Genomic DNA, 94,613 nt, shown 5'->3' with positions numbered 1-94,613 from the left:
TCAGGAAGGTCGCTTCCTTGTCTTCCCAGCACTCGAAGATGTTCGGGCAGCCGGCCTCTTCACAGACGGTGTGCAGGCCTTCCTTCTTCACCAGGTTCTTGAGCTGGACGAACTCCGGGCCCATCTGGACCTTGGCCTTGATCCACTCCGGCTTCCGTTCCACCGGGGTGGCCGCATTCCGCTGCTCGATCCGCAGCATCTTCCGGCCTTCTGGTGCCAGTGTCACAGTAGGGCTCCTTCATGGGTTGCAACTAGGGCTTCTTCATTGTTGCGCAGTTCTTCGATGATCCGCGAAACGAGGTCCGCCGGGGCAACGTCCCGGCCGGTCTCTTGAGCGATCGTGGTGACGCCGGCGTCGGTGATGCCGCAGGCGATGATCTGGCCGTAGGGAGCGAGATCGTTGTTGCAGTTGATGGCGAAGCCGTGCATCGTCACGCCCTCGTGGACCCGGATGCCGATGGCGGCGATCTTGCGGTCCGGACCCTTCGGATCGGCCTCGATCCAGACGCCGGCCCGGCCCTTGATCCGGACGGCGTCGATGCCGTAGTCGGCGAGGACAGCGATCATGACGGCTTCGAGGCGCTCAACGTAGTCGCGGATGCCGGCCTTGTTCTTCAGCTTGATGATCGGGTAGCCCACCAGCTGGCCCGGGCCGTGCCAGGTCAGCTTTCCGCCGCGGTCAACGGCCACCACGGGCGTTCCGTCGAAGGGACGCTCGTGGTCCTCGGTACGCTTCCCTGCGGTGTAGACAGCGGAGTGTTCGAGCAGCAGTACGGTGCTGGGCGCGGTGCCGGCGAGGACTTTCTCGTGCAGTTCGCGCTGGATCTCCCAGCCGCGCGTGTAATCGATGAAGTCCGGGGCGAGACCCAGCTGTTGGAACTCAAGAGTCATGGAATCCAGCTTAGACCTCGGCTGTCACGCCGACCGATTCTGTGGTGAACCTCTCACGCCTGTGGATAACTTCTGCAGGGAAGTCGATGATCCGCTATTCATGAACCATGGAAGATTTCGAACGGTCCGCGCCCCGTGGTCCCGCACCGGCCCCGGAGGTTCCCGGGTACGACGTCGGGCGGCTGCTGGGCCGCGGCGGCACCGCCTCCGTCTGGCTCGCCACCGAGCGTGTGACGCGGCGTGACGTGGCGCTCAAGTGCCTGCATGCTGCCGGGCCGCCGGAGGAGCAACGGCGGGAACGGCGGCGGGCCGTGGACGCGGAAGAGGTCGTCCGGCGCGAGGTGCGCATCCTGTCCGCCCTGGACCATGAGCACCTCGTCAAGGCCCATGCCGTGGTGCGGGTGGGTTACGGAGCCGGCGGCGGGTCCGGGCTGGCGCTTGTGCTGGACTATGCCGCCGGTGGATCGCTGGCCGGACTGGTTGCGGCCCGCGGCTGCCTGACGCCGGGGGAGGCGGTCACGACCCTGACCCCGATCGCCCAGGCAGTGGCCTACCTGCACGCGAACGGCTTCACTCACGGCGACGTAGCACCGGGCAACGTGCTGTTCACCGCCCACGGCAAACCGCTGCTGGCCGACCTCGGCGTGGCGCGGATGGTGGCGGATCCGCGGGATGCCTCCGGCGCCGGCACGGACGGCTTCCGTGACCCGTCTCCGGTGGATGCTGTCCGTGCCGGACTGCAGCCCGAGCGGGACGTCTATTCCGTGGCGGCACTCGGCTGGTTTTGCCTCACCGGCCGGGCGCCGGAACCGGAGGACCAGCGTCCGCCACTGCCGCTGTTGGTCCCGGCGGTACCGCCGGAGCTCGCGGAGGCGCTCGAAGCGGGACTGCGCAGTGACCGGCGCGGGCGGCCGTCCGCTGCTGAGCTTGCCGACGCGGTTTTCCGCAGCGCCCCGGCGGCGCCGGTGGATCTGTCCGTGGCGGTGCATCCGACCGTGCTGCCGCAACTGCTGACCCGACGCTCCCTGCCCGCCGGTGCGCAGGAACGGCGGGCGGCGCGGCTGAGGGGCTGGTGGCGCCGTCTTGCACCGAAGGGACGAAGCGCGCGGCACGCATCGATTTGGATCCGACGCCAGGCGGAGGCCGTGCGGCCGGAGGCCCTGCGCCCGCACACCCGGCGGCCGGACACCCGGTCCCTGAAGGCCGGGGGCGTCAGGCGCCCGCCTGGCCTCCGGCGCTCGGGCTTCCGGGTGGCGAGCATCCGGGGTGCCGTGGCCGTGCTCATGATGACGCTGCTGTTCACTGCCGCAGGCGTCTTCGGGACGTTGCTGCTCGCCGGGAGGCTGGCGGCGGGGGAATGGGCCCCGGAGGTCCGGCCTCTGTCCGGTACGGCAGCCGGACCCGCTGAGGGCAAAGCTGCCGGCACGCACCCCGGCGCAGTGCCGGCAGAACTGCAGGAACTGCAGGAACTGCTCGAGGCGCCGCGGCCCGAAGACGCCGTGCGCGGACTCGCCGGCCTGCGTTCCTACGCCCTCAGCACCGGAAACATCGGTCTGCTGGAGCGGGTGAACGTGCCGGAGTCGCCTGCTGCTGCCGCCGACGCCGGCGTGGCTGCACGGCTGGCGGCGTCCGGCCACGTGCTCGACGGCTTCGAAACCCGCCTCAGCCTGGTCAAGCGCCAGCCTGAGAGCACAGCCGCGCGGGCCGTGCTGTCCCTCGTTGTGGCCTCGCCGCCCTACCGTGAGCGTGACGCTGCGGGAACGGTGGTCGCCAGGGCGGTCGCCGCCCCGCAACAGCGCCTTCGCCTGGTGCTGGCACCGGTCGATGGCCGCTGGCGGATCCAGGAAATCCTGCCTGCCGGGGGCTAGGCCGTCTGCAGCGGTTGGAAGCCGGTCAGTCCCGGCCCGCCACCCAGGCAGCGGCCTGGGCCAGCGAGGGGTGCTGCCACTGGAACCCGGCACCGGCCAGGGCGGCCGGCTCCATCCGCTGGCTGGCGAGTAGCAACTCGTTGGCCAGCTGTCCCATCAGGAGGCGCACCACGGGTGCCGGCACCCGGAGGACCGCCGGCCGGTGCAGTGCTTCGGCGAGGCGGGCGATCAGCGAGTTCACGTCCGCGCTCTCTGGGGCGCAGACGTTGACCGGTCCGGCCAGCGGTGCGGTCAGCAGGAAGTTGAAGGCGCCCGCCACATCGGGCAGCGTGATCCACGGCCAGTACTGCCGGCCATTGCCGAGCGGACCGCCCACGCCCAGACGCAGCAGCGGCAGGAGCCGGCCGAGGGCGCCCCCGCTGCGGCTCAATACGACGCCGGTACGGACCGTGACCACGCGGACCCCCGCCGGTGCCTCGTGGGCCGCGGCCTCCCAGTCGGCGCAGATCCGAGCGAGCACGCCGCTGCCGGCGGGCGCGTTCTCGCGCAGCACCGCCTGACCGGCGTTTCCGTAATAACCGGAGGCGGACTGGCTCAGAAAGACCGGAGGCGGGGTGTCCATCCGACCCATCGCCGCCGTCAGGGTCCGCGTCGGCCCCAGCCGCGAGTTGCTGAGCTCGTTGATCCGTCCCCGCGTCCACGGCCGGTCGCCGATCCCGGCTCCGGAGAGGTTGATAACGGCATCTGCGCCCTTGAGGGCCGTGTCGTCGATGCGTCCCGCCGCGGGGTCCCACTGGAACTCCGCGGGCGAGGCGGGTGGCCGGCGGACCAGGCTCGCGACGTCGTGGCCGCTGTCGCGCAGGGTGCTGGAAAGGGCGGTGCCGATCAGCCCGGAGGCGCCTGCTACAAGGATTCGCATGATCCATCTCACCATGCCCGGCACGGCAGGGAAACCTCCCCGGGGCAGGGAGGGGTTTTGACTATGATCTAACGATGACCTCTTCGAGCTACCTCCGTTTCCCGCATCTGCATGGCGATCTGGTCACCTTCGTGGCCGAGGACGACGTCTGGATCGCGCCCCTCGACGGCGGCCGGGCCTGGCGGGTCTCCTCGCTGCAGCTGCCGGCCCGCAACCCGCGGTTCACCCCGGATGGCAAGCGATTGGTCTGGACGGTGATCCAGGGGACGGCGCCGGAGGTTGTCACCGCGGACGTCGACGGCGGCGGGTACCGGCAACTCAGCTACTTCGGCCACAGCTCGACCCGGGTCAAGGGCTTCACTCCCGGCGGCGACGTCGTCGTCACGAGCGCCTTCCGGCAGGCGGACAGCCGGCTCACGCACGCCTACAGCCTCCCCGTCGCCGGTGGCTGGGCCGAAGAGCTGCCGTTCGGCCCGGTCGAGTCCGTGGCATTCGGCACCGTCGTGGGGGACGAACGGCCTGTCGTGCTTGCCAGCGTGCTCTCCCGCGAACCGGCCTGGTGGAAGCGCTACCGGGGCGGCGCCGCAGGCAAGCTCTGGATCGACGCGGACGGCAACGGAGAGTTCGAACGGCTCGCCTCCGAACTCGACGGCAACCTGACCGACCCGATGTGGGTCCGCGGCCGGATCGCCTTCCTCTCCGATCACGAGGGCTACGGCAACCTCTATTCCGTGCTGCCCAACGGTACGGACCTCCGCCGCCACACCGACCACGAGGATTTCTACGTCCGGCACGCGGCCACCGACGGCGAACGGGTGGTCTTCGAATCCGCCGGCGAGCTGTGGCTGCTGTCCGGCCTGGACGCCGACGCGGTCAAGCTCGACATCAGGCTGGGCTCCGCCTCGCAGACCCGCCGCTCGTCCGCGCTGAAGCCGTCCCGCCATCTGGGCGACGTCATCCCCGACCGCACCGGCGACTCCAGCGCCGTGGAGGCCCACGGCACCCTGCACTGGCTGCGGCACAAGGACGGACCCTCCCGCATCCTCGAGGCGACGCCGGGCGTCCGCGCACGCCTGCCGCGCCCCTTCGGCGCCAGCCAGGTCGCCTACATCGCGGACCACGAGGGAACCGAGTCGCTCTACCTCAAGCCCATCGCCGCACCCGTGCACGGCGGCCAGGCTGCAAGCAAGGAGCACGCTCCAGCGCAGGCGGCCGCCGCCGAGGCCGGGCAGGACGCAGACGGCGGCACGCCGCTGCCGCGGCCAGTCTCCGCCGCTGCCCTCGCACGTCCCCATGCCTCCGCCACCGTCGCTCCGGTGCCGGACGCCGCCGCGGCCCCGGACGCTGTAGTCGCCGCGGATGCCGCCGCCGATAGCTCCACTTCCGCTGCCGGATCCACGCCGGAGCAGGCCGACGCCGCAGAACTGACGCGGATCGATTTCCCGGCGCCCACCCGGGCCAGCTCGATGGAGGCCAGCCCGGACGGCAAGTGGATCGCCGTAGGCACCTCCTTCGGCGAGATCTTCCTCGCTGACACCCGCACCGGCGCCCTGACCTTGCTGAGCAGCATCGGCGAGGGCAGCATCGACGGCTTCAGCTGGTCTCCGGACTCTGACTGGCTGGGCTGGGCCGAGCCGGTCACCTCCTTCGGCTCCAGGACCCGGCTGCGCCTCGCCCAAATCGGGCGGGAAGCAACGGGCACGTCCACCACGACCGGGGCCGACAAGGCGGCGATCATCGACGTCACCGACGGCCGCTTCCGGGACGAGTCGCCGGCATTCACCCCGGACGGCAAGTTCCTGGCCTTCCTGTCCAACCGCAGCTTCGACCCGGTTTACGACGGGCACTCCTTCGACCTGTCCTTCCCGAGCCCGATCAAGCCCTACCTCGTGGCCCTGGCCGCGGACACTCCGTCCCCCTTCGGGCCAAGCGTCGCGCTCCCCGAAGACACCGCCGGCACCACCGACGCCGGAGCCACCGCGGACGCCGAGACCCCCGCGCCGGTCAAGGTCGACGCCGAAGGCCTCGCGCACCGCGTGATCAGCGTTCCGGTCCCGCAGGGCAACTACTCGGATCTTTCCGCGACCGCGGGTGCCCTGCTCTGGCTCGACCACGAGCTGACCGGCGTGACCGGCGACGGCCGGGCCAGCCTGGAGGACAAGGGCACGGCCCCGAGCCTGGTCCGCTTCGACCTTGCCAAGCGCCGGGCCACCACCATCGTGGACGCGCTGGACAGCTACCGGCTCACCGGCGACGGGGAAAAGGTCGTCCTGGTCCAGGACAAGCAGATCCGCGTCTCGCCCGCGGCGTCGAAGGCCGATGAGGAATCCGGCCAGCTGATCAAAGTGGACCTGAACCGCATCCGGGTCAGGCTGGACCCTGTCAGCGTCTGGGGCCAGGCCTTCGACGAGGCTTGGCGGCTGCAGCGCGACTTCTTCTGGACCGCGGACATGGCCGGCCAGGACTGGGATTCCGTGCACGCCCGCTACCGCCCGATCGTGGACCGGCTTGGGTCCCACGATGACCTGGTTGACCTGCTCTGGGAACTCCACGGTGAACTGGGAACCTCCCACGCCTACGTCCGCCCCGCCATGGTGACGGAGAACGGCAGCACCGGCCAGGGCCGCCTCGGCGCCGACCTCGCCTTCGCCGGCGGAGGCTGGGAAATCACCCGCATCCTGGCCGGAGAGTCCTCCGACCCGCTGGCCACCTCGCCGCTGACCCGGCCAGGCGTGGACGCCAAGGCCGGGGACGTGCTGCTGGCCATTGACGGCGTCGAACTCTCGGAGACACTCACCCCGGCCATGCAGCTGACCGGTTCCGCCGGCCGTGCCGTCGAACTGACCCTGCGCAACGGCGCCGGGCACGGCGCGGCGGCAGGGGAGCAGCGCCGCGTCGCCGTCGTGCCGGTCAAGGACGAGGAACGGCTGCGCTACCAGGAATGGGTCGCGTCCAACCGCCGGACCGTGCGGGAAGCGTCGCAGGGCACCTTCGGGTACCTGCACATCCCGGACATGGCCGCGAACGGCTGGGCCCAGCTGCACCGCGACCTGGACACCGAAACCTCCCTTGACGGCCTGATCGTGGACGTCCGCCGCAACCGCGGCGGCCACACCTCGCAACTCGTGGCCGAACTGATCGGCCGCAAGGTGACCGGCTGGAGCATGCCCCGCGGCGAACGTCCGCGCACCTACCCGCACCACGCCCCGCGCGGGCCGGTCATAATCCTCGCCGATGAGTTTGCTGGCTCCGACGGCGACATCATCACCCAGGTCTCCAAGCTGCGCGGGATCGGGCCGGTCATCGGCACCCGGACCTGGGGCGGCGTCGTCGGCATTGACAACCGTTTCGCCCTGGCGGACGGCACCGGGGTGACGCAGCCGCGTTACGCGACCTGGTTTGCCGGCGGGGTGGGCTGGGGCGTCGAAAACTACGGCGTTGCGCCCGACATCGAGGTGTCCTTCCCGCCGCACGCCTATGCGGCCGGGGCTGACCCGCAACTCGAATACGGCATCGGCGCGCTCAAGGAAATGATCCAGGAGCTGCCCACCGACCGACCGCCGCTGCGCGAGGGTTACCGCATGGTGCGGCCCGCGCCGCTGCCGGCCCGCGGCCAGTCAAACTAGCGCAGACACACATCGGCCCCCGCCCCGGAAGAGTCCGGAACGGGGGCCTTCGTGTGTCTGGGCCTGGCTGCTAGGCGGCCAGCGTGGCGTCCAGGGTGATCTCGATGCCGGTCAGGGCCGCGGAGACCGGGCAGCCCGTCTTGGCTTCCCCGGCGAGACGCTGGAACTCCTCTTCGGAGATGCCGGGCACCCGCGCGTTCAGGGTGAGGTGGCTGCCCGTGATGCCGGTGCCCGGTTCAAAGGTGACGTCGGCCTTGGTGTTGACCTCTTCGGGCGTGTGGCCGGCCTGCGCCAGGGCGTGGCTGAAGGCCATCGAGAAACAGGCCGAGTGCGCGGCGGCGATCAGTTCCTCGGGGCTGGTCTTGCCCTCAGCTGCTTCGGCGCGTGCCTTCCACGTGACGTCGAAGTTGCCGAGCCCGGAGCTGTCCAGGCTGGTGTTGCCCGCCCCCGACATCAGGTCGCCGTTCCATACAGTGTGTGCGGTGCGTGTTGTTGCCATGTCCACTCCTCAGCGTTGTTGAATCAGCGATCCGGCCGGCTGGCGGATCCTGCCGACTCCCATCCTAGGGATTGGGCCCCGCCGCCGCACCCGGTGTCCGCTGTCAGAGGATTGCCTCGACATCGCGTGACCGTGCGGATAGGGCTCCGCCGAGGAGGCAGGGGAGCGACTTAACGACGACGGCGACGCACCCTGTGCGGGTGCGTCGCCGTCGTCGTTGTGGTGGCCGGGGCCTACTGCCAGAGGGTGGCGATGGCGACGTTGAGCAGTGCCAGGCCGCCGACGGCGTGGGCGAGGCCCTTGCTGACGGGCTCGTCCTTCTTGTACTTGCGGCTTCCGATGAAGGCGAGCACGGCGACAACGAGGGCGATCACCAGTTTCAGGCCGAGCTTGGCGTAGTTGGCGTCCATGTTCAGGGCGGGGATGAGTCCCATCATCACGATGCCGGTGATGAGCTGCAGGACGGCGCCGTCGAACTGGCGCGGGTGCACGGTGGGCTTCTTCATCTGCGCGATCCAGATGCCCACAATCATGGCGGCGCCGATGATGTGCAGGAAAACCATGATGTTAAAGACGATGTTCATGTGACCTAGCTTAGCGACAAAGTGTCGGTAAAGCGCGAAGGACACCTTCCCTTCCGGAAAAGTGCCCTTCGCCCACCCGATTAGATGGGCCTGCCTAGGTCCTAGAGGCCGAGGTCCGCTTCGAACGCGCCTTCTTCAAGGCGTGCCTTCAGGGTCTGCAGGAAGCGACCTGCATCGGCGCCGTCCACCAGGCGGTGGTCGTAGGTCAGCGAGAGGTACATCATCGAACGGATGGCGATGGAGTCGTCGCCGTTCTCATCGGATACCACCACGGCGCGCTTGACGATGGCGCCGGTGCCGAGGATGGCCACCTGCGGCTGGTTGATGATCGGGGTGTCGAAGAGGGCGCCCACGGAACCGATGTTGGTGATGCTGAAGGTTCCGCCGGAGAGCTCGTCCGGACCGATCTTGCCGTTGCGGGTGCGGTCCGCGACGTCGGCGATCTTGCCGGCGAGGCCGGCCAGGTTCAGGTTGCCGGCGTCGGCGATAACCGGAACCAGCAGGCCCTTGTCCGTGTCCACCGCAATCGCCAGGTGCTCGGCGTTGTGGTAGGTGATCTCCTGCTTGTCCTCGTCGTAGGAGGCATTGACCTTCGGGTGCTGCTTCAGGGCCTCGGCGACGGCCTTGGCGATGAAGGGCAGGAACGTCAGCTTGGAGCCGTTCTGGGCCTGGAAGGAGTTCTTGGCCCGGGCACGCAGCTTCGCGACCTTGGTCATGTCCACCTCGTGCACCTGGGTCAGCTGGGTGGAGATGTCCAGCGACTCGCGCATGCGGCGGGCAATGACCTGGCGGATCCGCGGAGCCTTCTGCACGGTGCCGCGCAGCGAGGAGGCCGCAGGCGACGCGGCCGTCGATGCTGCCGGGGCTGCGGAAGACGCGGCCGGCGCGGAAGCGGCGGCAGCCGGAGCGGCCTTGGCCTCTGCCGCGGCCAGCACGTCCTGCTTGCGGATGCGGCCGCCGACGCCGGTGCCGGTCAGCGAGGAGATGTCCACGCCCTGCTGGTTGGCGAGCTTGCGAACCAGGGGAGTGACGTAGCCGGACTCGGCGCCAGCCGCGGCCGGAGCTTCCTGCTTCGGTGCTTCCTGCTTGGGAGCTTCCTGCTTAGGGGCCGGGGCGGGAGCGGGTGCTTCCTGCTTCGGGGCCTCCTGCTTGGGAGCCTCTTCCTTGGCGGCCGGGGCCGGAGCGGCAGCCGGAGCCGGTGCTTCCTGCTTGGGGGCTTCCTGGGCGGGGGCGGCAGCCGGAGCGGCGCCGGAGCCGATCACGGCGAGGACGGAGCCGACCTCTGCCGTTTCATCCTCGGCGACGCGGATTTCCTGCAGGGTGCCGGCGACCGGGGACGGGATCTCGGTGTCGACCTTGTCGGTGGAAACTTCCAGCAGCGGCTCGTCCACCTCAACCGTGTCGCCGACGCTCTTGAGCCAGCGGGTGACGGTACCTTCGGTGACGCTCTCGCCCAGGGCGGGAAGGGTGACTTCGTGGCCTTCGCCGGCGGGCGCGGCTTCCGCGGCGGGCGCCGGTGCCGCAGCCTCGGCAGCCGGTGCAGGGGTTTCGGCTTCCGGGGCCGGAGCCTCGGCAGCGGACGGCGATTCGGCGGGCGCTTCCTCGGCAGCCGGAGCGGCGGCCTCGGCGGAGCCGGAGCCGTCGCCGATGCGGACAAGCGGTGCTCCGACTTCAGCGGTCTCGTCCTCGGCGACGAGGATTTCCTCGATCACGCCGGCGATAGGAGAGGGGATCTCGGTGTCTACTTTGTCGGTGGAGACTTCGAGCAGGGGCTCGTCCACCTCTACCCGGTCACCGACCTGCTTGAGCCAGCGGGTGACGGTTCCTTCGGTGACGCTCTCACCGAGGGCGGGCAAGTTAACGGATTCAGACATGTCGTCCCCGTTCTCCTTATTGATCTTTAGTGCGGATGGTTGCTGCCTTGTTCGAGCTTAGTGCACCCGGATTTTCGGGCCGGGTGCACTAAGCACGGAGTTCTTGCGGTGCTGCGGCGGAACTTTAGCCGTGCAGCGGCTTGCCGGCGAGGGCGAGGTGGGCTTCGCCCAGGGACTCGTTCTGCGTCGGGTGGGCGTGGACCAGCTGGGCCACGTCCTCCGGGTATGCTTCCCAGTTCACGATCAGCTGGGCCTCGCCGATCTGCTCGCCCATGCGGGCGCCGATCATGTGGACGCCGACGACGGGGCCGTCCTTCTGGCGGACCAGCTTGACCAGGCCGGAGGTGCCCAGGATGGAGCTCTTGCCGTTGCCGGCCAGGTTGTATTCCTGGGTTTCGATCTGGTCGTCGCCGAACTTGGCCTTGGCAGCCTTCTCGGAGTAGCCGACGGTCGCGATTTCCGGCTCGGAGTAGGTGACCTTGGGGATGTTGACGTCTTCGACGACGACCGGCTTGAGGCCGGCGATTTCCTCGGCGACGAAGATGCCCTGCTGGTAGCCGCGGTGCGCGAGCTGGACGCCGGGGACAATGTCGCCCACGGCGTAGATGTTGCCGACGCCGGTGTGCAGGCGCTCGTTGGTGATAACGAAGCCGCGGTCGATGGTCAGGCCGGCCTCTTCGTAGCCGAGGTTGGCCGTGACCGGGCCGCGGCCGACCGCAACCAGCATCAGGTCGGCTTCGAAGGTCTTGCCGTCGACAAGGGTGACCTTGACGCCGTCGTCGTTCTGCTCAACGCCCTGGAAGAAGGTGCCGGTGGAGAACTTGATGCCGCGCTTCTTGAACGCGCGCTCGAAGGCCTTGACGATCGTTGCGTCCTCGTTCGGGACGAGGGAGGGCAGGCCTTCGATGATGGTGACGTCGACGCCGAAGGACTTCCAGACGGAGGCGAACTCGACGCCGATGACGCCGCCGCCGAGGATGATCGCGCTCTTGGGGATGAAATCCATCGTGAGGGCTTCGTCGGAAGTGATGACCTTGCCGCCGATTTCGAGGCCGGGCAGCGTGCGGGAGTAGGAGCCCGTCGCCAGGACAATGTTCTTGCCCTTGTACGCGGTACCGTTCACGACGACAGTATCGGTGCCCTGGAGCTTGCCCTCACCCTCGATGACGGTGATGCCCTTCTTGCCCTTGATGAGTCCCTGGAGGCCCTTAAACTTGCCGGCAATGATGCCGTCCTTGTAGGCGTTGACGGCATTGATGTCGATGCTGTCCAGGGTCACGTTGACGCCGTACTTGGCGGAATCACGGGCGTGGTCGGCCAGTTCCGCGGAGTGCAGCAGGGCCTTGGTGGGGATGCAGCCGTTGTGCAGGCAGGTGCCGCCGAGCTTTCCCTTTTCGATGAGGCCGACGGTAAGGCCAAGCTGGACGGCGCGGAGCGCAGTTGCGTAGCCGCCGCTGCCGCCGCCGAGTACCAGGATGTCGAATTCTTGCGCAGTTGCCTGATCGGCCACTAAAACGCTCCCTCGCGTGAACGATGACACGAGCGTACGCATCATCTGGTCTTGGAACTTCTCTGCCGTGATTATGCCAGCAGGCCGGTTCCCTTTCGTTTGGAATTACTTCTGTGAAGCTATTTGCTTTGAAACTACGGTTCACCTTAGCGAACCACTAATACATGCTCCACCTTGCCGTGGCGTTTGTGGAGCGCTTGTGTCCAGTGTCACGCGGCCTTGTGGCCGGGCTATCAGCCCCGGCCACAGGGCCGCGTGACCGGACGGTACTCCCTGACGCGCGGCTCCGGACGGCCGCCGCCGGTCGGCCTAGACGGCCTTGGCCAGGATGTCCTCGACGTAGGCCACCAGGGTGCGCACGGTGCTGCCGGTGCCCTGCTTGTGGTTGTAGCCGTAGGGGCTGCCGTTGTTGAAGGACGGTCCGGCGATGTCGATGTGGGCCCAGGGGATCTGCTCGCCGTCCTTGCCCTTGCCGACGAACTCGCGGAGGAAGACCGCCGCGGTCATCATGCCGCCGTGGCGTTCGCCGATGTTGGCGATGTCCGCGACCTGTGAGTCCAGGCTGGGGCGCAGTTCTTCGGGCAGCGGCATCGGCCAGACGAGTTCGCCGGCGCGGTCCGCCGCGGCCTTGAGTGCGCCTGTGACGGAGTCGGATCCCATGACGCCGGCGGTGCGGTCGCCGAGGGCGATCAGCTGGGCGCCGGTGAGGGTGGCGACGTCGATGATGGCGTCCGGGTACTCCTGGCTGGCGGCCACAATGCCGTCGGCCATGACCAGGCGGCCCTCGGCGTCGGTGTTCAGGACCTCGACGGTCTTGCCGCCGAAGATGGTCAGCACGTCGGCGGGACGCTGGGCGGCGCCGGAGGGCATGTTTTCCGCGATGCACAGCCACGCGGTGGCCTTGACCGGCAGGCCCAGTTCGGCGAGGGCCAGGACGGTGTTCAGCACGACGGCGGCGCCGGCCATGTCGGACTTCATCTCGCCCATGCCCAGGTGCGGCTTGAGCGAGATTCCACCGGTGTCGAAGGTGATGCCCTTGCCCACGAGCGCGATCTTGGCGCTTGCCTTGGCGGGGGCGTATTCGACCTTGACCAGGCGGGGCTGGCGAGTGGAGCCCTTGCCGACGCCGAGGATTCCGCCGAAGCCGTCCTTCTCCAGTCGCTTCTCGTCCCAGACGGTGACCTTGACCGGCAGGCCCTTGGCGAGTTCCTTGGCCGCGTCCGCAAACGTTTCGGGGTAGAGGTGGCTCGGCGGCTGGTTGACTAGCGAGCGGGTGGCGTTGACGGCCTTGCCGATCAGGGATGCGCGCTCCAGGACGGGGGCGAGGGCCTTGTCCGAGGCAAAGTCGGTAAGGATTCGTACGTTCTTGACCGGGTCCTTGAGGCCGTCCTTGGCGGAGCGGTACTCGTTGAAGGAGTAAGCGCCCATCGCGGCGCCTTCGGCGACGGCGGCAACGGCGCCCAGGTCCGGCGTCGGAAGCGCAAGGGTGACGGTGGCGACGCCGGCGAGCTGGCGGACGGCCGAGCCGGCCGCGCGGCGCAGTGCTTCCTCGGAGAGCGGAGTGCCGGCGGACACCTTGCCGACACCGGCAAGCACGAGGACGGAGGCGCCGGCTTCCGGCAGCCCGGGAAGGCGGTGCGCCTGGTCGGCGGCACCGGTGAGGCCAAGAACGCCTAGTGACTCGGCCAGCGCCTCGGCCGCCTTGGCCGTCAGCGGGTTATCCAGCAGCACGGGGCCGTCAGGGCCCTGTCCCACGCCCACGACAAGGGCGTCGGACGGGGACCTCTTCAAGTCTCCGGCGATCGCACTCAGTTTGACTTCGGTATTCTTGACCACGAGGACAGTCCTCAATTCTCTGTGATTTTTCGGCAGGAACTGCATGTTCGGCGCCCTGCCATGGGTACCTCAGCCACCGTCGCCATTGCACGCAATCCGGTGTCTGCAAGGCCATCTATCAGGCCAGTTCCGATCGTAGTCTCTCCCCGGCGCCGGAACTCAATTTAATGAGAGCTGGCACACAGTTCGCGCAGGAATTACCCCGGCCGAAGGTGCGTTGAAGCTCGTATAGGCACGTCGGAACCGGCTGCGCGGGCCGGCGCCCGCGTATGGTCCCGGCGCCCGCAGCGGCTTCGGCCGCTCACCTGCTACTGCGAAAGGAACACGTCGTGATGGAACGGATTTCCGGCTCCCTGCTGGACCCTGAAACGCTCTACGTCCGTGATGACGCGCTGTTCCGCAGCCCCGAACTGCGCGGGCTGAACCTGCTCATGGGCTTCACCGGCTTCGCCGATGCCGGCCACGTGGTCAGCCAGATCACCACGGAACTGCTGGACACCCTGGATTCCGAACTCGTCGCCGAGTTCGACGCCGACCAGCTGATCGACTACCGCTCCCGCAGGCCGCAGGTGAGCTTCGTCGAGGACCACCTGCAGGACTACCAGGCCCCGAGCCTCGCCCTTTACCGGTTGACCGACGGGCTGGGCAACCCGTTCCTGCTGCTGGCCGGGTTCGAACCGGACCTGCAGTGGGAACGCTTCGCCCGCGCCGTGGTCGGAATCGTGGAAGAGCTGGACGTCAACCTGGCGGCCTGGATCCACTCCATACCGATGCCGGTGCCGCACACCCGCCCGGTCGGCGTCACCGTGCACGGCAACCGGCCGGAGCTGATCGAGGGAATCTCGGTCTGGAAGCCCACCGTCGAGGTGCCTGCCGCCGTCGGCCACATCCTCGAGCTCCGGCTCGTCGAGGCTGGCCGGAACATCGCCGGCTACGTGATCCACGTTCCGCACTATCTGGCAGAGGCCGAATACCCGACGGCCGCCGTCGCCGGCCTGGAGTACCTGGGCGCGGCCACCTCGCTGATGCTCCCGACGGACCGCCTCCGCGAGGCGGGCCGGGAAGTCGGCCGCCAGATCGCCGAGCAGATCAACGCGTCCGAAGAGGTCCAGCAGGTCGTCTCCCGGCTGGAGACACGGTACGACGAGAAGGCCGAGGGGACCGTGCGCCGCTCCCTGCTTGCGGACGAGAATGATCAGCTGCCGAATGCGGATGCTCTGGGCGCCGCCGTGGAGGCCTACCTGGCCCGTAAAGAACCAGGCGAATAAATACTATTTATGACGGGCCGGGGCATAATAGGGGAGTGACCTCCCCCCGCGCCTGGCTGATCTGGATTATCGGGATCTTCGCGTACCTGGTGGCGGTCAGCCAGCGCACCTCCTTCGGCGTCGTGGGCCTGGAAGCCACCGCGAGGTTCCATGCCAGTGCCGCCGAAATCTCCTTCTTCACGGTGCTGCAGCTGCTGGTTTACGCGGCCCTGCAAATCCCGGTCGGGGTCCTGGTGGACCGCTTCGGTTCGCGCGCCATGATCGCCGGCGGCGCCCTGTTGATGGGCCTGGGGCAACTCCAGCTCGCGTTCGCCGTCAACATTCCCGGTGGTGTGCTGGGCCGCGTGCTGGTGGGCGCCGGCGACGCCATGACCTTTGTCTCCGTCATCCGGCTGATCCCGCTCTGGTTCGCTCCCGCCCGGGTGCCGCTGCTCACCCAGCTGACCGGTATGTCGGGCCAGCTCGGCCAGCTTTTTTCCGTGGTGCCGTTCGCGATGATCCTGCACTCGGCCGGCTGGACCCCGGCCTTCCTGACGCTGGCCGGCATGTCCGGGCTTGCCGTCGTGCTGGTGGTGCTTCTGCTCCAGGACCAGCCGCCCGGACATCCCGCGCCCGAACCGTCCCAGGGGCTGCGCGCCACCGGTGTCTCGCTCTCCCGGGCGTGGCGGCAACCGGGCACCCGGCTGGGGCTGTGGAGCCACTTCACCGTGCAGTTCAGCGGCACCGTCTTCGCCATGACCTGGGGCTACCCCTTCCTGATCTCCGCGCAGGGGCTCAGGACCGCAACCGTCTCGGCCCTGATGGCCCTGTATGTCGCGGCCGCGATCGCCGCCGGTCCGCTGATGGGCAGCTTCGTTGCCCGCCACCCGCTGCGCCGCTCCACCATGGTGTTGCTGATTTCCGGGGCCACGGCCGCGGCCTGGGCCGCGGTGCTGCTCCAGCCCGGCCGGTCGCCGTTGTGGCTGCTCGCCGGCCTCGTGGTGGTCCTGGCCATCGGCGGGCCGGGGTCGATGATCGGCTTCGACTTCGCCCGGACCTTCAACCCGGCGCACCGGATCGGGACCGCCACCGGCATTGTGAATGTGGGCGGCTTCATCGCGGCACTGCTGTCCATCTTCCTGATCGGGGTGGCCCTGGACGCGCTGCACCTGGCCGGGTTCTCGCCGGCAGGCCTCTACAGCCTCGGCGCCTTCCGGATCGCCTTGAGCGTGCAGTTCCTGCTGCTGGCGGTGGGCGCCGCGGCCATCCTCATCACGAGGCGCAAGGTGCGCCGTCAGATGGCCGCGCAGGGCGTCATTGTGCCACCGCTGCTGAAGGCCCTGGCCCAGCAGCGCCGGCTGGTCGCGGAACGCCGCCGCACGCCCTGACGGACTTGTCCACATAGGGGAACTCCCGGGCTGACGCGCGCCGCGGGTGCGGGCGAAGCTGGCTCCATGACAGCTCCCGATCATCTGAAAATCACCGGCCCGGAGGACATCCTCGGATTCATTCCGCACTCCCTGGGTTACTGGCCGGCCAACAGCCTCGTTGCCATGACCATGCAGGGAAAGCGCCTCGGGGCCACCCTCCGGGTTGATCTCCCGGACGCGTCCCGCTGCCGCGGTCCGGGGCTGGCCGCTTTCGCCCGGACCATCCGCGACTACTTGGGCGCCGATAACGACGCCGACGGCACCCTCCTCGCCATTTTTACCGGCGGCCCCGGTGAGGACGCCACCAATGATCCAGCCGCCCATGCCACTGAAACCCCGGCGGGGGAGGCAGCTGCGGAATCCATGGTGCACGCCGCTATCGACTCCGCCGTGCTGGCCCGGCTGCTGCGCGAGCTGGAGCGCACCCTCGGCAAGGCCGGCCTGCCGGTGCGCGACGCCTGGCTGGTCGGGGAGCGGTACTGGCGCAACGCCTACTGCACGGACCCCTCCTGCTGCGCCCCTCCCGGCCGGCCGATCGAGGAGATCCGCAACAGCCGCCTCAACGCCGAACTGGTGTTCCGGGGCAGCAGCGTCGGCTCCGCCCCGGGACGACCCGCCCGCGCCGCACCGGATGCGGATGAGCCGGCCGTACTGGAGGCCGAGGAGGGCTGGGCGCGTGAATTCGCGGGCCGGTGGCGGGAGCGCGAGCAGTTTGGCACGGTGCTGGATGTGTGGGAGCGCGTGCTCGAAGCCGGAAGGCGCCGGACAGGGAAAACTGCCGCGGCCGCCGAAACCGCGCTGCCGGCCGGGCTCGCCGGCTACCTGCGCGCTACGCTGTGCGTCGTTGCGTGGCGTGACGCGGTCCTCGTGATGGCGGCCGCCGGCCGGGACGCCGCCGTGGCCGGCGCCGAGGACTTCGGCATCTTCGACGGCGGCCAGGAAAGCCCGGCCGCTCTCCCCGGGCTCGACGGTTTCCCGGCCGTGGAGGGTGCCGGAACTACCGGGGGCGGACCAGCGGCCGGAGCTGCGCCGGCAGGCACCCCGGGCTACGGTGAGGTGCTGCTCGGTCTCGCGCCGCCCATGCCGGACTGGGGCCGGCTGGCGGAACTCGACCGGATCCTCTGCCGGCTCTGCAACTGTGGCGGCGGCGAAGCCCGGGCCGCGGCCCTGACGGGGCGGGGCTGGATCGAATGGTGCCGAGGCCGGGGATCCTACGCCGACGCGCTGTTCATCGAGGCCACAGCGGAGCGGCCCGGCTACCGGCTGGCGGAACTGCTGGCCGAACTGGGCCGCCGCGGCACGCTGTGCGGCTGGGCGCGGCGGCGGGATGCGGCATGGCAGAAGTTCGATCCCGATGCGGCCTGAGCCACGGCGTGCCGGGCCGCAAGATTGCGCGTGCCCATGAGGTCCGAGGGCCCGTTCCGGAAAATCGTGAGACAATGGTTGGCGAGACCCGGTTGGGTCCGTGTATCGAGTGCGTGTAGCGAACCTTGGAAACAGGGAACATTACGGTCGCCCCGGCAGTTCTACTTAGTGGCTCTGCTGGACGTGATTGCGCCTGATGTGAAACACGGACTTGACAGGGTCATAGTGGTGTTGCCCGTATGGTGATTCCACAGACCGCCGCTAGAAAGGTTTTCTGTGACCCCGTCTTCCGCGAAGAAGGAACCCGCCGACCAGGCCGTATTGTCCCCCGAGGAGAAGAAGGCGGCGGCAAACGCAAAGCGTGCCGCCACGCGTGCAGCCAACAAGGCAGCAAAAGACGCAGCCTCCGCAGCGGGTGATGACACCGCCTCGGCAGTCGCCAAGCCTGAGCCCAAGAAGCGCGGGCCCAAGCCCGGCGCTAAAGCAGCGGCAGAAGCCGCCAGCAAGTCCCGCGACGAGGACTCCGACGACGTCGAGGTCGACGAGGACCTCGACGAGGTAACCCCCGACGCCGCCGAACTCGGTGAGGACGGCGAGGAGGTAGCCGGCAAGGCGGCAGCAGCCACCACCGGCTCCGGCTTCGTCTACTCCGATGCCGACGACGACGACGCCCCGGTGCAGCAGGTCATGTCCGCCGGCGCCACCGCCGACCCGGTCAAGGACTACCTGAAGCAGATCGGCAAGGTTGCCTTGCTGAATGCCGAGCAGGAAGTCGACCTGGCCCTGCGGATCGAAGCCGGCCTGTTCGCCGAAGAGAAGATCGCGGCCGACGACGGGTCCATGGACCCCAAGCTCAAGCGCGAACTCGAATTCGTCATCCACGACGGCAAGCGCGCCAAGAACCACCTGCTGGAGGCCAACCTCCGCCTCGTGGTTTCGCTCGCCAAGCGCTACACCGGCCGCGGCATGCTCTTCCTGGACCTGATCCAGGAAGGCAACCTGGGCCTGATCCGTGCGGTCGAGAAGTTCGACTACACCAAGGGCTTCAAGTTCTCGACCTACGCCACCTGGTGGATCCGCCAGGCCATCACCCGCGCCATGGCCGACCAGGCCCGCACCATCCGCATCCCGGTGCACATGGTGGAGGTCATCAACAAGCTGGCCCGCGTCCAGCGCCAGATGCTGCAGGACCTTGGCCGCGAACCCACCCCGGAGGAGCTGGCCCTCGAGCTGGACATGACCCCGGAAAAGGTCGTCGAAGTCCAGAAGTACGGCCGCGAACCGATCTCGCTGCACACCCCGCTCGGTGAAGACGGCGACTCCGAATTCGGTGACCTCATCGAGGACTCCGAGGCCGTTGTTCCGGCCGATGCCGTCAGCTTCACCCTGCTGCAGGAACAGCTGCACTCGGTCCTGGACACGCTCTCCGAGCGTGAGGCGGGCGTCGTCGCCATGCGCTTCGGCCTGACCGACGGACAGCCGAAGACTTTAGACGAAATCGGTAAGGTCTACGGCGTGACCCGCGAACGCATCCGCCAGATCGAATCGAAGACCATGTCCAAGCTGCGCCACCCCTCCCGCTCCCAGGTGCTGCGCGACTACCTGGACTAAGCGACCTGGCCGGAGCGCCGGCTCACGCAGCGCGGGGCCACTTCCCCCACGATCCTCGGATCGACGGGCAGGAGGTGGCCCCGCGCTGTTTTTCCTTAAGCACCCGGGGAAAGTTAAAGCAGCAGGGCCCCTCCGCAATGGAGGGGCCCTGCCGGCCGATCTCATCCGAGATCGCTGTGTGGACGTCTAGTCGACCGGAACCGGTGCCTTCTCGTTGAGGCGGTCCGTCTCGTCATGCCAGTCGGAACTGAGCGGCCGAAGCTTCGGTTCTACGGCGCGTGCGTGGTGAGCGCAGAAGAGCAGTTCACCGCCGGAGGCTCCGAGAACAACCCGGACGTATGCCTGAGCTCCGCAACGGTCGCACCGGTCAACGGTGGTGAGTGTGCGGTCCGCAACTGCTGTTGTCATGTTCGGCCTCCTTAGTAGATCGATACATCTATATAACCAGCATTCGCTGCCGTTCCATGGCAAGGATGGGACACTTTCGCTGTCCGCGTATCACGGCTCAATAACGGCTGCTGCGGCGGCGTCGGCAGTGCTGCCCCCGGTGTGGCCCGCGGTCTTGTCCTTCCCGGGGAGTGGCAACCCGGCGTCGGGCCCTGGGCCGACTAATCTAGGTAGAGCGTCTCTATGTTTCATCCCTGAAGGAGTTTCCGTCCCGTGGCACCAAGTTCTGACTACACCGCCCGGCATCTGTCCGTGCTGGAAGGCCTCGAAGCCGTCCGCAAGCGCCCGGGTATGTATATCGGTTCCACGGACTCGCGCGGGCTCATGCACTGCCTCTGGGAGATCATCGACAACTCGGTCGACGAAGCCCTGGCCGGCTTCGGCCATGACATCAAGATCATCCTGCACGCGGACAACTCGGTTGAGATCCACGACGACGGCCGCGGCATTCCGATCGACGTCGAACCGAAGACCGGGCTTACCGGCGTCGAGGTGGTCTTCACCAAGCTGCACGCGGGGGGCAAGTTCGGCGGCGGTTCCTACACGGCCTCGGGCGGCCTGCACGGCGTCGGCGCCTCGGTGGTGAACGCCCTCTCCTCGCGGCTCGATGTCGAGGTGGACCGCGGCGGTAAGACCTACAAGATGTCCTTCCGCCGCGGCGAGCCGGGCCGCTTCAAGGACCCGGGCGCCAAGCCGGATCCGGCCGCAGTGTTCGAGCCGTTCGTCGACGGGTCCGTGCTCGACGTCGTGGGCAAGGCCAAGCGCGGTGTCACCGGAACCCGGATCCGCTACTGGGCCGACCGCCAGATCTTCACGCCGGACGCGAAGTTCTCCTACGACGAGCTTGCGGCCCGAGCCCGGCAAACCTCCTTCCTGGTCCCCGGCCTGAAGCTCACCGTCCGGGATGAGCGCAAGGTCGCCGGCACCCCGGGCGAGTTCGGTCCGCACGAGGAAGTCTTCCACCACGACGGCGGCATCTCCGAGTTCGTTGAGTTCCTGGCCGCCGATCCGGCCGTGACCGACGTCTGGCGCCTGCACGGCGCCGGCAAGTTCAAGGAAACGGTGCCCGTCCTGGACGAGCGCGGCCACAGCCAGCTGGCCGAAGTGGAGCGCGACTGCGAGGTGGACGTCGCGCTGCGCTGGGGCATCGGGTACGACAGCACCGTGCGCAGCTTCGTGAACATCATCTCCACCCCCAAGGGCGGTACGCACCAGTCCGGCTTCGAACAGGCCCTGCTCAAGACGTTCCGCAAGGCGGTGGAAACCAACGCCCGCAAGCTCAAGGCCGGCAACGACAAGATCGAGAAGGACGACATCTTCGCCGGGCTGACCGCGGTGCTGACGGTCCGCCTCGCCGAGCCGCAGTTCGAGGGCCAGACCAAGGAGATCCTGGGCACCTCGGCCGTCCGCGCCATCGTGGCCAAGGTGGTGGAGCGGGAGATCAACGCCAAGCTCACCTCCTCCAACCGCAATGACAAGGCCCAGTCCGCGCTGCTGCTGGAAAAGGTCGTCAGCGAGATGAAATCGCGCATCTCGGCCCGCGTCCACAAGGAGACGCAGCGCCGGAAGAACGCGCTCGAAACCTCCTCGATGCCCACCAAGCTCGCGGACTGCCGGACGGACGACGTCGGACGCTCCGAACTGTTCATCGTCGAAGGTGACTCCGCGCTCGGCACCGCCAAACTGGCACGGTCCTCGGACTTCCAGGCGCTGCTGCCCATCCGCGGCAAGATCCTGAACGTCCAGAAGGCCTCGGTGGGTGACATGCTGTCCAACGCCGAATGTGCCGCGCTGATCCAGGTGGTCGGTGCCGGCTCCGGCCGCAGCTTCGACCTCAGCGCCGCCCGCTACGGCAAGGTCATCCTGATGACCGACGCCGACGTCGACGGCGCCCACATCCGGACCCTCCTGCTGACGCTGTTCTTCCGTTACATGCGCCCGATGATCGACGAGGGCCGCGTCTTTGCCGCCGTCCCGCCGCTCCACCGGGTGGAGGTCATCAACGCGGGCCAGAAGGTCAACGAGATGATCTATACCTACTCCGAAGCGGAGCTGCACGGGCTGCTCGCCCGGCTCGCCAAGGAAGGAAAGCGCTACAAGGAACCCATCCAGCGCTACAAGGGCCTGGGCGAAATGGACGCTGAGCAGCTCGCCGAGACCACGATGGACCCGCGGCACCGCACCCTGCGCAAGGTCGGGATCGAGAACGCGAAGCAGGCGGAGGAAACTTTTGACCTGCTGATGGGCTCCGACGTGGCGCCGCGCAAGGACTTCATTATTGCCGGCGCGGCGAGCCTGGACCGCGAACGCATCGACGCCTGAGCGGGCCCGTCCCGGCCCTTGAGCCGGGCAACGGGTTCAGCCCAGCAGGCCGGGCACGATCAGCAGCGCTGTGGGCACGGCCAGCAGCAGCACGCAGGCGCCCAGCACGCCGAGGCGCAGCGCCTCCGGCAGCGGGGGCTGGGGCGAGAGCAGCCGGCTGACCCGCGAGGCGGTGGTCACCAGGGCCCCGGCGCCGCCGGTGGCCCCCGGCTGGGAAGCGTCGGCTTCCCCGGCGCCGAACGCCATCCGCGCCGCCGAGGCTCCCGGGGCGGCTGCAGAGCCGTTGGCGACTATCGCAATCGCCTTGATCAGGGTGGCTTTGCTTTCGGTTTTCAGGGCAACGTCGTCGGCGAGCATCTCAATCAGCGAATTGACGGCCTCCTGCGCGAGCCGGGTGGTCGGCAACCACGGAAGCGCTTGGCGCCAGGCCGCGAACGCCCACAACAGCAGGTGGTGGCGCTGGCTCAGATGGGCGTTCTCGTGGATTAGGACGGCACGCAGTTCATCCGGTTCCAGGGCCGCCATCAGCCCGTCGGAGAGCACCGTGACGGAGCGGGCGCCGCCGGGCAGGCAGTAGGCCACGGGGGAGTCGTGGCTGATCACCATGGTCCGCGGGCCGTCGGCCGACGGTGACGCGAGCAGCGCGAGCAGTTCGCGGTGCCGCCGCCGCTGGCGCTGGATCTTGTAATAGGTCAGCAGCAAGGTGAAGACCAGATGGGCGCTCAGCAGCGCCGCCGCGGAGAGGGCGAAGATGTGCCAGAACCCGAGGGCCGTGGTCGGTTCGTTGCGCAGCACCATGCCGGCCAGCGCGCGCAGGCCGGCCAGCAGGTTGTCCCCGACCGGTTCCAGGCCGTAGACCAGCATGGCGCCAATCATGGACAGGCCGCCGGCAAGGGCGATTGCCTGCCAGAGGAGCATGGCCGTGAACGGGGAACGGGCCGGCCATTGGGCACGCGAAAGGAGGATAGGGACCGGCCACGCCAGTACTATCGCCAGGACCGCCAGAAAGTATGAGGTCCAGAACATCCGGTGTTAGCTGTGCTCCAGCAGTTTGCGCAGCGTTTCAGCCTCGGCCGCGGACACGGAACCAATGAAGCGGGCCAGGACCGCCTCCCGGTCGGGGGCGGAGCCGAGCACCTCGTGCATCAGTTCCGCGGTGTGGTCCGCGCGGCTGGACACGGCCTGGTAGCGGTGCGGGCGGGTGCCGCGTTCACGCTCCACCAAGCCCTTGCGCTCCAGCCGGGAGAGAACGGTCAGCACCGTGGTGACAGCTAGATCCTTGCCCTCATGGCCGGCGGAACCGCCCGCCGCCTGCGTGCTCTGCGCGAGCAGGTCCCGCAGGGTGTTCGCGGTCGCAGCCTCCTGGCCTGCCCAGAGCAGGTCCATCACTGCCCGTTCCAGTTCGCCGAGACTTGCCATTCCGTATGTCCTTCTTGAGAGCGCCTTAGGGCGGAGATCCCGCCCCGGGGGTTTGCCGGATACTTCAGCATTAAATTTACCGCGTTTTGCGCCTAGTTTCTACATGAGGTAGAACAGGGCCGCCGCGGCGTGTCGCCGACGGCGTTCCGGCGCGGAGGGCCCGGCAAGCGGGCCGAGGCCGCGCCCGGCGTCCGGGCCGGGTCACGACGCCCCATGGGGAGATGCGATGTTCCATTGCGGGGCGTGGCGCGCCGTGCCACGCTGGGGTGCGTGAGGATCTGAACTTGTTCTACACTCTGTAGAAGTAGTATTTCTACGTAACGTAGAAAACTCTCGGGAACCTAGCCAAAGGGAATGCCTTGGACGCCTTGGAAATCGCACGCTGGCAATTCGGCATCACCACCGTCTACCACTTCATGATGGTGCCGCTCACGATCGGCCTGGGCCTGGTGGTGGCGGTGATCCAGACCCTCTGGTACCGCACCGGCCGGCCGGAATACCTCCGGATGACCAAGTTCTGGGGCAAGCTCTTCCTGATCAACTTCATCATGGGCGTGGCCACCGGCATCGTGCAGGAATTCCAGTTCGGCATGGCCTGGAGCGAGTACAGCCGCTTCGTTGGGGACGTCTTCGGCGCCCCGCTCGCGATGGAGGCGCTGCTGGCCTTCTTCGTGGAATCCACCTTCCTGGGTCTCTGGATCTTCGGCTGGAAGCAGCTCAAACGCGGCGTCCACCTGGCCTGCCTGTGGATCGCTGTCATCGGCTCGGTCTTCTCCGCCTACTTCATCATTGTGGCCAACAGCTGGATGCAGCACCCGGTGGGCGTCGAGATGATTGACGGGCGCCCCGTAATGACCGACGCCTGGGCCGTTTTCACCAACAACACGGCGCTCGTGGCCGTGCCGCACACCCTCTTCGGCGCCCTTGCCGTCGCCGGGGCCTTCCTCCTCGGCATCGCCTGGTACCACCTGTGGCGCCGCCGCCACGACGGCATCGACACCGTGGGAGCCGACGGCAAGGTGATCCCCGGCGAGTCGGAGATCCCCGGCCGGGACCGCGCGGACCACGCCGTCTGGATCCGTTCGCTGCGAATCGGCGCCGTCGTCGCCATGATCTCCTTCGCCGGGACCGCCATCACCGGCGACCTGCAGGGCAAGCTAATGTTTGAGCAGCAGCCCATGAAGATGGCCGCCGCCGAGGCGGCCTGCCACGACGGCACCGGCTTCTCCATCCTGAGCGTCGGCAACGTCGGCTCCAAGAACTGCGACGACGTCGTCGCCGTGATCGAGGTTCCCGGCATCCTGTCCTTCCTGGCCAAGGGCGACTTCAACACCGAGGTCAAGGGCGTGAACAGCCTGCTGGAGACGTACAAGGCGGACTACGGCACCCACCTGCCGGACAGCCCGATCTACGGCGACCGCGCCGGCAAGGAAATCCAGTACGTCCCGGTCATGGAAGTCACCTACTGGGGTTTCCGGATGATGATCGGCTTCGGCGGCGTGGCAGCCCTGGCCGCCCTTCTGGCCCTCTGGGTCACCCGCAAGGGAACCGTTCCCGCCTCCCGCGGCCTGATGCGGCTCGCCGTGTTCGGCATCCTGGCCCCGTTCGGCGCCAACGCCGCCGGCTGGATCTTCACCGAAATGGGCCGGCAGCCCTTCGTGGTCGCTCCCAACCCGGACGCCAGCGGCATCGACCAGGTCTTCATGTTCACCGCCGCCGCCGTTTCCCCTGGCGTCTCCGCAGGAGAACTGCTGACCTCCCTCGTGGTGCTGACCGCCGTGTACGCGGTGCTGCTGGTGGTGGAAGTGAAGCTGCTGGTGAAGTACATCCGCGGCGGTGTGGTCTCTGCGATGCCCGAGCTCGCGCACGCCCCGGCGGACGAAAACGAGGACAAGACCCCTCCCGGCGGAACCCCCGGCAAGCCCGAGTCCGACGACGTCCTGGCCTTCGCCTACTAGCGGCCCCCGAACAAGAAGCAGAGGAAATTCAGCATGGAACTGCTACCCACCATCTGGTTCATAGCCATCGCGGTGCTGTGGACGGGGTACCTCTTCTTGGAGGGCTTCGACCTGGGCGTCGGCATGCTCATGAAAGCCTTCGCCCGGAACAACACCGAACGCCGGGTGCTGCTCAACACCATCGGCCCGGTCTGGGACGGCAACGAGGTCTGGCTGCTCACCGCCGGCGGCGCCACCTTCGCGGCATTCCCGCTCTGGTACGCCTCCCTGTTCTCTGCCCTGTACCTGCCCCTGCTGCTGGTCCTGGTGGCGCTGATCTTCCGCGCCGTGGCGTTCGAATACCGGGGCAAGGTGGACACCCCGCAATGGCGTGCGCGCTGGGACTGGGCGATCGCGCTGGGATCCCTGGTCGCAGCATTCGGAGTCGGCGCGGCCCTAGCGCTGACCACCACGGGGCTGCCGCTGAACGCCAATGGTGACCGCGAGGGCGGCCCGTTCGCCTGGTTCAGCCCCTACGCCGTGCTCGGCGGGCTCGCCGTCGTCGGCTTCTCGCTGCTGCACGCGCTGGCGTTCCTGGCGCTGAAGACCGACGGCGACGTCCGGCACCGCGCACGGGCATGGTTTGTCCGGCTGCTGCCGGTGCTGCTGCTGCCGATCGCCGGCTGGGCGATCGTGCTGCAGCTGCAAAGCGGCAAGGCCTGGACCGTGGCCGCGGTCGTCGGCGCCGTCGTGGCGGCCGCCCTGGCCTGGAACTTCGCCCGGGGCGGCGCCGAGGGCAGGGCCTTCCTGTCGCTGGGCGTGTTCCTGCTGCTCGGCAGCGCCTCGATTTTCGGCGCGGCCTTCCCGGTGGTGCTGCCCTCGACCCTCAACCCGGACTTCAGCCTGACAGTGGCCAACGCCTCCTCTTCGGACTACACGCTCGGCCTGATGACCATCGTGGCCTGCATCGGGCTGCCGCTCGTCCTCGCCTACCAGGCCTGGACGTACTGGGTGTTCCGGCGCCGGGTGAGCGCCGCCCACATTCCCGAAGCGCACAGCTTCCTGCCCGCGATTGCCGCCAAGGCCCTGGCGCCGAAGGACTAGCCGCCGATGAGACCGCAGTTCCCTGCAGGACCCGCCACCCGATCCGCGCTCTACCTGCTGGGGCTGCTGGCCGCCCTCAAGGCGTTGTCCTTGGTACTGATGGGGCAGGCGGTCGCCGCTGTGCTCGCGGGGCTGATGGCCCACAACCCCGCGTGGGCCGAACAGCTGGGCTGGGGGATGGCCGGGGTGGTGCTGCGCTCGGTCACCGTGTGGGCCCAGGYAGTGGCAGCACGCCGCGCCGCTCTGGGCGTCAAGGAGGAGCTGCGCTCAGAGCTGCTGGAACGGGCCCTGCACACCGGGACCCGCACCGCCGGCCCGGCCGACGGCGGGCTCGCGGTGCTGGCGACCCGGGGACTGGACGCCCTGGACAACTACTACACCCAGTTCCTGCCGGCCCTGGTGAACTGCGCCGCGATCCCGTTGCTGCTCGGGGCGCGGATCCTTTTCGCGGACTGGGTCAGCGCCGTCGTGATCGTCCTGACCGTCCCGCTCGTGCCGCTGTTCATGATCCTGATCGGCCGCTACACCCAGGACCGGGTCCGTGAAGCGCAGTCCGCCCTGTCCCGGCTCTCCGGGCACATGGTGGAACTCGCCAAGGGACTGCCCGTGCTGGTGGGCCTGGGCCGTGCCGCCGCGCAACGCAAGGCCCTCGAGGACATCTCGGAGGAATACCGCGCCAAGACCATGGGCACCCTGCGCACCGCCTTCCTCTCCGCCCTGGCGCTGGAGCTCATCGCCACCATCTCCGTCGCCGTCGTGGCCGTCTTCATCGGCGTCCGCCTGGTGCACGGGGAGATGGGGCTCGAAGCGGGACTGCTGGCCCTGATCCTGGCCCCCGACTGCTATCTCCCGCTGCGCGAACTCGGCACCGCCCACCACGCCAGCGACGAGGGCCGTGCGGCGCTCGCCGACACCACGGAGATCCTCGATGCCGCCCAGGCCACGCCGCTCGTCGCAACCACGGCGCGCGAGGACGGCCGGCCCGCGGCTGCTCCGCCCGCCGTCATGGTCCGTGAGTTGACCGTGCGCTACGCCGGCCGGGCGGAGGCGGCCGTCGGGCCGCTGAGTTTCACCGCCGCCCCCGGCGAAATCACCGCCCTGGACGGCCGCAGCGGGGCCGGCAAGAGCACCGTGCTGGGCGTTCTTGCCGGAACCATCGGCGACGGCACCGGCGCGGAGGTCACCGGGCGGGTGGAGGGGTTCACGACGGCGGACATCGCCTGGGTGCCGCAGCACCCCGTGATGGTGGAGACCACCGTGCTGGCGGAGCTCCTGCTCTACCTTGGCGCCGACCCGGAGCGGTCCCCGGATCAGGCCGCCGCCGACGCTCGGCGCTGCCTGGCCGCCAGCGCCGCCGAACACCTCGCCGCCAAGCATCCCGCCGAACTCAGCCCGGGGGAGCTGCGCCGGGTGGCCGTGGCCCGGGGACTGGCCCGGATCGCTGCCGGCGCCACGGTGCTGTTGCTGGACGAACCCACCGCGCACCTGGACCGGGCGTCTGCCGACGCGGTCAGCCGCACCATTTCCGGACTGCGCGGCAAAGCCACCGTGCTGCTGGTGGCCCACGACCGGCAGACCCGCGAACTCGCGGACCGGCTGGTGACCGTCGGCGGACCCGCCGGGGCCGCCGGGGCCGGGGCCGTCTCCGCGGCCGCAATGCCGGCTCCGGCGTCGGGTTACCGCACCCCGGACGGCCAGGCCCTCCCGCCGGAAGCACCCGAGGGCGCCGTACCAACCGACACCGGCGCCGAGGCCGCAACCTCGGCCGCCGGAACTGACCGCTTTGGAACGGCGGCCGCCCAGCTGCGCCGGTTGCTTGCCCCGGTCGCCGGAAAATTCGCTGCTGCCGGCGTGGTCGGAGTCCTCGCCGCGCTGTTCGCGGTCGCATTGTCCGGGCTGTCCGGTTGGCTCATCATCCGGGCCAGCGAGCAGCCGCCCATCCTGTACCTGCTCACCGCGATTGTGGGCGTGCGCTTCTTTGGCGTCGGCCGCGCGGCGCTGCGGTACACCGAACGCCTGCTCCTGCACGACGCGATCTTCACCGCCCTCACCCGGCTTCGCGGCCAGCTCTGGGAGTCGCTGAGCAGGCGGGCCCTGTCGCTGCGAAGGCTCCTGCAGGGCGGCAACGTCCTCGGCGCCGTGGTGGACGACGTCGACACTGTCCGCGAGCTGCTGCCACGGGTGGTACTGCCACCGCTGACCGCAGTGGTCGTCGGCGCGGCGGCCGTCACCGGCGTCGCCCTGCTCCTCCCGGCGGCATTGCCCGCCGTCATTGCCGCCGCGCTCGTCAGCCTCGTGGCTTCGCCGGCCCTGGCACTGCTCGCGGACCGGATGTCCGCCGGCACCGAGCAGCAACTGCGCTCCGGTGTGCTGCGGCGGGTGGCCGCGGCGCTGGATGCCCGCGCCGAATTGCACGCCAACGGCGTGGGGACGCCGGTTCTGACGACTATCCATCGGGACGACCGGGCCGCGACGGCGGCTTCGCAGCGCCAGGCCCTGGCGGAGGGCCTCGGTCAGGGACTCACCGTGCTGGCCTGCGGTGCCGCGGCGCTGGCCAGTGCGGTCCTGGCGGCACCGCTGGCCCTCAGCGGGGCTGCCGAGCCGGCGCTCGTCGCCGTCGTCGTGCTGCTGCAGCTGGCCCTCGTGGAACCGTACTCGGCCATTACGACGGCGGTGCGCCAGTTTCCTGCGCTGCGCTTGGTGCTGCGGCGCGTCGGTGGGTCCGGGGTCCTGGCTGCCGAGCAGCCCGACGACGCCGGCGGCCCTGTTCCGGCGGCCAGCTGGTCGAGTTCCAGGCCCGGCGGACGGCCCGGCCTGGAACTCGACCAGCTGGCGGCCGCGTGGCCAGGCGGCGCGGAGGTGTTCACCGGGTTGACCGCCAGCGCCGAACCCGGCCGCTGGCTGGCCGTGACCGGCGCCTCCGGTTCCGGGAAGTCCACGCTGCTGGCCGTTATGCTCGGCTTCCTGCCGGCGGCCGGCGGTCGGCTCTTGCTGACCGGACGCGCGGCCTGGTGCCCGCAGGAGGCGCACCTCTTCGACTCGACCATCCGCGGCAACCTGATGCTGGGATTGCCGGAGGGGGAGCGGCCCGCCCCCGGGGCGACAGACGGGGCCGCTGCGTCCGTCCGGACTGCCGGGGCGCAGGCGCTGGAACGGCGGCTGGTGGAGGCACTGTCCGCCGTCGGCCTGGAACCGCTGCTGGGCCGGCTCGACCGGGGACTGGATACGCCCATCGGGCCCGGCGGCGCTTTCCTCAGCGGCGGCGAACGCCAGCGCCTGGCGGTGGCACGCACGCTGCTCACCGGCGCCGACGTGATCCTGCTGGACGAGCCCACGACGCACCTGGACGCCGAGGCGGGCCGGGACATGCTGGCCGAGCTCCGGCGTGGGCTGACCGGCCGCACGGTGGTGCTGGTGACGCACAACCCGGACGACATCAGCCCGGATGACGCCCTGCTGAATCTGGACCGGACCGGTTCAGCGCCGGCGGAGCGGGTGCTGGCGCGGAGGTAGGGCCGCCGCCGGACACTTGTTCGTCGAGTTGCTCGAATTTTTCACGGAAGCCGGCGTTATGCCTCGGCAGTGGCCGCAGTAGCGGAGCTGTGCAGTCCCAGTCTGGTCCCGTCATGGGTAAGCGGTCAAGAACGGCTCACTTTGCGATCCGGCCAACGATCTGGCGGGCCACTAGCCGGTCGATGCCGGGCAGATGGCTGGCCCGGATGACCCAGCGACGCAGCAGGCGCTGGGTCCGGTTCGCGGGCAGGAACGAGGCAGCGGCGCGCCTGCCAGCGGCCTGGGCTTCCTCGACCACCGGCCTCCAGCGCCGTTCGAATCCGGCAATGGCAGGGCTGATTCCCTCGGCTGCGGCCACTGGCCCCAGCATGTCCGCCAGCAACGCCGATCCGGCAATGGCGAGCGAACCGCCTTGGCCCGCCAGCAGCGACACCGCCCCGCAGGCGTCACCCACCAAGGCGGTCCGCCCACGCGTCCAGCCCGGCATCACAATCTGTGCCACCACATCGTCGTACGGGTGTTCGGGGCAAAGTTCCAGCAGTCTTTCGACCGCCGTACCCAGCCCGGCGAACTCACGGCGCAGCCGCTCCCTCGGCGCCTCGGACCGCAACTGCCCTGCCGCCTCAACGGCATGCCGGTAAACCAGGAAAGCTGCCACTTGATCCGAGCGAAGACTGTAGAGCCCGACGAGCCGGCCGATGCTGTCGGTGAGGACGAACCGGTTCCGGAACCGGGCATTCAGTCCCGGGTCGGTCACGATGCAGGCCGCGGCGCGCATGCCCAACGGGCGCAGGTACTCGTCCTCCGGCCCGAAAATCAGGGCCCGGACGCTGGAGTGGATACCGTCGGCCCCGATGAGAACGTCCGCGGTGAGGGTCTGCTCCAGTTGGCCGCCGACGACAACGCGCACGCCGCCGTTCTCCTCCCACGCCCGGGAAACCGGCGCCCCGTACCGCACCACCACCCTGTCGGCGGGTACGTCGTCGAGCGCAGCGAGCGCGGCGCGCTCCATGTCGGGGCGCAGCAGGCTGAGGACTTTGCCGCCGGCGAGCCGGGCAAACTGGTCGAAGTCGAGGCTGGCCGTGGGGCGTCCCGCCACATCGACATACTCAGCCGCCTCGACGTGGTAGGCGACGGCGGCGAGCCGCGGGTAGAGGCCGATCCTCTCCGCGGCCTCCACGCCCGGACCAAAGAAATCCATCATGTAGCCGTCGGGACGCGGAGCGGCCGATTTTTCGAGGATCTCGACGTCCCAGCCGGCCATACCCAGCTGGCGCGCCACGACGAGGCCCGCAATGCCAGCCCCCACAACCACAGCCTTCATGGCGCGCCTCCACCGCGAACCGGATCGGCCGGGCCCAGGAAGCGGCGCAGGAAGCGCCGTCGATTTCTGGAACCCGCTGATTCATTCTTTGCTCCAAGGACCTCGCCTGGCAACTATCCTGGTCAGGCCCGGGCCGGGCGGCTCCACCGCCGCGGCTAGACTCGTCGTCATGGCTGATGATTCAGAGAAGCTGTCCCTGGCCGGTTCCGTCTCCCTCGGGACGGGGGTGATGGTTGGAGCAGGGATCTTCGCTTTGGTAGGCCAGGTGGCCGGCCTCGCGGGGGGCCTGGTGCCAGCGGCGTTCCTTGCCGGAGCGGTCGTGGTCGCCTTCAGTTCCTACTCCTATGTGAAATACTCCGGAGCCAACCCCTCCTCCGGCGGCATCGCCATGCTGCTCAAGGCTGCTTACGGACCCGGTGTCATTGCAGGATCGTTCTCGCTCTTTATGTATGTATCCATGGTGGTCGCGGAGAGTCTCCTAGCCCGGACCTTTGGCACCTACCTGCTTCGGCCCTTCGGCCTGCAGGGTTCAACGCTGCTGGTGCCGGCCCTGGGTGTGGCGGCGATTGCCGCCGCCGCTCTGGTCAACGTGTTCGGCAATACCTTGGTGGAGCGGTCGGCGACCGTCACGGCCGCGGCCAAGATCGTCGGAATCGCGGCGCTGGCGATCGCGGGCCTGCTGGCCTCGGGCTGGTCCTCGCTCGGGACTGCGCTCACCGGCGGGTCGGGTGAACCTCCGCAGCAGGGCATTCTCGGCTTCCTGGCCGGCACAACGCTCTGCATCCTGGCGTACAAGGGGTTCACCACCATCACCAACCAGGGCGGCGACATCAAAGAGCCCAAAAAGAACATCGGCAGGTCCATCATCATTTCCCTGGCGCTGTGCACGGTCATCTACCTGCTGCTCACGGTGTCGGTTACCGGCAGCCTGAGCGTCCCGGAAATCATGAAGGCCCGGGATTACGCCCTGGCACGGGCCGCCGAGCCGCTCTTCGGCACCTGGGGGGTTGGCCTGACCATCGCCCTGGCCGTTGTCGCTACGCTCTCCGGCCTGCTCGCCAGCCTCTATTCAGTGTCCAGGCTCTACGCGATGCTCCAGGAGATGAAGCAGGCTCCGGCACTTCCGGGAAAGGTCAAACACCAGCCCCTGCTCATCACCGCCGGCCTGGCGATCCTGGTCACCGTCTTTTTCGACCTGAGCCAGATAGCCTCCCTCGGCGCCCTGCTGTATATCAGCATGGACATCGCCGTGCACTTGGGCGTCATCCGTCACCTGCACCGGGACATCGAGGCCGCGAGGTGGGTTCCCGCCGTCGCGATCATCCTGGACCTCGCCGTCCTGGGGGCCTTCGTTCTCGTCAAGGCCGAGCAGGACCTGCTCACCCTGGGTGTGGGCGCCGCCCTGGCCCTGGCCATCTTCCTGGCCCAGTGGTGGGCCGTCAAACGCCGCGACAACAGTGGCGACGCCGCCGACCGCCAGCAGTCAACAGTATGATTCGGCGAATCCGGGCCGCCTTCCGCGCCCGACTGTGGCCGATCCCGGTCCTCGCCGTGGCCCTGGCCGTGGCGCTGGGCGTCGGGCTGCCCGCGCTCGACAACCTGCTGGACGAGCGCATGCCGGGGGCGCTGGAGAACTACCTCTTCAGCGGCGGACCGGAAGCCGCCCGCGCGGTACTGCAGGCCATCTCCGGATCCCTCATCACCGTCACCTCCCTGACCTTCTCCCTCACCGTCGTGACCCTCCAGCTGGCCAGCAGCCAGTTCTCCCCGCGGCTGCTGCGCACGTTCACCAGCGACAGCTTCGTGCATTGGACCCTGGCGCTGTTCCTGGGGACCTTCTCCTATGCGTTGACGGTCCTTCGGAGTGTTCGAAGTTCCGCTGAGAGCCGGGACGAGTTCGTCCCCGATATTGCGGTCACGGTGGCCTTCCTCCTAGCCCTGGCCAGCGTTGTAGGCCTGGTCCTTTTCCTGGCGCACCTGACCCGGGAGATCCGGGTCGAGACCATGATGAAGAACGTCCATGCCGAAACCGCCGCCACGATCGAGCGCGTGATTCCCAAGGACCCGGCCCCCGGATCAAGCCAGCCCGCGGGGCCCGCCGCGGCACGCCTGGCGGCCGGTTCGTCCGGCTTTCTCAACTCGGTTGACGCAGCAGCAGTGGTCGACGTCGCCCGGGCTGCCGGCGCCATCATCCGGATCGACGCATGGCCCGGGGAATCCCTGATTGCCGGCGTTCCCTTTGCCACCGTCTGGGCGGCAGGGGAGCGCGAAGAGTTCACGGCTGCCGAGCTCGAGGACCTCACCCGGCGACTTGGCGACGCAGTGACCATAGGCTTTGAGCGCACGAACGATCAGGATCCCGCCTTCGGCTTCCGTCAGTTGGCCGACGTCGGTGCCCGTGCCCTGTCGCCCGGGACGAACGACCCGACGACGGCTGTGCACGTCATAGGCCACCTCTCCGGCCTGCTGTGCGTGCTGGCCGGCCGGGAACTGCGCGACGATGCCGCGAACGACGACGACGGCGTAATCCGTGCCATCCTCGCCAGGCCCGGCTTTGACCATTACCTCTCCCTTGCCGTTTCGCAGATCCGGCACTACGGCATGCAGGACGCCGACGTTGGAAACCGGCTGCTGGCGCTCTTCGAAGAAGTCAGCTGGTGCGACCGCCGGGGTGCCCGGCGCGCCGCCCTCGAAACCCGGCTCACGGAACTTCGGGAGAGCATCGAACACCACGAATACAGCAGCGCCGAAAAACGGGCCCTGCTTGAACGCTATGAGCAGGTCCGTATCGCTGTCAGTCCAGGTTCATAACCCTGACGACGGCGCGGAAAATGGCTTCCCCTCCCAATGGCTTGGACCGTGCAGCGTCGCAGGCCGAACCGGTGCTGGCGCGGGGGTAGGACCGCCGTTAGCCTGTAGCCATGACTGGACACAGCGGACCGGAGGCTAGCCTCGACCCCCGCCTGGACTGGCGGCCGGCCGGCAGCGCCGAGCTGGAGGACTGGGCCGCCCTGATCGCCCGGACAGCCGCCGTGGAGCGGCCAGTCTGGTTTGAGCGGCGCGAAGACCTGGCCCAGCTCCTCGAGTCCCGGACCAACCCGGTGGGCGACAACAGCGTCCTCGGCTTCGACCGACACGGAGTCGCACGCGCCTATGCCAGGATCACCAAGAACCCCGACGGGAACAAGGCCGTCGGATTCGGCTGCGTGGACCCCGACTGGCAGCACAGCGGCGTCGGAACCGGGCTCCTGGGCTGGCTGGAGGCCCGGACCCTGCATCGGTTCGCCGACGATGGAGGCTCTGCCGGGCCGCGGCTGCGCGTCTACACGGAAGAGCAGCACACCCACCAGGCCGCACTCTTCGAGGGCCGCGGCTACCGGGTTGTCCGCTACTACAACGAGATGCACCGGCCGCTGGACCAGGCCTTCCCCGAGCCGGAGTTGGACGACGGGCTGGAGCTCGTGGGCTTCGGGCCGGCCCTGCACGAGGCCGTGAGGCTGGCCCACAACGACGCCTTTCGGGACCACTGGGGCAGCGAACCCCGCGATGAGGAGGCCTGGGGATTCGTGGTGAACGATCCGCAGGCACGGCCGGACCTGAGCGGCGTCGTCGTCGAGAAGTCCAGCGGCAAGGTGGCCGGCTACCAGATCGCCAGCCACGACGCAGACAACGCAGCAGACCGCGGCTTCAAGGAAGGGTATACCGACCTGCTGGGGGTGCCCCGGGAGTTCCGTGGCCGGGGCATCGCCAAGGCGCTGCTTGCCGACGCCATGCGCCGGTTCGCCGCCGCAGGAATGGATAAAGCTTCGCTCGACGTCGACTCGGAGAATCCCACCGGAGCCCTGGCGCTTTACACCAAGATGGGATACGTCGCGGTCAACCGCAGTCTGGCCTGGGACAAGGAGCTGTAGCGGGCCAGCTATCCGTCCTGCCTTCGCCGGCTATCCGTCCACACGCTATCCATCCACGTCGTGGAGGTGGTGTACGACGTCGTGCATGAAGTACTGCGCGAAGGTCAGCACGGTGAACTCCGACCCGTTGCTGCGCGTTCCTCTCCGGCCCCAGTCCTGCTCCGGCACCCGGCCAAAGGACGCGGCGATCTGTTCACCCTCGGCTGTCAGGGCGGTGCTTACCTCGGCGGGGTCGGCGCCGGCGTAGTCCTGTTCCAGGGCGGTCTGGTCCTGGTCCCAGTCCTCGTAGCGGGCGTCGTCCTCGGTGAGCATGAGGTCGAGCCGGTGGTCGAACAGCGTGAACACGTCCCGGACGTGGCAGGCGTACTCCAGGGCCGACCAGGTGTCCTCGTCCGGGCGGACGGCGGCATCGGGGCGTCGAAGCACGGAGCGCCAGCGCGGCAGCATGCTGGCCAGTTTCCCGGGCGCCGTCGCCGGGGTGCAGGCGGAGGCGTCGAAACCACACTCGGGGCAGGGCCGTGAGAGCACCCAGGTCCAGTCTTTTTGATCGGGCACGATAGGCATGGGAGCAGTCTAGGCGAAGGAGTAGTATGCGTTCCGGGGGAAGGGCCTGGAAAGGGATGTGCCATGCTCAAAGACCAACCGGTCGGCGCCGTGTTGCCGGCCGCGGACCTCGCCCGCGCGCGCGATTTCTACCGCGACAAGCTCGGACTCGAACCGGATAATCCGGGTGCCGAGGACAACCTGCAATACACGTGCGGCGCCGGCAGCAAGTTCATGCTGTACCAGACGCCCAACGCCGGATCGGCCAAAAATACCCAGATGGGCTGGATGGTTCCCGACGTCCGGGCCGCGGTCGCCGAGCTCCGCGGGGCAGGGGTGGTCTTCGAGGACTACGACTTCCCGGGCCTGAAGACCGAAGACGGCATTGCCACGCTGCCGGACGGAAGTTCCGCAGCGTGGTTCCTGGACAGCGAGGGCAACATCCTGAACCTCAACTCGGGGATGTAGCGGCGGCGGGCTGGTCTGGGTTCGTTCCGGGGTTGCCGCGGGTTCGCCGCGTCGGGGTTCGTCCATGAGCCAAGCCGGCGGTTCGCCACAGGTGGCCGCTAAGTCACGCCTCACTGCGGCCATTTGTGGCGAATGGGCGGCTCGGTGCCCCGCTCTAAGTAACGCCCGTGACTCCACCCCGGCGGTTCGCCACAGATGGCCGCTAATTCGGGCCTCCTAGCGGCCATAAGTGGCGAATGGGCGGCTCGGTGCCCCGAGTCGGCCTCATTGCGGTCATGGGTGGTGAATTGGCGCCGATGGTTTTGCGCGCCGAGTATGCCAGCGACTCCACCCCGGCGGTTCGCCACAGATGGCCGCTAACCCGGGCTCATAGCGGCCCTTTTTGGCGAATCGGCGGACTCAGTTCCCCGCGCCGGGCCTCATAGCGGCCATATGTGGCGAAAGGGCGGACTCGGCTCCCCGCGCCGTGGAATTTTGAGGCTCCACCCCGGCGGATCGCCACAGGTGGCCGCTAACCCGGGCGTCGTAGCGGCCATATTAGGCGAATGGGCGGAATCGGTTCGAGCACCGCCCCCGAGCACCGCCCACCCCGCAGCGCCTACCCTTCCGCCGCAGCGTCCTCCGCGGTCCAGGCCATGCTCGGCCCGATCGCGTCGACGGCCTGGGACAGCGGGATGCCGGAACCGTCGCGGCGGCCGTGTTCGCCCGGGAGCGAGCGCGCCACGCCGGCCAGCGAGGATGCCTTCGCCGGGCCATGGCCGGCCCAGGCGAGCAGCAGGGTGTCCTCGCCCTTGAGGAAACGGTGGGCGCGGACGCCGGCCGTACCGCGGCCCTTGGCCGGATATTCGGCCAGCGCCGTCACCTTGGCCGCGCCCGGCGCCGTCCCGGGCAGTGCGCCCTCAGTGCCGGCGATGGTGACCACCACGGCGGCGTCGTCGTTCGAGCGCGCCGTGCCGAAGTGCAGCACCCGGTCCCCGGCAGCCAGCTTGATCCCGGCCATGCCGCCCGCGGTGCGCCCCTGCGGACGGACGGCGGAGGCGCTGAAGTGCAGCAGCTGGGCCTGGCGCGTGATGAAGACCAGTTCGACGTCGTCCGCAGCGGCAGGCTCGACGCCCACCACGGTGTCCTTGTCCTTGAGGGAGATCACTTCCCAGTCCTCGCGGTTCAGCGGGTAGTCCGGCTGGACGCGTTTGACCACGCCCTGCGCGGTGCCGATCGCCAAGACCTGATCCAGCGGCGCGAAGGCCACGAGGGATTCGCCCTTGAGCAGGGTGATGAAGTCCTTGGCCGGGACCCCGCCGGCCATGTTCGGGGTTCCGGAAGTGGGCGGAAGCACCGGCATGTCCATCACCTGGAGCCGGAGCATGCGGCCCAGGGAGGTCACCGCGGCGATCTCGCCGCGCGCCGAGGTCTTGACCACCGAGCGGAACACGTCGTGCTTGGTCCGCGGACCGGATTCGGCAAGGCTGTCCTGGTTGGCCGTGCGGGCGATCTGGCCGGACGCCGTGAGGATGGCCCAGCAGGGGTCGTCCGCGATCTCCAGGGCCAGCGGGGCGGCCTTGCCCTTGGCGCCGGGCGCGGCCGCGAGGGCGGCGGCGACCGTGGGGGAGACGGCCTCGGATTCGAGCAGCACCGTCCGGCGCGGGGTGCCGTACTTGTCCGCAAGTTCGCCGAGTTCGTCGGACACCAGCCCGCGCAGCAGCTCGGGGGAGTCCAGGATGGCCTGCAGCTCGGCGATCTCCCGGCGCAGTTCGTCCTGTTCCTTTTCCAGTTCGATCCGGGAGTACTTGGTCAGTTGCCGGAGCCGCAGTTCCAGGATGTAGTTGGCCTGGATTTCGGACAGGTCGTAGATGGACATCAACCGGGTACGGGCCGCGGCGGCCTCGTCGGAGGACCGGATGATCTGGATGACCTCGTCGATGTCGACGATCGCGACCAGCAGGCCCTCCACCAGGTGCAGGCGGTCCTTCTTCTTGGCCAGCCGGAACGCGGTGCGCCGGCGCACGACGTTGATCCGGTGGTTCACGTAGACGGTGAGCAGCTCCAGCAGGCCCAGGGTCTGCGGCTGGCCGTCAACCAGGGTGACGTTGTTGATCCCGAAGGAGTCTTCCATGGGCGTAAAGCGGTAGAGCTGCTGCAGGACGGCGTTGGGGTTGAAGCCGTTCTTCAGCTCGATCACGAGCCGCAGGCCGTGCTTGCGGTCGGTGAGGTCGACGATGTCGCTGATCCCGGTCAGCTTCTTGCCGTTGACCGCGTCCTTGATCTTCTCGATCACCTTTTCCGGGCCCACCATGTACGGCAGTTCCGTGACCACCAGGCCGGTGCGGCGTGCCGAGAGCTGCTCGACGTCGACCTTGGCCCGGGTCTTGAAGGAGCCGCGGCCGGTGGCGTAGGCGTCGCGGATGCCGTCCAAGCCCACGATCCGGCCGCCGGTGGGCAGGTCCGGGCCGGGGACGAACTTCATGATGTCTTCGAGCGTGGCGTCCGGGTTCGCAATCAGGTGCCGCGCCGCCGCCACCACTTCGCCCAGGTTGTGCGGGGCCATGTTGGTGGCCATGCCGACGGCGATGCCGGTGGCGCCGTTGACCAGCAGGTTCGGGAACGCAGCCGGAAGCACATCCGGCTGGGTCAGCTGGTTGTCGTAGTTCGGGACGAAGTCCACCACGTCCTCGTCGAGGTGGTCCGTCATGGTCAGCGCCGCCGCCGCCAGCCGGGCCTCGGTGTAGCGCGGGGCGGCCGGGCCGTCGTCGAGCGAGCCGAAGTTGCCGTGACCGTCAATCAGCGGCAGCCGCAGGGAGAAGTCCTGCGCCATCCGGACCATGGCGTCGTAGATCGCCGTGTCGCCGTGCGGGTGCAGCTTGCCCATCACTTCGCCCACCACCCGGGCACTCTTGACGTGGCCGCGGTCCGGGCGCAGGCCCATCTCGCTCATCATGTACAGAATGCGCCGCTGGACGGGTTTGAGACCGTCGCGGGCGTCGGGCAGGGCCCGGGAGTAGATGACCGAATAGGCGTACTCCAGGAACGAGCCTTCCATTTCGGAAGTGACGTCAATATCGACGATGTTCTCGGTGAAGTCCGGGGCTTCCCCTGCCGGGGGCGTGGTTTGGCGGCGTGCCATGAGGCTGGTGGGTCCTTCTACGGGGGTACTAAACGGGTACTGCGCAAGTTTATGGCTAGGCTAAGCCTATGGTGGATCAGCCCGTGGAAGGCGTATATCCGGAACATTGGGAAGCCGATGTCGTGCTGCGCGACGGCGGCACGGCGCACCTGCGCCCCATCCACCCCGCGGACTCCGACGCGGTGCAGGCCTTCCACGTGGGCCAGTCGCAGAAGTCGATCTACATGCGCTTCTTCGCGTTCAAGTCCAAGCTTTCCGCCAAGGAGCTCAAACGCTTCACCGAGGTCGATTACAAGGACCGGGTGGCCCTGGTCATCACTATCGGCGGCGAAATCATGGGCATCGGCCGTTACGACCGGCTCGATGACCCTGAAGAGGCGGAGGTGGCCTTCAACATCGCGGACGCGCACCAGGGCCGCGGCATCGGCTCGATCCTGCTCGAACACCTCGCCGCCGCAGCCAGGGAAAACGGGATCCGCAAGTTCAGCGCCGAGGTGCTGCCGGAGAACCGCAAAATGCTGATGGTCTTCTCCGACGCCGGCTACGACGTCAAACGGCACTTCGACGACGGCGTCGTGAGCCTTGAGTTCAACATCGACCCCACGGACAAGTCCCGGGCCGTGATGGAATCGCGCGAACACCGCGCCGAGGCCCGCAGCATCCAGGAACTGCTCGCCCCTTCCTCCGTGGCCGTCATCGGGGCCAGCCGCAAATGGGGAACCGTCGGCTACCAGCTGCTGGAGCACATCATCGAAGGCGGCTTCACCGGCCCGGTCTACGCGATCAACCCCGAAGCCCTCGAACTGGCCGGGATGCTGTCCTTCGCGAAGCTCTCCGAGGTTCCCGGCCCGGTCAAGCTCGCCATCATCGCCGTTCCGTACGATGAGGTGCCCAAGGTCGTCCAGGAATGCGGCGAAGCCGGCGTCAAGGGAATCGTGGTGGCCACCGCCGGCTACGCGGACGACGGCGAACGCGGCCTCGCCCGCCAGCGCGACCTGGTCCGGCAGGCCCGTGCCAACGGCATGCGCGTGATCGGCCCGGCTTCACTGGGCATCGTCAACACCAACCCCGCCGTGTCCCTCAACGCCTCGATGGCGCCCTCGCTGGCGCGCCGCGGAGGCCTTGGCCTGTTTAGCCAGTCCGCGGCGATCGGCGTCTCGCTCTACGCCGCCTCCAGCCGCCGCCGGGTGGGCATCTCCACGTTCCTCTCTGCCGGGAACCGTGCCGATGTGTCCGGCAACGACATGATGCAGTTCTGGGAGGACGACGCCGACACCACCGCCGTCGGGCTCTATCTCGAATCCATCGGCAACCCGCGCAAGTTCTCCCGGCTGGCCCGGCGGCTGGCCCGGACGAAGCCGGTGATCGTGGCCAAATCCGATGCCATGGGCCTGAACCTGCCGCCCGGCCACGCCGTCCGCACCACGCAAGCGCCCGCCGAGGCGCTGGACGCCATGATGCGCCAGGCCGGGGTGATCCGGGTGGAGACGATTGAAGAGCTGATGGACGTCGCCCAAATTGTCTCCAGCCAGCCGCTGCCAAAGGGGCCCGGCATCGCCGTCTTCAGCAACTCGAGCGCGCTCGGCAAGGTGGTGGCGGACAGGGCCGCGGCCGCCGGCCTCGGCGTCGAGCGCGTCGTCGCCGACGTCGATCTGGACGCCGGCATGTCCCGGGCGCTGCCTGCACTGCGCCGCAGCCTGCAGGAGACGCTGACCATTGACTCGGTGCACGCCGTCGTGGTGGCACTGCTGCCGGCCCGCGGGCTGACGGTCGAAAAGATCGGTGCCGTGCTGGCCGAGTGTTCGGCGGCCGCCGGCAAGCCGGTGGTGGCTGCGTTCACCGGCCTCCTCGACCCGTCCATCTACGTCGAGGGCATGGTCGGCGCCGCCGACGAAGCCGCGGCAGCCGCGAATGCCCGGGAAGGTACCGCCCCCGAACCGGCCGCTGGGGTGCCTTGCTACTCAAACCCGGGGGCCGCCGTCGCCGCCCTCGCCGCGGTGGTGCGCTACGCCCAGTGGGTGGTCCGCGACCAGGGATTGTTCGTGGAGCCCGAGGGCTGCGACCCGGAGGGCGCGCACGAAGACTTGGAGGAACTGCTCCGGCCCGTGGGCGGCGAGCAGCTGGTGCGGCTGGATCCTGCCTCGGCCGCGAAACTGCTGGGCCGCTACGGCATCCGGGTGCTGCCCTCGGAAGGATTCGAGACGGAAGAGGACGCCGTCGCAGCGGCGGAACGGCTCGGCTGGCCGGTCGCGCTGAAGACCACGGACCCGGCGCTGCGGCACCGCCTTGACCTTGGCGGCGTCCGCCTGGACATCCAGGACGCCGACTCGCTGCGCCGGAACATCGCCCAGATGCGCAAGTCGCTGCAGCGCTATGGTTCGCCCTCCCTCGAGGTGCAGTCGATGGCCCCGGTGGGGCAGGCCTGCACCTTCCGCGCCATTGAAGATCCGCTGCTGGGACCGGTGGTGTCCTTCGGGCTGGCGGGCGACGCCGTCAATCTGCTCGATGACTGGGCGCACCGGGTTCCGCCACTCTCCGGCTCCGACGTGCACGACTTCATCCGCGCACCCCGCGCGTCGCGCAAACTCTTCGGCTATCAAGGCCTCCCCGCCGTCGACGCGGCCGCGCTCGAGGACCTCGCAGCCCGGCTGACCCGGCTCAAGGACAACCACCCGGAGATCGCGCTGGTGGAGTTCAACCCGGTCCTGGCCGGACCCGACGGCGCCGTGATCCTGGCCGCCGACGTCCGGATTGCCAACGCCGCCCAGCGCACGGACACCGCCCGGCGCGCCATGCGCAGTTAGGCAGTGCAATTAGGCGGTGCAGTTAGGCAGCGCAGTTAGCCAGTGCAGTTAGCCGGCGCAGTTAGCAAGTCCCCAGCCGATCTGTGAAAATGGAAGCCATGAGCTCCCAGCCTCCAGCATCCCAGCCCCACGCGTCCGTCTCCGGCCGCCACGGCTCCCCGCACCCCGGCCTGCACGACCACAGCGCGCAGGGCCAGAGCTTGGAAGCGGCACTCCAGCAGGCTGGTTTCTACCCCCGCCTGGTGGCCGACGTCGTCGCGGACGCCTTGGACGGCCGGGACTGCGTGGCCCACCTGGTGCACCTCGAAACCCACTTCGATCGGGCCGAAGTGCGCCGGCACATCACCGTCCTCGTGCTGACCGAAGACATGCTGGTGATCACCCATGTGGACGACCAGCAGCTCGACGAAGCCGGCGAGCAGATTGTCGCCCAGGTCTCCACCGAGTCCGTGCCGGTGACCCAGATCCGCTCCGTGGTGCTCAGCTACGTTTATGCCCAGCCGCAGGACTACAAGCCTTCGGATCCGGTCCGGGAGCTGACCCTTTCGATCGCCTGGTCCGGCGGCCAGCGCCTGGACATGGGGCCGGCCAGCTGCGGTGACCCGCAGTGCGAGGCAGACCACGGCTACAGCGGCACGATCGCGCAGGAGGACATCGTCCTGCGGATCAGCGCCGAAGCCGACGGCCTGCAGGCCGTCCAGGACGCCAAGCTCTTCGCCCGCGCGCTCCGTGCCGTGAACACCGGGACCACCGCCCCCGCCCCGCACGGCGTCTCTTCGCTCCCGCAGCGTACCCGCGCCGGTGTCTTCGGAAACCGCCTCAGCCGCGGCCACCAGCGCTGAGATGGTGCCGGTCCGCGCCTCCGGGTCCCCGCTGCCGCCTTCGCAGGCGCCCGTCCAAACTCCCGGGGGCCCATCCGGGATGCCCGCCGCACCGGCGTACGGGGAGCGTTCCATCGCCGAGGTGCTCAGTAGTGCAGCGGCCAGCCTCGGCGTCCCCGGCTTCCAGAACCGGCTGAACCTCCCGGCGGCCAAGCACGTCTGCATCGTCCTCGCAGACGGCCTGGGCCGGCAGCTGCTCAAGCAGAAGACCGCCCACACTCCGTTCCTGCGTTCGGTGCTGCAGGCGGGACAAGGCGCCGTGCCGGTGTGGCTCGACGCGGCTTTTCCGTCCACCACGGCCGCGTCGCTGGCCAGCTTCGGGACCGGGCTGCCTGCCGGGCAGCACGGGATGGTCGGCTACGACGTCCTGGACCCGGACCAGGACCGGGTGGTCAACATGCTGGGCAACTGGGACGACGGCGTCGATCCCCAGCAGTGGCAGCCGCTGCCTACCGTCTTCGAGCGGGCCGCCGGGCATGTGGACGTCAGCACCGTGGCCCTGCCACGGTTCAGCGACTCCGCGATGACCCGGGCCGCGCTCCGGGGCGGACGCTTCGTGGCCGGAACCACGTCACACGCCCGAACCGCGGCCGCCGCGGAAGCCATGGCCGGCGCAGACAGCTCGCTGATGTACTTCTACGTCCATGACCTGGACAAGGCCGGGCACCGCTACGGCTGCCAGTCCCCGCAGTGGGAACACCAGCTCGAAGAGCTCGATGCGACCGTCCGCCGGCTCAATGCCACCCTCCCTGCCGGCACCACCGTGCTCGTCACAGCGGATCACGGCATGCTGGACGTCCCGGAATCCCAGCGGATCGACTACTCCGCAGAGCCGGAGCTCATCGCCGGCGTCCGGCACACGGCGGGGGAGCCGCGCATGGTCCATCTCTACCTGGAGGACGGGGCCGACGACGCCGGCCGGCTGCGGCTGTTGGATGCCTGGCGGTCCCGCTTCGGCGACCGGATCTGGGCCTTCACCCGGGAAGAAGCCGTGGCGGCGGGACTGTTCGGCGAGGTCCGCGGACCGGTCGGAGCACGGATCGGTGATGTCATGATTGCCGCCCGCGACGCGCTGGCGTTCTACGACACCCGCCGGGTTCCGGCCAGGGCGCTTGAAGTGGTTGGCCAGCACGGCTCGCTGACCAAGGCCGAACGCGAGGTCCCGCTGCTCTGCTTCACCGCGGAAGGAAAACGGGGCTCAGCCAAGGGCACGGGAAACGCCGGCAAGAAAACTGCACGCCGCTAATCCGGTTCCCGGCGAGCCCTCGGCGGTGCCGAGGCGTTGGTGGCTAGTCGCTGCGGGTGCCGAAGACGATTTCATCCCAGCTGGGCACACTCGAACGCTTCGGCTTGGAGGGCTGGCGTTCCGGCGTCTCCGGCTCCCGCTCGCTCCGGGACGCTTCGGTGCGGCTGGGATCGGTCCGGGACGTTTCGCCCCGGGATGACTCGGGGCGGGATGCCGCGGAAGAATCGTTCTGCGGGCGACGCGACGGTCCGCCGCCCAGCAATTCGTCCAGCCCGGGGCTGGAGGTCGGTCCGGTCCGGACCGGGCGCAGCTGCGACGCCGCGATGGTGATCTCGCGGGTCTCCGTGCTGACCCCGTCGTGCAGCTTCAGCGCGTCGTCGTCGTCAGTGTCCTGGTGGCGGGGTGCCAGGGTGAGGCGGGAGAGCATTGACGGCCGGGCATCACGGCGTCGGGCAAAGGCATCCGGGACCGTGTCCGGGCCCGGCACTGATCGAGGTTCGGCCGACGCCGCCGGCTCCTCTTCGGCTTCCGTCGCTGCGGACTCCCCGTCCGGTTCGGCCTCGGCGTCTTCCCCGGCCTCATCTAGCGGTGGAACCTCGGACGGCCGCGGGTGGGCGGCGGGCACACCGTTGGTCAGCAGCAGTGCCAGGGCGTCATCGGCGTCTTCGTCCAGGCCGAGGCGCTGCCCGCGGCGGGAACGGAGCATGTCCAGGAGCCCGTCGGCATCCTTCTCCTGCTGGCCGCCGTGGTGCTGGCCGCCATCCTGCGGGACGACGCTGAGCTGCGCCGTGGCACTGCGGGCCGCGGCTTCCGCATCGGTTTCAAAATCGAAGGGCCGGTCAGAAACTGCCGAGAGGCGGCGCGCGGGGACTGGGCCGTCCATCGGCTCGAGCTCGCTGAGCTGCTGGGCCCAGCGGTTGGCGTTCTGCAGCGACTTGCGCGACGGGCTGAAGGTCCACATGGCCGGCGGCTCTTCACCGATGGCAGCGTGGGCGCCGGGCTTGGCCTCGAAGCGGGCCACCACGTTCCAGCTGCCGTCCGGGCGGCGCCAGGAATCCCACTCCACGGATGAAGGCTCGATCCCGTGGGCCCGCAGCCGGTGCACGACCATGTCGTCCAGGGTCGCCGGCTGGTCGCCAAAGAAGGAGCGGTAGCTGTCGTGGCCGGCGGAGGGAGAAGCCACCTCGATTTTGCGGGCCTGCTGGGCAACATACTCGCGCTCAGCCAGCACCGGGCCCTCGTAGCGCTGCACCTTGGCCAGTGGAATGCCGGAAAGAGCGGCAACGTCCGCGGCGGTGGCACCGCTGCGGATTCTGGCCTGGATATCGCGAGGGGACATGGCAATGGGCTCCGAGCCCACGCCGGAAGCAGCCTTCGCCGGCGTCCGGCTCAGAGCCGCCCGAAGAGCCTCATCGATCGGCAGCTGGAACATCTCGCCGCCGGTGCCACTGACCAGGAGATGCTCCCCGTCGTCGTGGACGCCTACAAGCCGTAGATCCTGCATACAAATCCTCCACCCTGGCATTACTAACATTCGAAACTCTGCCACCGTTGGGTCCCAATTCGGGTTAGGAGGGAGGGCGCGCCGTGATTTTCCGCGACTTTCCGCCGGTTTGGACGCCCCCGGAGCCGACGGATCTGCCCCGCGACCACTGGCCTCTGGTGTTCGGCAGGGGTTTGAGCAAAAATGACCCGACATCGGGCACAAAAAGCGATTGCCCGGCGTTGACACCGGTGAACTGAACCCGGACCGGCCGGGGCTACCCGCCCTACCGGCACGGCGGAGGCCTACCAACCCGACGAATGCGGAGTGTGAGCAACAACTAATGGCGACAGACTACGATGCGCCGCGCAAGACTGAGGAGGACCTCAACGAGGACTCCATCGAGGAGCTGAAGTCGCGGCGTACGGACAAGCCTTCCGCGGTGGTTGATGAAGACGAAACCGACCTCGCCGAGGGTTACGAACTCCCGGGCGCCGACCTGTCCGGAGAGGAACTGCTGGTCCGGGTGCTGCCCGCCCAGGCAGACGAATTCACCTGTGCCTCCTGCTTCCTTGTCCGCCACCGTTCGCAGATCGCCCGCGAAAAGGACGGCTTGAAGTACTGCAAGGATTGCGAGGGCTAAAGGCTTCCGGCACGTACCGGCCCGGCACCGGTGTCAGCCCGGCGTCAGCGGGGGAGTAGCGGTGGAGTTAGCGGGATAGGGCTGCGACGAGCTCGTCCGGGTGCCGCGTGGACGCCAGCCAATACGGCGTGCGGTCCGAGGGATCGGTGATCTCGATGCGGACCACCGGGTCGATCCAGCCGCGGATGCACATAAATGCGAGCCCGTTGAGCCGGGTTCCTCGCTCCGCCGTCGCCTCTGCGCCGCGGAAGGCCGTGGTCTCGCCGATGAAGCGGCGTTCAATCGTTGCCCGGCCCACGCGCAGCGTTGCCGCCGTCACCGAGATGGACGGCGTGGACAGCACCAGCAACACGGCCAGGATCGTGAAAAGCACTACGGCCGCGGTGATGCCGGCGGCAATGCTGATGGGCGCGAATACCAGGATGCCGGCCGCGGCCAGCCCGGCAGCCACCAGCCAGATCCAGAAGTTCGGCCAGAGTTTCTCGCTGAACAGGACGACGGCGTCATTGGGGGTGCTGTTGGAGGCAGGCACGGCTGCACTGGATTCGGGCATGAGCCCAGCTTTCCACTTTTCCCGGGCCATTTCACCTTGGGCCCGGCGGCCGGCGCCCGCGCCCAGCAGGGGCGGCGGCGCGGTAGGACTAACTTCCCCGCGGGCGTTACAGTGGGGAACTGTGACTGAAGAAACCACTGCCGTGACCACCCCGGCGGCAGACCCCGCAGCCCGCGACCTCCAAGGCTTTGGAGCCCCCACCCTGACGGTGCAGCTCAAAATGCTCGACGACGGCCTGCAGCCGCCGTCGTACGCCCACCCGGGCGACGCCGGGGCCGACCTGCGTTCCCGCGAGGACGTCGTCCTCCAGCCGGGGGAGCGGCGGCTGGTGCCCACGGGCGTGTCCATCGCCCTGCCGGACGGCTTTGTCGCCCTGATCCACCCCCGTTCCGGCCTCGCCACCAAACACGGCCTGACCGTGGTGAACGCGCCTGGCACCGTGGATGCGGGCTACCGCGGGGAGATTGCCGTGACGCTGCTGAATACTGACCGCGACGAGGCGATTGAACTGCGGCGCGGCGATAGAATTGCACAAATGGTCATCCAGCGCGTGGAGCACGCGGAATTCGTGCCCGTCCAGGAGCTCAGTGACTCGGTCCGCGGCGGCGGCGGCTTCGGTTCCACCGGCGGTTTCGGCGCCCCCGGGGCCTGACCCCGCCCGATTGATGCATCTGTTCCCTGTGCGGTGGCCCAGAGCCCCGCGCAGGATCACAACTAAGGAGACAACCCCATGGTTTTTGGGCGTGGCAGGAAAGCCAAGCAGGAGCAGTTGACGGACACCGGCGACGCCCGGGAGGACGCCGCAGCTGAAGCCGGCGCACCCGCCGGGGGCGCGGACAGCGCCCTGCGCAGTGCCGGTCCCCACGACGTCTCGGAAATCGAGAGCCAGGAGGGCTACGTCGACCTCGGCGCCCTGTTGATCGCCCCGCGCGAGGGCCTGCAGCTCCGCCTCGAGGTCGAAGAAGCCACCCAGCGCGTCGTGGCCGTCACCATGGACCTGGAAGGCTCGAGCCTGCAGCTGCAGGCGTTTGCCGCTCCCCGGTCCGAGGGCCTCTGGGACGAGATCCGTGAGCAGATCGGCCAGTCCGTGGGCAGCCAGGGTGGCCAGGTCGACGAGATTGAGGGCCACTTCGGCATCGAACTCGTCGCCAAGCTGCCTGCCGGCGACGGCAGCGACGGCTACCGCGTCGCCCGGTTCATCGGCGTCGACGGCCCCCGCTGGTTCCTCCGCGGTGTCCTCGGCGGCGAGGCCGCACTGGACCGCTCCGCCGCAGCCGGGCTCGAAGAGCTGTTCCGGCAGATCGTCGTAGTGCGGGGCGAGAGCCCCATGCCGCCGCGCGAGCTGCTGCAGCTCCGCCTGCCCCGGGACACCGGCGTCGCGGCCCCGCAGGGTGCCCCTGAGTTCGAACAGCCCGAGCGCGGACCGGAGATTACCCAGATTGGTTGATGCCGCCGGCAAGAAAGCTGCCGCCGCTGTCCCGGTGCGGGGGTTGCCCGAGCGCGGACGTGTGCTCTGCCGCGGCTTCATTGAATCCGTGACCTACGCCCCGGCGAGCGAAGTGGCAGCCTTTACAGCCATCATCACCGACCACGACTCCCCGCAGCCCAAGACCCGGGCGGCAGCTGCTGCTGCCCACGCTGGCCAGGCCGGCCCCGTCGCCCAGCCCGGCGTCCGGCGAAAGCGGCCCTTCGTGGCCGCCGACCGGCTCCGCGTGGTTTGGCTGGGGCGGCGCCGCATCCCGGGCGTGAAGGCTGGCTTGGAGCTACGGCTCGAGGGAATGGTCACCGTTCGGGACGGGCTGCCCACCATGTTCAATCCGCGTTACGAGATACTCTCCCGCCAGGAGGACCAATGAGCACGCCCGAGGACCGGCAGCCCGGACCCGCGCAACCGTCGGTGGCCCAGCTCGCCGAAGGCTACGCAGCCAAGGCAGGCCTGCACCGCACCAGCGACGGCAACATCGACGTGCTCAAGAGCGCCGGCGGTGTCCAGGGCATCGCGGAAAGCATCCTTCCCGGCCTGGTCTTCCTGGTCGCCTTCACCGTGACCCGCGAACTTCCCTTGGCCCTGATCGCTGCCCTGGCGGTGGCCGCGGCGTTCACCGTCGCTCGGCTGGTCCAGCGCAAGCCGCTGACGCAGGCGCTGGCCGGAATCGTCGGCGTCGGGCTGTCCGCCTGGCTGGCGAACTCGACCGGCAAGGCTGAGGACTTCTACGTCCTGGGGTTCTTCACCAACCTCGGCTACATCGTTGCCATGGTCATCTCCATTGCGGTGCGCTGGCCTTTCGCCGGGCTCCTGTTCGGCTTCATTCGGAACGAGGGGCTGGACTGGCGCAAGCACCCGGCCCGGGTCAAGGCCTACCGGATTGGTACCTGGGTGATCATCTCGGTCCTGGCCCTGCGCCTGCTGGTGCAGGTCCCGCTGTACCTGATGGGGGAGCAGGGCCTCGCAGGCCTCGCGACCACCCGGCTCATCATGGGTGCACCGCTGTACATCCTCGGCATGTGGGTGGCCTGGTTGCTCACCCGCCCCGCGCCGGCCCCGGTCGAAGAGCCGGCCGAAGCCAACTAACTCGCAGTTGTTGTCGTTTTGAGGGGTCAAAACGACAACAACTGCGAGCCAGTTGGGCGGATCAGCCGTCGAATCCGTCGTCGGCGGCGGACTGAGTCTCGCGGCCATGTGAGTCCGCGGTCACCGGGTGCTGACCGGCGCCCGCGGCTCCGGCAGCTGCCTCGACGCCCGATTCCGGGGCCGAGAGCAGGGCCCGCAGCCCGTCCTCGGCCGCGATGGTGGTGACGAAGAACAGCTCATCGCCGCCGTCGATCACGTCGTCCCGGCTGGGCGTGATGGGAGCCTGGTCGCGCAGGATCGCCACCAGCGTCGCGTCCTCGGGCCAGTCGATATCGCCCACGGTCAGGCCGATCACGTGCGAATCATGCGGAACGGTGAACTCCACCAGCGAGGACACGCCGGTCTGCAGGGTGAGCAACCGGACCAGGTCACCGATCTCCACGGCCTCTTCCACCAGCGCGGTCATCAGCTGCGGGGTGTTCACCGCGACGTCGACGCCCCAGGAATCGTCGAACATCCAGTCGTTCTTCGGGTTGTTGACCCGGCCCACGGTCCGTCCCACACCGAATTCCGTCTTCGCCAGCAGCGAGACCACAAGGTTGACCTTGTCGTCGCCGGTGGCGGAGACCACGACGTCGGCGTCTTCGAGCCGGGCGTCCTTGAGGGTGCTGAGTTCGCACGCGTCGCCGACCAGCCAGTGCGCGCCGCGCAGCCCGCTGCGGCCGATCACCTCGGGCTTGAGGTCGATCAACAGGATTTCGTGCTTATGGGCCAGCAGTTCACGGGCAATCGAGGAACCGACGCTGCCCGCCCCGACGATGATAACTTTCACTTAGGACTCCTTGGCGGGGGACTTGGCAAGAATGTGGGCGACCTCGGAGGTGCGGTCCACGCTGAGCATGGCGTGGACGGTGTCGCCGTCCTGGTACAGGGTTCCGGATCCGGGGAGGATGCCCTCGCCGAAGCGCGTGAGGTAGGCAACGCGGATGTCCGCGGCCTTCTCCAGTGCCGCCACCGGGTGGCCGATCCAGCCGGAGTCCACGTCGACCTCGGCCAGCACCAGCCGGCCGGAGGGGTCGCGGAAGTCGCCGGCGAGGTGCTGCTCCGGGAGGATCCGGCGGAGCACCTGGTCGGCGCTCCAGCGCACCGCCGCGACCGTGGGGATGCCGAGGCGCTGGTAGATTTCCGCACGGCCCGGGTCGTAGATCCGTGCAACGACGTGCGGGACGTGGAACGTCTCGCGGGCCACCCGGGTGGCCAGGATGTTGGAGTTGTCGCCGCTGGACACGGCGGCGAAGGCGTAGGCTTCCTCGACCCCGGCCTGCTTCAGGGTTTCCCGGTCGAAGCCGACTCCGGTGACCTTGCGGCCGGAGAACCCGGTACGAAGCCGCCGGAAAGCACGGTCGTCCTGGTCGATGATCGCGACCGAATGGCCGGCGTCCTCCAGTGTGTGCGCCAGGGTTGCCCCGACACGGCCACAACCCATGATCACGAAGTGCGCCACACGTGCCTCCTCAAGCTTCCTTCTTGTGCTGCTGCGGTTCTGTTGCTGCGTAAACTCTACCGGCCACGGCGCCGCGGAGCCGGTCCGGCGGCGGCGCTGCCGCCCGGCCGCCCGCAGGCAGGCTTCGCCGTCATGACATCGCGTCCGAATCAGACTAGCTTTGTCTGGTGCTGACAATTTTCAATGCCGTGAAGCGGGTGCTGGTAGGCAGGCCCTTCCGGAACGACCGTCTGGCCCACACCCTGTTGCCCAAGCGGATCGCGCTCCCCATTTTCGCCTCCGATGCGCTCTCCTCGGTGGCCTACGCGCCGGACGAAATCCTGCTGACCCTGGCCCTGGCCGGCGTCAGCGCTGTGGCTTTCTCGCCCTGGGTGGGCCTCGCCGTCATGGTGGTGCTGCTCACGGTCGTGGCCTCCTACCGCCAGAACGTGCACGCCTACCCCTCCGGCGGCGGCGACTATGAGATCGCCAACGAAAACCTGGGCAAGTACGCCGGCCTCACCGTTGCCTCGGCCCTGCTGGTGGACTACGTGCTGACCGTGGCGGTGTCGATGTCCTCGGCCGCGGCCTACCTCACTACCGCCGTTCCCTCGCTGCACGGCCAGCAGGCAGCGATCGCCACCATCGGCGTCGTGATCCTGGCGCTGGTGAACCTGCGCGGCATCCGCGAAGCCGGCAGCGTCTTCGCGGTGCCTACCTACATCTTTATGTTCTCGATCCTTGGCATGACCGCCGTCGGCATCTTCCAGGCCGCCACCGGCCAGCTGGGCCACGCGCCGTCGGCCGACTTCCAGATTGTCCCGGCCGCCGGGTTCGACGACGGGCTGGTCGGCCTCACCGGGGCGTTCCTGCTGCTCCGGGCGTTCTCCTCCGGCGCGGCCGCCCTCACCGGCGTGGAAGCCATCAGCAACGGCGTGCCGAACTTCCAGAAGCCCAAGAGCAAGAACGCGGCCACCACGCTGCTGTTGCTGGGCGTGATCGCAGCGTCCATGCTGGCCGGCATCATCTACCTCGCCAACGCCACCAAGGTGCACATCGTGCTGGACCCGGCGAAGGAGTTCCTGCTCAACGGCCAGCCGGTGGACCCGGACTACATCCAGAACCCGGCCATCAGCCAGATCGCCCAGACCGTCTTCGGAGCCGGTTCCATCCCCTTCTACATTGTGGTCGCAGCCACCGGCGTGATTTTGGTGTTTGCCTCCAACACCGCCTTCAACGGCTTCCCCGTCCTCGGCTCGATCCTCGCCCAGGACGGCTACCTGCCCCGCCAGCTCCGCACCCGCGGCGACCGGCTCGCGTTCAGCAACGGGGTGCTGGCGCTGGCAGCCGGCGCGCTGGTGCTGATCATCTCGTTCAACGCCGACGTCACCAAGCTGATCCAGCTCTACATCGTGGGCGTCTTCATCTCCTTCACGCTGAGCCAGCTGGGCATGATCCGGCACTGGGGCCGCGAGCTGAAACTCGCCAAGGACCCGGCGGCGAAGCTGCGGATGCTCAAATCCCGCACCATCAACACGATCGGTTTCGGCATGACGGGCCTGGTCTTGGTGATCGTGCTGATCACCAAGTTCGAGCAGGGCGCCTGGATCGCGCTGCTGGCCATGTTCATCCTCTTCCTGATCATGTGGAGCATCCGTGCGCACTACGACAACGTGGCCAAGGAACTGGCCGTGGATGAAGACTCCTCGCCCCGGGCCCTGCCGACCCGGGTGCACGCCGTGCTGCTGGTCTCGCACGTCCGCAAGCCCGTGCTCCGGGCGCTGGCTTACGCCCGCGCCTCCCGGCCGTCCCGGCTGGACGCCATCACGGTGGACATCAGCCCGGAGGAGACCGAACAGACCCTGGCGGACTGGGAGAAGCTTGAAATCCCGGTGCCGCTGACCGTGCTGGCCAGCCCGTTCCGCGAGACGGTCACGCCGATCATGGAATACATCAAGAACATGCGGCGCGACTCGCCGCGCGACCTGATTGTCGTCTACATCCCCGAGTACGTCGTCGGCAAGTGGTGGGAGCAGTTGGTCCACAACCAGACCGCGCTGCGGATCAAGACCCGGCTGCACTTCGAGCCCGGCGTCATGGTGGCAAGCGTCCCGTGGCAGCTGAAATCGTCCGAAGAAGCCAAGAAACTGCAGGATATCCAATGACCACCGACACCACGACGCCCGCCCGCACCGAACTGGTCGTCGACGTCGGCCCCGTCGCCCACGGCGGCCTCTGCGTTGCCCGGTACGAGGGTCGGGTGATCTTCGTCCGCCACGGCATTCCCGGCGAAAAGGTCCGGATCAGGCTCACGGACGACGGCGAGTCCGCCAAGTTCTGGCGCGCCGACGTCGTCGAGGTACTGGAGCCCTCCCCGGACCGGGTGGACCATTTCTGGCACACGGCCGACTCGCAGCGGTCCTGGTCCCACGGCCATCCGCCGGTCGGCGGCGCCGAGCTGGGCCACGTTACGCTGGAGCGCCAGCGCAGCCTCAAGTCCGAGGTCCTGGCCGAACAGCTGCGCCGGCTGGCCGGCGTCGACCTGCCCGTCACGGTCGAGGCCGTGGGGGAGGCCGCCGGCACCGGGGCGACTGGCCTCGGGTGGCGCACCCGCGCCGGGTTCGCCGTGACACCCGGAGGCAAGCTCGGCATGCACGCCTACCGCTCCGACGCAGTGTTCCCGGTCCGCGAGATGCCGCTGGCCGTCGAAGCCATCAACGCCTTGAAGCTCTGGGACATCGACCTGCAGGGGATTGAACGGATCGACGTCGCGGCGCCGGCCAACGGCTCCCGGCCGCTGGTACTCCTGGTCCCGGCCGCCGGAACCCGGGCCAAGCGGCTCAGCGCCGTCGTGGCCCAGCTGCCCGACGACGTGTCGGTGGCGCGGGTGGACCCGGCCACAGGCGAGGTGGCGCAGCTGCGCGGCCGGACCTGGGTGCAGGAGACCGCGGCCGGGCACGAGTACCGCGTCACCGGCGCCGGCTTCTGGCAAATCCACCGCGACGCGCCGGAGACCCTGGTGGGGGCAGTCACCGGCTTCCTGCACGAGGGCGGCTACCTCGCCGCCGGCTCCGTGGTCGCGGACCTGTACGCCGGCGCCGGGCTCTTCACCGCGCCGCTCGCCGACGCCGTCGGGGTCACCGGCTCGGTGCTGTCCGTGGAAGGCGCACCGGGCACCAGCCGGGATGCGCGCAAGAACCTGCACGGCGCGCCCCAGGTAGAGATCGTCCAGGGGAAGGTGGAGCGGGTGCTGCGGCAGAAGCCGCGCAACTTCGACGCCCTGGTCCTGGACCCGCCCCGGGCCGGCGCCGGCAAGGCCGTGGTGAACCAGCTGCTCGCGGCCGGTCCCCGGGCGATCGCCTATGTCTCCTGCGATCCGGCGTCCTTTGCCCGCGATGTGGGCTATTTCCAGCAGGCGGGCTGGGGACTCGCGGGCCTCCGCGCCTTCGACCTGTACCCGCACACCCACCACATGGAGACTGTGGCGTTACTGACTCCCCGGCCTTGATGCCACTAGGATGGCGGTAGTAGTCCGACGTCGCGCGGTAGCCACCCGGGTTTTTTCGACAGTGGTTTTCAGGAGCCGGTTTATCAGAAACCGGTTTTCAAGACTCGTGTCTTAGTTAGGCTGACCTAACTAGCAAGGGGTCTGCGGCGCGACAAAGATGAAACTGTTGCGAGAGGAGTCCTGCGATGAGCATTGTGGACAGCTTCGGTTCAAAAGGCAAACTTAATGTAGCCGGTACCGAATACGAAATTTTCCGGTTGAACTCCGTTGAAGGTGCAGAAAACCTTCCGTTCAGCCTCAAGGTATTGCTTGAAAACCTGTTGAGGACCGAGGACGGCGCCAACATCACGGCCGATCACGTCCGAGCACTGGCCGGTTGGGATCCCAACGCCGAGCCCGACACTGAAATCCAGTTCACGCCGGCGCGCGTGATCATGCAGGACTTCACTGGCGTGCCCTGCGTTGTCGACCTCGCCACCATGCGTGAGGCCGTGAAGGAACTCGGCGGCGACCCCAAGCGGGTCAACCCGCTGGCGCCGGCGGAAATGGTCATCGACCACTCCGTCCAGATCGACGCCTTCGGCAACTCCGGCGCACTGGAGCGCAATATGGAGATCGAGTACCAGCGCAATGGCGAGCGGTACCAGTTCCTGCGTTGGGGCCAGACCGCGTTCGACGACTTCAAGGTCGTCCCGCCGGGAACCGGCATCGTGCACCAGGTCAACATCGAGTACCTGGCCCGCACCGTGATGACCCGCGAGGTTGACGGCGCGCTTCGTGCCTACCCGGACACCTGCGTCGGCACCGACTCCCACACCACCATGGTCAACGGCCTGGGCGTGCTCGGCTGGGGCGTCGGCGGCATCGAAGCCGAGGCGGCCATGCTGGGCCAGCCCGTCTCCATGCTGATCCCGCGCGTGGTCGGTTTCAAGCTGACCGGCTCCATCCCGGCCGGCGCCACCGCCACCGACGTCGTGCTCACCATTACCGAGCAGCTGCGCCAGCATGGCGTGGTCGGCAAGTTCGTGGAGTTCTACGGCGAAGGCGTTGCGGCTGTGCCGCTGGCCAACCGCGCCACCATCGGCAACATGAGCCCCGAATTCGGTTCCACCGCCGCGATGTTCCCGATCGACGACGTCACCCTTGACTACCTGCGCCTCACCGGCCGGTCCGAAGAGAACGTGGCCCTCGTGGAGTCTTACGCGAAGGAACAGGGCCTCTGGCACGATCCCTCCCGCGAGATCAAGTTCTCCGAGTACCTCGAGCTGGACCTCTCCACGGTTGTCCCGTCGATCTCCGGCCCGAAGCGCCCGCAGGACCGCATCATCCTCACCGAGTCCAAGGCCCAGTTCCGCGAGGACCTGCGCAACTACGTGAAGGAAGACCTCGCCGACGGCAGCCTGGACGAAGCGATCGACGAAAGCTTCCCGGCGTCCGACTCGCCGTCGTTCACCGCCTCGGCGACCCACCTCACCGAGCAGGCGCCGCACGGGCACGGTCCGAAGCCCAACGGCCGTCCGTCCAAGACGGTGGCCGTCAAGACCGCCGACGGCCGCGAGTTCGAGCTGGACCACGGTGCGGTGTCGATCGCCTCGATCACCTCCTGCACCAACACGTCCAACCCGTCCGTGATGCTGGCAGCCGCACTGCTGGCCCGCAACGCCGTGGACAAGGGCCTCACCTCCAAGCCTTGGGTCAAGACCTCGGTGGCCCCCGGGTCCAAGGTCGTCACCGACTACTACAACAAGTCGGGCCTGACCCCGTACCTGGAGAAGCTCGGCTTCTACATCGTCGGCTACGGCTGCGCGACCTGCATCGGCAACTCCGGTCCGCTCGACGCCGAGATCTCCGAGGCCATCCAGGCCAACGACCTCTCCGTCACCGCCGTGCTCTCCGGTAACCGCAACTTCGAAGGCCGGATCAACCCGGACGTCAAGATGAACTACCTGGCTTCCCCGCCGTTGGTCATCGCATACGCCCTGGCCGGCACTATGGACTTCGACTTCGAAAACGACGCCCTGGGACAGGACGAGGCCGGCAACGACGTCTTCCTGAAGGACATCTGGCCGAACCCGGTCGAGGTCCAGCAGGTTATCGATTCCTCGATCGACAAGGGCATGTTCGCCCGCGGCTACGAAGGCGTCTTCGAGGGTGACGACCGCTGGAAGGCGCTCGACACCCCGGCCGGCGACACCTTCGCGTGGGACGAAAAGTCCACCTACGTGCGGAAGCCCCCGTACTTCGAGGGCATGCAGGCGCAGCCTGAGCCGGTCCAGGACATCACCGGGGCCCGCGTGCTGCTCAAGCTCGGCGATTCGGTCACCACCGACCACATCTCCCCGGCCGGTTCCTTCAAGTCGGACACCCCGGCCGGCCAGTACCTGCTGGCCAACGGCGTGGAGCGCAAGGACTTCAACTCCTACGGCTCGCGCCGTGGCAACCACGAGGTCATGATCCGCGGCACCTTCGCCAACATCCGGATCAAGAACCAGCTCCTCGACGGCGTTGAGGGCGGCTTCACCCGCGACTTCACCCAGGCCGACGGCCCGCAGGCCTACGTGTACGACGCCGCGCAGAACTACCAGGCTGCCGGCACCCCGCTGGTCGTCCTGGCCGGCAAGGAGTACGGCTCCGGCTCGTCCCGTGACTGGGCCGCCAAGGGCACCGCGCTCCTGGGGGTCAAGGCTGTTATCGCCGAGAGCTACGAGCGCATCCACCGCTCCAACCTGATCGGCATGGGAGTCCTGCCGCTGCAGTACCCGGCCGGCCAGAACGCCGCCAGCCTGGGCCTGACCGGCACGGAAACCTTCGCGGTTGAGGGCGTCACCGCCCTCAACGAAGGCACCACGCCGAAGACCCTCAAGGTCACCGCCACGGCCGAAGACGGCACCACCACCTCCTTCGATGCGGTCCTGCGCATCGATACCCCGGGTGAAGCCGACTACTACCGCAACGGCGGCATCCTGCAGTACGTGCTGCGCCAGATCTCCGCTAACTAGCGGCAGTCCGGCGCCACGCCGTGAAAGCCCCGGTCCGTCCCTGACGGACCGGGGCTTTCGCGTTCCGGCACCCGGCCCGGTCCCGAGGCGTTAGAGTTAAAAGGCATGTCTACTACCCGCAAGGAGGGGCCGTTGGGAATCTTGGAGACCATCCGGAATCCGCAGGACCTGAGCAAGTTGTCCCAGGCGCAGCTGGATCAGCTGGCAGCCGAGGTCAGGGAATTCCTGATCGGCAACGTTTCCCAGACGGGAGGACACCTCGGGCCGAACCTCGGCGTCGTGGAACTCACCATCGCGGTGCACCGGATCTTCGATTCCCCCCGCGACAGCATCGTCTTTGACACCGGCCACCAGTCCTACGTGCACAAGCTCCTCACCGGGCGCCAGGACTTCAGCACGCTGCGCCAGCAGGGCGGCCTGTCCGGCTACCCGGACCGGGCCGAATCCGAGCACGACATCGTCGAAAGCTCGCACGCGTCCTCCTCGCTGTCCTGGGCGGACGGCATCTCCCGTGCCCGGCAGCTGACCGGGGACGGCGACCGGTACGTGATCGCCGTCGTCGGTGACGGCGCCCTGACCGGCGGCATGGCCTGGGAAGCCATCAACAACATTGCCGCTGACAAGAAGCGCCGCGTCGTCATCGTGGTGAACGACAACGGACGCTCCTACGCCCCGACCGTGGGCGGCGTCGCCGACTACCTGGCCTCCCTTCGCCCCACCATCGACTCGCTCCGCGCCGCCCCGGCCTATGAGGGCGCCCTTGACTGGTGGAAGAAACGGCTGCAGAGCGGCGGTCCGGTGGGCCAGTTCACCTACAAGAGCCTGCATGCCATGAAGAAGGGCATCAAGGACTGGTGGGCGCCGCAGGGCATGTTCGAGGACCTCGGCATGAAGTACATCGGCCCGGTCGACGGGCACAACTTACAGGCCATGGAGCACGCACTGTCCACGGCCAAGAATTACGCCGGACCCGTGATCGTCCACGCGATGACCGAGAAAGGCCACGGCTACGCCCCGGCCCGCGCGCACGAGGCGGACCAGTTCCACGCCGTCGGCATTATCGACCCGGAAACCGGCGAGCCCACCGAAGCCGGGGGAGCCAAGTCCTGGACCTCCGTCTTTGCCGACGAGATTGCCGACATCGCCGACGAACGCAAGGACATCGTCGGTATCACCGGCGCCATGCTGATCCCGGTAGGGCTGCACAAGTTCGCCGCCCGCCACCCGGAACGCGTGTTCGACGTCGGCATCGCCGAACAGCACGCCCTCACCTCCGCCGCCGGCATGGCATTCGGCGGCCTCCACCCCGTGGTCGCGGTCTATGCGACCTTCCTGAACCGCGCCTTCGACCAGCTCCTGATGGACGTCGCCCTGCACAAGGCCGGCGTTACGGTGGTGCTGGACCGGGCCGGGGTCACCGGGCCCGACGGCGCCAGCCACCACGGCATGTGGGACATGGCGATGGTCCAGATCGTTCCCGGCCTGCACCTCGCCGCGCCGCGTGATGCCTCCCGGCTGCGCGAGGAACTGCGCGAGGCCGTCGCCGTCGAGGACGCCCCCACCGTCATCCGCTACTCCAAAGGCACCGTCGGCGCGGAAGTCGAAGCCCTCGAACGGCTCAGCGACGGCGTCGACGTGCTGGCCCGCCGCCCCGCGGGATCCACCGAGAACGACGTGCTGATTGTCAGCGTCGGCGCTATGTCCGAACTCGCGCTGGACGTCTCCAACCGGCTCGGCGCGCAGGGCATCAGCTCCACCGTGGTGGACCCGCGCTGGGTCCTGCCGGTGCCCAAGTCCGTGATCGCCCTCGCCTCGCACCACCGCCTCGTGATCTGCATCGAGGACGGCGTCCGGGCCGGCGGTGTCGGCTCCCGGATCCGCCAGGAAATGCGCGCCGCCGGGGTGGACACCGCCCTCAACGAGGTCGGCCTGCCGGTGGAGTTCCTGGACCACGGGAGCCGCAGCCAGGTGCTGGAGCGGGTCGGGTTGACCGCCCAGCAGATCACGCACGACGTCGTCGCGCAGGTTCTCGGGACGAAGGTGCCGTTCGCGCGGCCGCTGCCCGGCCAGCAGCACCCCAGCACCGGCAGCCTGCCGATCCTGTGAGGATCCCGGCGCCGGACCAGCTTTTCCAGGCCGTCAAGGCACAGCAATCACCCTTCGACGGCACTGACCGCGGACGGTTTACGAAGGGACATCCATGAGCGGAATTATCCGGGTCTACAAGCGTGACGAAGAAGGCACCCTGCACTTCAGGGAAGCCTGGATCGACGAGGAGTACCACGAGTTCGTGATGAACCACGGCGTCGTCGGGCACCAGAGCAAGACCGAGGAGACCGAGGCGGCCGACGCCGCCGCGGGTGAGGGGCTCATGGAGGCCTTCGCGGCGCAGTGCGCCGAGGATGGCTACGCGGAGATCCCTGACGAGGAGCAGTTCTGGGTGGTGGCGCAGTACGCGCTCAAGACCAAGGACGGCACCAGCCGCGACCGTTATCTCGAGGAAAAAGCCAAGGACGCCCTGATCAGCCATCTCGCCTGGCGCGGCCTGGGCGTGGTGGACCGCTCCGAGTTCTCCGACGCCAAGCTCAACATCTTCTGCCTCACGCCGGAGGTCAACAAGACCGTCAGCGCGATCAAGGTCTGCATCCGGGGCGAGGATCTGGACTTCACCAAGCTGAGCATCGGAGCGGCGCCGTACAACGGGTCTGACTTCAAGCTCAAGCACTCGGCCAAACCGGCCAACAGCTTCACCCTCTAGGCGGCACCCGCCTGGAAGTCCATCTGTAAGGAGCCGGGCACGGCTCAACTCAGTTTTGGGGGCAAGCGATTGGAAGGTAACGCAATGACGCGGAAATCACCTCGACCAGGCAGCACTCCACTACCGGCAGGACTCGCCGCACCGGCGCGCAAGTCCCTGGCGCACGCCGGAGTGGAGACCCTTGAGCACGTCCGGGAGCTGGGCCGCCGCCGGCTGGCCGGGATGCCGGGCGTCTGCCCGCGCACGCTCGCGCAGCTCCAGGACGCGATGGACGAGCACGGGCTGGAGCTGCCCGCGGGCTAAGTCCCGGGCACGGCCTCCTGACCGGGACCAGTCCGCAGCCGTTATAGGCTGAATCCCATGACTGAATACCGCCGCGTAGGAAATTCCGGACTGGCTGTCTCCGTTGTGGGGCTCGGCTGCAACAACCTGGGCCGGGCCAACACCGCCACCGAATCGCAGGAGGGCACCGACGCCGTCGTGCATGCCGCGCTGGACGCCGGCATCACCTTCTTCGACGTCGCCGACGCCTACGGCCGGGAGCCCGGGCTGAGCGAAACCATGCTGGGCAAGGCCCTCGGCTCGCACCGCGGCGACGCCGTGATCGGCACCAAGTTCGGCATGGACATGCGCGGCGCCAACGGTACCGACTTCGGCGCGCGCGGTTCCCGGCACTACATCATCAAGTCGGCCGAGGCCTCGCTGCGGCGGCTCGGCACGGACTGGATCGACCTCTACCAGTTCCACACGCCGGATCCGCTGACGCCCATCGACGAGACCCTCGCAGCCCTCGATGAGCTCGTGACCAGCGGAAAGGTCCGCTACATCGGACACTCCAACCGTGCCGGCTGGCAGATCGCCGAGGCCGAGTTCGTGGCGCGCAGCCGTGGCGGAGCCCGCTTCATCTCCAGCCAGAACCACTACAACCTGCTGGACCGCCGTGCCGAACTCGAGGTCACGCCGGCGGCAGAGGCGTACGGTCTGGGCGTGCTCCCGTACTTCCCGCTGGCCAACGGCCTGCTGACCGGCAAGTACTCGCAGGGCAGGGCCCCGGAAGGATCGCGGCTGAGCCACACCCGCACCAACCTCGTCCACGACGCCGACTGGAAGCAGCTGGGAGCCTTTTCCGCCTTCGCCGCCGAACGGGACCTGACCGAGATCCAGGTGGCATTCTCCTGGCTCGCCGCCCAGCCCTCCGTCAGCAGCGTGATCGCCGGCGCAACCCGGCCCGAGCAGGTCCGGCAGAACGCCGAAGCCGCCGCCTGGGTCCCCACCGCCGCCGAACTGGCAGAGCTCGACGAGATCTTCCCGCGCACGCCGAAGGTCGCACTGTTCTGAGCCCGGAAATGCCAGGCGGCCCGGACGCCGAACACCTGATCCTGATGGACGTCGATACCGGGATCGACGACGCCCTGGCGATCGTGTACCTGCTGGCCCGGTCCGAGGTCCGGCTGCAGGCCATTACCTGCACGGCCGGCAACGTCGGTGCCCGCCAGGTGGCGCTCAACAGCCTGTCGCTGCTGGAACTCTGCGGGCGCGAGGGGATTGAGGTCGCCACCGGCGCCGAGGTGCCGCTGGAAATCCCGCTTGTCACCACCGAAGAGACCCACGGGCCGCAGGGGATCGGCTACGCCGAGCTGCCCGTGCCCGCCCAAGCCATTTCGACGCGTCACGCCGTGGACGTCTGGGTGGAGGAGGCGCGGGCGCATCCGGGGGAGATCACCGGCCTGATCACCGGTCCGCTCACCAACTTCGCCCTGGCCCTGCGCCGCGAACCCGAACTGCCGCGGCTGCTCAAGGGCCTGGTCATCATGGGCGGCAGCTTCTACTACCAGGGCAACACGACGCCGACGGCGGAGTGGAACACCTCGGTGGACCCGCACGCCGCCAAGGAGGTCTACGCGGCCTACCGCGGGCTGCCCGAGGACAAACTCCCGGTGGTCTGCGCGCTGGAGACCACGGAACGGATCGAGATGCTGCCGGAGCACCTCCGGCGGCTCGGCGAGGCGGCCGGGGCTGCCGAACCCGAACTGGTGCTCCCGGACCAGCCCGAGGGCCAGCGCAGCCGTTCCGGCAGCCCCCTGGTGGCGTGCCTGTCCGACGCGATCCGCTTTTACATGGAGTTCCACCGGCTCTACGACCAGGGGTACGTCGCGCACATGCACGACGCGTTCGCCGCCTGCGCCGCCGTCGGACGCACACCGTTCAGCACGCGGCTGGCGACGGTCGACGTCGAGACGGAATCCCCGCTGCTGGCCGGCACCACGGTGGCCGACTACCGGGGCCTGTGGGGACTCCCGCCGAACGCCCGGATCGTCACCGGCAACGATCCCGGCCAGTGCTTTGACGAGCTCATTTCCTCCGTGGGCGCGCTGGCGCGGACACTGGGAACCCGTTAGCCGCGGGTGGCATGGAAGCCGCCGGCGGCTCTGCCGGGGCCGCTCGCCCGCGGCCTCGCCGGGGCGGCTAAGATGGTAGCTGCGCCGAGGTGACATGAGGCGGTCTTTGCAAACTCCATCCGAAGGACTTTCCCCATGTCACAGCAGCCCCTGACTCTTCCCGATGCGGGCTCCACTGGCGCCGGCGCGGCCCCCGGCCGCCGCCGGCTGCTCGAAATCGCGGGCGCCGCGGCCATCGCCGCCACCTACGTCTTCCTGGTCCTCACCCAGCCGGTCGAGAGCGCCAACGGACCCGCAAGCTTCTCCGCGCTGGTTGCCCTCGGCGGCTTCCTGCTTGGCGCGGTGCTCCTGCTCGTTGCCGTCCTCCCTGTCCTGCCCACCTCCACCCTGGTGCTGATGCCGGTGGCGATCGTGCTGAACGTGGTCCTGGGCCAGTTGATGGGCAGCACCGGCCTGCCGTTCTACCTGGACGCGATCGGGACGGTCCTGATCGCCGTCCTCGCCGGCCCGGCCGCCGGAGCAGCCACCGGAGTGCTCGGCAGCATCGTCTGGTCCTTCTTCAACCCCACCGTGCTGCCGTTCGCCGCCGGCGCGGCCCTGATCGGCTTCCTCGCCGGCCTGGCCGCCCGCGCAGGACTGTTCCGCCGCTTCTACTTCGCCCCCGTGGCAGGATTTCTCACCGGCATCCTGGCCGGCGTCGTGTCCGCCCCGATCGCCGCCTTTGTCTACGGCGGAACCGCGGGCCTGGGCACCGGCGCCATCGTCAGCGCCTTCCGTGCCATGGGCGACACCCTGCTGGCCGCAATCACCAAGCAGGCCCTGATCTCGGACCCGATGGACAAAGCGATCGTCTTCACGATTGCAGCCCTGCTGGCCTACGCCCTGCCCCGGCGCACGACGTTCCAGTACGCCTTCGTCCGCCGCTTCCGGGTGCTCGCGGGTAAGGCCCCGTCGGACTCCGCAGCCTAGGACATGTCCCTGCACCCGCTGACGGCCCTGACCGCGGCCTGTTGCGCCGCGGTCGTGACGACGGCGGCCGGCAGTTGGCCGTTGTCCGTCGCCGTTGCACTGGCCGCCGCGCTGCTTGCCGCACGCGCCGGGGTGGCAGAGCGGGTGCTGACGGCTGCCGGAGTCATCCTGGCGCCGCTTTTCCTGTCCTTGCTGGTGCTGCACGGTCTGTTCTTCCCTGAGGGACACACCGTGCTGGCGCAATGGGGGCCGGCCCGGGTCACTGCCGAGGGGCTGGGCCTCGCCGTGGAGCTGGGCTCGCGGACCGCCGCGTGCGTGCTGCTGCTCCTACTCTTTTCCTTCACCGTCAGCGTCCCGGACCTGCTGAGCGCCCTGGCTGCACGGCGGATCCCTCCGCAATTCAGCTTCGTGCTCGCCTCCACGCTCACCCTGGTCCCTGCCATGGCCGGACGGCTGGATCGCATCCGGCAGGCCCAGGAGGCACGCGGGCTGGTTGTGAGGCGCGGGCTGCTGTCCCGGCTGGCTGCGGCCAGGCTGCAGGCGGTTCCGCTGGTCCTGGGGCTGGTGGAGGATGCCGGCGCCAGGGCGCAGGCTCTGGACGCGCGGGGTTTCGGCACGCCGGGACCGCGGACCAGTTACCGGCAGCTGCAGGACCCTCCGGCGCAGCGCATCTTCCGGGTTGCCGCGCTCCTGCTGGCCGCGGCGTCCGTGGTGCTGCGGCTGATCACTGCGTGGCCGACGGCGGTGCCCTCATGACCGCGGCCGGCCGGGCACCAGTCGGGAAGCCCGCCAGGGCCGGGCAGGCCGAAGCTTCCGCCCTGCCCGCAGCTTCGGCCCGGATCCGCAGTTTCAGCTTCCACGGCGAGGCAGTCGAGGCGCTGCGGGATGTGCAGCTCTCGGTCCTGGCGGGAACCCTGACAGCCGTGCTGGGCGGCTCCGGCAGCGGCAAGAGCACCCTCGGCAAGCTCATTGCCGGCTGGCTCCGGGCCGGCCATTCCGGTGTCCTGCACGGCAGCCTGGCGTTGGGCGCGGAGCTGCTGGAGTTTCATGGCGGTAGCGACGACCCCCGCATCAACCCCGCCGCCTGGTCCGGCCGGGTGGGTTACGTGCCCCAGGACGCCGGTGCCATGCTCTCCTCGGTGCGCTCCACGGTGGCGGAGGAACTGGCCTTCGGCCTGGAAAACCGGGGCGTTGCCCGGCTCGAGATGCTCCGGCAGGTGGCCCGCGTCGCCGAACAGACCGGCCTCTCCGGACTCATGGAGCGGGACCCGGCGGCGCTCTCCGGCGGCGAGTTGCGCCGGTTGGCCGTCGCCTGCGCGGTCATCGGCCGCCCCGACGTGCTGGTGCTCGACGAACCGCTGGCGTCCCTCGACGCCGCGGGGGCCAGCCAACTCCGGAGCCTCGTGGCCGGATTGCTCGACGCCGGTACCGCCGTCGTGGTCCTGAGCCAGACGGCAGACGCGCTCGCCCGCAGCGCCGGGCACTGGACCGTCCTGAACGGCGGCACGGCAGTCGCGGATGGCGATCCGACCAAACTGGAGAAGACCGCCGCACTCCGCGAGGCCGGCGTGGTGCTGGAAAACGGCGCCGCCGGGAGACCCGGAAACCCGTCCGGCCCCAGCCCCGCCGCCGCACCGGCCGCCGCCGCACCGGTCCTGGAACTGCGGGGACTTGGCTTCGGCTACGGGGCAGGCAAGGTCCGCCGGGGATCGGGAGGGAGGCCGGCCGGGGACCGGGCCGCGGCGGACCTGCTGCGGGACCTGGACCTGAGCGTCCGGGCGGGGGAGATCGTCGCCATCACCGGGCCCAACGGGACCGGAAAATCGACGCTGCTGCGCCACTTCAACGGACTGCTGCGGCCCCAGTCCGGGGACGTACTGGTCACGGGCAAGAGCATCGCCGGAATCCGGACCGGCCGCATCGCCACTTCCGTCGGCCTCCTGTTTCAACAGCCTCGCGACCAGCTCTTCGAACGGACGGTGTTGCGGGAGGTCAGCTTTGGACTGCGCCGGCTCGCCGGTCCAAATGATGCGGTGCGCCGGGCACACGAGGCGCTGGCCGCCGTCGGGCTCGCCGACGCCGCGCAGGCGCACCCGGGGGAACTGCCGTCCTCGCAGCAGCGGCTGCTGGCCCTGGCCACGGTACTGGCGCGCCGGCCTGCGGTCATCGCGCTGGACGAGCCCACAGTGGGCCTGGACCGGCACGGCCTCGACCGGCTGCAGCAGGCCATCGCCGACGCGGCAGTCCGCGGAGCCGGCGTCGTCATGGTCACGCATGACCTCGCCTACGCCCGCGCCAATGCCCACCGCGTCCTCGCACTGGACGGCGGGAGCCTCCGGGAGATCTGATACGGGCTCTGACGCGGAGGCGCCGGTTACCGCCCGAGTGCCGCTTGGCCATGTATATTCCTTGGAGTTTTCCCGCACCCCGGCCGGGAGCCATGACCAGGAGGAACCGTTGACTAATCCAATAGCCCCGGAGATCGGAACGGTCTTCGTGCCGGTCAGCGACATCGCGAAGGCCCGGGACTGGTACTGCTCCCTGCTCGGTGTCTCGGCTGACGGCGAGATCCTCTTCGGGCATCTGTACGTGCTGCCGATGAAAGGGGCCGGGTTGGTCCTGGACAGCAAGATATACTCCGCCGACGCCGTCTTCCGGGTCCCTGCGTTCCATTTCAAMACCGCGGACATCCAGGCGGCCCACACCCAGCTGCAGGGCACGGCTCGGAGGTCGCGGAAATCCGTGACGGCCAGTGGTTCAACTTCAAGGATCCCGACGGCAATGTGTTGATGGTCTGCGAGTGCTAGCCGCACGGGTCTCCCAGCGGCAGTCAGGCTAATAAGCAAGCAAAAGCGCCGCCGTCCCTGCCTGTCGGCGGGAACGGCGGCGCTGTCGTATCGCGGGACCGGGCCGCTAGGCGGCCGGTTCGGAGGCCACGCCCGGAGCCAGGAACTTCTTGCCGTTGACCCGCTCGGACGCACCCACCCGGTCGAGGTACGGGGTGATGCCGCCCAGGAACATCGGCCAGCCGGCGCCGAGGATCATGCAGAGATCGATGTCCTCCGGTCCTGCCACGACGCCTTCATCCAGCATCAGGCCGATTTCCTCCGCCAGGGCGTCCTGTGTGCGACGCAGCACTTCCGCGGCGGTCGACGGCGAATCGCCGAAGGTCATCAGGGCCAGGGTCTCGGCGGGGATGACCGGGGTGCCGGCCTTCACCGAGGCGGGATCCCAGATGGACTTGATGCCGTTGTCGATGAGCGCCTGCAGGTTCCGGGAGACCGTGAAGCGGTCGCCAAAGGCAGCGTGCAGGGATTCCTGGACGTGCTGCGCGACCGGCAGGCCCACCATGGCGCCGAGCGTGAACGGCGTCATGGGCAGGCCCATCGGGCGCAGCGCGTTGTCCGCCACCTCGGCCGGGGTTCCCTCGTCGAAGGCCGCGGTAACTTCGCCCATCAGCCGCAGCAGCAGCCGGTTGACCACGAACGCGGCGGCGTCTTTGACCAGCACCGCGGACTTCTTCAGGCCCTTGGCCAGTTCGAAGGCGGTGGCGAGCACGGCGTCGTCGGTCTTCGGTGCCCGCACGATCTCCAGCAGCGGCATCACGGCCACGGGGTTGAAGAAGTGGAAGCCGACCAGGCGTTCGGGGTTCTGCAGGTCCTCCGCCATCGCCGTGACGGAGAGCGAGGAGGTGTTGGTGGCAAGGATGCACTCCGGCGAGACAATGGCCTCAACTTCCTTGAACACCTGCTTCTTGACCCCGAGCTCCTCGAAGACGGCCTCGATCACGAAGTCGGCATCGGCGAACGCTTCCTTGGACACGGAGCCGCTGACCAGCGCCTTGGTCCGGTTGGCGGCGTCCGCGCTGATGCGCTTCTTCGCCAGCAGCTTGTCCACCTCGGCGTGCACGTAGTCCACGCCCTTGTCCACGCGCGCCTGGTCGATGTCCGTCATCACCACGGGCACCTTGAGCTGGCGAGCGAAGAGCAGCGCGAGTTGGCTGGCCATCAGGCCGGCGCCGACGACGCCGATCTTCGTGACCGGGCGGGCGAGCTTGCGGTCCGGGGCGCCGGCGGGGCGCTTGGAACGGCGCTGCACGAGGTCCAGGAAGGCGTACACCGTGGAGCGGAACTCGTCGGTCTGCATGAGGTCCGCGAGCGTCTGGCACTCCAGCTCCGCGGACTCGGCCTGCGTCATGGTGCGGTTGGCTTCCAGCACGTCCAGTACCTTGGCCGGGGCCGGGGAGGCGTTGGAGGTCTTGGCTTCCACAAACGCCCGGCCGGCGGCCACAGCGCCGGCCCAGCGTTCGGCGACCTCCGGTGCGGAGGGGTCGACGGCGTTGGCCCGCGCGGGTGCCTCGGCGCCGGCGATCACCCGGGCGGCCCAGGCGACGGACTGCTCCACGAAGTCAGCCGGCTCGAAGATCGCGTCCGCCACGCCCAATTCGTAGGCCTGCGGACCCGTCAGGGTGCGGTTGTTGCTCAGCGGGTTCTCGATCATGACCTTGACGGCGTTCTCGGGCCCGATCAGCCGCGGCAGGATGTAGACGCCGCCCCAGCCCGGGATCAGCCCGATAAAGGCCTCCGGCAATGCCAGCGCGCCGGCACCGGTGGAGACGGTGCGGTAGGTGGACTGCAGGGCGATTTCCAGCCCGCCGCCCAGGGCCAGGCCGTTGATGAACGCGAAGCTGGGCACGCCGAGGTTGGCCAGGGTGGCGTAGACGTCGTGGCCGAGCTGGGCCATCCACAGGCCCTGCTCGCGGCCGCTGACCGACTTGACCGTGGACAGGTCCGCGCCGGCCACCAGGAAGTACGGCTTGCCGGTCACGCCGACGCCGGCAATCTCACCGCGCGCGGCCCGGTCGCGCAGGCCTTCCAGCACGGTGCCGAGCTCGATCAGGGTGTTCGGGCCCAGCGTGGTGGGCTTCGAGTGGTCCAGGCCGTTGTCCAGCGTGACCAGGGCGAAGGTGCCCGGGCTCTTGCCGTTCACGGCGGGGAGCTGGATGTCCTGGACGTAGGAATGCGTGACCGTCTCGTTCGGAAACAGCTCGGCAAGCTTGTGGAAATCGGCGGCGCTCATGCTGCGGCTCCAGTCTTGGTGGTGTAGTCGGTGCCGTAGTCGGCGTGGTGCGGGTTCTCCCAGATGACCGTGGCCCCCATGCCAAGGCCGATGCACATGGTGGTCATGCCGAAGCGGACGCTGTGGTCCTCTTCGAACTGGCGGGCCAGCTGGTTCATCAGCCGGACGCCGGAGGAGGCGAGCGGGTGCCCGACGGCGATCGCGCCGCCGTAGCGGTTAACCCGGGGGTCGTCGTCGGCGATGCCGAAGTGGTCCAGGAAGCTGAGGACCTGCACGGCGAAGGCCTCGTTGATTTCGAACAGGCCGATGTCCTCGATGCCGAGCCCGGCGTTCTTGAGGGCCTTTTCGGTGGCCGGAACCGGTCCGATGCCCATGACTTCCGGTTCGACGCCGGCAAAGGCGTAGCTGACCAGGCGCATCTTGACCGGCAAGCCAAGTTCCTCGGCGGCGTCGGCAGAGGCCAGCAGCGCGGCGGTGGCCCCGTCGTTGAGGCCTGCGGCGTTGCCGGCAGTGACGCGGCCGTGGGCGCGGAACGGGGTCCGCAGTGCTGCGAGGTCCTCCACCGAGGTGCCCGGGCGCGGCGGCTCATCCACCGTGTTGACGGTCCAGCCCTGGCCGGGCTTCATGGTGGCTACGGGGACCAGATCCGGTTGGATCTGGTCCTTGGCGTAGGCGGCTGCCAGCTTGTCCTGGGAGGCCACGGCGTAGGCGTCTGTGCGCTCCTTGGTGATGGCGGGGAAGCGGTCGTGCAGGTTCTCCGCGGTGTTGCCCATGTTCAGGGCGGCGGGGTCCACGATCCGCTCGGACATGAAGCGGGGGTTGGGATCGGCACCGGCACCCATCGGGTGGTTGCCCATGTGCTCGACGCCGCCGGCAATGACGACGTCGTAGGCGCCGAAGCCAATGCCGCTGGCCGTGGTCGTCACGGCAGTCATGGCACCGGCGCACATCCGGTCGATAGCGAAGCCGGGAACGGTCCGCGGCAGCCCGGCCAGCAGGGCGGCGGTGCGGCCGATGGTGAGGCCCTGGTCACCGGTCTGCGTCGTGGCGGCAATGGCCACCTCGTCGATGCGCTCGGCCGGTAGGGCGGGGTTGCGGCGCATGAGTTCGCGAATGCATTTGACCACAAGGTCATCGGCGCGGGTTCCGGCGTAAATACCCTTCTCGCCGGCGCGCCCGAACGGGGTGCGGACGCCGTCCACAAAAACGACCTCGCGGACGGTCCTGCTGCTTCCGATTGTCGGCTTTGCGCTGCTGGCTTGGCTCACGTATTACTCCTCATTGAGACATGGGTGCCGGATCCCTGTCCCGGGCCGGTGGCTGGGGGACAAGAATGATCCTGGCGGCATCCCTAGCTATGTTACTCATGAGTAACTTAGCTGGCAAGGAGTGGCGGCCCGGCGCCAGGAAGCGGTGTCAGGAAGCGGCGTCGGAGGCTGTGCCGGCGGGAGCCGGGGCGGCCTTGGCTTCTTTCGGCGGCAGCGGCTGCGGGTTCAAGAACGCCTCGGCGATCAGCGGAGCCGTGAGCTCGATCTGCCACTGGCGGGCCCCAAGGTTCTGCAGTTCCTCGGCAATTCCCTCCTCGCTGATCTCCGCCGGCGGTCGCCAGGCAACCCGGCGCAGGTAGTCGGGGGTCAGCAGGTTTTCGACCGGCAGGTTCAGCTCCTCGGCCCGGGCCTGCAGTTTGGGCCGCGCCGTGGCGAGCCGCGCCGCGGCCTCCGGGTCCCGGTCGGCCCAGACGCGCGGAGGCGGGGGAGCGTTGGTGGGCAAGTGCAGCGGCGGGAGTTCCTCGAGGTTCCGGGCCGTGCTGATGCAGCGCAGCCAGCGCGGAGCCTCGCGCTGCGCGGCCCGGCCGTGGAAGCCCTTGGTTCCGAGCAGCTGCGGCACGGTGCTGGGCATCGCCTTGGCGGCGGCGACCAGGGAGGAATCGGGGATCAGCCGGCCCGGGGCGACGTCGCGCTTCTGCGCCAGCGAGTCGCGCTCCAGCCAGAGTTCGCGCACGGCGGCGAGCTGGCGGCGGTCCCGGATCTGGTGCAGCCCGGAGGTCTTGCGCCACGGGTCGACGCGCGGCGGGGCCTGGCCGGCTTCGAGGATCGCGGCGAATTCCTGCTCCGCGTACTCCAGTTTGCCGTCTGCGGTGAGGAGTTCGATCAGCTCCTCACGCAGTTCGGTGAGGACCTCGACGTCGAGCGCGGCGTAGCGCAGCCAGGGCTCAGGCAACGGCCGCGTGGACCAGTCGGCTGCGGAATGTTCCTTGGCCAGGCCGAAGCCCAGCAGCTGCTCGATCACCGCGGCAAGGCCAACCCTCGGCAGGCCTGCCAGCCGGGCGGCGAGCTCAGTGTCGAAGAGCTTGTCCGGCCACATGCCGAGTTCGGACAAGCAGGGGAGGTCCTGGCTGGCCGCGTGCAGGATCCACTCGACGCCGCGCAGGGCGTCATTGATGATGCTGAGGTCGCCGAAGGGTTCCGGATCGATCAGCCAGGTGCCGGCGCCTTGGCGGCGGATCTGGACAAGGAAGGCGCGCTGGCCGTAGCGGAATCCGGAGGCACGTTCGGCATCCACCCCCGCAGGGCCGTGGCCGGCGGCAAGGGCAGCGGCGCAGCGCTCCAGCCCTGCCCGGGTCTCGATAACGAGCGGGACGCCGTCACGGGGAGCGTCGAGGTCGATGACCTCGGGGACCAGGCTGTCAAAGCCCTCCACCGTGATGTGGGTTGCCGTGCCACCTGCCTCCGCTGTGCTGGCGGCCGGGGTGTTGGCGGCAGGGCCGGCTGCTGTGTTGGTGGCTGAGTCGGCGGCTGCGCCCGCGGTGGTGGTTTCCGGGTTATGAGGGGTCATGATGACTCCAGTTTACCGACATCACCGTTGTTCCCGGCCGACGCGGCGCCGCTCGGCGTCCCGTCATGGCGTCCGGGGCCGCCGCCGCGGCAGTGCGGAGACGCCGTCGGGCAGCGGCGGCAGGCCGGCAAAGGTGCAGACCATGTCCGACCACGCCTCAAGGTGCGCGGTGATGTCCCGGCCGGCCGGGGTCCAGGACGCACGGAGTTCTATGTCGATGGTGCCGGGCCGGTCGGCGAGTGTGCCGAAGCTTTCGGAGAGGACCCGGGTGGCCGTGCCGCCCGCCGAACGGTACTCGGCCTGGTGGTTCTCAAGCGCCTCCACGAGCCAGGTCCAAGCGACGGAGCCGAGCATTTCGTCGTTGCCCATGTCCGGCTCCAGCTGGGCCCGGATGTACGTGACAATCCGGAATTCGCCGTCCCAGACCGCGGAGCCGTCCGGGTCGTGCAGCAGGATGAAGCGGCCAGTGGCAAGTTCGACGTCGTCGCTTCCGGACGCAGGTGCCAGCGCGGCGGCCGCCGGGCCGTGGACAGCGCCGGATGCGCCGTCGCCGGGGACGACGACTTCCGCGCCGAGCGCCACCGCAAAGGGAGCGAGTCGACCCGGAGCCGGGATCTCATCGAGGCGCAGCTCGCTGCGGCACCGTGCGTTTCGAAGCGTCCCCAGGGCGAAGAGAAAATCCGCCGGAACCTGGTCGAGTGGGTTCACAGTGAAAGATTATGCATGGGCCACGCCCCGGCCCGGCAGGCTCGCCGCCGGGCCGGGCCGGTCAGGCTGCTAGGCGTCCGCGAGCTCGCGCTTGATCGCGGCAACAAAGGAATCAACGTCTTCCTCGGTGGTGTCGAAGGAACACATCCAGCGGACCTCGCGGGCCGCCTCGTTCCAGTCGTAGAAGCGGAAGGACTTCCGCAGCCGGTCTGCCACGCCGGCCGGCAGCACGGCGAAGACGCCGTTGGACTCGGTCTTATGGCTCAGCTCGACGCCGGGGATCGACTCGACGCCGGCGCGCAGCCGGGCCGCCATCGCATTGGCGTGCGAGGCCGAACGCAGCCACAGGTCTCCTTCGAGCAGCGCAATGAACTGCGCGGACATGAACCGCATCTTGGAGGCCAGCTGCATGTTCATCTTGCGCAGGTAGATCAGGCCGTGGGCGGCCTCCGGGTTCAGGGCCACCACCACCTCGCCGAAGAGGAGCCCGTTCTTGGTGCCGCCGAAGGAGAGGATGTCCACGCCGGCGTCGCGGGTGAACGCGCGCAGCGGCACGCCCAGGTGGGCCGCGGCGTTGGCAAGCCGGGCGCCGTCCATGTGCAGCTTCATGCCCTTGGCGTGGACATGGTCCGCGATGGCACGGACTTCTTCGGGCGTGTAGCAAGTGCCCAGCTCGGTGGTCTGCGTGATCGAGACGGCCAGCGGCTGGGCGCGGTGCTCGTCGCCCCAGCCCCAGGCCTCCTGGTCGATCAGGGCAGGGGTCAGCTTGCCGTCCGGCGTCGGGACCTGGAGCAGCTTCATGCCGCCGATCCGCTCCGGCGCACCGTTCTCGTCCATATTGATGTGGGCGGTGGAGGCGCAAATGACGGCGCCCCAGCGGGGGAGTAGGGACTGGAGCGACAGGACGTTCGCGCCGGTGCCGTTGAAGACGGGGAAGCATTCGATGCCGGTGCCGAAGTGCTGTTCCATCAACTGCTGCAGCCGGGCCGTGTACTCGTCCTCGCCGTAGGACACCTGATGCCCCTCATTGGCCGCGGCCAGGGCGGCAAGCACCTCCGGGTGCACACCGGAGTAGTTGTCCGAGGCAAAACCACGGACGGAGGGGTCGTGCAGCCGCTCCATGGTGCGGGCCGGGGCAGTATCAACTGTGTTTGTTTCGACCGTGCTGGTCATCTCGTTACTCACACTTTCAGTCTAGAGGTGCAGGCTTACCGGCTAAGGGGCAGCCGCCGGCCGTTCAGTTCCGCGGCCGGGGTCCGGAAGAGCTCGACGACGGCCGCCGCCAGCTCCTCGACGTCGGTGTAGCCCGGGAACTTGCGCTCGGGGGCGGCGGCGCGCATGGCGGCGTCGACCAGGGCTTTCACCACGAAGACGACGGCGGCGCTTTGCTGTTCCACCGGCTCGACGTCGGTGCCCGGCTGGGCGGCGCCGGACTGGGCGCGGCGGAAGCCGTCGGCCACTGCCAGGGTCCACGCTTCCGCGGCGGCCTTGGCGGCCGCATAGCTGGCGCCGCCCGCCGTCGGGCTGGCCACGGAGGTGGACGAAACAATGGCAAGCCGCCCGGTATCCGAGCCGGCCAGGTCGTCGTAGAAGGCCCGGCTGACGTTGCGGAGCGTGGTGACGGCGTTGCGTTCCAGGAAGTCCCAGTCCGCATCGCTCTGGTCGGTGATGCCCTTCGCGCCACGCCAGCCGCCGACCAGGTGGATCACGCCGTCGATGCCCCCGGTCCCCTCCAGCAGATCCGCGTGGAGGCCGCGGACCGCTTCCGGGTCAGCGAGGTCGCAGGTCAGCGGCACCACGCCGTCGCCGGCGGCCGCGGCGGCCGCCTCGATCCGGGCGGCGTCGGACCCCACGGTAAAGACCGCGTGGCCGGCGCCCCGGAGGGCGCGGGCCACGGCGATCCCCGACGGGCTGCTGCCGCCGGCTACCAGGATGTTGAGGGTGCCGCCGCTCATCCGGCGTTCAGTGCAGCGTTGGAGCTGCCCGTGTCGGACGAACCGGTGATCCCGGCGGTCGATTCGATCACGGTCCGCATTTTCTTCTCCAGCGCCTCGTAGAACATGGAGAGCGGGAACTCGTCGTCGAGGACCTGGTCGGTCAGGCCGCGCGGCGGCCCGTCCAGCGGCAGGGCGTCCGGCCCCTTGGCCCAGACCGACGCCGGGTTCGGCGTGACGGTGCCGGAGATCAGCTCGTAGGCTGCCAGCCAGTGGGCCATCTTGGGACGGTCGATCGAGCGCCAGTACAGTTCCTCGATCTTGGCGCCGAGTTCCACCACGACGTCGGCGGCCTCGTCCCAGTCGATGCTGAGCTTGCTGTCAGTCCAGTGCAGCACGTGGTGCTGGTGCATCCAGGCGAACAGCAGCTGGCCGCCGAGGCCGTCGTAGTTGCGCACGCGACTGCCGGTGATGGCGAAGCGGAAAATGCGGTCGAAGATGACGGCGTACTGGACCAGCTTGGCGTGCCGGCGGGCTTCCGGATCCGCTTCCTCGTCCTTTTCGATCTTCACGGATTCGCGGAAGGCGGTGAGGTCGCAGCGGAGTTCCTCGAGTGAGTACAGGAAGAACGGCATGCGCTGCTTGATCATGAACGGGTCGAAGGGCAGGTCCCCGCGCATGTGGGTGCGGTCGTGGATGAGGTCCCACATGACGAAGGTTTCCTGGGTCAGCTCCTGGTCCTCGAGCAGGCCGGCGGCGTCCTCGGGCAGCTGCAGGGAGGTGATGTCCGCGGCGGCGCGCAGCACGCGCCGGAAACGGGCAGCTTCACGGTCGGCGAAGATGGCGCCCCAGGTGAAGGTGGGGGTTTCGCGGACGGCCACGGTCTCGGGGAAGAGCACCGCGGAGTTGGTGTCGTAGCCGGGGGTGAAATCGAGGAAGCGGATCGGCACGAAGAGCTTGTTGGAGTACTCGCCCGCTTCCAGGCCGGCGATGAACTCGGGCCAGATGACCTCGATCAGTACGGCCTCGACCAAGCGGTTGCTGCTGCCGTTCTGGGTGTACATCGGGAAGACCACGAGGTGCTGGAGGCCGTTGACCCGGTGCTGCTGGGGCTGGAAGGCCTGCAGGGAGTCCAGGAAGTCGGGGACGCCGAAGCCGCCCTCGGCCCAGCGCTTGAAGTCGACCCCAAGCAGTTCCAGGTACCGCGCATCATGCGGGAAAGCCGGGGCCAGCGCCGCGACCGCCTCCGTGATGGTGGCGACGTGCCCGGCCGCGGCCTCGTGGTCGGCGGCTTCCGGCACCGATCCATCCTGGATCTGGAGGGCCTGCAGGGCGGTGGCGGCGGCCTTGAGCCGCCGCCATTCCGGTGAGCTGGCAGTGATCGGGGCAGGGGCGGTAAGGGCGGTCATCGTCATCGTCAGGCGCCTTTCTGATTGCTGGAAACGTCTACGGCGAGCGTAGCAAGCAATCAGTAGCTCTAACCCAAAAAGCCATCGAGCATAAGAGAGTCTGAGGCATCGGGGCCGCCGGAGCCGTCCCAGCTCCAGCCGCAGCAGGGCTGGTCAGGCGTCGGTGCCGGAGGCGGCATCCGGGGCCGGGACCAGCTTCAGGGAGACCGAGTTGATGCAGTAGCGCTGGTCCGTGGGCGTGCCGTAGCCCTCGCCCTCGAACACGTGGCCGAGGTGCGAGTCGCAAGCCGCGCAGCGGACCTCGATCCGTTCCATTCCCAAGGTGCGGTCGTGGATGTAGCGCACCGTGCCGTCGGCCAGCGGAGCCCAGAAGGACGGCCAGCCGCAGTGCGAATCGAACTTCTCGCGGCTGGTGAAGAGCTCGGTGCCGCAGGCCCGGCACTGGTACACGCCGGCGGTGTGGGTGTCCCAGTACTCGCCGGTGTAGGGGCGCTCCGTCCCGGACTGGCGCAGGACGCGGTATTCCTCGGGGGAAAGTTCCTCGCGCCACTGCTGCTCGGTCTTCTCCACCGGCGGCTTGCCGGCCGCCGAACCCGCGTTCGTGCCGGCGTCGTTTCCGGCGGGGGAGGAGACGGGTGCGACTTTTGGCTTGTTGCTGAAGATGCTCATGACGTGAACAACGCTCAGGAGTCGCCGATAAATCCCGACCCTGCATACAGATGCAGCACCGGAAGGCCCAGCTTGTCCTGCGCCTGGTTGGCCCAGTCGGTGTGGAAGGTGTCCGCGACGGCGTGCGGCCGGGTGATCACCACGGCCTGTCCGGCGTTAAGCTCCTTGACCTTGGCGACCAGGGCGTCCACCGCCCGGCCTTCGACGATTTCGCCGGTCACGCCGCCGCCGATTCCACCCAGTGCCGCGAGCGAGGCGGCGAGCGTTTCGGCCGCCGCAGTCCGTTCCGCGGCCGGATCGGGGTGCTTGGCAGTCAGTTCCCGGAATGCCTTGGCGATCTCCAGCAGGGAGAGGTTCTCCAGGAAGTCCACCAGCAAGTGGCGCTCCGTGTTCGCCGGGACCAGGACCACAAGCGGCGAGTCGCCGTCGGCCACAAGGGTTTCGATGTTGACGCGGTCGTCCGCGCCGAGGGGTTCTTCTGTCAGGATGACGATTGGGTCGCTCATGCCCCCAGCCTAGCCGTATTGTGCCGGGACGGGCCCCGTAGGGATGGCGGTACTGGTGCGCCGGATGCCGGGGTTGGCCGGGAGTTCGGTAAGAATGGTGCCATGGCATCAACCCCTCGCCTCGCCCCGCCCACGTCCCGGACCCTGCTGGCCCGATCGGGCCCCCGCGTCCAGTCTGTGGGGAGGCGTGGAACGGGAGCGCTGGACGCCGGAATGCTGGAAGCCGGAGCCGCCGGGAACGCGAAGTGGGCGGTGGGAGGCATCATCGGCGGAAGCGCCGCGGCTGGGCTGCTCGCTGCCGGTTCCTCGGCGCTGGCACTGTACTTCGCCCGGCGCGTCATCACCCCGGTCCTGGTCCGCGAAGAGGACCAGGAAGTGCTGGCCGTGATCCGCGACGGCCGTGGACTGCAGGTCATCCTCAAGGCAACCCCCGATTCCACCGTGGAAGGCGTCTACGGTTTCTTCTTCGACGGCGGCCGCGGCCACGCCCGCCTGGGCCGGATCCTGTCCTATTCGCCGGCGGAGCAGACGGTGCTGCGCGAAGTCGAGGCGGTCTACAGCGGCGACCTGACGACGGCGCGTCGCGGCTATTGGAGCGGCGCCGTCCATCCGGATCCCGCAGCCGTCGGGTTGCCGTTTGAAGAAGTACAGATCGAGGTCGACGGCGGGACGGCTCCGGCGTGGCTGGTCCCGGCCGCCCCTGCCGCCCCCGGCGCCGGGGCGCCGTCGTCGGACACCTGGGCGATCATGGTGCACGGGCGTGGCGCCTCGAGGCTGGAGGGCCTGCGGGCCATCCGGGTGGCCCGGGAGCTGGGTCTGTCCAGCCTGCTGATCTCCTACCGCAACGACGGACTGGCACCTTCGGCCGCGGACGGCCGCTACGGCCTGGGCTCCACCGAGTGGCGCGACGTCGAGGCCGCGATTGGCTACGCGCTGGAGCACGGCGCGCATGAGGTGGTGCTCTTCGGCTGGTCGATGGGCGGCGCCATCTGCCTGCAGACCGCCGACTTGTCCCGCTACCACCATCTGATCCGGGCCATGGTGCTGGATGCGCCGGTCATCAACTGGGTGGACGTGCTGGCCCACCATGCCGAGCTGAACCGGATCCCGTCCGTCGTCGGGCGCTATGGGCAGCTGATGATGAGCCACCCGCTGGGCCGCCGGCTGACCGGGCTGGCCGCGCCGGTGGATCTCAAAGCGATGGACTGGGTGTCCCGTGCGGTGGAGCTCCGGACGCCCACGCTGGTCCTGCACTCGGTCGACGACGAGTATGTTCCTTACGGCCCCTCGGCGGTCCTGGCCGAGAAAAACCCGGACATGGTGACCTTCGAAGCCTTCAGCACGGCACGGCATACCAAGGAGTGGAACGTCGATCCGGAACGCTGGGAGTCCTTGGTCACGGCGTGGCTCCGCCAGCAGCTCGCGCCCCGGCCGACACCCGCGATCTAACGCCGCCGCCAGAACGCGAACGGGCGAGCACGGACCTAGCGGGTGGAGGTGCCGATCCGGGCGGTGGTTGCAGCGGTCAACCGGACCAAGTCCGCCGGGCTGAGCTCCAGATCCAGGCCACGGCGGCCGCCGGACACCAGGATTGTCTCCAGACCCAACGCACTCTCGTCCACCACGGTGGGGGAGGCCTGGCGCTGACCCAGCGGTGAGATGCCGCCCAGCACATAGCCGGTGCGCCGCTCCGCCGTCGCGGGGTCCGCCATGGCCGCCTTCTTGCCGCCCAGCGCGGCGGCCATCGCTTTGAGGTCCAGGTTTCCGCTGACCGGCACGACGCCTACGGCGAGGCGCCCGTCGACGTCGACCATCAGGGTCTTGAACACCCGGGCGGGGTCCACGCCGAGCACCTCCGCGGCTTCAAGACCGTAGCTGGCAGCGGCGGGGTCATGGCTGTAGGGGTGCGCAACGAAGGAAACCCCGGCCGCCGCGAGGGCCGCGGTGGCAGGGGTTCCCTGGGATGCCTGTTTGCGGGCCATGGGACAGGCTCAGCCCTCCTGCGGCAGGTCCGCGACTTTACGCTTGATTCGGCCGAGCATCGCCGTCATGCCGCGCATCCGCAGGGGAGTGATGGCCCGGGTAAGGCCCAGGAGCTCGGGCATGTCGTCCGGTACGGCCAGGATCTCGGCCGGGCTGAGCCCGTCGAGGCCCTCGTGCAGCACGCCGGCGAAGCCGCGCGTCGTGGGCGCTTCCGGCGGGGCCTTGAAGAACAAACGCACGCGCTCGGGCGCGCCGGCGGACCCGTCGCCGGCTTCCGTCTCAATTGTCAGGAACAGCGGCGACTGGCATTCCACCACCTGTTCCATCAGCTCCGGGTGGTCCTGCAGGCGCGCCGGGGGATCCGGCAGTTCGCGCGAAAACTCAAGCAGCAGCTGGAGCCGCTCGGCTTCTTCGAGGGCTTGGAAGTCGTCAACAATTTCCGCGAGTGCGGCCGGGAGGGCAGAAGTATTCATCACTCCCAGCTTACGCACGGGCGGCGATTGTGTCCCGGTCGGACCGCCGGCTGGCGGCTAGTACCCGGCCGGGACGGTGCCGCGGTCCGCGCCCTTGACGATGGGGACTCGCACGGCGTTGCCCCATTCGGTCCAGGACCCGTCGTAGTTGCGGACGTTGTCGAAGCCCAGCAGGTACTTGAGCGCGAACCAGGTGTGGCTGGACCGTTCGCCGATCCGGCAGTAGGCCACGACGTCGTCGCCTTCCTTGAGCCCGGCTTCGTCCAGGTAGAGCGCCTCCAGCTCTGGACGGCTGCGGTAGGTGCCGTCCTCCGCCGCGGCGCGGGCCCAGGGAATGGATGCCGCGGTGGGGATGTGGCCTCCGCGCAGGGCGCCCTCTTCCGGGTAGGCCGGCATGTGCGTGCGCTGGCCGGTGTACTCCTCGGCCGACCGGACATCGATAAGCGGCTTGCCGAAGTGCGCCAGCACGTCATCCTTGAAGGCGCGGATCGGCGCGTCGTTGCGCTCGACCACGGGGTAGTCGCCGGCTGCGGGCACCGTCCGGTCCGTGGTCATCGGGCGGCCCTCGGCGATCCACTTGTCGCGGCCGCCGTCGAGCAGCCGAACGTCCTCATGGCCGAAGAGGGTGAAGACCCAGAGCGCGTAGGCGGCCCACCAGTTGGACTTGTCGCCGTAGATCACCACGGTGCTGTCCCGGGAGATCCCCTTCGCGGCAGCCAGGGCGGCAAAAGCTGCACCGTCCACGTAATCCCGGGTGACTTCGTCATTCAGGTCGGTGTGCCAGTCGATCTTGACAGCGCCCGGGATGTGGCCGGTTTCGTACAGCAGCACGTCCTCGTCCGACTCGACGACCACCAGCTTGCCGCCGTCGAGCGCACCCGCGTCAATAGCCGCCGCGAGCCACTCGGTGGAAACCAGGCGTTCGGGGTGTGCGTAGGCGGCGAATTTGTCGTTCTGCTCAACGGGGTAGGGCATGGAGCTGGCCTTTCACTGGGCGTTAGGGAGGCCGGAACAGGGCTGGTGCGCGGCGCCGGGCCTGCTACCACCCTAGCCACGCACCGGCGGGATTGCTCCTCCGGCAACATACTCGGAAATATGGCCTTGATCACGTCCGTTCCGGCGCCCGGAAGGGAAAGAGGCCTTTGCCGGTATTCTTTCTGGGGACACGAGACCAGCAGAACGGACCACCTTGGTACAGATCGAACAGCTTGCCGCCAGAACCCCCGCGGTTTCCGTGGATGAACTCCTCAACGGGTTTTATCCCTCTCCGCGCTTCGGTGAGGTGTCCTTCGCCAGCTACCGGCCGGACCCGGCCCAGCCCAGCCAGGCACACGCGGTCCACGCCCTGCAAAACTTTGCCGCCGGCGTCGGCTCCCGGGACGGCGACGGACTGTTCAAGCGGCTCTTCGGCAAGAAGGACACCTCCAGGGCGGGCATCTACCTCGACGGCGGCTTCGGCGTCGGCAAGACCCACCTGCTCGCCTCGCTGTGGCACGCGGCCCCGGGGCCTAAGGCGTTCGGCACCTTCGTCGAATACACGAACCTGGTGGGGGCACTGTCCTTCCGTAAGACGGTGGAGGCGCTCAGCCACTACAAGCTGGTCTGCATCGACGAGTTCGAACTCGACGACCCGGGCGACACGGTCCTGATGTCCCGATTGATGCGCGAACTCGCCGACGCCGGCGTCAAGCTCGCAGCGACGTCCAACACGCTGCCTGGTTCCCTCGGCGACGGCCGCTTCGCCGCAGTCGACTTCGCCCGCGAGATCCAGGTTCTCGCGGACCAGTTCGACGTCGTCCGGATCGACGGCGAGGATTACCGCCACCGCGGCCTGCCGAAGGCGCCCGCGCCGCTGCGCAACGACGAGCTCACCCACCACATGCAGGCGGAATTCGACGGCCAGACGGTGGCCAAGGATGAGTTCAGCACCCTGATCAACCACCTGGCCGGCGTGCACCCGAGCCGCTACCGGCAGTTGATCGACGGGATCGACGGCGTGGTGTGGCGCAACGTCGAAACCATCACCGAGCAGGCCGTGGCGTTGCGCTTCGTTGTCCTCGCGGACCGGCTGTACGACAAGGACGTGCCGATCCTGGCCAGCGGCGTGCCGTTCGACCAGCTCTTCACCGAGGAAATGATGACCGGCGGGTACATGAAGAAGTACTTCCGTGCTGTGTCCCGCCTCACCGCCCTGGCCCGTGAGGGCCAGAACCACGAGCCCTCCTAGCGTCCCGGGCGCGATGGGCTGGCGCCGCGTGGGTCCTTAAACGACGAAGGTGCCGGCGCCGCCTCTCGGCGGGACCGGCACCTCGCTGACGTACCTGGGTCAGAGGCCCTGCTGCCGGGGTTCCCCGGCGACTGGGGGCACTTCCGCGACGTGCGGCTCTGCGGCGGGGGCCGTTGCCGGCCGGCCGTTCGCATTGTCGACGTAATCGGAGGCGCCACGCTGGACGGTATCGACCTTGTCGGCGTACTTTCCGCCGGTCTTCGAATCGACGAAATCACCCGCCTTTTCGATGCCGTCCTTGATGGCCTGCTCGTTGCCACCAATCAGATGCTGAGCCTTGCCCTTAAGATCGTCAATTAAACCCACGGGCACCTCCCTTCAGTCGCGGAGCCAGATCGCTCCTAGCGCTTCCGATCCTAACCGGCGCCCGTGGGCGTGCCAAGGGTGTACGCCCAGAGGAGAAAGACTCTGTGCCGAGGCAGGGGAGCGGGTACGAAAAAAGCAGCTCCAGGGGAGCTGCTTTGATGGTGGGCGATACTGGGATCGAACCAGTGACCTCTTCCGTGTCAGGGAAGCGCGCTACCGCTGCGCCAATCGCCCGCAACCGGAAGGATCCGGAGTGGAGTTGTGTGAATCTAATGAAACAACAGAGCGGACGACGAGATTCGAACTCGCGACATCCACCTTGGCAAGGTGGTGCTCTACCAGCTGAGCTACGTCCGCATTTTTAGTCCGTTCCGGCTGGGCCGGTGGTACTGGATCAAGCAAGTTGCCTTGCTTTGGTGGGCGATACTGGGATCGAACCAGTGACCTCTTCCGTGTCAGGGAAGCGCGCTACCGCTGCGCCAATCGCCCCTTTCGTATCCGGCCGGAACCGGAAACCAGGGTTTTCACCGAGGTGGGTACGGGATTCGAACCCGTGTATACGGCTTTGCAGGCCGCTGCCTCGCCTCTCGGCCAACCCACCGTGTAGACACGATTCCTAAGAACCATCTCCGTGACAGTGTCCTGCGAGCGGACGACGAGATTCGAACTCGCGACATCCACCTTGGCAAGGTGGTGCTCTACCAGCTGAGCTACGTCCGCATTGTTGCCTGCGATTCCGTGCCGTATTCGGCATTTCCTCGCGTTCCAACGAGTAAGAACTCTATAGGAGGTTCAGGGAATCTACAAATCGCACGCCGCCCCGTGGCATCTCATACCCTCCCTTCCCTGCAATCTAGGGGATTTTTCTAATTACAGGGGTGTAATTAGAGCCTGACTTGGTGGCGCGCGGGCCCGGGGCCGACAGTGTGGAGTGGCAATTGCCTGGTGCGGTCCCGGGCGGTAGTGCCGGGCGCAGTTCTATGGACCCCTAGCGGAGATGACCTCACGATTCACCAATGGTGGCCGCTATGTTGCCTCGGATTGCGGCCATCTTCGTCAAATGGGCGGGGTCCGGGTCGGCGCCGACGCGTCCCCGGCGCCGTCGCTTCACCAAGATTGGCCGCTGAATGTCTCGGAAAGCGGCCATCTTCGTCCAGCGGCGCAGCTTGGCCCGGCTGCGACCTGCCCTCCGCGGCGTCGTTGGGCCGATTCGCCAAAGATGGCCGCTAAGTTGCCCGGAATACGGCCATTTTCGTCAGATTCGCGAACGTGGGCTGGCTCCGACCTGGCCGCCGCGCCGCGCCCCACCGATTCGCCAATGATGGCCGCTAAAGGAACCCTGAAGCGGCCATATTCGTCAGATGGGCATGATGTCGTCCGGCAGTGGGCCAGCCCGGCACCGAGCTGGCTCCGTCGCTGCATTCGTTCGCCAATAGTGGCCGCTAAGTGGCTCGGAAAGCGGCCATCTTCGTCCAACGGTGGAGCGTGGGCCGGTTCGGACCTGCTCTCCGCGCCGTCGTCGGGCCGATTCGCCAAAGATGGCCGCTAAAGGAACCCTGAACCGGCCATCTTCGTCCAACGGGCCCAGCGAGGCAGGTCCCAGACAAGGCAGAGCCGACGTCAAACGCGCCGATTTCTCTATTCCGCGAGGGTGGGCTAGCATTCAATGGCACCGGGGCGATTGGCGCAGTGGTAGCGCGCTTCGTTCACACCGAAGAGGTCACTGGTTCGAACCCAGTATCGCCCACCTGGAAAATGGTCCTTTCCGCTCACAGAGCGGGGCGGGCCATTTTGTTTTCCTACAGCGTCCGACCCCTGTGAAAGAGTCTTTCTATGACCGCCCCGCTTCTCGCCCACGCCACCGAATACGGCCGAATGTACGCCCGTTCCACGTCCGCTCAGTTCTCTGTGCCGTCCATCACCACCGTGATCGGCCAGCAGCCCCATGGCTTGGACGGCTGGTTCGGTTACATGGGCGCAAGCAGCCTCGCCGCGGATCCCTCGCTTCCGGCGATTCTGGGCAGCCCGGCCAAGGTGCGGCAGGCGGTAAGCCGGGCGGCCAAGGCGGCCGAAATGCACCGGGACGACGCGGCCAAGCGTGGCGACCGCGTGCACAACTACTGCGAACAGGTGGCCCTGCGGGCGCTCGGCCGTCCGCACCAGATGAAGGAAACCCGTGAGGCCCTCGCGGCCAACGGCGAAGAAGCCTTCGCCGCCCGCTTCGACGAGTGGTGGGAGCTCTTCCAGGTTGAGCCGATCGCCCCGGAAATCACCGTCTGGAACAAGACCGTTGGCTATGCCGGCACCCTGGACCTGGTGGCCAAAATCAACGGCCGCACCTGCCTGATCGACTACAAGACAAAGGGAACCAGCCGCGACGGCACGGTCAAGCCGCTTGATGACAAGGTCGTCATGCAGCTGGTGGCCGGTATGAAGGCGGAGGAAAGCCTTGTTGATCCGGTGGCAGGGGAGTGGGAAGCGTGGCAGCACGGAGATTCCCCGATCCTCCTTGCGGTGGCCATAGGCGAAACCGAGGTGCGGCCGCAACGGGCGAACCCCGAGGTTCTCAAGCACCACTGGTGGAAGTTCTGCGCGCTGCGCCGCGTCTGGGAGATGTCGGCCGACACCTCTGCCGCCGGAGCAGCCCTGCTGCCAATTGCACCGCCGGTGGCCCGCTGACCCGGAAACCCGTGGCTGCCACTAAACTGGACAGGATCCCAAAGCAGCCCACCGTGAGGACAGATTGCCCATGGCCATTTTGAATATCCGCATCATTGGCGACCCGGTGCTGCGCACAGTTGCCGACCCGGTGACGGAGTTCGGGCCTGAGCTGGAAAAGCTAGTTGCCGACATGACCGAAACCATGGAGGACGTGGAAGGCGCCGGACTGGCCGCACCGCAGGTAGGCATCAGCCAGCGGGTCTTCACCTACCGTATCCGTGGAGTCGAGGGCCACGTCATTAACCCGGTGCTGGAGAACAGCGACGACTTCCAGCCGGACGAGGTGGAGGGCTGCCTCTCCATTCCAGGACTCGGCTTCCCGGTCCGCCGGCACCGTGCCACGCGCGTCACCGGCGTCGACGTTCACGGCAACCCGGTGGTGCTGGAAGGCGAAGGCATGCTCGCCCGGGTCTTCCAGCACGAGACCGACCACCTCGACGGCGTTCTCTTCACCGACCGGCTCGAGGGCGAGGACCGCAAGGCGGCCTTGCGCGCCATCCGCAACGCGAACTACGACTCCATCACGGAGCAGACGACGTCGAAGCGGGCCAAGACTGTCGGCTCGAGCTTTGGCGCGGGTTCCGCCTTCGGACCCGGCCAGTGAGGGTCCTCTTCGCGGGCACGCCGGCCGTCGCCGTCCCCTCGCTGGACGCCCTCGTCGCAGCCGGCTTCGACGTCGTCGCCGTGCTGACCAGACCGGACGCGCCGCTGGGGCGCAAGCGCGTGCTGACTCCCTCGCCGGTCGCGGCCCGTGCCGCGGAGCTCGGCATTGAGGTAATCCACGCGTCCCGGGTGGACGCTGCGGTAACGGCGAGGATTGCCGCCGCCGCGCCCGACGTCGCCGCGATCGTGGCCTACGGCGGACTAATTCCCCGGGCCGCGCTGGACATTCCCCGGCACGGCTGGATAAACCTGCACTTTTCGCTCCTGCCGGCCTGGCGCGGGGCGGCGCCCGTGCAGCGGGCGCTCATTGCCGGGGACGACATCACCGGCGCCGTCACCTTCCGGCTCGAAGAGGGCCTGGACACCGGACCGGTGTTCGGCACCCTGACCGAAGCGGTGGGGCCCGCGGACACGGCGGGAGAGCTGCTGGAACGCCTCTCGCACAGCGGCGCAGTGCTGCTGACCCAGACCCTCTCCGCCGTCGACGCCGGCAAGGCCGCCGCCGTGCCGCAACAGGGCGACGTCAGCCTGGCCCCGAAGCTCACGCTCGACGACGGCCGGCTCGACTGGCAGCAGCCGGCCCTCGCGATCGGACGGCGCGCCCGCGGAGTGACGCCGGAACCGGGGGCCTGGACGACGCTGGACGCCCAGCGCGTCAAGCTTGAACCGGTGTTGCTCCGGCCCGGGGCCGCGGCGCTGCGCCCGGGGCACCTGGCGCTGGACGGGAAAGCCGTCCTGGTCGGGACCGGCTCGCACCCCGTGGAGCTCACCCGGGTCCAGCCCGCAGGCAAGAAAATGATGACCGCCGCCGATTGGGCGCGCGGACAGGCAACACTGGAAAGCGTGGTCTTCGAATGAGCGAATCCGGATCCAACGGCAGTGGCCGGGCCCGGGGCCCCCGATCCGGCGGACAGCCAGGCGGCGGACAGTCAGGCAACGGACGGTCGGCCGGCGGACGCGGCGGCCAGGGCCCCCGGGGAGGCGTACGGCGGGACGCGCAAGGACGCGAACGCAACCGCGGTACGCAGCGCAGCTTCACCGAGAACGCTCCCTCCCAGCGCACCCGGCGCGCCGACCCGGCGCGGCTGGTCGCCTTCGAGGTGCTTCGTGCGGTGGCCGCCGAGGACGCCTATGCGAATCTTGTGCTGCCGGCCCGGATCCGGCACCACGGCCTGGACAAGCGCGACGCCGGCTTCGCCACAGAGCTCAGCTACGGCGCGCTCCGCGGCCAGGGCACCTACGATGCGATCCTGGCCCGCTGCGTTGACCGTCCGCTGGACCAGCTGGACCCCGCCATCCTCGACGCGCTGCGGATCGGCGCGCACCAACTCCTTGCCATGCGCGTCCCGGCCCACGCCGCCCTCGACTCGACCGTGGGCCTGGCCCGCGCCGTGATCGGCGCCGGCCCGTCCGGCCTGGTCAACGCCGTGCTCCGCAAGGTCTCCGCGCACACACTCGACGAGTGGCTGGAGCTGCTGCTCCGCGACGAGCAGGACGAGACCAAGGTGGCCTCCGTCCGCTATGCCCACCCGGAGTGGATCGTGCGGGCGTTCCGGCAGTCGCTCGTGGCGCACGGACGCCCGGTCACGGAAATCAACGACCTGCTGGAAGCAGACAACGCCGCGCCCGTGGTGAACCTCGTGGCACTGCCCGGCCTTGGCAGCCTGGACGAGGCGCTGGAAAGTGGTGCCACCCCGGGCGAGCTGGTGGAAGGTTCGGCGCTCTCCAGCGGCGGCGACCTGGGCCGGCTCGCCTCGGTGCGGGACGGCAGCACCCGGGTCCAGGACGTCGGCTCCCAGCTGGTGGCCCGTGCCCTGGCGTCGGTGGACTTGGCCGGCACCGAAACCGGCACCGAAACCACCGAAACGGGCGCCGCCGAAACCGCCGAAGCCGCCAACGGACAGGCCGGCGGCGAACGCTGGCTTGACCTCTGCGCCGGCCCCGGAGGCAAGGCCGCCCTGCTCGGCGCCCTCGCCCGCCAGCACGGCGCCACCCTGCTCGCGAATGAGCCGGCGCCGCACCGCGCGAAGCTCGTCCGCCAGGCCCTGGCCGCCGTCCCGCACGAGGTCTGGCATGTGCGCACCGGCGACGGCCGTGAGGTGGGGTCCGAGATGGCCGAAAGCTTCGACCGGGTACTCGTGGACGTGCCCTGTACCGGGCTGGGTGCGCTGCGCCGCCGTCCGGAATCCCGGTGGCGGCGCACCCCCAAGGACCTCGTGGACCTGGGCCCGCTGCAGCGCGAACTGCTCAAGTCCGCGCTGGACGCCGTCAAGCCCGGCGGCCTCGTGGCCTACGTGACCTGCTCCCCGCACCCGGCCGAAACTACCGCCGTCGTCAGTGATGCGCTGCGCAAGCGCGACGACCTCGAGCTGCTCGACGCCGGGGCCGCGCTGGACGCGGTGAGCCTCACCGGCCACCTCGAGGCCGGCCACGAGCTCACTGCCCAGCTCTGGCCGCACCGTCACCGTACCGACGCCATGTTCCTGGCGCTCATCCACAAAAAAGCCTGAGCCCCGGGCCATACTGGCACCAGCTACCCGACCTTCCGACCAGCGCAACGACAAGGAAATCCATGGCCCATTGCTGCATTCACCCCAGTATCCTGTCGGCGGACTTCGCGAACCTCCAGTCCGAGCTCCACAAGATCAGGACCGCGGACGCCGTGCATGTGGACGTGATGGACAACCACTTCGTGCCCAACCTCTCGCTGGGCCTTCCCGTGGTTGAGCGGCTCCAGGAAGTGAGCCCCATCCCGCTGGACGCGCACCTCATGATCGAGCACGCCGACCGCTGGGCGCCGGCCTACGCCGACGCCGGGTTGGCTTCGGTGACGTTCCACGCCGAGGCATCGATCGCGCCCGTGAAGTTGGCCCGTGAACTGCGGGCCCGCGGGGCCAAAGCAGGCCTGGCGTTGCGGCCGGGCAGCGGGGTGGAGCCGTTCCTGGACATGCTGGGCGAGCTGGACATGATCCTCATCATGACGGTGGAGCCCGGCTTTGGCGGCCAGGAATTCCTGGATCTCACGCTGCCCAAGATCCGCCGGGCCCGGGCGGCGATCGATGCTTCCGGCCTTGACATCAAGCTCCAGGTGGACGGTGGCATCACCGAGAAGACCATCTGGCGAGCCGCCGAGGCCGGTGCCGACGTCTTCGTTGCGGGGTCCGCGGTGTACGGCGCCGATGACCCGGCGGACGCAATCGCCCGGCTGCGGGAAGCCGGCAGCCGCTGACGCGAACATGACGAAAGTTGTACCGTCCGTTCCGCGGGAATAGCCGGGTCCAACCGCGGGTTGTGTCAGAATAGCAACACACATACGTGCTCCGGGGTCGGTGTAAGTCCGAACCGGCGGTTATAGTCCGCGACCCGCGAGCCGGCATTCTTCCCCCGGGAAGGTGGCGGCGGACGGTTGAACCGGTGGAACTCCGGTACCGACAGTTAAAGTCTGGATGAGAGAAGCACGTACAGCTGTTACTGCGGCGCCCTCCCGGCGCCGCGGCATTGCGCTGTCGTATACCCCCGGAGCCATCGCGGTTCTTGAGGGAAGGAACGACAGACATGAACCCCTTGCGATGGCTCTTCGCCGACTCCGCGGTCCTACGGGACCGAACGGACGGCAGATGAGCTTCCAGCAGGCGGCCGCCGGGCCGCAGGATTTCCCGGAAACGGGCAGCGCCGATGTCGCTGAAGCCGCCGGCTTCAGCGCTGCGGAAACGGCCGCCATGGACGCCGCCCTCGCCGCGGCGGCCCAAGGTCCGCGCGGCGCGAACCCGCTGGTGGGCGCCGTCGTCATCGGAACCGACGGCACGCCCCTCGTAACCGGCTACCACCGCGGCGCCGGCACCCCGCATGCCGAGGCCGACGCCATCTCGCAGGCCACGGCGGCAGGGCTGGACCTGACCGGCACCACCATGGTGGTCACGCTCGAACCGTGCAACCACTGCGGGCGCACCGGCCCCTGCGCCCAGGCGATCATCGACGCCGGCGTCGCCGACGTCGTCTACGCGGTCGACGACCCGCATGATCCGGCCGCCGGGGGAGCAGCGACCCTGCGCGCCGCCGGCGTCCGGGTCCGGTCCGGCCTCGGGGCCGTGGCTTCCTTGGACCTGAACCGGCGCTGGTTCGACGCCGTCGCCGCCAAACGCCCGTTCGTCACCTTGCACATCGCCCAGACCCTGGACAGCCGGATCGCGGCCAGCGACGGCACCAGCCAGTGGATCTCCAGCCCGGAGTCGCTCGCCGACAACCACGCGCTGCGCGGCCGGATCGACGCAATCCTGGTCGGGACCCAGACGGTCCTGGTGGACAACCCGCGGCTGACCGCCCGCACCCCCGACGGGTCACACGCAGACAAACAGCCGCTCCGGGCCGTGATGGGACTGCGCGGGATTCCCGACGGCGCAGCCGTCAACGGTGGGGACGGCAAGGTGCTGCACCTTCCGACCCGGGATCCCCGCGAGGCCCTGGACCAATTGTTCGACGCCGGCGTCCGGCACCTCATGGTTGAAGGCGGCTCACGGATTCTGAGCGCCTTCCTCGCCGCCGGCCTGGTCGACGAACTGATCGTTTACCTCGCCCCGACGCTGCTCGGCTCCGGCACCCCCGCCCTGGAAGACCTCGGCATCGGCACCCTCGCCGACGCCCAGCACTGGGACTGGGACCACGCATCCGGCGGCGCCGTCAGGACGCTTGGCCGCGACCTGCGGCTGCACTTGTGCCCCGCCACCGACTCTTCATCCGATTCCACCCCGCGCAGCGACGCGGACACCGCCGCAGGAGGCTACTGATGTTTACCGGAATTATCGCCGAACAGGGGAAGGTGCTGTCCGTCGAGCGCGACGGCGACACCAGCGCGACTCTGCGACTGCACGCCCCGGCCAGCACCGAAGGGCTGGCCCACGGCGGCTCGATCGCCGTCAACGGCGTCTGCCTGACCGCCACGGACATCGACGGCACCGACTTCAGCGTCGACGTCATGGGCGAGACCCTGGTCCGCAGCACCATCGGGGCCCTGGCCGCGGGCGATCCGGTCAACCTCGAGCGCTGCGTCCCGGCCGGCGGACGGCTTGACGGCCACGTCGTGCAGGGGCACGTCGACGGCGTCGGCGAGCTGCTGGAACGCGAGGCGCTCGGCAACTGGGACCGGCTGCGCTTCGGCGTCCCGTCCGCGCTGGCCCGCTACATCGCGGAAAAGGGCTCGATCGCCGTCGACGGGGTCTCGCTGACCGTCACGGCCGTGAGCCCGGCGGATGAGCCGGCACCGTGGTTCGAAGTCGGCCTGATCCCGACGACCCTGGCTGAAACCGGCCTGGGCGGCAAATCCATCGGCGCCCGCGTCAACCTTGAAGTGGACGTGCTGGCCAAGTACACCGAGCGGCTGCTCGCCTTCGCGCCCGCCATGCACCGCCCGGAGGCTGCACACCGCCAGGCGGCCGCATCATGAGCCGGCTGCAGGACCACCGCGGCCTTGCCGTGGACGCAGCGTCGGCGTTGGACCCGATCGAGGACGCCATCCGTGCCATGGCCGCCGGCCGGCCCGTGCTGGTGGTGGACAACGAGGACCGCGAGAACGAAGGCGACATTATTTTCGCCGCGCAGCATGCAACCCCGACGCTCATGGGCTGGACCATCCGTTACAGCTCGGGCGTCATCTGCGTGCCGTTAACCAGCGAACGGGCTGACACACTGGCGCTGCCGCCGATGGTGGAAATCAACGAGGACGCCAAGGGCACCGCCTACACGGTTTCGTGCGACGCCGCGGCGGGCGTGAGCACCGGAATCTCGGCGACCGACCGGGCACTGACGGCCCGCATCCTGGCCGATCCGAGCAGCCAGCCGAATTCCTTGACCCGTCCCGGGCATGTATTCCCGCTCCGTGCCGTTAAGGGGGGTGTGCGGGAGCGTCCCGGCCACACCGAAGCGGCTGTCGAGCTGTGCCGGCTGGCCGGCCTGGAACCCGTAGGCGTAATTGCAGAACTGGTGCACGACGACGGAGAAATGATGCGGCTGGACGGACTTCGCGGCTTCGCGATCGAACATGGCTGCCCGCTGATCTCGATTGCCGACCTGGTGGCCTACCTCGAAGCCGGTAACACCGGCCTCAGCGGCAGCCACGCAGCGGAATCCGCCTGACACCTGGATAGAGGAGAGACAATGACGACTTCTGAAACGCAGCCGGCCACCCCGGAACAGCAGCCGCATCCGGTCAGCGGCGGACCGATCGTCCAGCTGCCCACCGCCTATGGCGACTTCGTCGCGCAGGCCTGGACCGACCTGGCCACCGGGGCCGAACACCTCGCGGTGAGCTCCCCGCTGCCTGCCACGGACGGCCAGGCGCCCCTGGTCCGGCTACATTCGGAGTGCCTCACCGGCGACGTGTTCGGCTCCTACCGGTGCGACTGCGGCGAGCAGCTGGCGTACGCCCTGGAGATGATCCACGAGTTCGGCGGCACCCTGCTCTACCTGCGCGGCCAGGAAGGCCGTGGCATCGGCCTGGCGAACAAGATCAAGGCCTACGCCCTGCAAGAGGCCGGCTTCGACACCGTCGAGGCCAACGAGCAGCTCGGCCTGCCGGTGGACGCCCGGTGCTACAAGGCCGCGGCCCAGATCCTCGCCGAGATGGGCCTGCACGAGATCCGCCTGCTGAGCAACAACCCGGACAAGCAGGACAGGCTGGCCCAGGCCGGCGTCCGGGTGGTCGAGATGGTTCCCACCGAGGTGCCGTCCCGGGAGCAGAACCTCCGCTACCTGCAGACCAAGAAGGACCGGATGGACCACCGCCTGGTCCTCGACATGGAGCCCGCGGCGCCTGCCGCCGGACAACTCGGCTTCGAGCACGAACAGGGCTAACAGCCCCACCACCGCACACCACCCCAGAGCATAGGAACTTTTTCATGAGCGGCCACGGCGCACCCCAGATTGACCTGACCACCTTCCAGCCCGACGAGACCTCCAAGCTGAAACTGGCCATCGTGGCCGCCAGCTGGCACACCCAGATCATGGACGGGCTGCTCGACGGCGCGCTGCGCGCCGCCAAGGACGCCGGCATCGCCGAACCCACCGTCCTGCGCGTGCCCGGAACCTTTGAGCTGCCGGTCGCCGCGGCCCGGCTGGCACCGCACTTCGACGCCGTCGTCGCGCTCGGCGTGGTGATCCGCGGGGGCACCCCGCACTTCGAGTACGTCTGCGAAGCCGCCACCCTCGGCCTGACCGAGGTCAGCGTCCGCACCGGCGTGCCGGTGGGCTTCGGGGTGCTCACCTGCGACACCGAACAGCAGGGCATCGACCGCGCCGGCCTCCCGGGCTCCAGCGAGGACAAGGGCCACGAGGCTGTCACGGCCGCCCTGGCCACCGCCGTCACGCTCAAGCAGTGCTCCTAGGCTGTGTATTCGCTCACATCCGGGCCGTCATGCTGGGGCCCGGCAAGCACGCTCCGGCCGTGAACAAGTAGGCTGGAGGGTGTGAAGAATTTCGAGTCGCTGTTCGCAGAACTGAGTGAGAAGGCAGCCACCCGCCCGGAGGGCTCCCGCACCGTCACCGAACTGGAGTCCGGAATCCACGGCATCGGCAAGAAAGTCGTGGAGGAAGCAGCCGAGGTCTGGATGGCTGCCGAGTACGAATCGGATGAAGCCGCCGCGGAAGAAATTTCGCAGCTGCTCTATCACCTGCAGGTTCTGATGCTCGCCAAAGGACTCAGCCTGGAAGACGTCTACAAGCATCTCTAGCCACGTCGCGCCGTCCTTGGGGACTTGGGGTCCGCACGACCGGCGCATCCCGTGGCCCGCTGTGCCTGAACCGATGACTTCCTAACCAGAAAGAACTTCCCATGCTGAGAGTTGCCGTCCCGAACAAGGGCTCCCTGTCCGAAGCCGCCTCCGCCATGCTTGCCGAGGCCGGCTACCGCCAGCGCCGCGACAGCCGCGAACTGGTCATGGTGGACCCGGACAACGACATTGAATTCTTCTTCCTCCGCCCGCGCGACATTGCCGTGTACGTCGGACAAGGCACGCTGGACGTCGGCATTACCGGCCGCGACCTGCTGCTCGACGCCGAGGTTGAGGCCGAAGAGTTGCTGCCGCTGGGCTTCGCCGCCTCGACGTTCCGCTTCGCCGGCCCGGTGGGGGATTTCACGTCCATCGAACAGCTTGAGGGCAAGCGCCTCGCCACCAGCTACGACGGGCTGCTCCGCGGGTACCTCGCCCAGCGCGGCATCAACGCCAAGGTCGTCCGGCTCGACGGCGCCGTCGAATCCTCCGTCCGGCTTGGCGTCGCGGACGCAATTGCCGACGTCGTCGAAACCGGCACCACGCTCAAGGCCGCCGGCATGGAGATCTTCGGCGAGCCGATCCTGAAGTCCGAGTCGGTCCTGATCGGCCGCAAGGGCGAGCAGAACCCGGCCACCGAAGTGCTGATCCGCCGCCTCCAGGGTGTGCTGGTGGCCCGCCAGTACGTGATGATGGACTACGACATCCGCACGGAGCTTGTCGAGCAGGCCGCCGCCCTGACCCCCGGGCTGGAATCGCCCACCATCTCGCCGCTGCGGGATTCTGAGTGGGTGGCAGTGCGCTCGATGGTGCCGAAGAAGGACACCAACCGGATCATGGATGAGCTCTACGACCTCGGCGCGCGCGCCATCCTGGTCAGCAGCATCCACGCCTGCCGGATCTAGCGCGGCCGGCCCGTGAAGGCGTCATCCGCTAGCCCGTCACCTGTCAGCCAAGTTCAGGAGCAACCATGCCCGTAGCCGTCCGTGTCATCCCGTGCCTGGACGTCGACGCCGGCCGTGTGGTCAAGGGGATCAACTTCGAAGGCCTGCGCGACGCCGGCGACCCGGTGGAACTCGCGCACCGCTACGACAATGGCGGCGCCGACGAACTGACGTTCCTGGACGTCACCGCGTCTTCAGGCAACCGCGAAACGACGTTCGACGTCGTCCGGCGCACCGCGGAGGAAGTCTTCATCCCGCTGACCGTGGGCGGCGGCGTCCGCGGCGTCGCCGAAGTGGACAAACTGCTGCGCTACGGCGCCGACAAGGCAGCCATCAACACCGCGGCCGTGGCCCGGCCCGAGGTGATCGACGAGATCACCCGGCACTTTGGCTCGCAGGTGCTGGTGCTTTCCCTCGACGCGCGGCGCACCCGTCCCGGCTCGCAGCCGACCCCCTCGGGCTTCGAGGTCACCACGCACGGCGGCCGCCAGGGAACCGGAATTGACGCCCTCGCCTGGGCACGGGAAGCCGCAGACCGCGGCGTCGGCGAAATCCTGCTCAACTCCATCGACGCCGACGGCACCAAGGACGGCTTCGATCTGGAGCTCATCCGGCTTGCCCGGGCCGCCGTGAAAGTGCCGCTGATTGCCTCCGGCGGCGCGGGCAGGC

79 protein-coding genes, 6 tRNA genes, 1 pseudogene and 1 riboswitch (1 of these 87 running past the window's edge) are annotated in these 94,613 nt (G+C 68.7%); of the genes and pseudogenes, 50 read left to right on the top strand and 36 right to left on the bottom strand.

Annotation, left to right across the window (positions count from 1 at the left end; all coding sequences use genetic code 11):
• Positions 1-226 (bottom strand): annotated as a pseudogene (locus AC1DK9_RS08500) (lipoyl synthase); the annotation flags it as partial.
• Positions 223-891: a lipoyl(octanoyl) transferase LipB gene (lipB, locus tag AC1DK9_RS08495; RefSeq protein ID WP_476915610.1), complete on the bottom strand. Its 669-nt coding sequence runs from the start codon at positions 889-891 to the stop codon at positions 223-225. The pseudogene AC1DK9_RS08500 and the gene lipB, both read right to left, overlap by 4 nt.
• A gap of 107 nt (positions 892-998) precedes the next feature.
• Here lipB and AC1DK9_RS08490 point away from each other — a divergent pair, with 107 nt between their 5' ends.
• The gene (locus AC1DK9_RS08490) at positions 999-2,759 is read left to right on the top strand and encodes a serine/threonine-protein kinase (protein WP_476915609.1); all 1,761 of its coding nucleotides are present in this window, start codon (positions 999-1,001) and stop codon (positions 2,757-2,759) included.
• A gap of 25 nt (positions 2,760-2,784) precedes the next feature.
• Here the strand turns inward: AC1DK9_RS08490 and AC1DK9_RS08485 are convergent, their stop codons facing one another.
• Complete coding sequence (locus AC1DK9_RS08485; protein ID WP_476915608.1) at positions 2,785-3,678, bottom strand: TIGR01777 family oxidoreductase; 894 nt, start codon at positions 3,676-3,678, stop codon at positions 2,785-2,787.
• A gap of 74 nt (positions 3,679-3,752) precedes the next feature.
• Here AC1DK9_RS08485 and AC1DK9_RS08480 point away from each other — a divergent pair, with 74 nt between their 5' ends.
• Positions 3,753-7,304 carry a S41 family peptidase gene (locus AC1DK9_RS08480; RefSeq protein WP_476915607.1) on the top strand — a complete coding sequence of 1,184 codons (3,552 nt, stop codon included), beginning with the start codon at positions 3,753-3,755 and terminating at the stop codon, positions 7,302-7,304.
• Positions 7,305-7,374: 70 nt separating this feature from the next.
• Here the strand turns inward: AC1DK9_RS08480 and AC1DK9_RS08475 are convergent, their stop codons facing one another.
• From AC1DK9_RS08475 to AC1DK9_RS08455, 5 genes are all read right to left on the bottom strand, one after another.
• Positions 7,375-7,803 (bottom strand): OsmC family protein, encoded by a 429-nt coding sequence (locus AC1DK9_RS08475; RefSeq protein ID WP_476860940.1) that lies wholly within the window; start codon positions 7,801-7,803, stop codon positions 7,375-7,377.
• A gap of 233 nt (positions 7,804-8,036) precedes the next feature.
• Positions 8,037-8,387 (bottom strand): hypothetical protein, encoded by a 351-nt coding sequence (locus AC1DK9_RS08470; RefSeq protein WP_476860939.1) that lies wholly within the window; start codon positions 8,385-8,387, stop codon positions 8,037-8,039.
• Positions 8,388-8,488: 101 nt separating this feature from the next.
• Positions 8,489-10,261 carry a 2-oxoglutarate dehydrogenase, E2 component, dihydrolipoamide succinyltransferase gene (gene sucB / locus AC1DK9_RS08465; RefSeq protein ID WP_476860938.1) on the bottom strand — a complete coding sequence of 591 codons (1,773 nt, stop codon included), beginning with the start codon at positions 10,259-10,261 and terminating at the stop codon, positions 8,489-8,491.
• Positions 10,262-10,385: 124 nt separating this feature from the next.
• Positions 10,386-11,771, bottom strand: coding sequence for a dihydrolipoyl dehydrogenase (gene lpdA, locus AC1DK9_RS08460; RefSeq protein ID WP_476860937.1), 1,386 nt, complete (start codon positions 11,769-11,771; stop codon positions 10,386-10,388).
• 309 nt (positions 11,772-12,080) lie between these two features.
• Complete coding sequence (locus AC1DK9_RS08455; protein ID WP_476860936.1) at positions 12,081-13,607, bottom strand: leucyl aminopeptidase; 1,527 nt, start codon at positions 13,605-13,607, stop codon at positions 12,081-12,083.
• Positions 13,608-13,936: 329 nt separating this feature from the next.
• Between AC1DK9_RS08455 and AC1DK9_RS08450 the strand changes: the two genes are divergently transcribed.
• The 4 genes from AC1DK9_RS08450 to AC1DK9_RS08435 all read left to right on the top strand — a co-directional run bounded on the left by AC1DK9_RS08450 (position 13,937) and on the right by AC1DK9_RS08435 (position 19,260).
• Positions 13,937-14,875 (top strand): proteasome assembly chaperone family protein, encoded by a 939-nt coding sequence (locus AC1DK9_RS08450; RefSeq protein ID WP_476860935.1) that lies wholly within the window; start codon positions 13,937-13,939, stop codon positions 14,873-14,875.
• Positions 14,876-14,910: 35 nt separating this feature from the next.
• The gene (locus AC1DK9_RS08445) at positions 14,911-16,242 is read left to right on the top strand and encodes an MFS transporter (RefSeq protein WP_476860934.1); all 1,332 of its coding nucleotides are present in this window, start codon (positions 14,911-14,913) and stop codon (positions 16,240-16,242) included.
• 66 nt (positions 16,243-16,308) lie between these two features.
• Positions 16,309-17,649, top strand: a complete 1,341-nt coding sequence (locus AC1DK9_RS08440) for a DUF4192 family protein (protein WP_476915606.1) — start codon at positions 16,309-16,311, stop codon at positions 17,647-17,649.
• Between the two features lie 276 nt (positions 17,650-17,925).
• Positions 17,926-19,260 carry an RNA polymerase sigma factor gene (locus AC1DK9_RS08435; protein WP_476860932.1) on the top strand — a complete coding sequence of 445 codons (1,335 nt, stop codon included), beginning with the start codon at positions 17,926-17,928 and terminating at the stop codon, positions 19,258-19,260.
• A 186-nt stretch (positions 19,261-19,446) separates the two neighbouring features.
• Here AC1DK9_RS08435 and AC1DK9_RS08430 read toward each other — a convergent pair whose 3' ends face one another.
• Positions 19,447-19,668, bottom strand: a complete 222-nt coding sequence (locus tag AC1DK9_RS08430) for a DUF7455 domain-containing protein (protein WP_476860931.1) — start codon at positions 19,666-19,668, stop codon at positions 19,447-19,449.
• A gap of 252 nt (positions 19,669-19,920) precedes the next feature.
• On the opposite strand from AC1DK9_RS08430, the gene AC1DK9_RS08425 reads away from it, so the two are divergent.
• A complete protein-coding gene (locus AC1DK9_RS08425) occupies positions 19,921-22,029 on the top strand; it encodes a DNA gyrase/topoisomerase IV subunit B (protein ID WP_476915605.1) in 2,109 nt (702 codons plus the stop codon).
• Positions 22,030-22,065: 36 nt separating this feature from the next.
• On the opposite strand, the gene AC1DK9_RS08420 is transcribed toward AC1DK9_RS08425, so the two are convergent.
• Both AC1DK9_RS08420 and AC1DK9_RS08415 read right to left on the bottom strand, forming a co-directional pair.
• On the bottom strand, positions 22,066-23,055 hold the full coding sequence (locus AC1DK9_RS08420; protein WP_476915604.1) for a M56 family metallopeptidase: 990 nt from the start codon (positions 23,053-23,055) through the stop codon (positions 22,066-22,068).
• Between the two features lie 6 nt (positions 23,056-23,061).
• A complete protein-coding gene (locus AC1DK9_RS08415) occupies positions 23,062-23,448 on the bottom strand; it encodes a BlaI/MecI/CopY family transcriptional regulator (RefSeq protein ID WP_476860928.1) in 387 nt (128 codons plus the stop codon).
• Between the two features lie 359 nt (positions 23,449-23,807).
• Between AC1DK9_RS08415 and AC1DK9_RS08410 the strand changes: the two genes are divergently transcribed.
• Genes AC1DK9_RS08410 through cydD form a run of 3 tightly spaced genes read left to right on the top strand, consistent with a single transcriptional unit; the run spans position 23,808 to position 30,002 of the window.
• The gene (locus AC1DK9_RS08410) at positions 23,808-25,406 is read left to right on the top strand and encodes a cytochrome ubiquinol oxidase subunit I (RefSeq protein ID WP_476860927.1); all 1,599 of its coding nucleotides are present in this window, start codon (positions 23,808-23,810) and stop codon (positions 25,404-25,406) included.
• A 33-nt stretch (positions 25,407-25,439) separates the two neighbouring features.
• The gene (gene cydB / locus AC1DK9_RS08405; protein WP_476915603.1) at positions 25,440-26,489 is read left to right on the top strand and encodes a cytochrome d ubiquinol oxidase subunit II; all 1,050 of its coding nucleotides are present in this window, start codon (positions 25,440-25,442) and stop codon (positions 26,487-26,489) included.
• Positions 26,490-26,495: 6 nt separating this feature from the next.
• Positions 26,496-30,002, top strand: a complete 3,507-nt coding sequence (gene cydD / locus AC1DK9_RS08400; RefSeq protein ID WP_476915602.1) for a thiol reductant ABC exporter subunit CydD — start codon at positions 26,496-26,498, stop codon at positions 30,000-30,002.
• 136 nt (positions 30,003-30,138) lie between these two features.
• Here the strand turns inward: cydD and AC1DK9_RS08395 are convergent, their stop codons facing one another.
• A complete protein-coding gene (locus tag AC1DK9_RS08395; RefSeq protein WP_476915601.1) occupies positions 30,139-31,326 on the bottom strand; it encodes an FAD-dependent monooxygenase in 1,188 nt (395 codons plus the stop codon).
• Positions 31,327-31,495: 169 nt separating this feature from the next.
• On the opposite strand from AC1DK9_RS08395, the gene AC1DK9_RS08390 reads away from it, so the two are divergent.
• The 3 genes from AC1DK9_RS08390 (at position 31,496) to AC1DK9_RS08380 (ending at position 35,237) form a co-directional block, all read left to right on the top strand.
• Positions 31,496-32,821 carry an APC family permease gene (locus tag AC1DK9_RS08390; protein WP_476915600.1) on the top strand — a complete coding sequence of 442 codons (1,326 nt, stop codon included), beginning with the start codon at positions 31,496-31,498 and terminating at the stop codon, positions 32,819-32,821.
• Positions 32,818-34,137 (top strand): DUF2254 domain-containing protein, encoded by a 1,320-nt coding sequence (locus tag AC1DK9_RS08385; protein ID WP_476915599.1) that lies wholly within the window; start codon positions 32,818-32,820, stop codon positions 34,135-34,137. The genes AC1DK9_RS08390 and AC1DK9_RS08385 overlap by 4 nt, the downstream gene beginning before the upstream one ends.
• Positions 34,138-34,247: 110 nt before the next feature.
• Positions 34,248-35,237 (top strand): GNAT family N-acetyltransferase, encoded by a 990-nt coding sequence (locus tag AC1DK9_RS08380; protein WP_476915598.1) that lies wholly within the window; start codon positions 34,248-34,250, stop codon positions 35,235-35,237.
• A gap of 45 nt (positions 35,238-35,282) precedes the next feature.
• Here AC1DK9_RS08380 and AC1DK9_RS08375 read toward each other — a convergent pair whose 3' ends face one another.
• Complete coding sequence (locus AC1DK9_RS08375; protein WP_476915597.1) at positions 35,283-35,801, bottom strand: DinB family protein; 519 nt, start codon at positions 35,799-35,801, stop codon at positions 35,283-35,285.
• Between the two features lie 63 nt (positions 35,802-35,864).
• On the opposite strand from AC1DK9_RS08375, the gene AC1DK9_RS08370 reads away from it, so the two are divergent.
• Complete coding sequence (locus AC1DK9_RS08370; protein ID WP_476915596.1) at positions 35,865-36,248, top strand: VOC family protein; 384 nt, start codon at positions 35,865-35,867, stop codon at positions 36,246-36,248.
• A 598-nt stretch (positions 36,249-36,846) separates the two neighbouring features.
• Here AC1DK9_RS08370 and AC1DK9_RS08365 read toward each other — a convergent pair.
• Complete coding sequence (locus tag AC1DK9_RS08365) at positions 36,847-39,369, bottom strand: DNA gyrase/topoisomerase IV subunit A (RefSeq protein WP_476915595.1); 2,523 nt, start codon at positions 39,367-39,369, stop codon at positions 36,847-36,849.
• Between the two features lie 68 nt (positions 39,370-39,437).
• Here AC1DK9_RS08365 and AC1DK9_RS08360 point away from each other — a divergent pair, with 68 nt between their 5' ends.
• The 3 genes from AC1DK9_RS08360 (at position 39,438) to AC1DK9_RS08350 (ending at position 44,300) form a co-directional block, all read left to right on the top strand.
• Positions 39,438-42,173, top strand: coding sequence for a bifunctional acetate--CoA ligase family protein/GNAT family N-acetyltransferase (locus AC1DK9_RS08360; RefSeq protein ID WP_476915594.1), 2,736 nt, complete (start codon positions 39,438-39,440; stop codon positions 42,171-42,173).
• 98 nt (positions 42,174-42,271) lie between these two features.
• Entirely contained in the window at positions 42,272-43,015 is a 744-nt protein-coding gene (locus tag AC1DK9_RS08355; protein ID WP_476915593.1) for a DUF5998 family protein, read from the top strand.
• A 79-nt stretch (positions 43,016-43,094) separates the two neighbouring features.
• On the top strand, positions 43,095-44,300 hold the full coding sequence (locus AC1DK9_RS08350; protein WP_476915592.1) for an alkaline phosphatase family protein: 1,206 nt from the start codon (positions 43,095-43,097) through the stop codon (positions 44,298-44,300).
• Positions 44,301-44,343: 43 nt separating this feature from the next.
• Here the strand turns inward: AC1DK9_RS08350 and sepH are convergent, their stop codons facing one another.
• The gene (gene sepH, locus AC1DK9_RS08345) at positions 44,344-45,804 is read right to left on the bottom strand and encodes a septation protein SepH (RefSeq protein WP_476915591.1); all 1,461 of its coding nucleotides are present in this window, start codon (positions 45,802-45,804) and stop codon (positions 44,344-44,346) included.
• 322 nt (positions 45,805-46,126) lie between these two features.
• Here sepH and AC1DK9_RS08340 point away from each other — a divergent pair, with 322 nt between their 5' ends.
• Positions 46,127-46,426: a DUF4193 domain-containing protein gene (locus tag AC1DK9_RS08340; RefSeq protein WP_138769577.1), complete on the top strand. Its 300-nt coding sequence runs from the start codon at positions 46,127-46,129 to the stop codon at positions 46,424-46,426.
• Between the two features lie 67 nt (positions 46,427-46,493).
• Here AC1DK9_RS08340 and AC1DK9_RS08335 read toward each other — a convergent pair whose 3' ends face one another.
• A complete protein-coding gene (locus tag AC1DK9_RS08335; RefSeq protein WP_476915590.1) occupies positions 46,494-46,979 on the bottom strand; it encodes a DUF3093 domain-containing protein in 486 nt (161 codons plus the stop codon).
• 121 nt (positions 46,980-47,100) lie between these two features.
• Between AC1DK9_RS08335 and dut the strand changes: the two genes are divergently transcribed.
• The 4 genes from dut to AC1DK9_RS08315 all read left to right on the top strand — a co-directional run bounded on the left by dut (position 47,101) and on the right by AC1DK9_RS08315 (position 49,551).
• The gene (gene dut, locus AC1DK9_RS08330) at positions 47,101-47,631 is read left to right on the top strand and encodes a dUTP diphosphatase (RefSeq protein WP_476915589.1); all 531 of its coding nucleotides are present in this window, start codon (positions 47,101-47,103) and stop codon (positions 47,629-47,631) included.
• Between the two features lie 78 nt (positions 47,632-47,709).
• Positions 47,710-48,426 (top strand): DUF3710 domain-containing protein, encoded by a 717-nt coding sequence (locus AC1DK9_RS08325; RefSeq protein ID WP_476860912.1) that lies wholly within the window; start codon positions 47,710-47,712, stop codon positions 48,424-48,426.
• The gene (locus AC1DK9_RS08320; protein WP_476915588.1) at positions 48,419-48,835 is read left to right on the top strand and encodes a single stranded DNA-binding domain-containing protein; all 417 of its coding nucleotides are present in this window, start codon (positions 48,419-48,421) and stop codon (positions 48,833-48,835) included. The genes AC1DK9_RS08325 and AC1DK9_RS08320 overlap by 8 nt, the downstream gene beginning before the upstream one ends.
• A complete protein-coding gene (locus AC1DK9_RS08315) occupies positions 48,832-49,551 on the top strand; it encodes a DUF3159 domain-containing protein (RefSeq protein WP_476915587.1) in 720 nt (239 codons plus the stop codon). The genes AC1DK9_RS08320 and AC1DK9_RS08315 overlap by 4 nt, the downstream gene beginning before the upstream one ends.
• A gap of 61 nt (positions 49,552-49,612) precedes the next feature.
• Here AC1DK9_RS08315 and AC1DK9_RS08310 read toward each other — a convergent pair whose 3' ends face one another.
• Together AC1DK9_RS08310 and AC1DK9_RS08305 are read right to left on the bottom strand one after the other, a co-directional pair.
• The gene (locus tag AC1DK9_RS08310; RefSeq protein WP_476915586.1) at positions 49,613-50,383 is read right to left on the bottom strand and encodes a potassium channel family protein; all 771 of its coding nucleotides are present in this window, start codon (positions 50,381-50,383) and stop codon (positions 49,613-49,615) included.
• Entirely contained in the window at positions 50,384-51,055 is a 672-nt protein-coding gene (locus tag AC1DK9_RS08305) for a potassium channel family protein (RefSeq protein WP_476915585.1), read from the bottom strand. It abuts the gene before it with no gap.
• A gap of 167 nt (positions 51,056-51,222) precedes the next feature.
• Here AC1DK9_RS08305 and AC1DK9_RS08300 point away from each other — a divergent pair, with 167 nt between their 5' ends.
• From AC1DK9_RS08300 to AC1DK9_RS08245, 12 genes are all read left to right on the top strand, one after another.
• Positions 51,223-53,199 carry an APC family permease gene (locus AC1DK9_RS08300; protein WP_476915584.1) on the top strand — a complete coding sequence of 659 codons (1,977 nt, stop codon included), beginning with the start codon at positions 51,223-51,225 and terminating at the stop codon, positions 53,197-53,199.
• The gene (locus AC1DK9_RS08295) at positions 53,196-54,542 is read left to right on the top strand and encodes a class I SAM-dependent RNA methyltransferase (protein WP_476860906.1); all 1,347 of its coding nucleotides are present in this window, start codon (positions 53,196-53,198) and stop codon (positions 54,540-54,542) included. Before AC1DK9_RS08300 ends, AC1DK9_RS08295 begins: the two co-directional genes overlap by 4 nt.
• A gap of 185 nt (positions 54,543-54,727) precedes the next feature.
• A complete protein-coding gene (locus AC1DK9_RS08290) occupies positions 54,728-57,541 on the top strand; it encodes an aconitate hydratase (protein ID WP_476915583.1) in 2,814 nt (937 codons plus the stop codon).
• Positions 57,542-57,673: 132 nt separating this feature from the next.
• The gene (dxs, locus tag AC1DK9_RS08285; RefSeq protein ID WP_476860969.1) at positions 57,674-59,647 is read left to right on the top strand and encodes a 1-deoxy-D-xylulose-5-phosphate synthase; all 1,974 of its coding nucleotides are present in this window, start codon (positions 57,674-57,676) and stop codon (positions 59,645-59,647) included.
• A gap of 94 nt (positions 59,648-59,741) precedes the next feature.
• Complete coding sequence (locus AC1DK9_RS08280; protein ID WP_476915582.1) at positions 59,742-60,299, top strand: hypothetical protein; 558 nt, start codon at positions 59,742-59,744, stop codon at positions 60,297-60,299.
• 84 nt (positions 60,300-60,383) lie between these two features.
• Complete coding sequence (locus tag AC1DK9_RS08275) at positions 60,384-60,602, top strand: helix-hairpin-helix domain-containing protein (protein ID WP_476860903.1); 219 nt, start codon at positions 60,384-60,386, stop codon at positions 60,600-60,602.
• A 57-nt stretch (positions 60,603-60,659) separates the two neighbouring features.
• Complete coding sequence (locus tag AC1DK9_RS08270; RefSeq protein WP_476915581.1) at positions 60,660-61,637, top strand: aldo/keto reductase; 978 nt, start codon at positions 60,660-60,662, stop codon at positions 61,635-61,637.
• 8 nt (positions 61,638-61,645) lie between these two features.
• Entirely contained in the window at positions 61,646-62,698 is a 1,053-nt protein-coding gene (locus AC1DK9_RS08265; RefSeq protein ID WP_476915580.1) for a nucleoside hydrolase, read from the top strand.
• 135 nt (positions 62,699-62,833) lie between these two features.
• A complete protein-coding gene (locus AC1DK9_RS08260) occupies positions 62,834-63,667 on the top strand; it encodes an ECF transporter S component (protein WP_476915579.1) in 834 nt (277 codons plus the stop codon).
• A 3-nt stretch (positions 63,668-63,670) separates the two neighbouring features.
• Entirely contained in the window at positions 63,671-64,423 is a 753-nt protein-coding gene (locus AC1DK9_RS08255) for an energy-coupling factor transporter transmembrane component T (protein ID WP_476915578.1), read from the top strand.
• Positions 64,399-66,015 (top strand): ABC transporter ATP-binding protein, encoded by a 1,617-nt coding sequence (locus AC1DK9_RS08250; RefSeq protein WP_476915577.1) that lies wholly within the window; start codon positions 64,399-64,401, stop codon positions 66,013-66,015. Before AC1DK9_RS08255 ends, AC1DK9_RS08250 begins: the two co-directional genes overlap by 25 nt.
• Positions 66,016-66,124: 109 nt before the next feature.
• Positions 66,125-66,457, top strand: a complete 333-nt coding sequence (locus AC1DK9_RS08245; RefSeq protein ID WP_476915576.1) for a VOC family protein — start codon at positions 66,125-66,127, stop codon at positions 66,455-66,457.
• Between the two features lie 123 nt (positions 66,458-66,580).
• Here the strand turns inward: AC1DK9_RS08245 and AC1DK9_RS08240 are convergent, their stop codons facing one another.
• The 9 genes from AC1DK9_RS08240 to AC1DK9_RS08200 form a co-directional block, all read right to left on the bottom strand.
• Positions 66,581-68,746, bottom strand: coding sequence for a 3-hydroxyacyl-CoA dehydrogenase NAD-binding domain-containing protein (locus AC1DK9_RS08240; protein ID WP_476860896.1), 2,166 nt, complete (start codon positions 68,744-68,746; stop codon positions 66,581-66,583).
• The gene (locus tag AC1DK9_RS08235; RefSeq protein ID WP_476860895.1) at positions 68,743-70,014 is read right to left on the bottom strand and encodes a thiolase family protein; all 1,272 of its coding nucleotides are present in this window, start codon (positions 70,012-70,014) and stop codon (positions 68,743-68,745) included. Before AC1DK9_RS08235 ends, AC1DK9_RS08240 begins: the two co-directional genes overlap by 4 nt.
• Before the next feature lie 148 nt (positions 70,015-70,162).
• Positions 70,163-71,581, bottom strand: a complete 1,419-nt coding sequence (locus tag AC1DK9_RS08230) for an HRDC domain-containing protein (RefSeq protein WP_476915575.1) — start codon at positions 71,579-71,581, stop codon at positions 70,163-70,165.
• Between the two features lie 63 nt (positions 71,582-71,644).
• Positions 71,645-72,289 carry a DUF3000 domain-containing protein gene (locus AC1DK9_RS08225; protein WP_476915574.1) on the bottom strand — a complete coding sequence of 215 codons (645 nt, stop codon included), beginning with the start codon at positions 72,287-72,289 and terminating at the stop codon, positions 71,645-71,647.
• Positions 72,290-72,358: 69 nt separating this feature from the next.
• A complete protein-coding gene (locus AC1DK9_RS08220) occupies positions 72,359-73,462 on the bottom strand; it encodes a threonine aldolase family protein (RefSeq protein WP_476915639.1) in 1,104 nt (367 codons plus the stop codon).
• A 35-nt stretch (positions 73,463-73,497) separates the two neighbouring features.
• The gene (locus tag AC1DK9_RS08215) at positions 73,498-74,244 is read right to left on the bottom strand and encodes an SDR family NAD(P)-dependent oxidoreductase (RefSeq protein ID WP_476915573.1); all 747 of its coding nucleotides are present in this window, start codon (positions 74,242-74,244) and stop codon (positions 73,498-73,500) included.
• Positions 74,241-75,638 (bottom strand): DUF6421 family protein, encoded by a 1,398-nt coding sequence (locus tag AC1DK9_RS08210; RefSeq protein ID WP_476915572.1) that lies wholly within the window; start codon positions 75,636-75,638, stop codon positions 74,241-74,243. Before AC1DK9_RS08210 ends, AC1DK9_RS08215 begins: the two co-directional genes overlap by 4 nt.
• Positions 75,639-75,785: 147 nt before the next feature.
• Positions 75,786-76,301 (bottom strand): peptide-methionine (R)-S-oxide reductase MsrB, encoded by a 516-nt coding sequence (msrB, locus tag AC1DK9_RS08205; protein WP_476915571.1) that lies wholly within the window; start codon positions 76,299-76,301, stop codon positions 75,786-75,788.
• Positions 76,302-76,315: 14 nt separating this feature from the next.
• Complete coding sequence (locus AC1DK9_RS08200) at positions 76,316-76,807, bottom strand: hypothetical protein (RefSeq protein WP_476860889.1); 492 nt, start codon at positions 76,805-76,807, stop codon at positions 76,316-76,318.
• A gap of 213 nt (positions 76,808-77,020) precedes the next feature.
• Here AC1DK9_RS08200 and AC1DK9_RS08195 point away from each other — a divergent pair, with 213 nt between their 5' ends.
• Positions 77,021-78,256: an alpha/beta hydrolase family protein gene (locus AC1DK9_RS08195; protein ID WP_476915638.1), complete on the top strand. Its 1,236-nt coding sequence runs from the start codon at positions 77,021-77,023 to the stop codon at positions 78,254-78,256.
• 35 nt (positions 78,257-78,291) lie between these two features.
• Here the strand turns inward: AC1DK9_RS08195 and ybaK are convergent, their stop codons facing one another.
• From ybaK to AC1DK9_RS08180, 3 genes are read right to left on the bottom strand one after another with little or no spacing between them, the layout of a single operon-like run.
• The gene (gene ybaK / locus AC1DK9_RS08190; protein WP_476860888.1) at positions 78,292-78,789 is read right to left on the bottom strand and encodes a Cys-tRNA(Pro) deacylase; all 498 of its coding nucleotides are present in this window, start codon (positions 78,787-78,789) and stop codon (positions 78,292-78,294) included.
• 9 nt (positions 78,790-78,798) lie between these two features.
• Complete coding sequence (locus tag AC1DK9_RS08185; RefSeq protein WP_476915570.1) at positions 78,799-79,263, bottom strand: SufE family protein; 465 nt, start codon at positions 79,261-79,263, stop codon at positions 78,799-78,801.
• 57 nt (positions 79,264-79,320) lie between these two features.
• Positions 79,321-80,238: a sulfurtransferase gene (locus AC1DK9_RS08180; RefSeq protein ID WP_476915569.1), complete on the bottom strand. Its 918-nt coding sequence runs from the start codon at positions 80,236-80,238 to the stop codon at positions 79,321-79,323.
• A gap of 214 nt (positions 80,239-80,452) precedes the next feature.
• Between AC1DK9_RS08180 and zapE the strand changes: the two genes are divergently transcribed.
• Entirely contained in the window at positions 80,453-81,490 is a 1,038-nt protein-coding gene (gene zapE / locus AC1DK9_RS08175; RefSeq protein WP_476860885.1) for a cell division protein ZapE, read from the top strand.
• 99 nt (positions 81,491-81,589) lie between these two features.
• Here the strand turns inward: zapE and AC1DK9_RS08170 are convergent, their stop codons facing one another.
• The 6 genes from AC1DK9_RS08170 to AC1DK9_RS08145 form a co-directional block, all read right to left on the bottom strand.
• Positions 81,590-81,856: an antitoxin gene (locus AC1DK9_RS08170; protein ID WP_476860884.1), complete on the bottom strand. Its 267-nt coding sequence runs from the start codon at positions 81,854-81,856 to the stop codon at positions 81,590-81,592.
• 159 nt (positions 81,857-82,015) lie between these two features.
• Positions 82,016-82,090, bottom strand: a tRNA-Val gene (locus tag AC1DK9_RS08165).
• Between the two features lie 50 nt (positions 82,091-82,140).
• Positions 82,141-82,213, bottom strand: a tRNA-Gly gene (locus AC1DK9_RS08160).
• Between the two features lie 57 nt (positions 82,214-82,270).
• Positions 82,271-82,345, bottom strand: a tRNA-Val gene (locus AC1DK9_RS08155).
• 41 nt (positions 82,346-82,386) lie between these two features.
• Positions 82,387-82,457 (bottom strand) — tRNA-Cys (locus AC1DK9_RS08150).
• Positions 82,458-82,503: 46 nt separating this feature from the next.
• Positions 82,504-82,576, bottom strand: a tRNA-Gly gene (locus AC1DK9_RS08145).
• Positions 82,577-83,531: 955 nt separating this feature from the next.
• On the opposite strand from AC1DK9_RS08145, the gene AC1DK9_RS08140 reads away from it, so the two are divergent.
• The 14 genes from AC1DK9_RS08140 to hisF all read left to right on the top strand — a co-directional run.
• A tRNA-Val gene (locus AC1DK9_RS08140) sits at positions 83,532-83,603 on the top strand.
• A gap of 86 nt (positions 83,604-83,689) precedes the next feature.
• Positions 83,690-84,535 carry a cytochrome gene (locus tag AC1DK9_RS08135; protein WP_476860883.1) on the top strand — a complete coding sequence of 282 codons (846 nt, stop codon included), beginning with the start codon at positions 83,690-83,692 and terminating at the stop codon, positions 84,533-84,535.
• A gap of 70 nt (positions 84,536-84,605) precedes the next feature.
• The gene (gene def / locus AC1DK9_RS08130; RefSeq protein ID WP_476860882.1) at positions 84,606-85,181 is read left to right on the top strand and encodes a peptide deformylase; all 576 of its coding nucleotides are present in this window, start codon (positions 84,606-84,608) and stop codon (positions 85,179-85,181) included.
• Positions 85,178-86,098: a methionyl-tRNA formyltransferase gene (gene fmt, locus AC1DK9_RS08125; protein ID WP_476860881.1), complete on the top strand. Its 921-nt coding sequence runs from the start codon at positions 85,178-85,180 to the stop codon at positions 86,096-86,098. Before def ends, fmt begins: the two co-directional genes overlap by 4 nt.
• Positions 86,095-87,750, top strand: coding sequence for an RsmB/NOP family class I SAM-dependent RNA methyltransferase (locus AC1DK9_RS08120; protein WP_476860880.1), 1,656 nt, complete (start codon positions 86,095-86,097; stop codon positions 87,748-87,750). Before fmt ends, AC1DK9_RS08120 begins: the two co-directional genes overlap by 4 nt.
• 62 nt (positions 87,751-87,812) lie before the next feature.
• On the top strand, positions 87,813-88,469 hold the full coding sequence (gene rpe, locus AC1DK9_RS08115; protein WP_476860879.1) for a ribulose-phosphate 3-epimerase: 657 nt from the start codon (positions 87,813-87,815) through the stop codon (positions 88,467-88,469).
• Positions 88,470-88,551: 82 nt separating this feature from the next.
• A riboswitch (FMN riboswitch) is annotated at positions 88,552-88,703 on the top strand.
• A gap of 256 nt (positions 88,704-88,959) precedes the next feature.
• On the top strand, positions 88,960-90,024 hold the full coding sequence (gene ribD / locus AC1DK9_RS08110; protein ID WP_476860966.1) for a bifunctional diaminohydroxyphosphoribosylaminopyrimidine deaminase/5-amino-6-(5-phosphoribosylamino)uracil reductase RibD: 1,065 nt from the start codon (positions 88,960-88,962) through the stop codon (positions 90,022-90,024).
• Entirely contained in the window at positions 90,024-90,680 is a 657-nt protein-coding gene (locus tag AC1DK9_RS08105; RefSeq protein ID WP_476915568.1) for a riboflavin synthase, read from the top strand. Before ribD ends, AC1DK9_RS08105 begins: the two co-directional genes overlap by 1 nt.
• A complete protein-coding gene (ribB, locus tag AC1DK9_RS08100; RefSeq protein WP_476860877.1) occupies positions 90,677-91,369 on the top strand; it encodes a 3,4-dihydroxy-2-butanone-4-phosphate synthase in 693 nt (230 codons plus the stop codon). The genes AC1DK9_RS08105 and ribB overlap by 4 nt, the downstream gene beginning before the upstream one ends.
• A gap of 21 nt (positions 91,370-91,390) precedes the next feature.
• A complete protein-coding gene (ribA, locus tag AC1DK9_RS08095; protein WP_476915567.1) occupies positions 91,391-92,086 on the top strand; it encodes a GTP cyclohydrolase II in 696 nt (231 codons plus the stop codon).
• Positions 92,087-92,130: 44 nt separating this feature from the next.
• Complete coding sequence (gene ribH, locus AC1DK9_RS08090) at positions 92,131-92,616, top strand: 6,7-dimethyl-8-ribityllumazine synthase (RefSeq protein WP_476915566.1); 486 nt, start codon at positions 92,131-92,133, stop codon at positions 92,614-92,616.
• 81 nt (positions 92,617-92,697) lie between these two features.
• Positions 92,698-92,961, top strand: a complete 264-nt coding sequence (locus AC1DK9_RS08085) for a phosphoribosyl-ATP diphosphatase (protein ID WP_476860874.1) — start codon at positions 92,698-92,700, stop codon at positions 92,959-92,961.
• A 101-nt stretch (positions 92,962-93,062) separates the two neighbouring features.
• Entirely contained in the window at positions 93,063-93,905 is an 843-nt protein-coding gene (hisG, locus tag AC1DK9_RS08080) for an ATP phosphoribosyltransferase (protein ID WP_476915565.1), read from the top strand.
• Positions 93,906-93,970: 65 nt separating this feature from the next.
• Positions 93,971-94,613, top strand: the 5' portion of a protein-coding gene (hisF, locus tag AC1DK9_RS08075; RefSeq protein ID WP_476860872.1) for an imidazole glycerol phosphate synthase subunit HisF. 134 nt of this gene lie beyond the right edge of the window; only the first 643 of its 777 coding nucleotides appear in the window; its start codon is at positions 93,971-93,973; its stop codon lies off the right edge, out of view.

This window comes from Arthrobacter sp. 01T414 (assembly GCF_056398965.1).
Note: the sequence above shows the minus strand (reverse complement) of the source record. Positions and strands in the feature narration are given on the sequence as shown.

What these genes read in the sequence shown, in the direction of transcription:
- AC1DK9_RS08340 (WP_138769577.1), top strand. Translation starts at nt 46,127, where the DNA reads ATGGCGACAGACTACGATGCGCCGCGCAAGACTGAGGAGGACCTCAAC.
- AC1DK9_RS08255 (WP_476915578.1), top strand. Translation starts at nt 63,671, where the DNA reads ATGTCCCTGCACCCGCTGACGGCCCTGACCGCGGCCTGTTGCGCCGCG.
- AC1DK9_RS08470 (WP_476860939.1), bottom strand. Translation starts at nt 8,387, where the DNA reads ATGAACATCGTCTTTAACATCATGGTTTTCCTGCACATCATCGGCGCC.
- sepH (WP_476915591.1), bottom strand. Translation starts at nt 45,804, where the DNA reads ATGCAGGATCTACGGCTTGTAGGCGTCCACGACGACGGGGAGCATCTC.
- AC1DK9_RS08215 (WP_476915573.1), bottom strand. Translation starts at nt 74,244, where the DNA reads ATGAGCGGCGGCACCCTCAACATCCTGGTAGCCGGCGGCAGCAGCCCG.
- ribA (WP_476915567.1), top strand. Translation starts at nt 91,391, where the DNA reads ATGACGACTTCTGAAACGCAGCCGGCCACCCCGGAACAGCAGCCGCAT.
- AC1DK9_RS08385 (WP_476915599.1), top strand. Translation starts at nt 32,818, where the DNA reads ATGATTCGGCGAATCCGGGCCGCCTTCCGCGCCCGACTGTGGCCGATC.
- ribH (WP_476915566.1), top strand. Translation starts at nt 92,131, where the DNA reads ATGAGCGGCCACGGCGCACCCCAGATTGACCTGACCACCTTCCAGCCC.
- AC1DK9_RS08365 (WP_476915595.1), bottom strand. Translation starts at nt 39,369, where the DNA reads ATGGCACGCCGCCAAACCACGCCCCCGGCAGGGGAAGCCCCGGACTTC.
- AC1DK9_RS08295 (WP_476860906.1), top strand. Translation starts at nt 53,196, where the DNA reads ATGACCACCGACACCACGACGCCCGCCCGCACCGAACTGGTCGTCGAC.
- AC1DK9_RS08370 (WP_476915596.1), top strand. Translation starts at nt 35,865, where the DNA reads ATGCTCAAAGACCAACCGGTCGGCGCCGTGTTGCCGGCCGCGGACCTC.
- AC1DK9_RS08380 (WP_476915598.1), top strand. Translation starts at nt 34,248, where the DNA reads ATGACTGGACACAGCGGACCGGAGGCTAGCCTCGACCCCCGCCTGGAC.
- AC1DK9_RS08240 (WP_476860896.1), bottom strand. Translation starts at nt 68,746, where the DNA reads ATGAGCGCCGCCGATTTCCACAAGCTTGCCGAGCTGTTTCCGAACGAG.
- AC1DK9_RS08185 (WP_476915570.1), bottom strand. Translation starts at nt 79,263, where the DNA reads ATGAATACTTCTGCCCTCCCGGCCGCACTCGCGGAAATTGTTGACGAC.
- AC1DK9_RS08230 (WP_476915575.1), bottom strand. Translation starts at nt 71,581, where the DNA reads ATGACCCCTCATAACCCGGAAACCACCACCGCGGGCGCAGCCGCCGAC.
- AC1DK9_RS08390 (WP_476915600.1), top strand. Translation starts at nt 31,496, where the DNA reads ATGGCTGATGATTCAGAGAAGCTGTCCCTGGCCGGTTCCGTCTCCCTC.
- AC1DK9_RS08105 (WP_476915568.1), top strand. Translation starts at nt 90,024, where the DNA reads ATGTTTACCGGAATTATCGCCGAACAGGGGAAGGTGCTGTCCGTCGAG.
- AC1DK9_RS08135 (WP_476860883.1), top strand. Translation starts at nt 83,690, where the DNA reads ATGACCGCCCCGCTTCTCGCCCACGCCACCGAATACGGCCGAATGTAC.
- AC1DK9_RS08270 (WP_476915581.1), top strand. Translation starts at nt 60,660, where the DNA reads ATGACTGAATACCGCCGCGTAGGAAATTCCGGACTGGCTGTCTCCGTT.
- AC1DK9_RS08350 (WP_476915592.1), top strand. Translation starts at nt 43,095, where the DNA reads ATGCCCGCCGCACCGGCGTACGGGGAGCGTTCCATCGCCGAGGTGCTC.
- AC1DK9_RS08395 (WP_476915601.1), bottom strand. Translation starts at nt 31,326, where the DNA reads ATGAAGGCTGTGGTTGTGGGGGCTGGCATTGCGGGCCTCGTCGTGGCG.
- AC1DK9_RS08180 (WP_476915569.1), bottom strand. Translation starts at nt 80,238, where the DNA reads ATGCCCTACCCCGTTGAGCAGAACGACAAATTCGCCGCCTACGCACAC.
- AC1DK9_RS08195 (WP_476915638.1), top strand. Translation starts at nt 77,021, where the DNA reads ATGCTGGAAGCCGGAGCCGCCGGGAACGCGAAGTGGGCGGTGGGAGGC.
- AC1DK9_RS08430 (WP_476860931.1), bottom strand. Translation starts at nt 19,668, where the DNA reads ATGACAACAGCAGTTGCGGACCGCACACTCACCACCGTTGACCGGTGC.
- AC1DK9_RS08290 (WP_476915583.1), top strand. Translation starts at nt 54,728, where the DNA reads ATGAGCATTGTGGACAGCTTCGGTTCAAAAGGCAAACTTAATGTAGCC.
- msrB (WP_476915571.1), bottom strand. Translation starts at nt 76,301, where the DNA reads ATGAGCATCTTCAGCAACAAGCCAAAAGTCGCACCCGTCTCCTCCCCC.
- ribD (WP_476860966.1), top strand. Translation starts at nt 88,960, where the DNA reads ATGGACGCCGCCCTCGCCGCGGCGGCCCAAGGTCCGCGCGGCGCGAAC.
- AC1DK9_RS08200 (WP_476860889.1), bottom strand. Translation starts at nt 76,807, where the DNA reads ATGAGCGACCCAATCGTCATCCTGACAGAAGAACCCCTCGGCGCGGAC.
- AC1DK9_RS08440 (WP_476915606.1), top strand. Translation starts at nt 16,309, where the DNA reads ATGACAGCTCCCGATCATCTGAAAATCACCGGCCCGGAGGACATCCTC.
- AC1DK9_RS08475 (WP_476860940.1), bottom strand. Translation starts at nt 7,803, where the DNA reads ATGGCAACAACACGCACCGCACACACTGTATGGAACGGCGACCTGATG.
- AC1DK9_RS08220 (WP_476915639.1), bottom strand. Translation starts at nt 73,462, where the DNA reads ATGACCAGCACGGTCGAAACAAACACAGTTGATACTGCCCCGGCCCGC.
- AC1DK9_RS08355 (WP_476915593.1), top strand. Translation starts at nt 42,272, where the DNA reads ATGAGCTCCCAGCCTCCAGCATCCCAGCCCCACGCGTCCGTCTCCGGC.
- AC1DK9_RS08260 (WP_476915579.1), top strand. Translation starts at nt 62,834, where the DNA reads ATGTCACAGCAGCCCCTGACTCTTCCCGATGCGGGCTCCACTGGCGCC.
- ybaK (WP_476860888.1), bottom strand. Translation starts at nt 78,789, where the DNA reads ATGGCCCGCAAACAGGCATCCCAGGGAACCCCTGCCACCGCGGCCCTC.
- AC1DK9_RS08335 (WP_476915590.1), bottom strand. Translation starts at nt 46,979, where the DNA reads ATGCCCGAATCCAGTGCAGCCGTGCCTGCCTCCAACAGCACCCCCAAT.
- lipB (WP_476915610.1), bottom strand. Translation starts at nt 891, where the DNA reads ATGACTCTTGAGTTCCAACAGCTGGGTCTCGCCCCGGACTTCATCGAT.
- AC1DK9_RS08480 (WP_476915607.1), top strand. Translation starts at nt 3,753, where the DNA reads ATGACCTCTTCGAGCTACCTCCGTTTCCCGCATCTGCATGGCGATCTG.
- AC1DK9_RS08325 (WP_476860912.1), top strand. Translation starts at nt 47,710, where the DNA reads ATGGTTTTTGGGCGTGGCAGGAAAGCCAAGCAGGAGCAGTTGACGGAC.
- rpe (WP_476860879.1), top strand. Translation starts at nt 87,813, where the DNA reads ATGGCCCATTGCTGCATTCACCCCAGTATCCTGTCGGCGGACTTCGCG.
- AC1DK9_RS08265 (WP_476915580.1), top strand. Translation starts at nt 61,646, where the DNA reads ATGCCAGGCGGCCCGGACGCCGAACACCTGATCCTGATGGACGTCGAT.
- AC1DK9_RS08420 (WP_476915604.1), bottom strand. Translation starts at nt 23,055, where the DNA reads ATGTTCTGGACCTCATACTTTCTGGCGGTCCTGGCGATAGTACTGGCG.
- sucB (WP_476860938.1), bottom strand. Translation starts at nt 10,261, where the DNA reads ATGTCTGAATCCGTTAACTTGCCCGCCCTCGGTGAGAGCGTCACCGAA.
- AC1DK9_RS08210 (WP_476915572.1), bottom strand. Translation starts at nt 75,638, where the DNA reads ATGACGATGACCGCCCTTACCGCCCCTGCCCCGATCACTGCCAGCTCA.
- AC1DK9_RS08280 (WP_476915582.1), top strand. Translation starts at nt 59,742, where the DNA reads ATGAGCGGAATTATCCGGGTCTACAAGCGTGACGAAGAAGGCACCCTG.
- AC1DK9_RS08375 (WP_476915597.1), bottom strand. Translation starts at nt 35,801, where the DNA reads ATGCCTATCGTGCCCGATCAAAAAGACTGGACCTGGGTGCTCTCACGG.
- ribB (WP_476860877.1), top strand. Translation starts at nt 90,677, where the DNA reads ATGAGCCGGCTGCAGGACCACCGCGGCCTTGCCGTGGACGCAGCGTCG.
- AC1DK9_RS08485 (WP_476915608.1), bottom strand. Translation starts at nt 3,678, where the DNA reads ATGCGAATCCTTGTAGCAGGCGCCTCCGGGCTGATCGGCACCGCCCTT.
- def (WP_476860882.1), top strand. Translation starts at nt 84,606, where the DNA reads ATGGCCATTTTGAATATCCGCATCATTGGCGACCCGGTGCTGCGCACA.
- AC1DK9_RS08120 (WP_476860880.1), top strand. Translation starts at nt 86,095, where the DNA reads ATGAGCGAATCCGGATCCAACGGCAGTGGCCGGGCCCGGGGCCCCCGA.
- AC1DK9_RS08275 (WP_476860903.1), top strand. Translation starts at nt 60,384, where the DNA reads ATGACGCGGAAATCACCTCGACCAGGCAGCACTCCACTACCGGCAGGA.
- cydB (WP_476915603.1), top strand. Translation starts at nt 25,440, where the DNA reads ATGGAACTGCTACCCACCATCTGGTTCATAGCCATCGCGGTGCTGTGG.
- AC1DK9_RS08415 (WP_476860928.1), bottom strand. Translation starts at nt 23,448, where the DNA reads ATGGCAAGTCTCGGCGAACTGGAACGGGCAGTGATGGACCTGCTCTGG.
- AC1DK9_RS08360 (WP_476915594.1), top strand. Translation starts at nt 39,438, where the DNA reads ATGGTGGATCAGCCCGTGGAAGGCGTATATCCGGAACATTGGGAAGCC.
- AC1DK9_RS08315 (WP_476915587.1), top strand. Translation starts at nt 48,832, where the DNA reads ATGAGCACGCCCGAGGACCGGCAGCCCGGACCCGCGCAACCGTCGGTG.
- AC1DK9_RS08490 (WP_476915609.1), top strand. Translation starts at nt 999, where the DNA reads ATGGAAGATTTCGAACGGTCCGCGCCCCGTGGTCCCGCACCGGCCCCG.
- hisG (WP_476915565.1), top strand. Translation starts at nt 93,063, where the DNA reads ATGCTGAGAGTTGCCGTCCCGAACAAGGGCTCCCTGTCCGAAGCCGCC.